Raw genomic sequence first — 114076 nt, 5'->3', positions numbered from 1 at the left:
CGGTCTGCCTGATGCACTGGAAGACGGTGCGCTTCGGTGATGCGGCCGGCCGGGCCGATCATGCCGGTGATGTGGTGGCCGATGTTCGCCAGACCCTGGATGAACTGGTGGAACGCGCCCTCAGGGCGGGGGTTTCCCCGGACAATATTGTGCTGGACCCGGGGTTGGGCTTCGCGAAGTCCCGGGATGATAACTGGGCCCTGCTGCATGCCTTGCCACAGCTGCTCGAGGGCCCCTTCCCGATGCTGGTCGGTGCCTCCCGCAAGCGTTTTCTCGCGGGGGTGCGCCGCGAGCGCGCCGCCACCGAGGACGTTGCCGCCGCGGTGCTGCCCACCGATGCTGATCCGGCGACCGCCGCCGTCACCGCCATTTCCGCGCAGATGGGTGCCTGGGGGGTGCGCGTCCACGATGTCGCGGTCTCCCGCGATGCGGTGGATGTGGCCGCCCTCTGGAATTCCGCCGGCGGCTATGGCCGCGAACGCAGTGGAGGTTCCCATGGCTGACCGGATCCAGCTGACCGGCCTGGAATGTTATGGCTACCACGGGGTTTTCCCGGAGGAAAAGCGTGCGGGCCAACCTTTTATCGTCGATGTCTCCTGCTGGCTGAATTTCGCCGCGGCCGCCGCCGATGATGATCTGAACCTGACGGTCAACTACGCCGAGCTGGCGGAACTGGCCCATGGCATTGTCACCGGGGAGCCCCGCGATCTCATTGAGACCGTGGCCACCGAGATCGCCGAAGCGACCATGAGCCAGTTCGCCCAGCTCCATGCCGTGGAGGTGACCATCCATAAACCGCAGGCCCCGATCCCGCTGCAGTTCCAGGATGTTGCTGTGGTGGCCCGTCGCTCCCGGAAATCAATGCGGGGGGAAGCCTGATGAAGGCGGTACTCTCCATCGGCTCGAATATGGATGACCGTCGGGCCCTGCTCGACACCGTCCGGCGCGAGTTCGCCACCGAAACCCTCGCGGTATCCGGGGTATATGCCACCCCGCCCTGGGGCGTCACCGACCAGGATGAGTTCCTCAACGCGGTGCTCATCGTCGAGGTGGAGCAGACCCCGCTGGAACTGCTGCGCCGTGGCCAGGCGCTCGAGGATGCCGCTGAGCGTCGGCGGATCCGCAAATGGGGACCACGCACCCTTGACGTCGATCTGGTGCAGGTATGGGATGGGAACAACCGGGAGATGCGTGACGACGACCCGGTGCTCACCCTGCCGCATCCCTTCGCCGCCCAGCGCGCCTTTGTGCTGGTGCCCTGGCTCGACGCCGATCCCGCTGCCCGGCTCGATGGCCGGGCGGTGGCTGAGCTGATCCGGGAACTACCGGCCGAGGATGTGGCCACCGTGCGCCGCCTCGGGGAATTCAACCTCCCCCGATGAGCCGTACTCCGCTTCCGCTGCTGCTGGGCACCGGTGTCTTTGTCACCCTCGCCGCGGCCATCCTCACCTGGGGGTTCTACGGACGCATGGCGGAGGTACCGGTGGCGGTCTCCCTGACACTGTGGGTGATGGCGGCGGTGTGTGTCTTCCTGGCGCAGAAGGTGAAGTCCCGGCTGGCGGATGGTCGCATCGGGCAGGATAACAGCCAACTTAATCCGGTCACCGCCGCGCAGTTCCTCATCATCGGCAAAGCCTCCGCCTGGACCGGGGCGATCATCGGAGGGGCGTATGTGGGGATGGCCACCTACATCATTCCGGTGGCGGCGGCGCTCTCCGCAGCTGCGGCTGATCTGCCCGGGGTGGTCGCCTCAGCCACCGGCGGAATCGCCCTTTCCGTGGCCGGGTTGTACCTGGAGCGGACCTGTCACGTCCCGCCTCCCACAGATGGGGCACCTGTTGGGTAGATTAGGGGACATGAGTGCCGAAAAGTCTGAAGAGTCGCCGAATGTGGCAATCGACCGCGGCCAGATGCTGTTGATCGCCCTGGTGGCATTGGCCCTGATTGCCAGCGTGATCATGCTGATCACCGACAGCAACACCGCACTCAAATTGGCCTTGATCGCGGCCCTCTGGGCCGCCGTCATCGGCTTCTTCCTGGTCACCCGTTATCGCCGTGAGGCCCAGCGCACCGAGGACCAGCTCAAGCACGAGCGTGAGCTGCACAAATCCGAGGTCGCCAAGCAAGAGGCGGAGCAGCAGACACATGAGGCGAAGTTCGCCTTGGATTACCAGGAGAAGCAGCGAGCCGATGAGGCTGAGACCCTGGTGGAGATCCAGCAGGAACTCGCCGAGTTGCGTGCCAACCTGGAGGCCCTGAGCGGTCATGAATTCGGCTATGAACCGGCCGCCCTGCGCGCCCAGGCCCGCCGCATCATGGAACTTGAATCCGAGACGGGTGCCGGTGCCCAGTCGCGGGGTGCCCACATCAAGGGGGCTCCCTCCTCCGCTGCAATCACCGGTCTGCTGGGCCAGACCCCGAAGGAACCGTTGCGTCGGGAGGTTCCGCTCGCGGAACCGACCACCGCTGAGACCGAGGTCGTGGAGACTCCGGAGGATATCGCGGAGAAGGCTGCCGCAGCGAAGAACACTGCAGCGCAGGAGACCGGTGGAAAGGTCGCGTCCAGGGACGATATTCTGGCAGCGGTCAAGAGTCCGGAACCGATCGACACCGAACCCAAGCGTGAGACCGATAAGAAGGTCGGCGAGACTCCCTCAACCTCTGAGACCCGCACCTTCAACAGTGGCACCTTCACCGCAGTGAAGTGGGATGCCGTCGGTGACAAGCACGTTGCCGACGCCACGCCCAAGCGCGCCGCCGCGGACTCCGCCGCCACAGGGCAGATTGCCGCGGATAAAGATGCCGCAGCTGAGTCCGCTGCCGCGGAGAAGGCCGCGCAGAACACAGCAGCGCAGAAGGCCGCCGAGAAGGCTGGCGAGGATGATCCTGTCAAGGATCAGGATGCCGAGCAGCGGCGCGGTCGTCGTCGCCGTGATGAGCGCTCCGATTCGCTCTCCGTCGCGGATCTGATGGCCAATATCAGAAATGACGAGAATTGAGGGGACCACGATTAAAGGTCGGGGTCCTCGCGGATGAGCATGATGAGATCGACCTCGGACTGTTGCTCTCCGCCGTCGGACACGATGTCTCCTGGCTGCATTCCGCTGATGAAGCCGGCGATTACCAGTTGGTGGTGATCTCGGTGATTGAGGATGACCTGCCGGACCTGGTTGCGGAGTTGGCCGCAGAGGCCCGTCGCGGCCAGATGTACCTCCATACCAGCCTGGGCTACGGCGTGCAGATCCTGGACCCGCTGGAGTTCACCGGCGCACTGGTACTCGCAGCGCACCCGTTGAGTGACAAACTCTGGGCGGTGGGCTCGGCCGATGAACTCGGGGAGACCGTGGTGGAGTTGCTGGTGGGGGAACTCGGCGGCCAGGCGCTGTCGATCCCGGAAACCCAACGTGCCCGACTCGCCGCGGCGATGTCCTATGTTGGCTTCCTGGAAACCATCCGTAATGATGCCTTCACCTTGCTTTCGGAGGCACTGGGCAATGAGGAGAAGGCGCTCTCCATCACCGGTGAGCTTTGCCAGGGCAGGTTACAGCCGGGGGTCGCTGCGGTGGAAAGAGAGATGGCGGCGATCCATGATCCGGGGCGCTCGCGTACCTACCGCGATCTGACCCGGCGTACCGCGGAACTCAGCGGGATGCAGGACATAGAATTGTGGGCAATTCAGGAGGAGAAACGATGACTTTTCAGCCCGGAGAAGCAACTGAATTCCGTGAGGCCACCGGCATCGCCGTGCTCTCACGGGCTTTCCGCAAGATCGGCCGGCCCGTGGTGTTGGTGCCGCTGGGAGCCGGAATCCACGCTGGCCATCTGGCGATGGTCCAGGCCGCCCAGCGGATCCCCACGGCCATCGTGGTGGTGGCGGTGGAGGAAGGTGTGGATATCGCCCCGCTGCAGGAGGCGCAGGTGGATGCCGTCTTCCGCTACCACGAGGAGATCCTCTGGCCGCATGGGCAGCGCACGTTGGTGCGGCCCCCCTCCTATCACCTGGAGCCGACCGGGGAGCTTTCCCTGGAATTGACCGAGCGGATCGCCCTGGTCAATCTGGTGCAGCCCACCGATGTGGTTTTCGGTGAGAAGGATTATGAGCTGCTCATCGCCACCCAGCATGCCTTCAATGATCTCTATATCAGCACCAAGATTCACGGTGTGCCCACCGTCCGCATGTCCGATGGGCTAGCGATTTCGTTGCGCAATGCCCAGATTCCCGAGGATTCCCGCGAGGGGACGCTGGCACTTTCGGCGGCTTTGACCGCCGGTGCCTACGCGGCTGAGGAGGGTGCTGAAAAGGTCCTCGAGGTCTCCGTCAAGGTCCTGGCGGCCGCGGGAATCACCCCGGAGTATCTCGAACTGCGCAGCCTGGATCTGGGCGCGGCCCCGGCCGAAGGCAACGCCCGGTTGTTCCTCGCAGCCGAGATCGGCGGGGTCCGGCTGATCGACAATGTGGGTGTGCCGGTGGGTATCGGTTTCCGGAACATGGGCGAGCAGGACTAAGCGATAATCTCCGGCTGGCCACCCAGCCCGAAGACCCGGAAGCTCACCCCGAGTTCAGCCTCGGAAATCTCGGCCACCATGCCCAGGATCTCGGGGAGGAAGTCTGCCGGGGCCGGGTAGTCGACCAGGTCCGCGAGGTAGGCCTCGTGGCATTCCAAGGAAGCCACCGCAGCCGCCAGAGCTGGCTGATCAATCTCGACCACATGAGTGGGTTTACCCGGAGTGGTCACCAGCAGGAGCTGGGCGGTGTGGGGCTCGTGGCCTTCGACGTCGAGAAGGTCCCGGTGGGACCAGCGATTCGCCGCATCGCGGGCGGCGTCGAGCGTGGCGACCCCGGCAACCCGGTGATCCGACTGGTTGAGGGTGCCGTAGGCCTCCATCTCGTAGTTCCCGGTGATGACCACGTCCGGCTTGAGGCGGCGGATCTGGCGGGCGATATCGCGGCGCAACTCAATCGACGGCATGAGATGACCATCCGGGTAGCGGAGCATCACCAGTTCATTGACCCCGACGACGTCGCAGGCTGCGCGCTGTTCCGCCGCGCGGAGTGCCGCAGCTTCCTCGGGGCTGCGCTGCATACCGGCCTCACCGTGGGTGAGCAGCAGATAATCTACCTGAATGCCGTGGCGGGTCCACTGGTGGACCGCCGCCGAGAGACCGTACTCGGCGTCATCGGGGTGGGCGACCACCACCAGGACCCGTTTCCAGTTGCGCCAGTCCAATTTCTCAAGGTTCATGGAGAATTCCTCTATTCCGGGATCGGGAGTATCAGATCCCATCATCCCAGGTTTCGCCGGGCGTGGGTGGCCTGCGCCATCCGGTGGACCCGTTTTTGGCGTCCCTGACTCCCTGGTGAATGGCTGTGGAGGCCACCGGTGGGGAGAATCCGGAGATCCCCTACCTCCGACGCCCGCATGCTTCCTATGGCAGATGCTCCACCGGAGGTCCACACAATCTGTGGGTCCTTGTGAAGGCGTCGGAGGCTGCATGATTCCACAAACACTCACCCGTGCGCCCTAGCGGGGCGAGAGTTTAAGGCCGTGCATCAGTGCCTCCACCTGGAGACTCCGCCTGTCCAATGGGTGCTCGTGTTCTGGTGGTGCGAGGAGCCATTCGGCAAATCGGTCCAGACCGATGTCGGGTTCGCTCTCGAAACGCTTGAGCAGGGCCGGGGTCTCGTGGATACCGAGCACATCACCGATATCGAATCCCAACAGAGTCGCCGCCATCCCGTCCGTGTCTCCGAGATATTCCTCCTCGTTATCGAGTGCCAGATAGCGATCCCACAACTTATCATTATCGTCTTCGTACCAGGACAGAATCAGTGCTAGGTCGCTGGCGTCCTTATACTTTCCCGCTGGCCACCGGTCAAACCAAGCATGCAGCTTCAAGCCAGCGAAGCCGGGTACCGACGGCAGTTTCACTGAGATCTCGTCTGTCAGCGGAAGGTCTTCCGCTTTCCCGAAGACTTCGCGAAACCCGGCCACGTTGAGCACATGGCTATCATCTCCGGACACCTCACCTGGCGGATTCTCGACCTCACCGAATAGCACCAGATCGATCGGCGCTCCATTGACATCGATCCTCTGCCATTCCTTAGCCCGCGAGGGGAATGCGTCCTTCACCGCCAAGAAGTCGTCTCATGACTCGATGGCGAGAGCAAAATCAATGTCGTCAGTTGTCCTGGCCGCAGGCCGAGCCCGATATTTCCGCTGGTGAACATCCCTGCATCGCGCCCCGACGAGCATAATTTTATCGGGTTCGAGAAACTTGCTAAGTTTCTCGACGACATAGGCGACATCGGAATCCTCAACCATCGATTCGTTCCTTTATCTCGCTCTTGATTTGTTGAGCGACCTCCGACAGTCGCGGGTCATCGACGGACATCAGGTCAGCGTAGATCACCGCAAGTGGTGCACGTGGCCACATTTCAAGCGGTCCTTTACCCTGGTGAGGTGGCGACGGTTGTCTGTTTTCGAGTTGCTGATAGCTAGTGGGGTGCCAGAATGCCGAACGGATCACCACCTCGGCTGTGCCGTCTCGCCGGAGACGCGCTGTGCGGATGATGTTTTTGCTCGCCTGTTCGTCCGCTACATAGAGGTGGGCGGTGTGTCCGCCGTACACCAGATCTGGCACGGCGCTCTCGCCGCTCACCCATCCCAGCGGCTCAACGTCGGTGAGCCGGTCGAGGTCTCCTGCTCCCCGAAACACCTGGCGGTTGGTTCCGAGTCCGGTCGGGTAGGCGTGCGCCCACGCATCCAGAAGGGTATCGACGTTGTCAATGCGGTAGCCGGCAAGTGTCTTGCGGAGATAACCCGCCTCGTTAAGCAGATCGAGAGTCTGGTTCGCCGTCCCGACCGAGACGTCAGCACTCAGGGCCACCTCGCGGATCGAGGCGTGCAGTAGCGAGGGATAGGAGAGCAGCAGTGCAGAGACTTGGGCTCGACGAGGCGTGAATAGGGACGCAGTGCGGCGCTCTCCCCGCCGGGGTAGTGATTCTTTACTACCTCTCCCACGCACTGACGTTGCGCTCTCGGTTCTGCCACGGGTATCGATAAGCACGCCCGGACACGAGACGAAGCAGTTACCGCGCTTATCTGCGAACATGATGCCGCGTTTGCGCATCTGTTCTGCTAATCGAGGCGTGATGGCTGGAGCTAGCACGAATTCGTTCCCGCGGAACTGCCCTGGAAGGTGGGCGAGTATTTTCGAATCGGTGATGGATATGGCCCGGACCGACAAAGACGGCACAAACTTCGTTGGGGGTTTCTTGACATCATTTTGTATCACCCTGAGCTTTACTACCCCGAGATCACCAAACGGTTCCCTGGGCGAAATGTTCTTTCGTAGCTCACCGTGGAACTCGAGAGGAAGTCCTGCGTTCCGAAAATGCATGTTCCATGTGTCAAGATCGTCGAGTGACATGAACCCAACATAGCAGCTGTTCATTATTGATGAACGTTCATCATTAGTGATAAGCCAAGGTGTTCGCAAGTTTAGTTCGGGTCTACCCTCGTTACTTTGACGGTATCCCCGCTGATAGCGGATAGTCGTTGGGCGAGGTCATGGCTTAGTCTTCCCGTAGTTTCTATGGGTATTAAGGGGCCGCTCCATGGAAAGGCGGGCCCAACCTGACACATAGGGATTCGACCCGGAGGCACCCTCCCGGTGACTTCATATTCCGATGAGGAATTACTGGCATTGATCGCAGTTGGCTGCCTCATCCCTGCTAAATGGCTACAAAACACCTCCGACAATGAAGAGCTCTCCAAAGAACAACACGTACTCAACGCGAGGGAGTGCTGCCCCCTCAGGCTGTGGCTGATGATGGAGCCGCAGCGAGGGTCACCCACTGTGCAGCATTCGGTACCGCCAGGAGCGAGAGACTTCCGAAAAGAGCGGGTCTCTCCATGACCCGACATCAGTGGGTCGGGGAGCAATGGCGCCGGGACCTAGCTCGCCAGGGTTGGCGGCAGGACCTGCTTGGCGATCAAGTCATCGAAGAGATCCAGCAGGCGGGTCTCGGTGTCCAGGGCATCAGCGAATCCGGCCTGGCGGAGCTTGATGGTGGAGGTGATGTTGTCGGCTTCGTGGTGGAAGAGGAAATCGCCGACCGGCCAGGCCACCAGCTTCGTGTAATCGGTGTTCATAAGCTCGTATTCCTCAACCAGCCGCTCCCAGATCGCCGCCTGGGTGGGCATGGCCTCGGTGAGTGACATCTGCTGCGGCGGGGCGTAGGCCATACCGAAGTGCTCGGCGAAGCGGGGCCAGAGCTGGGACCAGCGGAACTGGTCACCATTGGTGATATTGAAAATCTGGTTCTCCGCCTTTTCGGTGGCACCTGCCCAGACCGTTGCCCGGGCCAGCAGCTCAGCATCGGTGGTCTGGTAGAGCACCTCATAAGCAACGCGGGTACCGGGGAAGCGCATCGGAATGCCCAGCTCCTTGCAGATCGCGGCATAAACTCCGATGACCAGGAGCAGGTTCATGGGATTACCGGTGGCATAACCGGTGACTCCCTCTGGACGCAGTGCAGTGAATCTGAAGCCGCGCTCGGCGCTGAGCGTGCGTGCCAGATCTTCCTGGGTGTAGTAGAAGTGCGGGGCGATGAGACGGGGATCGGACTCCTTGGCCGGAGTATTGAAGTAGCCGAGGTGGTGTCCGTAGGCTTTGCCACCCTGGTAAAAGGTGACGTGTTTGAGTGGGGCACCGGCGGCCTGCAGCGCGTCGAGGGTGTTGCGCAGGAGCGCATCGTTATCGTCGATCAGCTCGGCATCGGTGAGTTTTTCAATGTAGGCGGCAAAGACGAGGTGGGTGACATTGTTCAGGTCCGCCAGACCCGCGGTGGCGGATTCTGCAGTGAGCAGGTCGACGCTGTGGTGGGCCCAGGGGGCGTCCTTGAGCGGGCGGCGACTCACACCGTGGACCTCCCAGCCGAGGTCATGGTAGGCCTGGGCGGCGTAGCTACCGATCAGCCCGCCGTCGCCGGCCACCAGGACGGTGCCGGTGTCGGTGGGGAGTTCGGTGAGGGTGAGGCCGATGTTTGCGGGCATGGCTGATCTCCTGGTGATCGGGGATGGATATCAAAGACCAGCCTATGCCCGGATACTTGCAGCGTTAATAAAATCTGCTGGGAGGCTACCGAGAGGCTACTGAAGGGCTACTGGGAAGTGGAGATCGCCCACATGACGCCGAACTTATCGAAGACCTGGCCGTACCAGGAACCCCAGGGAGCCTGCTCAAAGGGCATGTTCAGTTCGCCACCGGCCTGGAGGAACTTATCGATGACCGCGCGACCGGCCTCTTCGGAGTCCACGGTGTAGAGCAGGGAATAGGCGCTGCCCTTGATCGGGTAGTCCTCCGGATCACCCGGCATCTGATCGCCGCCAGCGAGCTCCACGCCCGGGGCACGCAGCGTCACATGGGCGACAGCCTTGGGGTCCGGCTCGAAGGGCATGCCCTCCATCGGGGTATCTCCATAGGTCAGTACATTCAGCTCGCCGCCGAGAATGTCATGCCAGAGTTCAAAAGCTTCCTTGGTGGTGCCGGGGAGGGAAATATAGGTGGCCAGAAAATTACTCATCAGGGTCCTTAGATAGGAGGTGTCCGGTTCGGGTTTCCGGCCCGGCTCTTGTGCCGAGCGTAGTTTTGCTATCTGAATAGGCGGTCTAGGGAAGGTCTCAGTTGGGTCACAAGGGTCGGTGGCGTTCTCGGGGAGGTCGCGGGGATTTTCTCGGCTTCGGTTTCTGATAGCGCGGCTGCTGATTCTGCGGAGACCTGGCGGGGCGCTGGTGTGCCACCGCTAGCGCGCTGATCGAGAGGATCAACAGCGGCAGGTGCAGCACACCCATCCACCAGGAATCCGGTTGGATCAGGAACCAGGTCATCATATTGAAAAGCCCGAAGCCCAGGCCGGCGAAGCCGATCACGGAAAGCGTTCCGGAGTGGATACCCGGATGGAAACACAGCAACACTGCCAGGAACACCGGGGTGAGGAAGCAGTAGGTGATGCCAGAGGTGCCGATGAGCAGCTGCTCACCCATGCCCGGTGGGAGCAGGGCACCGGCTTCGCTGCTGGAATAGGGTGCAATGAAGGCCAGCAGGCCCAGTGCCAGCGTCCAGCTCATGCCGGGGCGGAAATCCTGCCGCCGGACCGTCGAGAAGCGGTGGACGATATCCGGCAGCAACACCACCGCCACAATCACTGAAACCAGGGTGTTGCCCAGCACCCAGGTGAAGTCGCCTTCCCCGGCAAAGGACATATTCTGCAGGAAGCCCGTGGCCAGGAGGAAAAGTGCGTAGGCGACCAGGATGACGCGGGCGACATTCTGCTCCTCCCGTTTGCTACGGTTTCGCCCGGTGAAGGCACTGAAGAAGGCCAGCAGTACCATCGCCGCCAGGAGTCCAGTCGTGATGGGGCGGAGAAGTCCCCACTGATTGATCAACGGGTCCCGCAGGGTGCTGGTGATGATTCGGGTGGTCTCGGTGGGGGCATAGCCGCTGCTGGAGTAGAGCGGGATCATGAAGGCAATGATGATCAGCGCGCGGGTGGGCCACCACCGGCGACCCCGGGCCTTGCGGAGTTTTGGTTTCCGGCGGGCACGGTCGATCCTGTCGGGCCCATCCGAGAGCGTTGCTTTCCCAGCCATGTTCCTGAGCCTAGGAGCTTAGTTTTCAAGAAGAAAGGGTTAGAGGAGGAATGTGGCCTGCGTGAGATGAAAAATTAACTCTGCAGCAGTGTCGCTCATCGAGGTCCGCGCCACGGCGCGCTGCCGTGGGAGCGTAGGGGAGCGTAGGGGCGGGGAAGCGCAGCAACGCCCGCTGCCCTCGTGCCCGTCCCGGATCTTATGGGGGCGAGCAGTATGCGAGGGCAGCGGGCGTCAGTGAAGCCCGGAGCCGGTTATGGCTGGGGGATGTTAGACCTCAACACCGATGACATCGGTGGCGGTTGGCCAGATCTGGGCCACTGCCGGGCGCGGGTTGGAGTCACCGCCGTCGGGCCAGTGGCTGGCCGGGTTCTCCACGGAGGAGTCGTCGCTCTCGCCCGGGTGCTGGACGTTGACCAGGACACGCTCGTCCATGACGATGGGGCCACAGGTCTCGGCGGTCTGCGGCACGGTCAGGAAGCACTTGACCTCACCGCGGCGGTCACCGTCGACGGCGACGGCGTAGAGGCCGTCGTTGGAGTCGAGGGCGTTGCCGTCGGTGGAGACCCACAGGTTGCCGTAGGTGTCGAACGCCAGGTTGTCCGGGCAGGAGATCGGGGAGACCTTGGACTTGTCGAAGCCGCCGAAGTAGGAGTAGGCGGCCTTCGGATCGCCACAGACCAGCAGGATGTTCCAGTCGAAGGTGGTGCCGGCGTGATCATCCTCGATCTCCATGACGAGACCGTTCTTGTTCTCGGAGATCGGGGCGTACTCGGTGGGGCTCTCCTTGGACTTGGCGGCGTTCTCACCGGTGGCACCGCGGTAGGAGTTGTTGGTCAGAGCAACATAAACCTTCTTGTTGACCGGGTTGACCTCGACATCCTCGGGGCGGTCCATCTTGGTGGGCTCGAGGACATCAGCAGCGCTACGGGTGAACACGGCGACCTCTTCGGCGGTGAAGCCTTCGACGTGGGACTCGGCGGAGCCGTCCTCGTTGACGGTCAGCAGCTGCAGCCACTCACCGGAGCCGTCGAACTGGCCGTCCTCGGGCAGCTCGCCGGAGCCGTCGAAGTCGTGATCGGTGGAGTTGCCCTCGAACTTGGCCACGTAGAGGGTGCCGGCATCCAGGATGGTCATGTTGTGGGCCAGATCGCCCTCGACCATCTTGCGGGTGGAGACAAACTTGTAGAGGTAGTCGAAGCGCTCATCATCGCCGGAGTAGCAGACCACGGTGCCGTCATCGGCGATGTGGACCTGGCCGGCCTCGTGCTTGAAGCGGCCCAGAGCGGTGTGCTTGACCGGGGTGGAGGTGGGGTCCAGTGGGTCGATCTCGACGATGTAGCCGAAACGGTTGGGCTCGTTCGGGGTCTTGGAGACATCGAAGCGGTCGTCGAAACGCTCCCACTTGCGGTCGGAGGCTTCACCGGAGATGCCCAGGCGTGCGAGGCGCTCCTTGGCCTGCTCATCCTCAAGCAGGTCGGCATTGCCGAAGTACTGGTTGAAGTTCTCTTCGCCCGAGAGAACGGTGCCCCAGGGGGTGATGCCGCCGGCGCAGTTGTTCAGGGTGCCCAGGACGGTCTCGCCGCTCGGATCCTGCTCGGTCTTGACGAACTCAGAGCCGGCGGCCGGGCCGACCAGCTTGAAGGGGCTGGTACCGGTGATGCGGCGGTTCAGCGGGCCGAACTCGCGCTTGAGCTCGCCGGAGCCCTCGACCTTGGAGACCTCGAGAACCGTGAGGCCATGAGCTGCCAAGCCGATGAGGAACTGCTCCTCGGTGGGGTTCTCGGCGTCATAGCCCGGGAACATGTTGGGCTCGGTGGAGTACTCGTGGGAGGCGATGTAAACCAGGCGGTTGTCATCGTCCGGGTGCTCGACGAAGCCGGCGAAGTCGTTGTTGAAGCCGAACTGGCGCTCAGCGTCTGCCGGGGTCTGGTTGTTGATGTCGAACTCCGGTGCGCCCTCGATGACGGGGTCGCCCCAGGCGATCAGTACGGACTGCTCGTAGCCCTCGGGGATGGTGACGACATCCTCGGTGTTGGGCTCGACGACGGTGAACTGCATGCCCTCATATGCCGGGCCATCGGCGGCAACCTGCTCAGCGGCGGAAGAGGCGCTGGCGCTGGAGCCGGAGGAGGCCTCGGTGGAGGAGCTGTCGGTGGAGCAGGCGGCCAGCACGGAACCGGTACCCACGGTCAGCACAGTCAGGCTGCCGGCCTTCAACGCGGAGCGGCGGGACATCAGATCGCCGAAGTAGGGGTTCGAGGACTTGTTTGCGCACTCGCCGAAGCAGGCGTTGCCGCACTTGTATGTGCAGGTCATCTTGGTGCGGGAGGAGGCAAATTTGTTGCTGAGAAGGTTAAGGCCCTTGAGCGCCACGTGAACTCCAAATTATTAATAAGAGGATGAGAAGATTCATCTAGGGACCCTAAAGAGCATGTGTGACCAATTAGCGAGTTCTATATGGCCGCCGGGTGAATAGTGCCTGAATCGCTAGACCTCTCCGAGAAAAAGCTGAAACAGTGATTGATCCCACAAAGCCGGCGTTAATTAATTTAACCGATAAAGTCCGTGTTAAAGTTGTGCCTATTGCCAGGCCGGCAAAACTGTAAGTAATCCCACCCAGGAGGATCTGCATATGTTCGTCATTACTCAGCCCACGTCCCGTGATCGCACGCTCACTCCGGAGCATGAGGAGATCATCAAGGCCACTCTCCCGGCTGTCGGTGCGAACATCGGCGAGATCGCCGTGGTCTTCTACCGCACCATGTTCAGCAAGCATCCAGAGCTGCTGAACGATACCTTCAACCGTGGTAACCAGAAGTCCGGGGCACAGCAGCAGGCGCTGGCGGCCTCCGTGGCCACCTTTGCTTCCATGTTGGTCGATCCGAATGTTCCGGATCCGGTGGAGCTGCTCAAGCGGATCGGTCACCGGCATGTCTCCCTCGGGATTACCGAGGACCAGTACCAGGTGGTGTATGAGAACCTCTTCGCCGCTATCGTCGAGGTGCTCGGGGCTGATGTGGTGACCCAGGATGTTGCTGCGGCCTGGAGTGAGGTCTACTGGATCATGGCGGAGGTGCTGATCTCCTTTGAGAAGGAGCTCTACGCTTCCGATAACGTCAAGCCGGGCGATGTCTTCCGTGAGGTCAAGGTCGTCGAGCGTGAGGATCTCACCGAGATCGCCACCAAGTACACCATTGAGGGCGACCTGACTAAGCCCCGGGCGGGCCAGTACACCTCCATCGGTGTGGTGCTCGCGGATGGTGCCCGCCAGCTGCGGCAGTACTCGATCATCGCCCAGCAGCCGGGCCGCTACACCATCGTGGTTGAGACGGAGGGTGAGGTTTCCACCTATCTGCGCGAAAATGTGCAGGTCGGCGACACCATCCAGGCGACTCTTGCCGCCGGCGATCTGGTGCTCGAGGACGGCGATACCCCGATTGTGCTGATCTCTTCCGGCATCGGTTCTACCCCGATGGTCGGCATGCTGGCCTATATGGCCCGGGTCGGTGTCAACCGCCAGACGGTCTACCTGCACGCCGATGAGTCCGAGCTGAACCATGCCCAGCGGGGTCAGACCTCCGTGCTGCTTGAGCGGCTGCCGCATGTGAAGTCAGCTGCCAGCTATCGCCAGAATGGCGAGCTGGTTGATATCTCCACGCTGGATCTCGAGGGCGCGGATGTCTATCTCTGTGGTGGCAACACCTTCCTGCAGTCCGTCCGCGCCGACCTGGCCAAGGTCCCCGCCGAGAGGGCTCCGAAGTCCGTGCGTTTCGAGCTCTTCTCTCCCAATGATTGGCTGCTCAGCTAATCGCTGAAGCAGGAAACCGCCCTTCCCCGCGCATCGCGAAGGGGGAGGGCGGTCGTCGTTAAGCGTCTTCCTGCTTATCGACGTCCGCGGGGGGCCGTCCGCGGCGGGGAAGCTCCCCGGCGTCCTTGGGAAGGCGTCCTGCCCGGTGCAGGCTCTCCCGCAGCATCATCTCGATCTGGGCGTTGGTGCTGCGGGTTTCATCATTGGCCCAGCGTGCGATCGCCTCGTGGACCTTTGGGTCGATGCGCAGGGCGATATTTTTACGTGCCATGGTCTTAGGTGTACAAACTGCCCGTGTTGATCATCGGCTGGGCGTTAGTGTCGGAGCACAGCACCACGAGGAGGTTCGAGACCATGGCGGCGCGACGCTCGGGGTCCAGGTCCACGATCTGGCGGGCCTCCAGCTGTGCCAGTGCGGACTCCACCATGGTCACCGCACCCTCGACGATGGTCTCGCGGGCATCGACAATGGCGCCGGCCTGCTGGCGCTGCAGCATCGCCTGGGCGATCTCGGGGGCGTAGGACAGGGAGCCGATGCGGGCCTCGATGATCTCCAGGCCGGCTAGGTGGACGCGGGCGGCGACTTCCTCGGCCAGCTCCCGGGAGACCAGGTCCGTGGATCCGGAGAGCGAGGGGTTGTGGGAGGTGCCGCCATCATAGGGGTGGGTGGTGGCTACATGGCGCAGTGCGGATTCGGACTGGGTGTTGATGAACTCCTCGACCTCCTCCACCGCGAAAGTGGCCTTGGCGGTATCGGCGATCTGCCAGACGATGATGGCGCCGATGTTCACGGGATTGCCATTGGAATCATTGACCTTGATGGTCTCGGTCTCAAAGTTGCGCACGCGCACACTGACCTTCTTCACGGTGCTCAGCGGCAGAACCAGCGAGAGCCCGGTGCGACGGTTGGTGCCCAGGTAGCGGCCGAAGAACTGCACCACCAGGGTATGGCCCGGGCTGACCACCTTGATCATGGTGGACAGCAAGATGAAAGCAATGAAGAGGATCACCGCGATCGGGATCATGATGCCCGGGTGGGCGACCCCGGCACCAGCCAGGGCGATCGCACCTGCTGCCACCAAGGCCATCAGGATCATCAGGATGAGCGCGGCGAAGGCCGGACCGGTGCCGCCGGTCCAGGTGCGTTGTTCGGAGATCTCGACCTTGACTCCCTCATGGCCCACCGGGTGGTCGGCGACCTCGGGAATCACGGTTTCGGAGATCTCGGTCCCGGCGCTCTCAGTGTGGCGGGGATCGTTCTCGGGCGGAGACTGGGGGTTGATCGGGGTGCTCATGGTGGGCAATCGACCTCTCTATATGTGGTGCGCTGGATGTGGTGCGCTGGAGTTCAGTCCGGAAGCCTGAATTAATCTGATATCAGATTATCAGGAATCGGGGATTAAAGTGATATCAGATTTGCAACGATGCGTCCCGGGGCGCTCCACTGCACCGGGCCCCGACTGATCCCGGTGCTGGCTGCGCCCTACTTCGCGGCTGCTGTACTTCGGAAGAGATAGAAGCATGCACTAGTCTTGGAACACGTGACGAACGCTAAGGAAACCCAAGCCCAGACCAATGATCTTCCCGAGCAGCTGCGCATCCGCCGAGAAAAGCGTGAACGCCTGATCGAGGGGGGAGTCGAGGCATACCCGGTCATCGTTGACCGCACCATCTCGATCACTGAACTGCGCGAGAAGTTCCAGGTCCTGGCCGAGGGTGAAGAGGCCGGCAACGCGGAAGGCGTCACCTACCTCGCCTCCGGTGCTGAGACCGAGATCGAGCACGCCATCGCCGGTCGCGTGATGTTCATGCGCAACACCGGCAAGCTTTGCTTCGCCACCCTCCAGGAGGGGGACGGCACCCAGGTGCAGGCCATGCTCTCCCTGGCTGAGGTCGGCGAAGAAGCGCTGGCCGCCTGGAAGTCCGATGTCGACCTCGGTGACTTTGTCTCGGTCCGCGGCCGCGTGATTTCCTCGCGTCGTGGCGAACTTTCCATCATGGCCACTAAGTGGACGATGGCGGCCAAGTCGCTGCGCCCGCTGCCGGTGGCCTTCGCGGAGATGAACGAGGATACCCGCGTCCGCAACCGCTATACCGACCTGATCATGCGCGAAGAGGCCCGCAAGAATGCCTTGACCCGCATCAAGGTGATGCGCGCCCTGCGCCACTACCTCGAGGATCAGGACTTCATGGAGATCGAGACCCCGATGCTCCAGACCCTGCACGGTGGAGCCGCGGCGCGCCCCTTCCAGACGCACTCCAATGCCTTGGATATCGATCTGTTCTTGCGCATCGCCCCGGAACTCTTCCTCAAGCGTGCCGTCGTCGGTGGCATTGACCGCGTCTTCGAGGTCAACCGCAACTTCCGCAACGAGGGGGTGGATTCCACCCACAGCCCCGAGTTCGCAATGCTCGAGACCTATGAGGCCTGGGGCACCTACGAGACCGGCGCCGAGCTGATGAAGGGCTTGGTTCAGTCAGTGGCCCAGGAAGTCTTCGGCTCCACCACCGTGACCTGGGTTGATGGCACCGAGTTTGATCTCGGTGGCGAATGGCCGGTCGTCGAGATGTACCCCTCGCTCAACGAGGCCCTGGCACGGAAGTTCCCCGGCCAGCCGGAGGTCACCGTCGAGACCGGCGTGGCGGAGCTCAAGGAGATCGCCAAAGTCATCGGCCTGGAGGTTCCGGCCAAGGCTGGCTGGGGCCACGGCAAGCTGGTCGAGGAGATCTGGGAGCTGCTCTGCGAGGATCTGCTTGAGGGGCCGATCTTTGTCAAGGACTTCCCGGTTGAGACCTCCCCGCTGACCCGTGACCACCGCTCCAAGCCGGGGGTGACCGAGAAGTGGGACCTCTACGTCCGTGGTTTTGAGCTGGCCACCGGCTACTCCGAGCTTGTCGACCCGGTCATCCAGCGCGAGCGCTTCGCGGACCAGGCCCGTCTGGCTGCAGATGGCGATGATGAGGCCATGGTCCTGGACGAGGAGTTCCTCGCCGCGATGGAGCAGGGCATGCCGCCGACCTCCGGTTGTGGCATGGGCATTGACCGCCTGCTGATGGCCCTGACCGGCCTGGGTATCCGCGAGACCGTGCTCTTCCCGATGGTCAAGCCCGAGGTCAAGCACTAAACCTCTTCTTTCTGCTCCGCGCACTGCGCCCCACACCAGCTTTTGGTATGGGGCGCAGTGCTTTAGTTCTCGCGGTGCCCAGCGTGGTGGTGAACTTTTCTTCCCATCCTTCCCATCCTTCTCCTGGGAAATGACGTTTAGGTCTCGAGGATCCGGCGAATGACCTCGGAAATAAGATAATTCGCCGGATTCTCGAGACCTACCCGTCACGCTCTGCGCTGAATCACTAAGAAAGTACCGGCGGCCTCACCACCTTCACTGATCCCGGAGAAGCCAGCGGGACAGTGAACTCCGGTACCACCGAGGATGAGGGGTCAGATGAGGAGGGAAACACCCAGTGCAGTGATCTGAGCGGGCCGGGGGCTGCGGAGCGCTGGGCAGGCCAGGTCCCCACCTATAATGACTGGCCCTGGGACACCGGGTACGCCATCATCGATGGCTACGACTCCTGTGTGGCCTTGTCCTGGATTGTGCTTCCGATCGAGGGTGGAACAGCATCCTCGCCCTACCAGATCATGCTGTTCAACCAGGGGGAATATCTCGGTACCGCCACCAGTGAGGCCTATGGCTTCAGCCCTGATGTGGTGCGGCTGGACGATGAGACCATCGAGGTCACCGGGCACTGGCCCCGGGAGGGGGAGAGCAACGCGGGGGCCTGCGGGACCTCCACCGCTCAGTTCCGGTGGGATGAGGCACAGGGGAAGGTGGTGATGACCAGAGAGGTGCCGCGAGCAGGGGAATAGGGAGGCGATTTAGCTGAGCCACCGGATGAAGGCTTCGGTGCCCCAGCCGATGTTCCGGGAGGAAACAGCTTGTCGACGCTGCACCCTGCACGACGGCACCCACGACACCGGGTGGGAGCGCTCCGGGATCAAGTGGTCAGTGCCAGCACCTGCCAGCCATTGGCGGGGGACCATGTAGCCAGTCGGTCTACGATCTGGTTGCTATCGTTCCACAGCGCGACGAGGATCAACTCGCCGGTGCCGTACACCGGCTCCGCCCGGTGGGTCTCCGGTGCGGTGAAGGTGGTGAGGGTGACTACTGTTTGGGCATCTACGAATCTCAGTCTGCTGGATTCCGCATTACTGAACACCACCTGCGTGCCCACCTTCCTGCCCAGTTCGGGAGCGCCTTCCTGGGGCGAAGGCTCCGAAGAAAAGGTGTCAATGGCATAGATTTCCTGCACATTCAGATCCTTGTCCAGCACCAGCAGGTTGCTCATGGACCAGACAATGATCTGCTCGCCGAGCTGATACCCATCGTTGATCACCCAGCCCTCAAGGTCCACCTCCTGGAACAACGCCGGATGTGTTCGGAGGAGGGCCTGGGTAGCTCTCTCCTTGGCCCGGAGAACATGGAGATCGGTATCGAGAGTGGTGTAGAATTCCCAACCCTCCGGCACCGCAGGTAGGACCTGTTCTGCCGTCTCTTCCAATTCGGGGAGAGTCCAGGCCGTAGTGAAGTTCCACGCGAGGGGACCCTCCTTGAGAACCACCGGCATGTCGGTGGGCGGGTAGCGGTGATGGAGGAGCTCGCCGGTGCGCCGGTCATAGCCGCGGATGACCGGGCGTCGGTACTCCGCCACCCACAGAGTTTCTGCATCCGCTGCGACGGAACCATCCCGGTGGGGTTCCAGCGGCGGGGGAAGCGCACCGTCCAGGGTTACATCGATGATGAGGTCCTGGTCGTAGTGGTGGACTGCAGTGACCACCACGTCAGTGGGTTCACTGAAATCGGCGTAGCCGGCATCCCGGAAGTACCCCCTCAACTCCTCTTCCTCACGCAGCGGTTCCTCCGGCTGCAGGAGTGCCGACCAGCCCTGCGCCCGGAACGTGTAGCGGCGGTGGTCGGTGTCATCGCGGGGGTCCAGGAGCCCGCGGCGGGTGGTCAGCAATCCCGCCAGGGGAGGTTCATCCAGGGAGAAGGAGAGGCGGAGCCTTAAGTTCTCACCCGGTGTCCAGTCCGGCATGGAACCTTCCAGTGCATCCTGGCCACAGTAGATCCGCAGCTCACGTGGCCCTTCGGGGGTTGGTGGAAGAACCGGCGGTTCCGGTCTCGGCGCTGGCTCCGCGGATTCCTCACTCAACCCCGGTGGAGTCTGGGTGGGCCCCTCCCAGGTCGGTGAAGACCAGGAGTCAGGAAAGGTGACTTCGGTTGCCTGCAGCATCTCGGTGGCATCCTCCATCTTCAGGATCACGCCATATTCGGTGTCGATGGTCAAGGTGAATTCAGCCAGGGGAACGATCACCACCGGCCTGCCGATGAAGACGGTTTCCTGCACCGCTGCTGCGTTGTAGCCACTGAATGACCTGAGGACGAGGGGAAAACCCAGGAAATAGGGCATGAGTCCGAAGGAAGCGACATCGCCTCCGGGGTGGAACGAGGGCACGGGATCACCTTCAAAGTGCCATGCCCCCTGCTTCGTGCGCCGGAGAATATCCTCGCCATCACGGAGCACATGCAGTTCCCAGCCGTTACGGTGCACGCTGAGTCCAGCAGGGTCCACCGCCAACAGGATTGACCCACCCATCATCCAACCGAAACCGGATTCCCGTGTTTTGATGGTTCGCGCCAAATTCATCTTCGTGGCGACTGACTTTCCGGATGCCAGAAGCTCCAGAAGGCTGTTGATGGAATGCTCACCGGGATTCATACCTACTTAAGGTAGTTCCCACCAAGGGGTTATTCTCTGCTTCATCAGTTTCGGCCCGGCTCCAGAGACTGCGGACACCCTGCGCGATACGTCCCAGGAACCCGACCCTCGGGGACACCAGCTGCTATTGGAGCATCTGGGACTGGCAGGACATGGCGGCAGAGATCAGCGCCTCATTGTCCGCCGGGGTCATGGCGGTGTCATTCTGGTTGACCAGGGCGGTGGTCACTGAGGTATTTCCCTGGGCGATCAGGGAGTCGGCCATGCAGCCATAAGCCTGCTCGGCCAACTCCGGGGAAATCTGGCTCATGTCCTGCCCAGAGGCCCCCACTACGGCGGCCAGTCCTTCGGCAACGGCCTGACGGTCCGGCTGGCTGTTGCTCGGGGCCTGCTCCGCCGGCTGTTCTTTGGGTGCTGGAGCGGCCTCCGGCAGGACCTGCTCAGCGCCGGGGGTGGCCGTGGCTGGAGCAGGGGTTCCCGCTGGAGCATTCGAATCCTCCTGGCCCGAAGTATCTTCTGCGCCCCCAGTTGCAGCACCCGCTGCCGCGGCGGCGGACTCCTCCGGGTTGGCTTCCGCGGTGCTGGACTCCACCGGAGATTCCTCCACGTTGCTGGTCACGCTGCTGGACACGGTGGTGGTGGAGCTACTCGCCGAGGTGGTCTCGCCAGGCGCACTCTCCCCACTTGAGCAGGCCCCCAGGAGCAGCGCGGATCCCAGGATCGCGGCGGTAAGTGAACGGGAGGCAAGCCTCTTCATGATGAGCCTTTCTGCATTCTGAAAGCGGGGGACAACAGTGACACGCTACTTGGTGGCTCACCCGATCAGCGCGATATTGATCCCGGCGCGGCCTCGCAAAGCGGCGCAACCGGTGCACGACCGCGTTTCCTACCCACTGGGCCGGGAACGGATGAAAGCGGCACTGATCGCGGTGCGGGCAGGGGAGGACTCCGGCAGCTCCGGCGGTAACCACCCCCGACTCCAGGTGTGCCCAGCGGCGAACCCTAGCTTGCGGGCAGGTTCAGCTCGGCGAGATCCCGGTGCTCAGCATTGTCGAGGTCGACCTCCCAGGAGAGAAGCCCGTCATCCTCGTCCAGCTGGGCTTCGTCAAGAACACCGTCTGGGTGCTGTGTCAGGGCGTCGCGGATGGCGTCGGCAGCGGTGACGGTCGCGTCCTGAGTTCCGCGGATGTCATCGTCATCGTTGTCGCGCTCTTCTTCCTGGATGGTGCCGTCGACGCCGACCTTCACCTCGATGAGGTGGCCGTCGACCACGATATCGATGTCATAAGCGTCGCGGTTATACGCGCGGTCGACGCTCCGGATGATGCCGTCGGCGTACTCTGCCAGAACAGCATCGATCACGCCGAAGACTGGGTCATCGCCGGTCGGCCGGTCGGCGGTTTCTTCCGAGGTGGCTGCCTGGCTGGTGGTGGCTTCGCTGCTCGCCGCGGCGCTGGTGTCCGTGGTGACGGTCTGGGTCACGGTCTCCGGTGCGGAGGTGTCTTCTGCCCCGGCGCAGGCGGTTAACGCGAGGGCGACGCTGAGAACGATGCCGACAGTGCGGGCAGAACGGGAAGTCATACTGTGAAAGCTCCTTAAATCAGTTCGGAGAGCAGTCGGTGGTGCGGTCTCTGGCTACGGTCCCACTGTAGATGTCCGAAATACACCGGCGGCCCACGTCCCGGTGCTCAGGACCGCGGCCAGGAACGAGAACGCTTATCGACGCCGCGCCCCGCACCAGGTTAGTGCGGAGTGCGGCGCCGATAAGCGGTGGGGGCTTCTCAATCTGCCCGCGGTACCCGGATGAGGTCGCCGACGTGAATCAGGTTGGGGTTGGTGATCGAGGGATTCGCGGTGACCAGTCGGTGGTAGAGATTGCCGTTGCCATAGTGCTGCTGGGCGATCGCCCACAGCGTCTCGCCGCTGCGCACTACATGCTCCAGGTAAGAGGTGTAGCCGGGTACGATCCGCGCACCCAGGATGACTGGTACCACGACACGATCGAGGGGAGAGCCATCCTTGGCGGAAGTGTGGAAGACCTCAACAAAGGCCACCACATGGGTGAAGGCGGCTCCGGCGGTATCGGCTGACACCTGGAACTGGCCGTGTCCGCCGACTCCGTCGCCAGCCATGAAATGGCCACCGACCTCATCGTGGCCCTCGGTGATCAGATAGTTGTAGCTGGCTTCGAAGGCCCCGCCAGCGGTGCCGGCGATCTGGACGGTGGTGCCGACAATGTCATAGGGCTGTGGCTGCTGAACATGGATGCTCATGGTGGTTTCTCCTGCGGGGGTTTCGCTGACGGTGGGGTGTCTTCAACGAGGAGGTTTGCACCGTCTGAAAAACGCGGTCCGCACCTCATCCGCCGTCGTCCGAGACACTGCCGGACATGGCGGGATCAGGTAGATGTAGGCATTCAGGTGAGACTATCATCACATAATTTCACCTATCGGACAATGCTGTGGGTGCGTACGGGTGAAGGCGTGGCCTGGGTGCGGGGGTGGCTCTCGCGGCATTTGGGGGTGGCTTTTCCTGTGGGCCCGAGCTGCTCGGAATGGGCTAATTTGTCCAGACTATTCCTGAATTCCAACTGAGAAACAGTATGGGCTAAATGTCCATGTGATTGGGTAGCCCTATGTGGGGGAGTCGGTTCTAAATAGTACGTTTGAGCAGGTAATTGTGATGACACTAGTTTGGGTGGCGCTGGAGCAAACGTCTGGTCTTCCGAAGCTCGTTCCCTGAGAATCGAGTCAAGATCATAAACCACTTAATCAATGCTTATTCTCCTTAAAGGGGGCCCCATGACTCTGCATGCCGTTACCGAATTCATCTCGCCCAAACTCACCGCCCGGGAAATCGAGGTCTCGCTCGCTTGGCTGGCTGCGGCTTCCAAGTCGCGGGCTGGAAGCGCCCTTCACATCACCGCAGATACCGTGAGCAGCCATATCGCCAGTGTCAGGAAGAAGTACCTGGCGGTGGGGCGTCCCGCAGCAAGCAAGTCTGACCTGCTGCTGCGGCTGATGGAAGACCAGATCTATCGCCCCGATGCATATCGTGGATAACCCTGCCGGCCCTGTCTATCTGCGGTATGTCGGGCGTGACGGAGCAGGATGATCTGCTCTGGGCCCACCTTCACCGGCATCCTCATGGCGGTGAGCTCCGCGCCAGGTTCCCGGTGAAGAGTTGGTAGTCGGAGCGTTCTTGTTCCTCACTCCAGATATTTGGCCAGCGTGAAATCCGCCCTACCCGGAATTGACCTTCGCCGGTGGTGAAGTAGGATTCCGCACCCAACTGGTGGTACTGATCCGGCATGGCTCGGCCGCAGCTGCGGGATCCAGGCGTCCGACCTTCATTGGAAGGGAGCACCGGCTCGGGTGGCCTCCCGGAAGCCGCAGTGGGGCAACGGCGTGGTGGCCGGGATCGGGCGGGGGCCGATAAGCAGCTCCGTCACCCTGGCTGGATTAAAGAACTCGGCCGCTTTCCAGATACCTTCACACAGTTCAAAGAGCTTTTCGACGCCGAGATCGCTCGGCGGCTGCTCCTCCCCGCCGAGGAAACGCGTCATCCAGCGTGGCGGCCCGCGGTGCGACCGGGCGGCCACGTCGGGTTTGGTGGATTCGGCCCGGCGCTGCCAAAGGTCGCCCGGGTCGTTGAGTCCGAGGACCCGGGCTAGGTTTCCCCGAAAAGGTTCACGCCGCGCTGCTATTCAGCGCGGTGTGAACCTTTTGCTGTCCGTGCTTTACCACGCCCGCCCCAACCCGGAAATCTGGCGCACCTAGCGCGAGTACCTGGCCTTTCCCTCGGCATAACCCTCCGCGGACTGCACCCCGATGACCGCACGATCATGGAACTCCGGGAGGGATGCCGCACCAGCGTAGGTGAAAGATGAGCGCACCCCGGAGATGATCCGGTCCACCAGATCCTCCACTCCGCCATTCTCCGGGTCGAGATAGATCCTGGCGGAGGAGATACCCTCCTCAAACATGGTCAGCCGTGCGCGTTCGAAGGCCGCCACCGCCAAGGTCCGGGCCTCGACCGCACGACGGGAAGCCATGCCGAAGGATTCCTTGTACTTCCGGCCATCCGAATCAATGTGCAGATCCCCGGGGGATTCAAAGGTCCCGGAGAACCAGGAGCCGATCATCACATTCGAGGCACCGGCAGCCAGTGCCAGCGCGACATCGCGGGGGTCCCGGACCCCACCATCGGCCCAGACATGGGCGCCCAGCTCATGCGCCGCTGCGGAACACTCCAATACCGCCGAGAATTGCGGACGGCCGACACCGGTTTGCATGCGGGTGGTGCACATCGCACCGGGGCCGACCCCGACCTTGATGATGCTTGCCCCGGCTGCCACCAGATCCCGGACACCCGCAGCGGTGACCACATTTCCGGCGGCGATCGGAATCCCGAGATCAAGGGCGACGATCCGCCTCAGCGCCTCGAGCATTCCCACCTGATGGCCATGCGCGGTATCCACCACGAGAACATCGGCACCTGCCTCGGCCAGGATTCTCGCACGTCCCTCGACATCGCCATTGATCCCGATCGCGGCCCCCACCCGCAGCCGCCCCTCAGCATCGACGGCGGGGGAATAGATGCTGGCACGCAGCGCACCCTTCCTGGTGAGCACCCCCTTCAGCCTGCCCTCGGCGTCCACAACCGGGGCTAATTTACGGCTGGCCTCGGTGAGCTGGGTGAAGGCGCTCTGCGTATCCAGCCCTTCCGGTAGCGTCAGCAGATTCCGGCTCATCAGTGCCTTGACCTGAGTGAAGTTGTCCGCCCCGCGAAGGTCCTTATCAGTGATCATGCCAATGGGAAGGTCACCGTCCACAACGATCGCAGCCCCATGGGAACGCTTGTGCAATAGGTTGCGGGCATAGCCGACAGAGTGATGTGGCTTGATGGTGATCGGAGTATCAAAGACCAGGTCAGCGGACTTTACCTTGGCGATGGTCTCCGCGGCGATCTCCGCCGGGACATCCTGCGGCAGGATCGCGATGCCACCGCGACGGGCGATGGTCTCAGCCATGCGACGGCCAGACACCGCCGTCATATTGGATACCACCAGTGGAATTGTGGTGCCGGTGCCGTCCTGGGTGTTGAGGTTCACTGACATTCGAGAACCCACTTCAGAGTGGTTAGGGACCATGAACACATCCGCATAGGTCAGCTCATGGGCTGGGAGGGCGTCATTGAGGAAGCGCATCGGGGGAATTCCTTCCGTCGGGGGACTCTCACCGCGAGGATACCGAGGCCGCCGGACGCCTGTCTGAGGTTTGCCGGTAGGGGCGCTTATCAGAGCCGTTCCCGGCACCCGGTTTGCTCCTGAGGGGCGCCAGAAAGTCAGGAATAAGTAATTATGAATATCATGAGAAGTCGCTTATCTGCAGTTTTCGATTGTGGCGTTATGTCCACTTGGTTGGATATCGATCCGACTTCAGTGAATTGGGTTTAGATGTACCCCTATATGTGCAATGTGCAGGGCATTCTGTGAATATTTTCCGAGATTAAAGGGAAACCCGAACGGGTGCAAGCTAATATAAGAAGAACATGAATATCTTAACCGGGAGGCAGTTTCGTGATGAAAAGTGACGAGTTGGTTGCTCCGCAGTTGAGCAAGCGAGAGCTTGAAGTGGTTCTCACCTGGCTCTCCAAGGTCTCCAAGCGGGAAGCTGCTACTCAATTAGGTGTTTCGGAGGACACTATCCGGACTCACATCGCCCGGGTTCGTGGAAAATATATGAGCGTTGGCCGGGCGGCGAGCACCAAGTCTGATCTGATGATCCGGATGATCCAGGACGGGTTGTACACCCCCTAACCTGAAATCTTTTAGCCATACAAAGGCCCTGTCATACCGGTTGGTATGACAGGGCCTTTTCGTGTCGCTGGCATCCGCTCCGGTGGGGGAGATGTCTCGGAACCGGAGGCGACTCCAGCAGGTTATGGGCATAAAGAAACCCGCTTCTCCGCGTCAGTTGACTTGGAGAAGCGGGTTGTGTCGTCTTCAGCGACTTTCCCTACTCACCTTGAGTCCCGAAAATTCGGGAAGGTGATTTAGCGCAGGAAGCTGGAGATGAAGGGGAAAGCAGCAGCGATCAGGGCAGCGATGCCACCGATAGCGGCGATCAGGCCGAAGAGGCCAGCGTTGTCAGAAGAGGAGCCAGCGGGCTTCTCTGCCGGGGGGGTCGGCGCCGGGGTGTTGTTCTTGTCCTCGAGGGCCTTTGCGATGTCATCGAGAGCCTTGATGCGGGCTTCCTCGAGCTCCTTAGCCTCGGCAGCAGCCTTCTCGGCAGCCTCACGGTCGGCCTCAGCCTGGTTGCGATCGTCAATGATGTTCTGATCGAGCAGCTCGACGCGCTCCAGAGCTTCCTGCCATACCCAGCCGTTGATGAAGATCTTGGCGTAGGTAGCGGTAGCAAACTCGACCTTTTCGATGAAGTACTGCTTCTCATCGTCGTTGGCGAGGAGGTCAGTCTCCCAGACCAGGAAGCCTGCTACGGCAGCGTCGTCAGCCTCTTCCAGCCAGTTCAGGTTCATCTGGAGACCGTTGAAGATGTCGAACAGGACCTCGCGGTACTCGGTGCGCAGGGTGCTGTCGCCCACGAGCTCGTTGTTCTGGAAGAGTTCGATGTAGCGCTCTGCGACGCTGAATGCAGCTTCGACGACACGCAGGGTATCGCGCTGGGCGGTTGCGCGCTCAAGGAACAGCTGGCGGACCAGGACGTCAGACTTCTGGGCCTCGCGGTTGGAAGCCTTGGCGACCTCGTAAGCCTCGGTGACGGACTCCAGGTCGTTGTCCAGGGAGTTCTTCAGGGCCTCGAGAGCAGCCATGTGGGTGCGGTTGACGTACTCGCCATCGGCGATATCGATGTTCCAGTCGCCGGCCAGGTCCCACTGCTCATTGACGGTGATCTGGAGCTCCACCAGCTGCTTGAAGACATCAACCGCGGTAGCGTCAGTGGCGACGGCCGGCAGGTTCGGCAGGATCACGAAGGTCGGGACGTGGGTGTTGGCAGCGTTGACATCGTTGATCAGAATGTTCAGCCCGCCGAGAACGGCATTCAGCTCAGCCACGAAGGCATCCCAATCAGCTTCTGCCTGCCGGTCTGCCTCAAGGGCGAATCCGACGGATGCGCGAGCGTTCAGGATGTTCTGGGCAGAGATAGCGAGCTGAGCGGAAGCCTCATTCTTTGCCTCTTCGAAGGCGACCTTTGCGGCCCCTTCGGACGGGTCGAAGCCGTCGCCACCGAGGTTGATGTAGGCCTCGATGACGCTCTCGAGGGAGGTGGCGCCCTGGAGGCCCGCGAGGTAGCTGGCGGTGGCATCCGTCTGGGTGCGAAGTTCTGCCTCGGAGATGTTCTGCGGGGAAACGGGCTGAGCGGCGGAGCCGTCCTGCTCCTGGAAGTTGCCATCCTGGGTCTGGGCGTATGCGGGGATAGACAGGCCAGAGAGGCCGGTAGCTACGGCGACGGCGCCGGCGAGAGCGGCGGTGCGAAGGCGGTTCTTGAACATGAGTGAAACTCCTGAGATAAATCGGTGTGGGTTATTAAAGACCCGAGGCCGAGCCTGTGGGGCCAGCAAGGAAAGTCCACTACGAAAAGAAAGTACCTAATTAGAGATTCTTAACCTTTCGCAATGCCTGGCGACTCAGTCGCTGAGTAAGACCTTAGGGAAGTTTTAGGCTTTCCGCCTAGCCCTTGTGGAGGCTTTATAAGATCTTACCTTTCGGAATACTCCACGGAAGATTGGCGGGATAACGTCTCTTATCAGGGGTTATGGGTGATTTATTTCTAGATTTCAATCGATCTAATGAATTAGTTTTGACCAGATAATGAATCCGATCGGGTGACCAACTGAGGGGGTGAAAGGTCCTTTATTGCCCGGATATAAGAATATATATATGTAAATTCATGGACAACCTTAGAAAAGTAAGGAGATATATACCTGCCGTTTACCTGTTGTTATAAATAATTGTGCACATAAAAGTATTGACAAATCACTCCGGATGATTTCGTCAAGGGGCAGTTATTTTTATTAACCGAATTTTTCCCGATGAATGATGGAGAAGCCCACGCTGACGGGCCCCTTTGTAATGAAGTCGGCAGTTGGTCTCTGATGATCGGTTAGCTCAGTGGCAACAGGGAGTTGTGCGAGGCCGATGGAGTGGGCTTTCGGATCTGTTTCCGATACGGCCCTATATATAGGGCAGAGAGTGCCTGCCTGTACTGCCCGCAAGAATTTGAGTCAACGCGTTTGCAAGGTCTTTTCCATTCCATGTCGGGGTGTTGAACGCTGGGCCAACTATAGGTCGCTGGAAAAGACCGGAACCTGGGCGATGCGGCGTTGAAAGTAGAGTGTTCGCTACCGGCGTACAGCCCTAAAATAGTCTGTCTACCTGCGTAAATAGTGGAAAATCCTGGCTATTTCAGGTACTCCCTTTTTAAGGTGCAAGGAATTGGCCCGGCCGGGCGTTAAAGTAGGTGACATTAAGTAGACCGTGAAGGTTAGGGGTAAAAGATGTTCGAGAGATTCACCGACCGCGCACGTCGCGTCATCGTCCTGGCACAGGAAGAGGCGCGCATGCTTAACCACAACTACATCGGAACCGAACATATTCTTCTCGGTCTCATCCATGAGGGTGAGGGTGTAGCTGCTAAGGCCTTGGAGTCCATGGGTATTTCCCTGGATGCCGTTCGCCAGGAGGTTGAGGAGATCATCGGTCAGGGTTCACAGCCCCACACCGGTCATATCCCCTTTACCCCGCGTGCCAAGAAGGTCCTCGAGCTCTCATTGCGTGAGGGTCTGCAGATGGGCCACAAGTACATCGGTACTGAGTTCCTGCTGCTCGGCCTGATCCGTGAAGGTGAGGGCGTTGCCGCCCAGGTCCTCGTTAAGCTCGGCGCCGACCTCCCGCGCGTACGCCAGCAGGTTATCCAGTTGCTCTCCGGCTACGAGGGTGGCCAGAACGATGAGCCGGATGCACCGCAGGGTGCAGGCGCTGGCCCGGTGGGTGCTGGCTCCGCTCCCGGCGGTGCCGCCGGCGGCCGCGGTGGCCAGTCCGGTGACCGTTCCAACTCACTGGTCCTGGACCAGTTCGGTCGTAACCTGACCCAGGCTGCCAAGGACGGCAAGCTGGATCCGGTGGTCGGTCGTTCCAAGGAGATCGAGCGCATCATGCAGGTGCTCTCCCGCCGTACCAAGAACAACCCGGTGCTCATCGGTGAGCCCGGCGTCGGTAAGACCGCAGTGGTGGAGGGGCTGGCCCTCGACATCGTCAACGGCAAGGTTCCGGAGACCCTGAAGGATAAGCAGGTCTACTCGCTGGACCTGGGTTCCCTGGTCGCGGGTTCCCGTTACCGTGGTGACTTTGAGGAACGTCTGAAGAAGGTTCTCAAGGAAATCAACCAGCGCGGTGACATCATCCTCTTCATTGATGAGATCCACACCCTGGTCGGTGCCGGTGCCGCTGAGGGTGCCATTGATGCTGCTTCACTGCTGAAGCCGAAGCTGGCACGTGGTGAGCTCCAGACCATTGGCGCCACCACTCTGGATGAGTACCGCAAGCACATTGAGAAGGACGCCGCTCTGGAGCGTCGTTTCCAGCCGGTTCAGGTTCCGGAGCCCTCCGTCGAGGAGACCATTGAGATCCTGAAGGGTCTGCGTGATCGTTACGAGGCTCACCACCGTGTCTCTATCACTGATAGTGCCCTGGTTGCGGCAGCCAACCTGGCTGATCGCTACATCAACGACCGCTTCCTGCCTGATAAGGCAGTGGACCTCATCGATGAGGCCGGTGCACGTATGCGCATCAAGCGGATGACCGCTCCCGAGGGGCTGCGCGAGATTGATGAGCGCATCGCTGATGTCCGTCGCGAGAAGGAAGCGGCGATCGACGCCCAGGACTTCGAGAAGGCTGCTGGCCTGCGCGATACGGAGCGCAAGCTGGGCGAGGAGCGTACTACGAAGGAAAAGCAGTGGCGCAACGGTGACCTCGAGGAAATCGCTGAGGTCGGCGAAGAGCAGATCGCTGAGGTCCTCGGTGCCTGGACCGGTATCCCGACCTTCAAGCTGACCGAGGAAGAGTCCTCCCGACTGCTGCGTATGGAGGAGGAAATCCATAAGCGCATCATCGGGCAGGAAGAGGCTGTCATGGCTGTCTCGCGTGCGATCCGTCGTACCCGTGCCGGCCTGAAGGACCCGAAGCGTCCTTCCGGTTCCTTCATCTTCGCCGGTCCGTCCGGTGTGGGTAAGACCGAACTGTCGAAGGCTCTCGCGCAGTTCCTCTTCGGTGAGGACGATGCCCTGATTCAGATCGACATGGGCGAATTCCATGACCGCTTCACCGCGTCCCGGCTCTTCGGTGCACCTCCCGGATATGTCGGCTACGAGGAAGGCGGCCAGCTGACCGAGAAGGTCCGTCGCAAGCCTTTCTCTGTGGTCCTCTTCGATGAGATCGAGAAGGCACACAAGGAGATCTACAACACGCTTCTGCAGGTGCTGGAAGAAGGTCGTCTGACCGACGGCCAGGGTCGCGTCGTGGACTTCAAGAACACCGTTCTGATCTTCACCTCGAACCTGGGTACCGCTGACATCTCCAAGGCTGTCGGACTGGGCTTCTCCGGCTCCAATGAGACGGACTCCGATGCTCAGTACGATCGGATGAAGAACAAGGTCAACGATGAGTTGAAGAAGCACTTCCGCCCCGAGTTCCTTAACCGTATCGATGAGATCGTGGTCTTCCACCAGCTGACCCGCGATCAGATCGTCCAGATGGTCGAGCTGCTCATCGGTCGCGTGCAGAAGGCTCTGGGCGCCAAGGACATGGAGATGGAGCTCACGGACGTGGCCAAGCAGCTCCTGGCAACCCGTGGCTTCGACCCGGTGCTCGGTGCCCGACCGCTGCGTCGCACCATCCAGCGTGATATCGAGGACGCCCTGTCCGAGAAGATGCTCTTCGGTGAGCTCGGTGCCGGCGAGATCGTCACGGTCGACGTCGAGGGCTGGGACGGCGAGTCCAAGGACACCGACGGCGCGAAGTTCGTCTTCACGCCGCGTCCGAAGCCGCTGCCAGCGGGCGAGTTCTCTGAGCTCTCCGTCGAAGCTGCTGCCGCTGTCAAGGACGTCGACAGCGCAGCAGACGGCGATGTTCCGGAGACCGACCGCGTCACTGACGAGGACCTAGACCGGATCATCGACGAGGGCCGTCGCATCTCTTCCAGCGAAACCCCGAACTATGAGGGTGGCGCCTTCGGTAACGGCGAAAGTGACTCCGGTGAGCCTGGCCCGCAGCCGGGTGCCCAGCCGCAGAAGTAAACAGCTTCCCTAGCCAGACGCGGCAAAGACCCTGTCCATCCTCCCAGTAGAAAGCCGGGAGAACGGGACAGGGTCTTTTGCTGCCTAAATTTGCGGCTTCGGGAACGTATACTGGGAGATCATTCTCACCGATCTTGAGCGAGCAGGAGCCGAAACCGCCATGGGCATCATCTTCCGTCAACGCAAGAAGCTCGGCAAGAACAGCTGGCTGAACCTCTCCGGTTCCGGTGCATCGGCTTCGACAAAGATCGGGCCGGTCACCCTCAATAGCCGCGGTGGAGTATGGGTGAAGCTTCCGGGTGGACTGAACTTCCGTGGCCGATGGAAGTAGCCGCTTACGCTGCCGGCGGAGAATGCTCAACAGATAGCGGCGGAGGACCCCTGCCCCGCTGGACCAGATGGGCGATCTGAAAGCCTCGTGACGGCACCTCGGGCACCAGGGGTCATGGGAAGGCGCAGAACAACGGGTTGCGCTCGGCCATCGTTTAGCGGGCTTGCCACCGCCCGAGTGACGGTGTCCCGGAACCTGCCGGGGAGAGGGGGAGCCGTCAGTGGCTAGCTCATCGCGATGGTAGCGAGTTCCTGGAAACTGTGCGCAAAGTGGTCCGGTGCCGCCGCTTGGAGGCGCGCATTTGACTGGTAACCCCCGGAAATAGCGATGGCTTCATACCCCGCGCTACGTGCGGAAAGGACATCATAAGCGGTGTCGCCGACATAGAGGTAGCGGCCTTCTTCGCTTTTTAGGTTTCGCAAACAATTTTCCTTGTCTGCGACGGATGAATGAACGAAATCGAAGACCCCCTGCAACTGGGCGGCCTCGATATCAAAGGTCAGGGATTTTTGATTTGCGGCGGTCACCACCCCTAACATCACGCCCTTGCTTTTCAAGGTGTGAATGAGATCCGCCGCGCCGCTGCGCATTTGAGCCGGGTTTTGCATGCCCTCGTTCCACTTGGCTTCAGTTGTACCCAAGTTCTCTTCGGCAACCCCGAGCTCGCTGAGCCATTCCGTCATGGGCAGGGTGAAGGTCTCCTGGAACTCCAGCGTGCTCACGGGGTTGATCCCGCAACCCTTAAGCGCTGCGTTAGTGGCGTGAACTGCCCGTTCTACATCTGACATGACTGTGCCATTCCAGTCGAAAATCAAGAAGGTGCGCAATTTTCCTCGCTAAATATTGGGGGAGACTTCCTGGGTCATCGCCCATCCTATGTGAAACATTATTTCAGATTACCAAGATGAATGAAACATTCATACATTGTTTACTCTGAAATCCTTTTTCGTTCATAGTTGGGTCGTAGCTTTAGCATCATGAACGAAACAGGAAATGCCGCCTCCGGAACCGGGGGCATACTCGAGCAGCTTCGCTCGTACTTGCCATCCTTTTCCCCGGCAGAGCGCAAAGTTGCCGATGTCGTACTGCTGGACCCGATAGCGGTGCTGAACGATTCGGTGACGCAACTGGCACTGAAGGCGGAAGTGTCCCCCGCCACGGTGATTCGGATGTGTAATGCGATCGGATTGCGGGGCTTCCAGGACCTGAAAACGCAAATTACAATTCACCACATTCCGTCGGCTGCGCCGGGGGAGATTCCCGGCGAGAACCCCATCCAGGAGGTTCTACAAGAGTCGGCGAAGGCACTGATAGATGCCGCTGCCGTCATCAATGTAGAAGCTGTGGAAGTTGTGGCGGCCCATCTGGCTGGTGCACGCCGTATCCACGTGGTTGCAGTGGGCACCTCATCGATGCTGGCTCGTGACTTCACCTACCGACTGAGCATGTTGGGCATGCACTCCACCTTCATTGGTGATGTTCACGCCCAGCATGTGTGGGCGAAAATGCTGGGCCCTGAAGACGTGTTGTTTGCGATCAGTCATACCGGTTCTACTTTTGAAACCATTTCAGCAGTGCGCTCCGCACGTGAGGCTGGCGCCAGGATTACCGCGCTCACGAGTTTCACGAGTTCGCCGCTGACCGAATTATGTGACTCCTACGTCATTGCAGGAAGCGCTGAAACCAAGATCCGCGTGGAAGCAACCTCTAGTCGATTGGTTCATATGGCGGTCCTCGATGCGATCCATGTGCTGCTTCGGAAACAGGTACCAGGTGCAGAGAAGGGCCTCAAGGACACCGCCGAAGTTATTGCCGAACACCGTTATTGATTTCGTTGTATCGATGCTGAAAATAACTATTGAGGAGTGTGGATAATGCATGGTCGAGTGGTGGGGCCTAATGGCCCTCTGAACGGAATCGCAGTTTCAAACACGGTCGATGTGGTCGAAACTGACCTCGAAGGAAACTTTGACCTTCCTGATCGCGGAAAATTTGTGATGGTCAGTGCGCCCGAGAACTTTCGCGCTGAGGACTGGTGGAAGCCAGCTACAAGCCAGGCAATGGAGTTTGTCCTTGAGCCCCGGAAGAGCACAAGTCCATATCGATTTATCCACCTGACGGACATTCACCTGTCGATCGGTGGGCAGACATCTGATGAGACCGCGCGAAGAAAACAGTCGCTCTACAGTGAAGGTACGACACCGGCAGAGCTCAAGAGGTTCTTCAACCTGGTAGAAGAAGAGTACTCCGAGATTGACGCGGTTTTTGTCACCGGAGATCTGGTTGATCTCGGGATCGACGAGGAATTCATCGCGCTTAAGAAGCTTCTTGCTGAGTGCAGCATTGAGGTTCATGTCATTCCGGGCAATCACGATCATATGGCTGGTCGTTCTGAGTCGGTGGTGTCGCCGAATAACTATCTGACCAATGCGGCTTACCCCGAGAACTATGAGCGCCATTTCGGTCCTCGGTGGTTCAGCTTCAACGTTCCGGGGCTACACGTGGTGTCCCTTGACTGGCTCACCTTTGAGTTGGGGATGGATACAGCGGAACAATTGGAGTGGCTGCGTCAGGACCTGGCTTCGATCCCGTCGGAGCAGCCATGGGCGCTGCTGTTTCATGACCAGCCTTCATCAACTCTGCTGGATCATGTTCCACGTCTGCCGATCGCCACCTTCTCAGGGCACTGGCACACGTCCCGAATCGTGAAGGTTGACGGTGTCCTCCATGTCAACACTCCTCCCACCTTCTTTGGTGGTCTCGACTACAGTCCGCCGATGATCCGGTTCATGACCTGGGATGGTTCAGATTTCGAGATTGATTCCCTGGTCTGGCAGCACTCGGCCGATACCAGGGAGAGTCAAGTCTGGCGGAAAGCGACTATTCGATCAGGTGGCGCCATCCTCAGTCCACTGCTCGCATGGCAGACAGATATTGGTGGTGCCGGCCATCGACAGACCCCTGTCGTAGCCGGTGACCGCGTCTTCGTGGGTTCGCAGTTCGAGGACGGCGTCGGCGGTGCCGTCGAGGCATTCCGGATCTCTGATGGGACTCGTCTCTGGCGCTATCAGAGTGAAAATGCAGTCAAGGCCACCCCGGTTCTGGTCGGCGGAAAGTTGATAGTGCACGAGGTGACCGGTGATGTGGTGGCACTTGACGCCGGATCCGGCGAACAGTTGTGGAAGGTGCCATCCTCGGATCCACTCCGCAGATTCGCCTGGGGATCTCCGGTCGCCGCCGGCACCATGATCGTGGTCGGTGATCAGGCTGATCTGAGGGCAATTGACGCCACCTCCGGAGACGTCATCTGGCGGCGGACCGACATTGCGCCGCACCATAATCTGGTCAACCACTCCGCACCGCTGATCCATGAGGGTCGGATCTTCGTCGGTTTTTGGCCGAGCCCGGATCACCCCGTCGGGTTGAACCTCAGTGACGGCAGCGATGCGTGGGCGAGAACCTCCCCGGAAGTTTCGGAAGAATCACTCGGCGAGAAAAAACGCCTGCTCATCATGGGAACAGCCAGCCATGATGCGCTCACGGATTCGGTGCTGATGCCAGCCTTCTCGCAGACCATTTCCTTGGATTCCTCCAGTGGCGCGATGCGCTGGAGTGCACCAAACCCAGGTCGCTTCAGCCCGTCCACACCCATACCGACTCCGAAGGGAATTTTAAGCACCGTTATCGGACACGGCCTGCAGATGTTGGATTCAACTGATGGATCTGTGCTCTGGGAGTTCCAGGTGAAGGCAGATTCACCATTCCCGATGCAGCCGTACTCAAAGGGCCATGGGCCCGTTCTCGCCCAACCAACACTGGTCGACGATCAGATTCTGCTACCTGGTCTTGACGGCAAAATCCGTATTCTATCGCTCGATGGAAAACTACTGGCCGAGAAGAATATCGGCCTGCCGATGGCATCGCCGCTTTCTCTGAGCAACGAATATCTCCTCGGCCTCAGCCTCACCGGATGCCTTTTTGCAGTGGAGTTGAAAGGACTCCGATGTCTATAACTGAAGCTTTCTACTCGGACCAAGAACTACCTCCTCGATCGTTACCGGCGGCCCGTACACCTGAGGAACGATCACGATCTGCCAGGTGGCGCCGTTGGGCCCCAGGAATCATGGTTGCCCCAATGGTGATCCTGGCAAGCATCTTTATCCTGATTCCGGCCATCCTCACCTTCATCGGTAGCTTCTTCAGCATTCCCTTCACCGGGGGAGAGTGGAAGTTCGTCGGTTTCGACAATTTCACCCGTGTCTTCTCTACCACACAGATTCTGAAGTCGATTCTCAACACCATCATCTATTCGGTGCTGACGATCATCCCGAGTCTTGTGATCGGTCTTGCCCTGGCATTGGGTGCTGAGAGCCTGACCCGGGGAAAAGCGCTGGTGCGTACCCTGCTTTTCCTGCCGATGACGGCGAATCTGGTCGCCATGGCAGTGGTCTTTGCCTACATCTTCGATTACCGGATCGGAATCCTCAACTCTCTTCTGGGGTCCGTCGGTGTGTCCCCGATCAACTGGCTGGGTGAGACCAACACTTCCTTGCTCACGGTAGCGCTGGTCGGAATCTGGCGAACCTCCTCATTTACGATGATGATCTTCTTCGCGGGTCTGGCCACCATCCCCGGAACCATGAATGAGGCGGCGCGGATGGACGGTATCAGTGGGTTGACCAAGGTCTTCCGGATTACCCTCCCGGCGATGAAGCCCAGCGTTGTCTTCGCCACGGTCATGGCGGTGCTGCAGTCAGTACAAGCCTTCGACACCGTCCGGGTGATGACGGATGGCGGACCGCAGTATTCTTCCGAAGTCATCCAGACCATGGCCTGGCGGATGGGCTTCGAGTACTTCGACCTCGGCACTGCATCTGCGCTCTCCTTCATCATGATCGCGGTGTTGATCGCGGTCGGTCTTTGGCAGCGAAAGGTCCTCGGAGGTCGAAACGAATGACAAACATCAAACAATCTGGCCGGTTCCTCTTTCTGGCCCTGGCAACCGTGTTTTCAGTATTCCCCTTCTATTGGATGCTCAAGACCTCGGTTAGCCCGCATGACCAGGTCACCACCACTGGTGTGAACCTGATCCCCACCGAGTTTGACCTGTCCGGGTACCAGCGGGCCTGGGAAGTTGGCGGCATCGGTCAATCCATGGTGGTCGGCCTCGTCGTCGCCCTGGGTATTCTTATCGCCCAACTCATCACCTGTGTGCCGGCCGCCTACGTGCTGGCGACACATCGTGCGGCCTGGACCGGAAAGATATTCACCTTCGTGATGATCTGTCTGCTGATCCCGAGCCAGGTCATCATGATCCCGCTGTTCATCGGAATCAATCAGGTGGGCCTCGGCGACACCTTGGCTGCACTGATCCTTCCCTTCTCAACGTCGGTGCTTGGCACCTTCATGATCCGTAACCAGATGCTGTCCATCCCACCGGCGCTATTGGAAGCGGCGGCGATGGATGGTCTGGGTCCCGTCAAGACACTCCTGCGGGTGGTGGTCCCGATGTCAACGCCGGGTATCGCTGCATTCAGTATCTACTCGATTTTTGTGCACTGGAACGACTACATGTGGCCGCTGCTGGTCGCCCGAAGTCCCGAACTGCGGACGCCCCCGCTGGCGCTGGCGATCTTCCAGGACGCTGCGACCGGGTTTGATTATCCGGCGCTGGCAGCCGGCGCGACGATCGTCACGGTGCCCATCATCCTGATCTTCCTCTTTGGACAGAAGTACTTCGTCCAGGGGATGAGCGGTACCGAAATCACCGGTTAAGAACACCTCTCCAAGCTCCTCACCTTCACTCCTCAACACTTGTAGAACAGGAACTCACAGCATGCTTAATCTCAAGGCGAAGAAACTGAGTATTGTCACCGCCGCCACTGCTTTCGGCCTGGCGCTCACCGCTTGCGGGGAGACCAGCAACCTCAGCGCAGCTGCACCCACCGATGGTGCAGAGGTGGCGGAAGCCACCGATATCGATACCTGCGACCCCAACGAGACCATCAAGGTCTCCTACAATTCGCTGGCCACGGAACCCATGGACACCGCCATTGAGGCAATGGGGGAGAGGTTCCCTGAGCTGACAATTGATGCGACGCCTTCTGCCTCCACCGACTATGGTGAGCTGACTCAGCAGATCGTCTCCGATATTGCCGTGGGCAACCGGCCGGATGTCATCATGTCGGGACTGGGACAGATGCAGTTCTGGGTGGACTCCTACGCACCCAACCCGGTTGATGTCGAGACACTGCCGGAGGACTACCAGACCCAGTTCCTGGGTGCTGGCACTGCTCGCGATGGGGTCACCTACCTGGCTCCGGCCCAGATCTCCGCCCCCGTCATGGCGGTCAACCAGGACATCCTCGACGAGGCAGTTGCCGGCAACGCAGAGGACATCAAGACCTATGAAGATCTCCTCAAGGCAGCACAGCTGATCGCGGACAACACTGACTTCACTCCGGTGTCGCTCCCGCCGCAGGGTCTACCGGAGTGGTTCACCCAGGCAATTCTGCAGAACTCCGGAGCGGACATGGCCAAGGAGGACGGTACCGCCGCATTCGGTGATGAAGCTGGAATCGCGGCTCTCGATATCTGGTCGGAGCTGTCGAGCCGGGGCTTGGAAGCAGGTGTGCCGAAGGAAACTGACGCCATCAATCTTTTCGGTGCCGGGGAACTCGGACTCTCCATCATCACCACCTCCAATATCGCAAATCTGCAGAGCGCCATCGATGGTTCCTTCAACTGGACTCCGATTCGCCTGCCCAGCATTGATGGCGTGCAGGACCGTCCGCTTCCGGCCGGCGGCAACGGCTACATGGTGCTTTCCGAGGACTCCTGCCGGGCAGCCTTCTCCAGCGAGCTGGTTTCCGAACTGCTCCAGCCCGAGACTGTGATGCAGGCTTCCGGAACCCAGCGCAGTTATATCCCGGTGAGCCGCGAAGCCCGTGAGGAGCTCCTCGCTTCGGATGCCGCGACCCCGCAGATGACGTTCGCCTGGACCTTCGAGAACGAACTCACCCAGTGGGGCGATGGCTTCCCCGGTGAGCACACCGCAGCCATCTACGATGCGATTCAGCTGATGGATGAGAAGCTGCAGCAGGGAGATGACACCGCCACGGTTGTCACCGAAGCCGTTGACACCATTGATGGAATTGTGGGAGGAACCAAGTAACAATGTCCGAAGTCTATATTTTCGATATTCACAAGAGCTTCGGAGACGTCGCGGCACTCCATGACATCAATGTCTCCGTCGCATCGGGGGAGAACCTGGCGATCCTGGGCCCCTCCGGATCCGGAAAGTCAACACTCCTGCGGATCATCGCCGGGCTGGAGACTCCCGATGGTGGCGAGATCAATTTCGATGGAAAATCACAGAAGGGCATCCGTCCCGAGGACCGGGATGTTTCGATCGTGTTCCAGAGCTACGCGCTCTACCCGCATCTGAGTAATCGGGAGAACATCACGTTAGGCCTGCGCCACGGTAAGAAGCTCAGCCGTATCGAAGCCGATAAACGAGCCACGGAAATTGCCTCGGTGATGCAGGTGGAGCACCTGCTCGATCGGAAGCCTAAACAGCTTTCGGGCGGGCAACGGCAGCGCATTGCCCTGGCTCGCGCACTGGCACGCAGAACCAGCATCGTGCTGCTCGATGAGCCGCTTTCGGGTCTGGATGCGCAGCTGCACGCCACCCTGCGAGTAGAGATCTCGGCCCTGCTTCAGTCCGTGGGAGCCACCGGAATTAACGTGACCCATGATCAGGGAGACGCTATGGCGATGGCGGACCGGATCGTGGTGCTTAACAAGGGAAGGATTGAGCAGCTCGGTACGCCTGATGAGCTGTACCAGGTACCGGAGACCCTTTTCGTGGCCAGCTTTGTTGGTACGCCGCCCATGAACCTCTTTGCAGTTGAGGAGCGAAAGTCCGTTTTTGGTTCCCACCGATTCCCGGGAACCGGGGAAATCACGGTCGGCGTGCGTCCGGAGCGGCTCTACCCCGGGATTCCGCCGGTTGATTCCCCAGATATCTGGCGGCTGCGTGGTCGGATCGTACTGGTGGAGCCAGCTGGGCGTGAAAGAATCGTCCATATCCAGATCAAGGGTCTTGAGACCTTTGCAGTTCTGGTCCAGAACAAAGATGTTTCTCCGGTGGGAACAGTCGTTGATGCCTGGTGCGAAGCAGATCATGTCCACGTCTATGACAACGAGAGTACGAAACGCATCGGCAACGCCAGTGAGCTTGGCTTAAAGCTTGTCCGGAGTGAGCAGGACGTGACACAGTAGGAGCGGAATTCCCGCAGCCGGAACCGCGCATCCAGCAAGCTGGCGGAGATACCTTAACCGGGTCTCCGTCAGCTCTTGGTTGGGCTGAGTGACCAAGCGGCTGAATCTAGCTCGGCAGGTGGAAGCGGCCTGCCTCATTCTGTTCCGCCAGACCATCCTCCAAGAGGGAATAGAGGGCCCGGGAGCGCTGCACCGCATCAGGCCAGACCACATCGATCTCGCTCTGCGGTACTGGGGAGGACGCCTCCCGGAGCACTGCCATGATCAACCCGCGTACCTGGCGGTCGGTGCCGGCAAATTTCTGCACCCGGCGTTTCGCCGCAGATTTCTCATCCTCACTCGGTGCCGGACAGCCGGCCTTCTGCCAGGCGCACTGGCTACGCACCGGACACAGTTCACACTTCGGTGAGGTGGCGGTACAGACCAGTGCTCCCAGCTCCATCATCGCGATGGAGAATCGCGGCCCGGTGTCCTCATCCCGGGGCAGGAGCTCAGCCACCTGGCTGAGCTCCTTTTTCGACGCCGGGCCCGGGAGGAATCGGGCGTCGATAAGCCGGTGATAGACCCGGCGGACATTGGTGTCCACCACCGGCACATTCTGGCCGAAATGGAAGCACGCCACCGCCCGGGCGGTGTAGTCGCCGATCCCGGGCAGCGCGAGGAGCTTATCGACATCCTCGGGCACGCGGCCCCCGTGATGCGCGACGATCTGGCGGGCGCATTCCAGCAGCCGCAGGGCGCGGCGAGGGTAGCCCAGCTTGCCCCAGGCGCGTAGCACTTCATCGGTGGAGGCCGCGGCGAAGGCTTCGGGGGTGGGCCAGCGGTTGATCCATTCGAGCCAGATCGGTTCCACCCGGGCGACCGGGGTCTGCTGGCTCATCACCTCGCTGAGGAGAACTCCCCAGGCAGAGGTGTCGGGGGAACGCCAGGCGATGTCGCGGGCGTTGGCATCGAACCAGTCGATAAGGCGGAGTTGAATCAGGGAGCGCATGGTGTATTTCAGTCTAAGTCTGTGACCCGTGTAACTGTTTGATCAGGTCTGGTGGAACAATAGAATCATGCCGATGAAAAATGTCGAAAGTACGCCGCAGGCAGTCTGGGAAGCACTCCAGGAGGGCAACGAGCGTTTTATCCAGTACCGGGCACAACGTCCCAATCAAGACCCCACCCGACGCTATGAACTGCGCTCCGGGCAGAACCCCCGCGCAGTGGTGCTCTCCTGTTCAGATTCCCGCGTCCCCGTGGAGATGATCTTTGACGTCGGACTCGGGGATCTTTTTGTGATCCGTACCGCCGGCGAGATCCTCGACCTCGCGGTCCTCAGCTCCTTGGAATACGCGCTGGAGGAACTCAAGGTGCCGATGGTGGTGGTCATGGGCCACGAGTCCTGTGGCGCCGTCAAGGCCACCGCTGACGCCCTGGCTGGCGGACATATCCCCTCCGGTCTGCAGCGAGTCCTGGTGGAGAAGGTCAGCCCTTCGATCCTGGTGGCCAAGTCCAAGGGCTATCACTCCATTGAGGACTTCGAGCGCGAGCACGTTGTGGAGACCGTGGATCAGGTCATCTCCCGCTCTCCGGTGATGCAGCGACGCCTGGTCTCCGGCGATGTGGGCATTGTCGGTCTGCGTTACCGCCTCACCGATTCCGTAGCTGAGACCGTGATCACCCAGGGTGTGGATTAACGCCGGGGGTGACCTCAGATGGGGCTTCAGCAGGGGGAGAAGGGCAAGACACACCCCGCTACTGCCCACGCTTGCGCCGGAGTCAGAATAAGCTGGGGACTGTGACACCTAAGAATCAGCGTCTCCCTGAAGAAATCTACGTCCGCCGCCGTGTCGCGGCCGCCGTGGGTCTTCTCGTGGTCGTCGCCTTGATCATCTGGGGCCTGGTCGCCCTGGCTGGTGGCGGGGAGGTCTCGGAAGAGACCCCAGCCGCCGACACCACCCAGGCTGCCGAGGCCACCGAGACCACCGCACCCTCCGAACCCACGGAATCCTCCGAACCGGGTAGTAGTGAATCGGAGAGCACTGCATCAGAAAGCCCCCGGGACCAGGCGGCCAGTGAGGCTTCGCCTTCCCCGAATTCTTCGGAATCCTCGGAAAGCGCCACCAGCACGGAAGATGCCAAGCAGAGCTGCGCTCTCTCGGACCTGCAGGTTACCGCCTCCAGCGATCAGCCCACCTATGGCTCCGGAGCGAGCCCGACCTTCTACATGAAGGTGCGGAACCCCACCGCCGTGGACTGCGAAATCGACCTGAGCCAGAACACCATGCGTTTTGAGGTGTACAACCTGGCCAGCAACCAGCGGATCTGGTCTGATGTGGACTGTAATGCCCCCATCGGATCCGGCAAGGAGACCTTCGAGGCTGGTTCCGAGCGTAACTTCCAGGCGGTCTGGTCGCGCACCACCTCCTCCCCGGATAGCTGCAGTAGCCGTGAACTGGTCCCCGCAGGGGCCTTCTTCCTGCACGGGGTGATCGGGCAGAACGCCTCGAATTCCTACACCTTCAACCTGGGCTAAAGCCCACTGCCGGGATCACCGGTGCAGGCGCGAGAGCCCGTCGTGGACGTGGCGGGCCCAGAGCGAACCCACGTTGTCGATCGCGGCGAGTTCTGTTTCGCTGGCCTGGAGCAGGGCCGCCACCCCGCCGAGGTTGGCAACGAGCTTGTCCATGAGGAAGGTCTGGACCCGGGGGATCCGGGCCAGCACCCGGTAGCCGCGTGGGGAGATCCACTGGCTCAGGGCTTCCTCGGTGGTGGGCAACCCCAGTAGGCGGGCCAGCGTGGAAGTCTTGAGCAGTTCGGATTCACTGAGGGCGGCCACCTCGGCGAACACCTCGGCCACATCCTCATCAGCGGGCAGTCCCGGCGCGACGAGATAATCCCGGATCAACAGGTCAAGCTCGCGGTCGGAGTCACCGCGCAGCTCGGTGAGCTGGATGGCCAACTGCTTGCCGTCCACCCCCAATTCGAGGACATCCCGGTCGAGGCCGCGGCTGACCTCGAGAAGCATGATCTCCCGCTGCAGCACGGTGATCACATCGGTCATGGTTGCGGTGCCGTGGATCTCTGCCTCAAAAAGCCGCTGATTCACCTCATCGAGACGTTCGCGGTAGCGCTCCAGAGTGGCGATAGCCTGGTTGGCGCGGTCCATGATGGCGGCCGGTTCCTGCAGTACGTGACGCTGACCGTCGACATAGACGGTGATGATGTTCATGGACTGGCTCACCGCGATCACCGGGTGACCGGTCATCAGGGCGGTGCGTTCGGCGGAACGGTGGCGGGTGCCGGATTCATCAGTGCGATAGCTGGAATCCGGCATCAGCTGCACATTGGCACGATGGATCCGGGAGCCGTCGGAGGAGAGGATGACCGCCCCGTCCATCTTGGACAGTTCCCGGAGTTTGGTGGGCAGGAGCGCCACATCGAACTCGAAGCCACCATCGCAGATGGCGGACACACGTTCATCATCGCCCAGCACGATCAGTGCGCCGGTGCGGCCCCGGACAATACGGTCCAGGCCATCCCGGATCGGGGTGCCGGGGGCCAGGAACTTCAGGGCCTTCGGCAGGGTCATGCGCGGCGGGGTCTTCTCGGTCATGGGTGTTTAGTTTAGTTCCTCCACCAGCGCGAGTACCTCATCAATGGTGTGTACCGGGTGGATCCGCAACCCCGCTACCTTGAGCTTTTCCCCGGCGGGCACGATCGCCCGGAGATAGCCCAACCTGGCAGCCTCCTGGAGGCGACGCTCCAGGTTAGGCACCCGGCGGATCTCCCCGGAAAGGCCGATCTCGCCGATCACGATGGTCTTTTCCGGCAGGGCCTTATTCCGGAAGGTGCTGGCGGTGGCCAGGGCCACGGCCAGATCGGTGGCGGGCTCATTGATCCGGACCCCGCCGACGGTGGCTACATAGACTTCCTGACGGCCGGTCTTGACCGGGGTGCGTTTGGTCAGCACCGCCAGCACCATGGGCACCCGGTTGGCATCTAGGCCGGTGACCACCCGGCGGGGGGACTTGGCCTCGGTGTCCACCACCAGGGACTGGATCTCGGCGAGGATGGGTCGAACACCGTCCATGGCTACGGTCACCGCAGAACCATCGGGGGTGCGGCCGTGCTGGGAGAGGAAGAGCCCGGAAGGATCCGGCACCTCCTTGATGCCATCGGACTGCTGCTCGAAGCAGCCCACCTCATCGGTGGCGCCGAAGCGGTTCTTGATGCCACGCAGCATCCGGAGACTGGAGTGCCGGTCGCCCTCAAAGTTGAGCACCACATCCACCAGGTGTTCAAGCACCCGGGGCCCGGCGACATTGCCGTCCTTGGTCACATGCCCCACCAGGAGGATGGGGATGCCGGTGGTCTTGGCCAGAGTCGTCAGCGCCGCAGTCACGGCACGGGACTGAGCCACACCACCGGCGACCCCTTCCACCCCGGGGGCCTGCATGGTCTGGACGGAGTCCACGATGAGCAGGGAGGGTTTGATCTGTTCGACATGGCCGAAGACAATATCGAGGTTGGACTCCGCCGCCAGGAAGAGCGTGTCCCGCAGCGCTCCGGTGCGCTCAGCACGCACCCGGACCTGCCCGGCGGATTCCTCGGCGGTGATGTAGAGGGCCTTGCGGGTGCTCTCCCCCTCAGGCTGGGCGGCCCAGCGGTTGGCCACCTCCAGCAACAGCGTGGACTTTCCCACACCCGGTTCGCCGGCCATCAGCACCACGGAGCCGGGCACGATGCCCGTGCCGAGTACCCGGTCTAATTCACCGATACCGGTGGTCCGGGAACTGGAGGAGGTGGCGTCGATCTTGGTGATCGGGGTGGCCGGGGTGGTGGGGGTCAAACCCTTCGGTGCCTGCGTCATACCCCCGGAGATCCCGGTGCGGGCGGCGGGTGAGGTGTCCACCGCAGATTCAAGCATGGAGCCCCAGGCCCCGCACTCGGGGCAGCGGCCCAGCCATTTGTGGCTGGTATAACCGCATTCGGAACAGATGTGGATGCTACGTGCCTTTTTCGCCATGAGGCAGATACTAGCCAGCGCGCCGGACATGGTCCGCGCCGCGGTCCCGGGAGAGCGCCAGCGACGGTTGCGGACGGCAAAGGACCCCGGTGAAAAACACCGGGGTCCTGGACCTGAACTGGCCGAAGGCTCAGCTGCTAGTGGTGCTCAGCCTCACCGAGCATCGGAGTGTTGTCCGAGTTGAGGTCGGTCAAATCGTCGCGGTCGAGCACTCCGGCCTCCGGGGCGGCCGCGGAGATGGCGGCGATGACCTCGACGGTGGAGTTATCGAAGGTGAAGGTGACCGGGAGGCTGCCGCCGAAGGCATAGTCCTCATTGGCCAGGGAGGTCTCGACGTACTCGATGCAGCCGCTGTCGTACTGCGGCATCTTCTCGAGACCAGCGGCGGAGTGGCCGACAATGGAGCAGTTCTGCTTCAGCGGCTCCACGGGTCCCATCTCCAGCTCCTGGCCATCAACGTCGATGGACTCCAGGGTGTGCTCAGCCATTGAGGAGTCCTGGTTGATGGCGGTGAACTTGAGAGCTGCGCCGCCTTCCTCATCCAAGGTGATGCGGACATCGCGAACGGCGACCGTTCCATCCTCAGCATCGGCAGATCCACCGTCGACAGCGGCGACCTGCGAAGAGGTCTGGGTGATCTGGCCTGCAGAGCAGGATGCCAGAGCGAGGGCAGAAAAGGCTGCGACCGAGGCAATGCCGCCCCGGCGAGCGGCCGACTTCAGGGACATCACGGATTCGTCCTCCATCAGTTCAGGGTAAACACAGGTGTTAGACCTACACCTTAGTGGTTCGGGAGGCCGATCACACACTCAGCTGCAAAATATGGGGGGAAGCGCTCATCCGGCGGGGCTGGTGCAGGCCGGGTTTCCGGCCGTGCTTTTCGACGCCCGCCCCGGCGGTGCCGGCGGGGTCCGGCAGGCGGGGCCGTCGATAAGCCGGGGATGCCCGGCTCCCGGACCACGGCCGGGACTAAGTGCAGGTCGGGGACATGGTAGAATCCTGTGGTTAGCGTGACATTCGAGGGTGATCCAAGGAGTGGGAATGGAATTCAAGGTCGGGGACACAGTCGTCTATCCGCATCATGGCGCCGCAGTTATCGATGCTATCGAGCACCGCGAGATGGGTGGGGAGAACCTGGAATACCTGGTCCTGCAGATTCTGCAGTCCGACCTCATCGTCCGCGTGCCCTCTAAGAATGCTGAGCTGGTGGGCGTCCGCGACGTCGTCGGCGAGGCAGGCCTGCAGAAGGTCTTCAGCGTGCTGCGCGAGGAAGACGTCGAGGAAGCCGGCAACTGGTCCCGCCGTTATAAGGCAAACCAGGAACGTCTGGCTTCCGGCGACGTGAACAAGGTCGCCGAGGTTGTGCGTGACCTCTGGCGTCGTGACCAGGACCGCGGCCTGTCCGCCGGTGAGAAGCGCATGATGGGCAAGGCCCGTCAGATCCTCGTCGGTGAGCTCGCCCTGGCTGAGCCCGGCGACGAGAACCGGGCCGATGAGGTGCTCGCCGAGGTCGAAGAGACCATTGAGCGTCACCGGGCCGCCACTTCCGAGGACCCGGACAAGAAGATCGAGGCCACCGATGCCGACGTCGATGTCGACCTCGAGGACCTGAACTTCGACGACGAAGAAGAAGCCTAAAAAACCCCGGCGCCATGGGAACAGATTCTGATTCCGCTCGTGCCGGGGATTCCCGCCGGGTGATCGCTTTGGTCGCGGCCGCGGGCCGGGGCACCCGCCTGGGAGCGGAGATGCCCAAGGCCTTTGTTGATCTGCGTGGTCGCAGCCTGGTGGAGCGTTCCGTGCAGGCGATGATCACCTCTGCCGTGGTCGATGAGATCATCGTGCTGGTCAGTCCCGATATGGCTGACTTCGCGGAGCGTCTCTTCCATAACCGTGGGGTGCTCGACAATCCCGAGGTCCCGATCCGTTTCGTGCACGGCGGGGGAGAACGCGCCGATTCGGTCTGGGCCGGACTACAGGCCATTGACACCGATGATGCCGTGGTATTGATCCACGACTCCGCCCGCGCCCTGACCCCGCCGGGGCTGATCGCCCGGGTCGCCGGTGCAGTGCTTGCCGGTGCCGGTGCGGTGATTCCGGTGCTGCCGGTGGCTGACACCATCAAGCGGGTGGCAGGCGATCTCGTTGTTGCTACTCCCGCCCGCGCTGAACTGCGTGCGGTGCAGACCCCGCAGGGCTTTGACCTGGCGGCCCTCCGTTCCGCCAATGAGGCCTACTTCGCTGCAGCGGATCCGGGTTTCGTGGCCACCGATGATGCCAGCCTCATGGAATGGGCCGGTGCGCAGGTGACCTGCGTGCAGGGCGATCCGATGGCGTTTAAGGTGACCACCCCGATTGACATGATGCTGGCCAAAACCATCACGGATGAGGCCGAACCGACAATTTTTGAGGTACTCAGTGACTGAGATGATCATCCCCCGCGTCGGCATCGCCACCGACGCCCACCAGATTGAAGCCGGCAAACCCTGCTGGATCGCCGGCCTGCTCTTCGCGGAGGTCGACGGCTGTGAGGGACATTCCGATGGTGATGTGGTCTCCCACGCGCTGGTCGACGCCCTGCTCTCCGCCGCCGGGCTCGGGGACCTCGGCTCCCTGGTCGGGGTGGGGCAGAAAAAGTATGACGGCGTGTCCGGGGCGCAGCTGCTGCGCGAATGCCGGGCGAAAATCGAATCCGAGGGTTTTGTGATCGGCAATGCCGCCGCGCAGCTGGTGGGCCAGTCCCCGAAGATGGGGCCGCGGCGTTCGGAGGCTGAGTCGGTGCTCTCCGAGATCCTCGGCGCCCCGGTCTCCATCTCCGCCACGACCACCGATCATATGGGATTCATCGGACGCAGCGAGGGTCGCGCTGCGGTGGCCACTGCGGTGGTGTGGAAACCGGTGGCTTGAGGTCTCTGAAATTTTAGGGGCGCACGTGTTCGCTGGCGCTCGATAAGACAGCGGGTTTTCTGTGGTGCCCCGGTGGGCTGGATCGGGTTGAGGCAGAATATGTGCACAACGGTCGCTGGAACCGGGATTCGGGGCCTCTTCGGTCGATTTCTACGTATTTTGCCACTGCAGGGAACTACGACACGATTAAGGCCTGGTGCCCCGCCTTGGGCTGGCGCGCGGCGCGTAGCCCAGGCGTCCCCTCCCTCAAGTTGAACCGCACTTGCCCGTGGCAGGATCTGCTGGCCTCAGGGATGATGGGGCAGGTAATCCCCCCTGGTGGGATGCTTCAACGCGAAAGTGGTGCGAATATCATGGCCGAAAATCTGATCACTCCGCAGGAACTGCAGGAAGAACTCAACTCCGTCACCCCACCGACGGTGTTGGACATCCGTTGGACCTTGGATCAGCCGGATGGTTCCGCGGCTTATGCGGCCGGACACATTCCCGGTGCGGTCTATATCGATCTTGATGGGGAGCTGGCGGACCTGTCCAAGCCGGGGCTTGGCCGACACCCGCTGCCCAGTCCGGAGACCGTCGATGAGCTGCTGCAGAAGATCGGTGTCACCCTCGAGGATCCGGTGGTGGTCTACGACGATGCGAACCGCTCCGGATCGGCCCGCGCCTGGTGGGTGCTCACCGCCTCCGGCATGAGCGGGGTCCGGATCCTCGACGGCGGCTATTCCGGTTGGGTGGCGGCCGGTGGGGAGGTGGCCACCGTTGCACCCGCTGTGGCGGTGCTGTCCACTGCGGTGTCGGTGCCGGACCTCTACCAGGCGCCGCGCCTACCGGTCCTGGATATTGTGGCCGCCGGGGAACGGGCGAACACCGGGACGCTTCTCGACGCCCGCGCCACCGAGCGCTTCGCCGGGGAGAGCAACCCGGAGTGGGAACTGCCCGGACATATCCCCGGGGCCCGCAGCCTGGCCGGCACCGAGGTGCTCGATGAGCATGGCTTCTTCCTTTCCGCCGCCGAGCTGGGGGAGCTTTTCGACGCCGCGGGTGTCACCGCAGATGATCCGGCCGGGGCCTATTGCGGTTCCGGGATCACCGCCTGCGTGGTCATTGCCGCGGCCTATTCCATCGGTCGGGAGGTGGCGCTGTTCCCGGGCTCCTGGTCGCAGTGGGCCGCGGTGCCGGAGGCGCCGGTTGAGTTTGGTCGCGGCGTCGATAAGCGCGGGTGAGGATTGTACCGCCTGCCTGAACTACACTGAGAACTGTGACTCTACGCATCTTTGACACCGGTACCAGAACGCTCCGCGAGTTCGTCCCCATTCGTGCGGGACATGCCTCGGTGTATCTGTGCGGCGCCACGGTGCAGTCCGTGCCCCATATCGGGCACGTGCGCTCCGGAGTCGCTTTTGAGATCCTCCGTAACTGGCTGGAAGCGAAGGGCCTCGATGTCGCCTTCGTACGCAATGTCACCGACATCGATGACAAGATCCTCACTAAGGCCGCTGAACATAACCGTCCCTGGTGGGAGTGGGCCGCCACCCACGAACGCGCATTCACCTGGGCTTATGATCAGCTCGGCGTGCGTCCGCCGAGCGTGGAGCCCCGGGCCACCGGCCATATCACCGAAATGATCGACTACATCAGCCGCATCATCGACAACGGCCACGGTTATGCCGCAGACGGAAACGTCTACTGCCAGCCGACCAGCATCGAGGACTACGGTTCGCTCTCCGGGCAGAAGCTCGAGGAGATGGACCAGGGCGAATCCGCGGGTACCGGAAAGCGGGACCCGCGTGATTTCACCATGTGGAAGGCCGCGAAACCCGGCGAACCGAGCTGGCCGACCCCCTGGGGTCGGGGTCGTCCCGGCTGGCACATCGAGTGCTCCGCCATGGCCACCAAGTATCTCGGCGGCAACTTTGACATCCACTGCGGTGGCCTGGACCTGAAGTTCCCGCACCACGAGAATGAGCAGGCCCAGGCGCATGCCGCCGGGGATGGGTTCGCCAACTACTGGATGCACAATGGCTGGGTCACCATGTCCGGTGAGAAGATGTCCAAGTCGCTGGGCAATGTGCTCAGCGTCCCGAATATCCTCGAGCTGGTCCGCCCGGTTGAGCTGCGCTATTACCTCGGTTCCGCACATTATCGCTCCATGCTGGAATACTCCGCGGACGCCCTCAAGGAGGCCGCAGCCGGTTACCGGCGCATCGAGGAGTTCCTCGAGCGCGTCGGTGAGGTTGAGGTCGGGGAGTGGCCAGTTGCATTCGGGGAAGCGATGGACGAAGATCTTTCGGTACCCAAGGCACTGGCTGAGGTGCACAACGCGGTGCGCGCGGGTAACACCGCACTCGCCGCCGGTGATGAGGCGGAAGCCCGCCGCATCGCCGGTCAGGTTCGCGCCATGACCGCTGTGCTCGGGGTGGACCCGCAGTCCGCCACCTGGTCCAATGCCGATAACTCCGGTGGCGAGGCAACCTTGGCGGCCCTCGACACCCTGATCAAGGCGGAACTCCAGCGCCGCACCACCGCCCGGACCGAAAAGGACTGGGCTACCGCCGATGAGGTTCGTGATCGTCTCGCGAGCGCAGGAATCATCATCACCGACACCGCCGACGGCCCTCAGTGGTCGCTGCAGAATTAAAAGGAAAACCACATGGCAGGAAATGACAAACGTCGCGGAGCTCTCCGCACCTCGACCAAGAAGGGCGCTACCAAGGGCTCCGGTGGACAGGCTCGACGCTCACTAGAGGGCAAGGGCCCGACCCCGAAGGCTGAGGACCGCCCATACCACGCCGCCCATAAGCGTCGGAAGGTTCAGGAACGTCGTTCCACTGGTCGCCACGATCGTAACGCCGAGCAGAATGAAATGGTTGTCGGCCGCAACCCGGTGCTTGAGTGCCTGCGCGCCCGCGTGCCCTCCGCCACTCTGCACGTGGTCGAGGGAACCACTAAGGATGACCGGCTTTCTGAGGCCATCCAGCTGGCAGCCTCCCGCAATATTCCGCTGGTGGAGGTCTCCCGCTTCGATATGGACCGCATGACCGGCAACGGCATGCACCAGGGCATTGGCCTGGTCATTCCGCCCTTCCAGTACTCCACGGTCCACGATCTGATCGTCGACATCAATGGTCGCAATGAGCCGGGCCTGGTGGTCATTCTCGACAACATCACCGACCCCCGTAACCTCGGTGCCGTGATTCGCTCCGTCGCTGGTTTCGGTGGCCATGGTGTGGTCATCCCGGAGCGTCGTTCCGCATCCGTGACCGCCGTGGCCTGGCGTACTTCCGCGGGTACCGCGGCACGCCTGCCCGTGGCAAAGGCCACCAACCTGACCCGCACCATCAAGGAGTTCCAGCAGAACGGCTACCAGGTCATCGGCCTGGATGGCGATGGCGATGTCACCCTGGACAGCTACAAGGGCGGCACCGAGCCGGTGGTCATCGTCCTCGGTTCCGAAGGCAAGGGCATTTCCCGTCTGGTCAAGGAGAACTGCGATTACGTCCTCTCCATCCCGACCACTGACTGGGTGGAGTCCCTGAACGCCTCCGTCGCAGCTTCTGTGGTGCTCTCTGAGTTCGCACGTCAGCGTCGCCTGCAGGGCTAGCTACTGCTTTCACCGCTATTCCGGATACCCGCCAGGATCGGTGGGTGTCCGGAATTTGTGCGTTTTCAGGGGTAACCGGTGGCCAGGGGCGCTTTGGAGGTCAGTCCATCTCCGGGGAAGTCGCTCCAGGGTGGTGGGATGGCAGGGCGCTTTCGCCGGGTTTGTCGACAAGATTGTGCTGGCCGTCCTGCAGTTGCCCCGCTTCCCCCGGGGGAGTCGGTCCCGGAGCCTCAGCGGGAAACTCAGCCCAGGTAGGCCACGGCGGAGATCTCGAGCAGGAACTGCGGTCGCGCCAAGGCGGCGACCCCGATCACGGTGTGGGTCGGGGTCACCGGGGCAGTGAAATACTTGGCCCGGCCAGCATTGACCACTGGAGCATCGGCGACGTCAACCAGGTAGGTCGTGGTGGAGACGATATCGGCCATCGTGCCACCGGCTTCGGCCACCACTGCCGCAAGGTTGGCGAAGACCTGCTCGGTCTGGGCCGCAATATCACCCTCGCCGACGATCTGGGCCTCAGCGTTGAAGGCGACCATCCCGGAGATGTGCAGGCTATCGCCGGCGCGAACCCCGTAGGAGTAGACGGTGCGGCGGGCCGGTTCGGCAGGCAGTGCCGAAGGCATGACGGACATGATGGCGGGGTTCTGGGACATGGGACTACCTCGGTGCAGGGGGCGGGGGAACTGTCCTGAGGGTAGCCCGGATCAGTGGGCCGGGGAGTTAAAGTCCGAAGAATTCGGCCAGCACATCAGCGGCAATGAGTTTGTCGGTGGTGGCTCCCAGAGTAGCGGGCAGTGGCTTCGGGGCGGGCACCACATGACCGATCCCGGCTAAGGTCCACAGTTGCACGGTTTCTTTTCCTGGGGCCGCCCAGGTGTCCACGGCGATACCAGCGGTGGGAACTGCCCGCGTCGATTCTCCTGTGATCCCGTTGCGGCGGGCGAAGTATCGGGCAGAATCCTGGGCGGAGCGGACATAACCGCGGATACCGGTGGCCGGGGTTCCCGCCGGGCCACCGCGGTAGGGCACGATCGGATCGCCGGTGCCGTGCATGATCAGTACTTTCCGGGGAATCACCGTGGCCGTCCGGGAACTGTCGAGGATATTGTCGTCCACGGGTACCGGGGCGGCGAGGAGGGCGGCACCGGCGAGGATCTCGGGGGCGTCGTGAAGCAGGCGGGTGACCATCTGCCCACCATTGGAGTAGCCGGCGGCGAAGACCCGGGAGGTGTCGATCCCGTACTCAGCAGCCAGGACGTCGATGAGCTTGCGGGTGAAACCGACATCATCGACGCCCAGGGTGCGGGCGGTTTCGGTGAGGCCCTTGCGGGCGTCATTGAAGTGGCGTTCCACGCCCTCGGGGTAGACGATCAGGGCGCCGGTGCGCTCCGCGAGGTCATCGAAGGTGTGCGCGGTGAACTTCCGCGAGACATTCGCCGACTGCCGGGAGCCGTGGAAGTAGAACAGCACCGGCGCGCCGGGGGAGATCTCCGCCGGGGCCACCACCTGGAAGGTGCGGTCGCGGCCCTGGTGCTGCAGGCTCTGCTGGGCTACTCGGTAAGTCTTCACGGGGACTGAGTTTAGTCAGTGCCCAGCGGACAGCAGTGAACCGGTTCAGTAACGTTCCGGTCGGGCTTTCGGCTCTTCCGGCTGGTGGTGGTGTTCCGCGGGGTTTTCTTCATCCCCGGCGGGGGAGCCCAACAGGGGATCGGCGGTTGCGTCCTCTCGCAGCGAACCGCGGTTGCCGCGGCGTCGGAAAGCAACCTCGTCCCGGGTGGCACTGCGGTTCCGGACACCACCGATGACCCGGCAGATCAGGTAAATGACAAAACTGATGGTGGTCACGAACACCGAGATCGGTAGTCCCGGAGCCAGCGAGAGGATCAGGCCACCGACGGCGGCCACCTCGGCGAAGACCACCGACCAGATCACCGCACGCAGCGGCGAGGAGGTGATCTGTACCGCCGCCGCGCCCGGGGTGATCAACAGGGCCATCACGAGCAGAGCGCCGACAATCTGCACCGACTGTGCGGCCGTCAGTCCGACGAGGACCGCGAAGCCCAGCGAGATCCACTGCACCGGGACACCACTGGCCTGGGCCATGACCGGATCGGCGCTGGCGAAGAGCATCGGCCGCCAGAACAGGACCACCGTGCCGACCACGAGACAGGCCACCAGCGCGAGCAGCCAGATCGACTGCTGGGACACCGACACGATTTGGCCGGTCAGCAGCGACATCGCGGTGGAGGAGTTACCGGGATAAAGGTGGATGAACAGCACCGACAGGCCCAGACCGAAGCTCATGACCACACCGATCGCGCTGTCCTGCTGTTGCCGCAGGCCGAGGACCGCCAACACGATGGCGGCGATGATCGCCCCGACCACCGCGCCGAAACCAAGGTTGAGGCCGAAGAGCAGCGCCGCCGCACCACCCATCAGGGCCAGCTCAGAGGTGGCGTGCACGGAGAAGGACATCTGCCGCAGGACGATCAGCGGGGTCATCACCCCGGAGAGTAGACCCAGGATGGCGGAGGCGAGCAGTGACTGCTGGACGAATCCGACGCTGAGCAGATACTGCGTGTCAGTGAGGAAGGAGGCTAGATCCATGGGGCTAAATCACAATCATTCTGCCGTCGACCTCGACGACGTCGACGCGGGTGTCATAGAGCTCGGAGAGCGTTTCGGAACGCATGACCTCAGAAACAGTACCCAGCAGGTGGCCGTTGGGTGCGAGGTAGAGCACGCGGTCGACGACGCTGAGCACCGGGTTGATGCCGTGGGTGACAAATAGCACGGCTGTATCAGACTCCCGGCGTCGCTGATCCAGCATCGCCACCGCCGCCTGCTGGCGGGCCAGGTCGAGACTGAGTAGCGGTTCATCAGCGAGCAGCACCTGCGGATTTCCGGCCAGGGCCTGCGCCTGCCGGATCAGCTGCTGCTGCCCGCCGGAGAGCTTGCCCACCCGGCGATCCGCCAGTCCGGTGGCCCCCACCTGGGCCAGGAGCGTATCGATGTCCGCCTGGCTGGGGCTGCGTCGCCGCAGCACCCCATGGGCGAGTGAGAGGCTGATCAGGTCGCGGGCGCGCATCGGCAGGTCATGGGGGAACATCCGCTGTTGCGGGATGAACCCCACCCGGGCAGGGACATCCACCCGACCGGCGGTGAGCTTTCGGGTGCCGAGGATGGTGCCCAGCAGCGTGGATTTACCCACCCCGTTGGGGCCGAGGATCGCGATGAATTCACCTGGTTGGACCTCAAGGTTGAGGCCGGACCAGAGCGGATCAACCGCGGCGTCTGTAAAGGAGACGAGCATTCTATCCATTCTAGGAAATGGGAGGAAAAATTACCTGCCAGTCTGCCCTAATTTATGGCCGCACCGGTGGCTTCGCCGGCGGTTTCGGGAAGATCCCCGGCGCCGGTCTCAAAGCGGTCGATGGCACCGTTGAAGAACTCGAAGAAGTTTTCTCCGGTGGCCGGGGTCTCAAAGATCTCCACCACCGGAATGTCGGCTTCCTCTGCTGCCTGTCGGATCCGGTCAGTGGTGTCGGTGCTGGTCTGTGGGTTATCGATGAGAAGGTCCAGACCGCCGTCCTGGATCAGCGCCAGGAAGTCCGCCAGGTCGGCGGCGGAAGGCTCGGAGTGGCTCAGTGAGGAGGCGCGGTAGCCCTCCGGGGTGACCTCGGACATGCCGGCGTGGGCCAGGAGGTAGTCTCCGGTCGGCTCCGTCTGTGCGGCACGCAGATCCGGCAGCGACTCAATACGCTGTTGCAGGCCATCAAGCTCCCCCTGCAGGTCGGCGGTGTCGACTTCAGCGGCGGGATTGAGCTCGGTGATCTTGGCGGCGATGTCCTCGGCCACCTGGCTCACGGCTTCGGTGTCGTACCAGATGTGTTCATTGGAGTCGATTCCCTCGAAGCCTTCATGGTCGGTATGGTCATGACCTGCGTGGGGGTCCGTGCCGGTTTCGTCCGCATGTCCCGCCTCATCCTCGTGGCCCTCGTGGTCGGCTTCCTCCTCGTGCGCGGCCTCCTCGTGGTCACCGTGGTCGTGGCTGTCGGCGCTCAACGGTAGGGCGTGGACGACCCGGTCCTGATCTTCGATGGCCTGGTAGAGCCAGGCATCGTAGCCGCCACCACCGACGACGACGATATCGGCCTCCATGGCCCGGGCCATGTCCTGGGCGGAGGCCTCGAAGCTGTGCGGGTCGGCGTCATTGCCCTCGACGATCGCGGTGACCTCGATGGTGTCGGAGTCGGCCACGGCCTTGGCGATGTCCCCCCATACTGCGGTGGAGGTCACGATCTTCAGGGTCTCCTCACCGCTGTTTCCGGCGGCACCGGTGGCATCGGTGGAATCGGACGCACTGCAGGCGGAGGCGAAGAGGGCGCCAGCGGTGAGCAAGGTCAGGGCAGAGTATCGGGAAAGTCTGTGCATATCTCCATGAAACTCTTATTGAAAAGGGATGTCAATTGGAAACTTATTGAAAATCCGCCGGCCACTTCCGGACTGATAGATTGAAGCCCATGGTTAAACGTCCGCAACATCGGGGCACGCTCGCCTCCGTGGCCGCGGAGCTCGGGGTTTCCCGCACCACCGTCTCCAACGCCTACAACCGCCCCGAGCAACTCTCAGCGGCGCTGCGGACCAGAATCCTGGCCGCCGCCGGAAAGATGGGCTACCCCGGGCCGGACCCCACCGCGCGTAGTCTGCGGACCCGCCGCGTCGGTGCCTTGGGGGTGCTGCTGACGGAGCACCTCTCCTACGCCTTCGAAGACCTGGCCTCGGTGGACTTTTTGGCCGGCATGGCTGAGGCCTCCTATGGCTCGGACACCGCCCTGACGCTGGTCCCGGCCGGCCCCGGCAACGGCTCCGATGAGGATGAAGCTCGCGCGGTCCGGCAGGTCAACCAGACCGCAGTCGACGGTTTTGTGGTCTACTCCGTGGCAGAGGGCGATCCTCATTTGGCGGCGGTCCGTGCCCGGCACCTGCCGGTGGTCATCTGTGATCAGCCGAGCAATATCGCGGACCTCCCCTTCGTCGGCATTGATGACTTCGCCGCGATCCAGCCCGCCGCCCAGGCACTGCTCGACGCCGGCCACCGCCGCATCGGTATCCTCTCGATCCGGATGCACCGGGTGCGCGCCGACGGGCTGATCAGCCACGATAATATCCGCGATGCCTCCCTCCATGTCCAGCGCTCCCGCGTGCTGGGCGCCCTGGAGGTCTTCCGGCAGGTCGGCATCGAGACGGACTCCATCCCAGTGGTCACCCGACACATCAATGATCGTGCCAACAGCATCGAGGCCGCCCGTGAACTGCTCGAGTCCAACCCGAACCTGAGCGCGGTGCTCTGCACCACGGATTCCATGGCCTTCGGTGTCCTCGACTACGCCCGCGAACACGGGATCAGCGTGCCCGAGCAGCTCTCGGTCACCGGCTTCGATGGCGTGGGCCCGGCGATCGACTACGGACTATCCACCGTGGTGCAACCGAACAAAGCCAAGGGTGCGGCCGCCGGCCGGCTCCTGCTGGAACTTGTCGACGCCCACGTCCAGGACCGTCTTCCGGCGAATCCGGCGCCGCGGGAGATCCTGTCGACCCACTTCCACGCAGGGGAGACCATCGCACCGCCGCGCGGGTAGTAAGCGTGCGGTGAAGGCACCATCGATGCCTCGGGCACGACGGTCATGGGTTGGGGCGAGGGTGTGCGGCTCGGCGGTCCAGTATTCCGGGACGGGTCACCCGGATCGCTTGAAGGAGAGCAAACATCAAAAGACTGTAGAAGAGGACCGTGTAGATCCAGTGGCTGTGGGTGGTCACTGCAAGTTCCTGGTACCCGGGTGGCCACTCGGTGCATTGCATTCCGACCGGAAATAGCTCGTACTCGTGGGAGTGGAAGAGGAAGGGGCGGACGAGCGTGGGATCGGTGTCCAGCGGCGCGTACCAGGCGGTACGCAGCTCCTCGAGCTCCGGGGTTCGCCGCTGCACACAGGTGAAACCTGGGTAGTCATTGAAATCTGCGATGACCGAGGACATACAGACCACCAGCGCGCCGACACCGGTCAGCACCGCTGAGACTGCAGCCAAGATCCGGCGGCTGATCCGCCGTCCCGCCCTAAATGACAACAAGATCGATGTTGCCCAGAGCGCGAGAGGTACGGTGACAACCGCGCCTGTCACAAGAAGGTAGAGCCCCATGGCAGCGTCCCTTTTGAACCGGACCTGAATTCTAGCGCTACCGGAAAGCGCCCGTTCACCGTTCGGCGCCAGCCAACCCGAACTTCGGGTCCCGGCCGATATGAGCCATCAATCGCAGTCCGGCGGAGGCACCCGGGGGAGTGCGTCGCGGCACCCCGAACTGTCCACCATCCTGCAGCGCCTCACCCAGGGACTCCAGACCCGTGAGATTGCGCTGGGCGTAGGCCGGATCCAGCTCGATCTCATGGCCCTGGGAGCGGGCCAGATCCCAGGTATGCATGAATACATCGGGCACGAAGAAACCCGCCGTGGCCTGGGCCACGGTGCTCCCCTTATCCGGACCGTCGGTGAACTCGGCGGCGCTGGCCACCGGGTCGTCGAGAAGCGCCTGCACCTTGGCCACCAGTTCCTGCCAGGCGGCGGCAGGAGCTTCCCGGGCGGAGATCTCTAAGCCCAGCTCAATGCCGGCGAGGGTGAGGTTGCGCGGGTACCAGGAGGTCAGATGGCAGATGATCTCGCGGGCCACCCACTGCTCACAGGGGGTCTGCGCCTCCCAATCATGCACCCGCAGGACCTCCGCGCTCATCCCGGCGGCCACCGCCCGGAAACGGCCGGGCAGGTCCCGGGGAATGCCGGTGTGTGCGGCCCGCGCAGCCGCCAGCTCCATGAGGAAATCAGCCACCGCGTCCCGGTCGGCCAATCTCATCCCCGCAGCGGTCTCATCCGCCCCGACCTTGATACCTAAGTCGCTGTCGCCGAGGATGCGGAAGCCGTCCTCATCGGTGGTGTCATCGCCGATGAAGACGGTGGCGGTGGCGCTGCGGCGCTGGCGCTCCGCAGCGATCCAGTCACCCTTGTTCACCGTGGACACCGAGAACTCCACAATGTTCTTCCCGGGTGCCATCTTCGCGCCGGGCACCTCGACCGCAGCCGCACGCTGCAACACCTGTTCGGCGGCTGCCGGATCGTGCTCCGCCAGCGCAGCCACGTGTGCCACTCGCTGCAGGGGTTTGATCTCCACGAAGGCGGGCGGGTGTGCCTCGGTAATCTCCCGCAGTTGCTTTTCGACGCTCGCCAGCGCCACGCGCTGCGCCGGGCTCAAAGTGAGACCACCCGCGCTGCTTTCGGCACCATGAGAGCCAGCCAGCACCACCGGAGAGTCCAGGGGGCATACCTGTGCCAGTCCGGCGAGGTGGCGGCCAGTCAGCACCGCGACGGTGGTGTCGGGCAGTCCCGCCAGGCGGGTCAGGGCAGCCAGGGAATCAGAATTAACCGGGACGTTGTAGGCATCGGAGGTCAATCCAGCGAGGGTGCCATCAAAATCAGAGACCAGCAGCAGTCGGTCAGTGGTGGCGAGGTCAGTTAAGCGAACAGTCATGCCACGAATCTACCGGCTGGCGGGGCAGTGGCTAGGACTCTTCCCTTTCGGGGATGGACTTCGAGGAAAGACCGATGGCCGGCGGGTTGACCTCTTCGGTGTCCCGGGTGAGCACCAGCTCAAACTCCCCGGGCTCACTCAGGGTGAACTCACCGCTCAGGAGCTCACGCAGCTGCTGGTCCACATGCACGGCCTGGCCGGTGCAGGTGGCCGGATCCGGATCCTGGAAGCGCACATCATCAAAGCTGATGTGGTCGGCATCATCGGCGCGAGCGGCCGCACCATCCTGGGTGAAGGTCACCGAACCCTGGAAGGGGGCGCAGCCGGTGTTGCCCACCACTGAGGTCTCCCCGAAGACCAACGAGGCCTGGCCTTGAATGGATTCCGGGACCCCACTCGGGATTTCCGGATCGAGGTAGAGGTCACTGATCTGCCAGGAACCACCGGCGATCCGGGAATTCTGCGTGCCACCGCAGGCGCTGAGCAACGGCGCAGTCAGCAGCAGTACCCCGAAGGCGGCACCGAGCTTGGACAGTTGGTGGGGACGCATCAGTGCCCTGCTTCCTCGGCCCCGGAGAAGCTGGCCATGCAGGATTCGAAACTGCTGGCCCAGAGATGCACATCATGGGTACGCACCTGGGTGTGCATCTCGAGCATCCGCTCCCGGGCTGATTCCGGGTTGAACTCCAGCGCCTGCACCGCAGTGTGGATGGTGCGCTTGACGGACTCCAAGTCGAAGGGGTTACAGAGATAAGCCTCCTCCAACTCCATGGCGGCACCGGCGAACTCGCTGAGCACCAGCGCCCCGGATCCATCGCCGTGCAGCGACACATACTCCTTGGCCACCAGGTTCATGCCGTCCTTGAAAGCGGTGACCAGCATGATGTCCGCCAGGGAATAATAGATGCTGAGCTGGGACTTCGGGAGGGACTTATGGAGATAATGCACCACCGGATGGCCCATGGTGGCGAAGCGGCCGTTGATCCGGCCCACGGCCTCCTCCACCTGGGACCGGGCGACCTGGTACTGCTCGATGCGCTCGCGGGAGGGTGTGGCGATCTGCAGCAGAGTCACCTTCTCCGGATCCAGGGCTCCGGACTCCAACAGTTCCTCAAAGGCGAGCAGCCGTTGCAGGATTCCCTTGGTGTAGTCCAGCCGGTCCACTCCCAGGATTACGGTCTCCGGGTTCCCGAGCTCGGCGCGTAGCTGGTTGACGGTCGCCGCACTCGGCTGCTGCATGGCGGCCAGATCGATCGAGATGGGGAAGGCGGCGACGCCAACCTCACGGCCATCTGAGGTGGTGATGCGGGCACCGATCTCCCGGATCTTCGGCTCTCCGGTGACCAGCAGCTCATCGGGCTGGCCGGTATGGGAACCGGTGGCACCGGACACCTGCTTGGTCAGATTCAGGAAATTCGAGACATAGCTCGGCAGATGGAGACCGATGATATCTGCGCCGAGCAGACCGCGGACGAGTTCCTCGCGCCAGGGCAGTTGCCGGAAGAGATCCGGAGAGGGGAAGGGGATGTGCAGGAAGAACCCGATCTTCAGATCGGGGCGCAGCTGACGGAGAATACCCGGCAGCAGCTGCAGTTGATAGTCCTGCACCCACACGGTGGCACCTTCAGCGGCAACGGCGGCGACCTCATCGGCGAACTTCAGGTTCACCTCGCGGTAGGCATCCCACCAGGAGCGATCGTAGATCGGCGGGACGATCAAATCGTGATAGAGCGGCCAGAGGGTGGCGTTGGAGAAACCCTCATAGAAACCCTCGAAATCAGCGGTGGTGAGTTTCACCGGGTGCAGTAGCACTCCGGCCTCGGTACGGAAGGGCTCCGGTGCAGTATCAGAGACCCCGGGCCAACCCACCCAACAGCCCCGATGCTCCTCGAGCACCGGGGACAGGGCAGCCACCAAGCCACCGGGGGAGGGGGACCACTCTTCGGTACCATCTGCGTGAGTGACCAGATCGACGGGAAGTCGATTGGCCACGACCACGAAACTGTTGTTTCCGCTCATGCGTCCTAGGATTTCTTGGTCGTCTTCTTAACGGTGGTTTTTTTAGCGGGGGCCTTCTTGGCAGTAGTCTTCTTCGCTGCTGTGGTGGTGGCCTTACGGGTGCGCTTGGCCACCTTCTTCGGAGCGGAGGTTTCCTCGTGTTCGGCGGCGACCTTCTTGTAGACCAAGCCCTCCGGCTCGACACCGAGCATGCACATCAGGGTCACACCATCCAGGAAATCCTGGGAATAGGTGGCGACGATCCGGCGGGCGGCGCGGGCGGTCTCCTCCTCCACGGCATGCAGTGCCTCGGGGGAAGGGCGATTTTCGGTGACCTTGGGCGGCAAGGGTCCTCCTGGGTTTCAGCGGGGTATGTCGACTGTGCTCACACACAGTTCAGGCCTTCCATAATACGCTACTCACCGTTTAACTGGACGTTCAGCCTATAAGGATTGTTCACTACTGCTTATCGACGTCCTCCGGGACCGGTAGCTGGTGAGCCCCGCCGCCCGGGTGGCCGCCCGAGTGCGCTCCCGTCGAGGGGTCCGCCGTGTCGGCATCCCAGACCGGGCGGCGCGGGCGTCGTTTAGCGGTGGTGGCGAGGGACAATTTCTCGAAGGAGACCCGGCGGGCGGCGCGAAAGGCACGGTAGGGCTTGAAGAGGGCGGGGCGGCGGATTCGACGGGCGGCCCACTCGCCGAGCACCACGCCGGCAGCCAGTCCACAAGCGGTGGCCAGCGCCAGCGCGATATTGGTGAACCCGACCAGCATCTGCTCATTCAACGAGGCATACATACCGCGGTAGACCGCCAGGCCGGGCAGCAACGGGGTGATACCCACCACCGCGGTGATCAGCGGCGGAATCAGGAAACGACGGGCCAACAGGCCACCGGCGAGACCGATGATCACCGCAGAAAGCGAAGCGGCGAACACCCCACCCAGCCCGATCTGCAGGAAGACAAAGTAGTAGAACACTGAACCCGCAGCCGCGGTGATCGAGGAAACCACCACCGAAGACCACTCCGCATAACAGGCGATGGCGAAGCCCGCAGCCGCCAGCCCGCCGGAAATCACCCGCACCGTCGAGGACGAGAAGTTCGGCAGGGCGATCACCTCCAGCGGCGGCAGGACGATCCCGAGGAGCCCGGCACACTGGATACCGATGGCCACGCCGGCGATGATGGCACCCGTGTAGAGCAGCGTCTCGAAGAAGCGGGCGCTGGCCGTCACCGGCGCTCCGGTGATGCCATCCTGCAGGGACTGCACCAGGGTCAGCCCAGCTAGCATCACCACAATGCCGGAGGCGATGATCTGGCTCGGCAGGATCTCCATGCCCAGATTGCTGGCGATCGCGTAGATGATCGCCGCTGGCACCGTGGCGATGATCCCGCCAAAGACATTCTGGAAGAACAGCGGCAGCCGATGCCTGGCCAACAAGACATTGACACTCATCAGCAGTATCGCGGTAATGGTTGCAGTGACGGCGACCAACCAGCCACCGCCAAGCATGACAGAAATGGCACCACCCATCAGTCCCCAACCGAGAATCGAGGTGAACAAACCATAGGAGGCCGGGGAGGTGGCGATGTCATCGAGGATCTTCTCGGCGACCTCCGGTGGGGTGGCACCGGCCTGGATCGAACGGATCAGGCGGTCCACTTCAGAGAGCTTGGAGAAGTCCGTGGTCATATTGCGCACCACGCGGAACACGTTGATCGGGGTCCGACGGGTCGTTCCGATCGAGGTATGCAGGGTGATCGTGTTCATCGTGATGTCCACGTGCGCATAATGCAGACCATAAGCAGAGGTCACCGTATGGATCTGCGTCTTACTGTCGCTGTTGGAGGTGCCGGAGGACAACAGGATCTCACCGATCCTGGCCGCCAGTTCCATCACCGCAGTGACCTGGCCGGGGTCGGTCAGATCAACCGGAGCCAGTGGCGATGGTGGTGGTGCCGCTTTAGCGGAGTCAATGGTGGCGAGGCGCCCGGGGCTGCCGGTGAGCAGCGTTCCGAGACGATTAAAAAAGGACACTTCGACGGGCTTTCTATACGAAGGCGACAGTGGCCGAAAACGGCACGTCGGCTTTGTGGAATGGGGTTCCTCGTGGGATGTTCCATTGCCAGGGGAAAGCTAAGGAACTGAAAACTCGGGATGGCCACCAGACAGTCCGTGATACGGCAGTCCGGGGAGCATCTGAGTCGGAACCGAAAACTAGCACCGCGACAGCATGGGCAGAGGGAACATTAGCCGGTCTGTGGAGTATCTGCAGAAAACCTTTTCGGCGAGTTCCGCAGGCGGTTGCTGAGGTCACAGTGCACGGCGTTTGTGCGCTGCCACGGGTGGGGTGATCCGGGGGTCGGCCAGGCGGGGAAGTGGCTAATTGGTACCCGGATTTGGACGAGTGCTTCGCCCCTCAGGTAACATCCGACGCAGTGTCTCCAGACTTTCGCTGGGACATGATGCTGAAGTGGCGCAATTGGTAGCGCAACGCACTTGTAATGCGTAGGTTGCGAGTTCAAGTCTCGTCTTCAGCTCTGAAAAGGCTGGTCAGTGAAGTACCTGACCGGCCACTTTTGGTTTACAGGGGCCAGGTGTCCAAAAAATGTCCACCGATTCCAGGACGGTCCAGTCTGGGTGCCGCACCGCTCTGGTCAGCGCCGGTGGCGGGTGTCCAGAGGCGATGGACGCCGAAGGCCTTTTATCGAGTGCGATTTCCGGTGACCAGGTCTCGGCGACCGGTGGTTCCGGAGGACTCAGATCAGGGGCAGCGGGGTAGGGGCTGTAATTCCGAAGCCCACCGGCCAGGTGCGCTAACCTCGGGATTGGACATCTTCAGGCAGTAATGTGAGTAGGAGAATTACACATATGAGCAAGATCCGCGCAGGCATCGTCGGCTACGGCAACCTCGGCAAGAGCGTCGAGAAGATCATCGCACTGCAGCCCGATATGGATCTGGTGGGCATCTTCTCCCGCCGCGCCGAGCTGGACACCGAAACCCCGGTCTTCCCAGTCGATGAGATCGGCGAGTACGCAGACCGTGTGGACGTGCTCTACCTCTGCCTCGGCAGCGCCACCGACATCCCGGAGCTGGCACCGCAGTACGCCAAGTTCGCCAACACCGTGGACACTTATGACAACCACCGCGATGTGCCGCGCCACCGTCAGGTTATGGATGCCGCGGCCAAGGAAGCCGGCAATGTTGCCCTGGTGTCCACCGGTTGGGATCCGGGCATGTTCTCCCTGAACCGCACCATGGCCAGCGCCGTGCTGCCGAACGCCCAGCAGCACAGCTTCTGGGGTCCGGGCCTGTCCCAGGGGCACTCCGATGCGGTCCGCCGCGTCGAAGGTGTGAAGAAGGGCGTGCAGTACACCCTGCCCGCGGAGTCCGGCCTGGAGCTGGCACGCAAGGGCGAGGCCGGCGATCTGGACGGCAAGAGCGCCCACAAGCGTCAGTGCTGGATTGTCGCCGATGAGGCCGACCACGAGCGCATCGAGCAGGCGATCCGCACCATGCCGGATTACTTCGTCGGCTACGAGGTCGAGGTCAACTTCATCGACGAGGCCACCTTCGACGCCGAGCACACCGGTATGCCCCACGGCGGTCATGTGATCACCACCGGTGACACCGGCGGGTTCAACCACACCGTGGAGTACATCCTCAAGCTGGACCGCAACCCGGACTTCACCGGTGCCGTCCAGGTCGCCTACGGTCGCGCAGCTCACCGACTGAAGGAATCCGGCCACACCGGTGCCTTCACCGTGCTGGAGGTTGCCCCCTACCTGATCTCCCCGACCCCGCTGGATGAGCTCATCGCCCGGGACGTTTAATAGCAGTCGAGGAATCACCAGAACAGCAGCGGCGCCGTGGAGGGAATTCTCCCCGGCACCGCAGTCATCTCCCGGTTGCCGGGAAAATGCGGCACCATGGGGGAGTGACTCAATCACCGGAACCGATCCTCTTCCTCAGCGGTGCCGGCCTCCCGGCCTGGATCTGGGAAGACACCCGCCAACTCCTTTCCCCGGGGGAATCCGCAGTGGCCCCGCGTCCCACCCGCAAGAACCCGATTCTGCGGGACTACGCCCGAACTGCCCTGGCTGCCGCGCCCTGGGAGAGCTTTGCGGTGGTGGCGCACTCCGCGGGTGGTGTCGTGGCTGCTGAGCTATTGCGACTCGCCCCGGAGCGGGTCAGTTCGCTGCTGGCGGTCAGCGCGGTGGTCCCGGCGCCGGGTGATTCCTTCATCGGGTCCATGCCGATTCCCCACCGGTACTTCCTCAGCCTGGTCATGCGGTTGATGGGTACGAAGCCGCCGGACAAGGCCATCGCAAAGACGCTGAGCAACCGGCTTGATCCTGCGACCAGCGCCCGGATCCAGGCGGAGTTCACCCCTGAATCACCACACTTCTACCGCGACCGAATGGCAGATTTCTCGATTCCGCAGCATCGTGGCTATCTCCACACCAGCGAAGATGCGGAGTTCCCCCTCCAACTCCAGCAGAGATTCGCTGGGCGGCTCCAGCCGAATTACACAAATACGCTGGCCACCGGGCACCTGCCGATGCTCGAGGATCCGCAGGGCACCGCCCAGGCGATCGAGGCTTTCCTCAACGGTGGCGAGGGCCGCCCGGGTGCCTGAGCCCGGTGGCACGGCAGGTCGCCGGCCTTGGAGCACTACGCGGCGTCGAAAAGCGGTGTCTTCGGGCCGGTGGGTTTGCGTACCCCCAGCAGCAGCAGAGCACCGACCGCCAGGACCACCCCGATGCCGATGATGCCGGCGCGGTCATCGCCGAACCAGCCGACGAACCAGCCGAAGACCAGCGGGGTCATCCAGCTGACGGAGCGTCCGGTGGTGGCATAGAGGCCGAACATCTGGCCGTCACGTCCTTCCGGGGCGATGCGGCTGAGGAAGGTTCGGGAGGCGGATTGTGCGGGGCCGACGAAGATGCAGAGCATGAGGCCGAAGATCCAGAACATTGTCGGGCCCTCGACGAAGTAGAGCACTGCGGCGGCGATGATCATCAGACCCAGCGAGCCCAGGATCACCGGCTTCGGGCCGATGCGGTCATCGAGCCAGCCACCGAGCACCGCGCCAATCGCGCTGAAGACATTGGCGGCGACCCCGAAGAGCAGCACATCCCCGGGGGAGAGGCCATACACCAGGACCGCGAGGATGGCTCCGAAGGTGAAGACCCCGGCCAGGCCATCGCGGAAGACCGCGGAGGAAATGAGGAAGAAGACGGCATTGCGGTCCTCGCGCCACAGCTCCGCGAGATCGCTGAAGAGCTTCCGGTAGGAGCCGATGATGCCCAGTGACTTCTCGCCCGAGGGCGGGATCTCGGGGACGCGGAAGAAGACCGGCAGTGCGAAGACGAAGAACCATACCGCGGCAAAGAGCGCGACCATGCGGATATTGAAGCCACCCTCGGCAGGTAGCCCGAGGACACCGCGGGTCTCACCGCTTCCGGAGACGAAACCGAGGAAACACGCCAGCAGCAGGACGATGCCGCCGAAATAGCCCATGGACCAGCCGAAACCGGAGACCCGGCCGACGTTTTCGGGAGTGGAGACCTGCTTGAGCATGGCGAAGTAGTTCACCTCAGCCAACTCGAAGGTCACGGAGGCGACCGCCAGGATGGTGATGCCGAGCCAGAAGTAGCTGGCATCATCATTGCGGATGCTCACCAGCATGGCCATGAGGACCACGGTGATCATGGTCCACAGGGCGACCCCGCGTTTGCGGGTGCCGCGGATATCGGATCGTTGCCCCATCACCGGTGCCAGCAGCGCCACGCCTACGCCAGCGGCGCCCATGGCCCAGCCGTACCACTGGGCGGGCGTGGCGGTGATGTCCAGGCCGAGGATGTTCACCGTCTCGCCGATATTCTGGCCGACCGAGTCGGTCAGATAGACCGAGAAGATGAAGGTGATGAGCACGGCATTGAGTGCGGCGGAGCCCCAGTCCCACAGCCCCCAGGCTGTGACGGTGCGCTTGTCGGTGCGCATGGCTTGCTGGGGAGGAGTTGAGACGGTCATGAGCACACCCTAACCCTCCGGGAACACTCGTGCCCGGGAAACTTCTTATCGACGACCCCCTGGGCCATCCAAGGTGTCCGGGGGTCAGCCGTTCAAGGGGATCATCGCCAGCACGGTCTCGACCAGTGCCCGGCGCTGCTCCGTGCTCAGCCTGAGGTCATGGATATGGTCATGGACCCAGAGGCCATCGGCAACCAGCTGTATCAGATAGGCGGCGCGCCGGGTCTGGTCATCGGCGATGTGCTCCAGTGGTGGCATCCAGCGGTGGTTGACCGCCGCCCAGACCTCGTTGAATTCCGGGTGGGTGTGGGAATCGAGGGTCACCAGCAGATCGGCGCGGGTGGCATTCTCGCTCAGGGAGATCACGCTGGCGCGTAGTCGGGTGACCTCATCGACCTCGGCGGCGGGACCGCCGGCGACTTCGATGAGTTCCTGTTCCCAGACCTCGGCGAGGTGCTGGTGGATGCCGAGCAGGAGCTCATGCCGGGAGGGGAAGTGGTAGATCAGGCCGGACTTGGACATCCCGGAGACCTCAGCCAGCGCCTCGAAGGTCAGGGCCTCCAGGCCGTGTTCCTCAATCAGCTCGACGGCGGCCTTGAGGATCTCCTGCTTCTTATTGGGCCTCATGTACTAGAGCTCCCTTCGGGTTGCCGCGGAAACACCAGGCGGTGATCGCTGCGGCGATGAGTGTCAGGACGGCGATGATGGCCAGCACCGCCAGGTAGCCGGAATCATAGGCGGTGACCGCAGCGTCGTGAAGCTCCGGGTGTGCCAGTCCGGCCTCGATGTGGTGGCTGACCTCGGCCGGGGCATTGAGGGCGTAGAACATCGGCAGGAGGCTGCCGAGGATGGCCACCGAGAGCAGGGTGCCGAACTCATAGGAAACCTCCTCGATGCCGGCCGCCATCCCGGCCTTGCTGACCGGCGCGGCGCCCAGGATTGCGCTGGAGGAGACCGACATGATGGAGCCCGCGCCGATGCCGATCAGGAGCATCCCGAGGACGAAGACCGACAGCGGGGCATTGTTGAAGGCCCAGAGTGCAAGGCCCACGCCAGCGGCCATGGCGAGGAATCCACCGGAGATCAGCGGACGGAAGCCCACCCGGTGCAAGGTGGCGCCACCGATGATCGACATCGGGAAGGCGGCAATGGTCATGGAGGCGACCAGCAGGCCGGCCTCCAGCGGGGTGAAACCGCCAGCCAGCTGGAAGCGCTGGGTGGTCATCAGCTCGACGCCGGAGACGGTGAACATCGCCAGGCCGGCGGCGATCACACCACCGCTAAACATTCGGGAACGGAAGATCCCGAACTCCAGGAGTGGTTCCTCAAGGGCGCGCTGGCGGCGGATGAAGAGCCATCCGGCGATCAGGCAGACCACCAGGGAGCCCAGGAGCAGTGGGAATTGGCGCTGCGGATTCGCGGCCTCCTTGATCGCCATCACCAGGCCGGACATGGCCACCAGTGCCAGGAGGGAGGAGAGGGCGTCCCAGTGCTTGTCCGGGTTCGCCATATTGGGTGGGGCCAGCGCAATGGTCAGGATCAGTGCGATGATCGCGATGGGGACATTGATGAGGAAGACTGAACCCCACCAGAAGAACTCCAGTAGCAGGCCGCCGACGACCGGCCCGGCGGCGGCACCGATCACCGCCACGGAACCCCAGATGCCGATGGCGATATTGCGTTCGTGTTCATCATCGAAGGTCAGCCGGATCAGCGCCAGGGTCGCAGGCATCATGGTCGCGGCACCGACTCCGAGCAGCGCGCGGGCGGCCACCAGGATCCAGGCGCTCGGGGCGAAGGCGGCACCTAAGGAAGCGATACCGAAGATACTCAGGCCGATGGTGAACATCAGGCGGTGGCCGATCTTGTCGCCGAGGGTGCCGGTGCCCAGCAGTAGGCCTGCCATCATCAGCGGATAGGCGTTGATGATCCACAGTCCCTGCAGGTCGGTGGTGTGGAGCTGTTCCCGGAGTTCCGGCAGGGCCGTGAAGAGGATGGAGTTATCCACGCCGATCAGGAGTAGCCCGGTACTGATCACCGCGAGGAAGGTCCACCGTTGGGCAGGCGTGGAATCAATGTTTTGAAACGTGGTCACAGCGGATAACTCTACCGACCGTTCGTTACAGTTACAATCCCGGCGGATCCTTTTCGGCACTGCAAGGAAAGCCCGCCCGAGGCGCGCGTCGTGGCGGAAAGGCCACAGCGGGGGGACAATCGGAGTCAGACTCAGATCGAGACCATCAGCAGTAGCTCGCAGAGGAGAAACCATGGCCCAGAACTTCGCGGAACAGCTCGTAGAGACCCTGGAAGGCCAAGGCGTCAAGCGGATCTTCGGACTCGTCGGTGACAGTCTCAACCCGATCGTCGACGCGGTACGCCGATCTTCCATTGAATGGGTTCACGTGCGCAATGAGGAGGCCGCGGCCTTCGCCGCCGGTGCCGAGTCCCTGGTCACCGGACAGTTGGCGGTGTGCGCCGCCTCCTGCGGTCCGGGTAACACCCACCTGATTCAGGGCCTCTATGATGCCCACCGCAATGGCGCGAAGGTCCTGGCGATCGCCAGCCACATTCCCACGCCGCAGATCGGTTCCCACTTCTTCCAGGAGACCCACCCGGAGATCCTCTTCAAGGAAGCCTCCGGCTATTGCGAGATGATCAACTCCGCCCTGCAGGGTGAGCGGGTGATCCACCATGCCATCCAGTCCACGATGGCCGGCCATGGCGTCTCCGTCGCCGTGATCCCCGGTGACGTGGCCAAGCTGGCGGCTTCGACGGGGACCTTCGCCGCCTCAAAGATCTCCTGCGGCACCCCGATCGTTTTTCCGGATCCGGCTGAGGCTGCGGACCTGGTGGCGGCGATCAATGAAGCCGAGACCGTCACCCTCTTCTGTGGTGCCGGGGTGCGCAACGCCCGGGCGGAGGTCCTCGAGCTGGCGCAGAAGATCAAGGCCCCGGTGGGCCATGCCCTGGGCGGCAAGCAGTACATCCAGCACGAGAACCCCTTCGATGTCGGGATGTCCGGGCTGCTGGGATACGGTGCCTGCCTGGAAGCCAGCCGCGGTGCTGATCTCCTGATCCTGCTGGGCACTGATTTCCCCTACTCCGATTTCCTCCCGACCAAGAATGTCGCGCAGGTCGACATCAACGGCCGCAACATCGGCCGCCGCACCACCATCGCGCATCCGGTCACCGGTGATGTCGCCGCCACCATCGCGAATATCCTCCCGCACCTCGAGGAGAAGACCGACCGCAGCTTCCTGGACAAGATGCTGCGTGAGCATGAGCGCAATCTCTCCGGGGTGGTGGAGGTCTACACCAGGAATGTGGAGAAGCACAGCCCGATCCATCCGGAGTTCGCCGCAGATCTCCTCGATGAGCTCGCCGATGAGGATGCGGTGTTCACCGTGGACACCGGCATGTGCAATGTCTGGCACGCCCGCTACATCAACAACCCCGGTGGCGCCCGCGAATTCATCGGCTCCTTCCGCCACGGCACCATGGCCAATGCCCTGCCGCACGCCATCGGCGCCCAAGCGGCGGACCGTAACCGGCAGGTCATCGCCATGTGCGGTGACGGCGGACTGGGCATGCTCCTGGGGGAACTGCTCACCGTGAAACTCCACCAGCTGCCGCTCAAGGCGGTGGTGTTCAACAACAGCTCCCTGGGCATGGTCAAGCTCGAGATGCTGGTGGAGGGCATCCCGGAGTTCCAGACCGACCATGAGCAGGTGAACTTCGCCGAGATCGCGGCCGCCGCGGGCATCAAGTCGGTCCGGCTCACTGACCCCAAGACCCTGCGGCAGGATCTGCAGCAGGCGCTCGCGGAGCCCGGTCCGGTGCTCATTGATATTGTCACCGACCCGAATGCCCTGTCCATCCCACCGAATATCACCTGGGAGCAGGTCATGGGCTTCGGCACCGCCGCCGCCCGCACCGTCTTCGGCGGTGGCGTGGGCAAGATGCTCGATCTGGCACGATCGAACCTGCGCAATATCCCGAAGCCCTAGCGATATCCTGGACACCATGAACCGAGCCGCTTCGCTTATCGACGCCCCGCAAACCCCCGCCGTCCTCATCGACCGTGCCGTGATGGGGCGCAACCTCACCAGGGTGGCGCAGTTCGCGGCGGAGCGCGGCCTGCGGCTGCGCCCGCACGCCAAGACCCACAAGATCCTCGAGATCGCCGCAGCACAGCTCTCTGCCGGGGCGGTGGGGCTGAGCGTGGCCACCATCGGCGAGGCCGAGGTCTTCGCGGAGGGCGGTTGTCGGGACATCTTCATCGCCTACCCGCTCTGGCCGACCTCGGCGAAACAACGGCGGGTGGCAGCACTGCTGAAAAAGGGCGTGCAGCTACGCCTGGGGGTGGATTCCCCAGCAGCGGCCGCCGCCTGGTCCGGGGCGGGATTTACCGATCTCGGCCTGATGATCGAGCTGGACTCCGGACACCACCGTTCCGGAGTACCTGCCGAGCAGGTCGTGGAAGTAGCACAGGCGGTGCACGCAGCGGGGCGTCGATTAGCGGGGCTGTTCACCTTCCCCGGCCACAGCTACACCCCGGATAAGGTTCTCGTGGCCGCCCAGGATGAGCATGACTGCCTGCTCACCGCCCGTGACCTGCTGGCCACCGCCGGATTTGAGGTCACCGAGCTGGAACTCTCCGGTGGTTCCACCCCCTCCGCACTGCTCACCAAACCCGGCGCCACCACTGAGATCCGCCCCGGGGTCTACGTGTTCAATGACGCCCAGCAACTGGAACTCGGGCGCTGCGACTGGGAGGATATCGCGCTGACGATCCTGGGCACCGTGGTCTCGCGCCGGGCCGACCTGAATCAGGTCATACTTGATGCCGGTTCCAAGATCATCGGCTCGGACCGGCCGGCCTGGGCCAGCGGCTTCGCCCGGATCTACGGGGTTCCTGCGGCCCATGTCACTGCGGTCTCGGAACACCACGCCACCGTCGCCTGGCCGCAAGATATCCCGCTGCCGGAGCTGGGCACACTGCTGGAGGTGGTGCCCAACCATGTCTGTCCGGTACTCAATCTGGTGGATGAGGTCACGGTCACCGGTGGGGGAGAGGTCCGGGGGACCTGGGCCGTGGCGGCGCGCGGTCGAAATAGCTGACCTCCGGAACCGCTGAATTATCCGCCGGGGGCTTGCACTTGACGCTACGTCAAGAAGGAGACTGTTCACCGTGACCGACTATCAGATCGGCGAGGCCGCCGAGATTCTTCACGTGACCACCCGCACCCTGCGGCACTGGGACGCCATCGGATTATTGGTGCCCAGCTGGCGCACCTGGGCCGACCACCGGCTCTACACCGAGGAGGACCTGCAGACCGCTCTGCAGATCCTGGTCTACCGCGAGGCCGGGGTTCCGTTGAAGGAGATCGCTGAGCTCTTGGCCGAACCAGGAACCGCCGCGCAACGGCTTCAACGCCAACGCGAGATCCTGGTGGCGAGAATCGGCCACCTGCACCGGATGGTCCGGGCAGTGGACCATATCCTCGAGGAGGATGACATGAACAAGGACAAGATGACCACCGAGGAAAAGATTGAGCTCTTCGGCGGTGACTGGAAACCTGAATATCAGGATGAAGCCGAGCAGCGCTGGGGGCAGACCCCGGAGTGGGGGCAGGCCCAGCAGATCCAGGAGAAGATGACCAAGGCGGACTGGGTCCGCGTCAAGGCCGAGCATGACGCGTTCGTGACCAAGCTTGTCGACGCCGCGGAGCGCGAGGTCGCCCCCGGCACCGCGGAAGCCGCGGAGCTGGTGGAACTACACAACCACAGCATCGGCCAGTGGTATGAGATGTCCCGCTCCAAGCAGGTGCTGCTGGCGCGGATGTATGTCCACGATGAGCGCTTCAACGCCACCTACCAGGGGCAGGCAGCCTACCTGCTCTCCCTGGTGGAGGCGCAGGCCGAACAGGAAGGCATTGACCTCGCCGAGGTGCAATGGGGTTAACTGCCCGATCTGAAGTGACAGCGCCGCCCGGGAGGATCACCTCCGGGCGGCGTTTTCGGCACCTGCGGTGCGGGGCACGGCGTCGATAAGCTGGGGTGTCAGCGCCGGGAACCGGAGCGGCGGTGTGGGGCGCGGCCGGATAAGTTGCCGAGTGGGCGCTGCCAGGCGGCGGGCATCGGGGCGGAGACCCTGAGAATGGTGCTATCCGGCAGCGGGATCTCGAGTTCAGCGGCGTGGAGATAGAGCCGGGGACTGGCGAGTTGGTGAATCCGCTGGTTGAAGGTGGTGGAACCGTATTTCTTATCGCCCGCGATGGGGAATCCGGCGTGACGGGTATGCGCCCGGATCTGATGTTTACGACCGGTGATCAGTTCCGCCTGCACCAGGGTGGCGGTGCCGCCGAATCTGCGGCGGGGCGCGAAGCGGGTGAGGGAAGGAAGACCATGCTCCGCGACGATGACCGACTGCTCTGTGCGGTGCAGCGGGGCGCGGACCTCAGCGAGTTCTTCGGGCCAGTCGCCACGCACGAGTGCCAGGTAGCGGCGTTTCAGGGAGTCCTCCTCGCGCAGTACACGCTGAAGGTGGCGGAGCATGGAGGGGGTTTTGGCCACCATCAGCAGACCAGAGGTGTCACGGTCGAGGCGGTGGGCCAGTTCCAGGTCGGGTTGATCGGGCCGCAGCTGACGGAGGGCCTCGATCACTCCACCGGAGACTCCGGTGCCGACATGGACGGCGATATCGGCGGGTTTATCGAGCACGAGCAGGGCATCATCCTCGTGGATCACCGTCTGGTCAATGGTGCGGAGCAGGGACACTGGCAGGGGTGGCGGCGGAATGGCGTCGGGCAGCCGAATCTGGGGAAGCCGCAGCAGATCACCGGCCTCAAGCCGGTAGTTTGGCTGTGCTTTTTTGTCATTCACCCGCACCTTGCCCTTACGGAGCAGCCGAAACAGCAATGAGGCGGGAACTCCCTTGAGCTCGGCCCGCAGGTACTTGTCCAGGCGTCGGCCGGCGTGCTCCGCTGGAACCTCCACCTCACGGTCGGTCCTTGTGTGTTTGTTATCAGTCATGGCAGATCGACCATACCAGCGGAAATCGCCGGCGTTAAGTCGCCGCTGTGCCGCTGAGCAGGGTGGAAAGACTGGAGCCCGCTGGTACCGGTGGGGGATTTCCCTCGCCACGTCCCGCCCTGGTGGGGCGGAATCCGAAGCTGACAGATAACTTTCAGGATTCACCCAGCCCCGCAGCAGAGCAGTGGGGTTAACTCTTGTTCTAAGAGCTGGGACTGTGGGACCACCGGGGTACCTAGCCACCCAGCCCATGCTCCGCCCGAACCGAGGACGTGTCCGGGCGAATTGAGAAAGTGGTGAAAGATGGAAGACCAGAACGAGAAGGCCGTCAAGGTCCTCGTCGTCGATGATGAGCCGAATATCGTCGAACTACTGACAGTGAGCCTGAAGTTCCAGGGGTTCGAGGTAAGAACCGCACAGTCCGGGGTGGATGCCCTGGCACTGGCCCGGGAATTCCGCCCGGATGCCTTCATTCTGGATGTGATGATGCCAGGGATGGACGGCTTCGAGCTGCTGAGCAAACTCCGTGCCGAGGGACTCGATGGCCCTGTTCTCTACCTGACCGCCAAGGATGCGGTGGAGCACCGCATCCACGGGCTGACCATCGGGGCAGATGACTATGTGACCAAGCCGTTCTCCCTGGAGGAGGTGATCACCCGACTGAGGGTGATCTTGCGCCGCGGTCAACCGAAGGAAACCTCTGAGGATGATGCCACCATCACCTACGCGGACCTCGAGCTCAACGATGACACCCATGAGGTCACCCGTGCCGGCGAGCTGATCGAGCTTTCCCCCACCGAGTTCAACCTGCTGCGCTACCTGATGCTCAACGCTGAGATGGTGCTGTCCAAGGCGAAGATCCTGGACAATGTCTGGCACTACGATTTCGGCGGCGACGGAAATGTCGTCGAGTCTTATATCTCTTACCTGCGTCGCAAGATCGACACCGGGGACACCGCGTTGATCCACACTGTCCGTGGGGTCGGTTATGTCCTGCGGCTGCCGCGTAACTGACGAGCGATTCCAGCAGCATCCAGCGCAGTGAATGGCTGGCTGAATAAACGGCTAAGAAGCAATGAGGAAGCCCCGGTATGTCCAGATGACCGAAGAACAGTTCCCTAATCCCTACACCAACCGCCAGCTCCCGGCGTCCGGTGGCAACTCCGCATTCGCCACCACCCCGGCGACTGCCGAGCCGACCGAAGCTGGTGTTGAGCCGGCGGGCGTGGATAAGGCAGACCGGGAAAAGCATCCCCATCGGTTTTCAGTGAGCCGGACTTTCCCGCTGCGGACCTGGTTGGTGGTGCTGATCATCTCGATCTCGGGGCTCGGGCTGCTGGCGAGTGCGGTGGCGGTGTCGAGCATCATGAAGGAAAGCGTCTACACCCGCATTGATGAGGACCTGCAGAGTTCGGTGGTGGGCTGGGCCAGCAGCTCCGAGCTCTTCAGCGCGGACCAGACGGCCCGGCCACCTTCCGAGTATGTGGTGCTGAAAATCTTCTCGGACGGCAATACCGTCATCTTCAATGACCGGGGCGCCATCCCGGACGCCACCCAGCTGATCATCGACGCCGGCCCGGAAACCGTCAGCTCCGCCGCCAACTCCACCCGTGACACCCGCTGGCGGGCGATCGCCACGGTCGAGGGCAATGTCACCACCGTGGTGGCCAAGGATCTTAACCGTGAGGACCAGCTGCTTAAGCGGCTCAACATCGGGTTGGTGGTGATCAGCCTGCTGGTGCTCTCCCTCATGGCGGCCATGGGTTACTACCTCATCAGACGGGCGCTGCGCCCGTTGCATGAAGTCGAACGCACCGCCCAGGCCATCGCCGCCGGGGACCTTGACCGGCGGGTGCCGCAATGGCCCACCAATACCGAGGTCGGGCAGCTCGCCCACACCCTCAACGTGATGCTCGAACAGGTTCAGGATTCCGTGGAAACCGCGCAGCGGAAGGAGGAGCAGATGCGCCGTTTCGTCGGCGATGCCTCCCATGAACTGCGTACCCCATTGACTTCGGTCCGCGGCTACACCGAGCTCTACCGTTCCGGCGCGACCCAGGACATCGACCGGGTGCTGACCAAGATCGATGATGAATCTCACCGCATGAGTTCGCTGGTGGAAGACCTGCTTGCCCTCACCCGGGCGGAAGGCGCGAAATTGGAGAAGCGCCCCGTTGATCTGCTCGAGCTGGGACTCGGGGTGGCCAGCACCGCGCGTGCCGCTTTCCCGGGACGCGAGGTAAAAATCATCAATGACACCTCCTCGGTGCCGGTGGTCCTCGGAGATCCCGGAAAACTCCACCAGGTGCTGTTGAACCTGGTGTCCAACGGACTGGTCCATGGCGGTCCAGCTGCCAAAGTCACCCTCCGTTTCACCTTTGAGGGCGCCGAAGTCGTCGCAGCGGTCTCCGACAACGGCCGCGGTATGGAACCCGTGGTGGCCAACCACATTTTCGAGCGTTTCTACCGCGAGGACTCCTCCCGCTCCCGGGCCTCCGGTGGCTCGGGACTTGGGCTGGCGATCGTGAAATCACTGGTGGAGCAGCACCGCGGCAAGATCTCGGTCAGCAGCACCCTGGGGGAGGGGACCACCTTCACCGTGCGGCTGCACCGGTTGATGGAATAGCAGGGGGTTGATGGAATAGCACCGGACCCGGGAGCATCCGGCCTGGGTTCACTCCCGCCAGGCCAGCGCTTCCAGGATGGCGCTACTCTGCTGCGGGAGGTGCTCATGCCGCACCCCGTGCAGCTGCCGTACTTCGCCGAGCGACGCGGAGCTCGCGGGAACGATGATATCCGCGTCAGAGATCAGGGAGACCACCCGAGTTCCCGCCGGAACCTCAGCAGCCAGGGGTGCCAGGACCATGAGCTGGTGGTACGCCGGACCGCCCACCCGGGCGATGATCCGGTGACGGACCGCCGCCGCCCGGCCGATACCTCGGGGGACACCGCGGTAGGCGGCACCGATACCGACCAGGGTGCGTACCCGGCCAGGGAAATGGTGGGCCAACTGCAGGCCGAGCCTGCCGCCGAGGGAGTGCCCGACGATATCGAGGTGTTGGGTCACCGGGAGGATCTCCCGGGACAGAAGAGCCGCCAGCTCAGCGAAGGAAGCCCGAATATCCCCGGTGCCGCGGTTACCGTAGGCGGGGGCGATCACCGGCACCCCTCGGGTGTTGAGTTCCCGCACCGCAGCCTCAAAGTTACCCGGCGAGGCCAGCACGCCGTGGAGGAACAGCACGGGAGTCGCGCCGGAACCATCCAGTGGCGCGAGCGCCGGAAGCTCCCCGCGGGTGGGGATCCAGGTCAGCCAGCTCATGGTGGCGGAAGAGCACTCAGGCCTGAACTAGCGAGGAAATCCCTGTTCGTCGGTATCGAGTGCCTCGCGCAGCCTGGTGGCGGCATCATCCATCTTGGCCGGGTCAGTCTCGTCCATGCGCATGACATTGGCCAGGTTATAGCCGGACATGTCATTGGCGGGGAAAACGTGCAGGTGGGTGTGGGGGACCTCAAACCCGGCGATCAGGTAGCCGGCCCGCTCAGAGCTGAAGACCTCGATGACCGCTCGGCCGATGTTCTGGGCGACCTCATTGAGGCGGTTCCAGGCTTTGGGGGAGAGGTCGGTCCATTTGTCGACCTCTTCAACCGGGACAACCAGGACATGACCGTAGGTGATCGGCTCGATACTCAGGAATGCAACGGTGCTCTCATCGCGGTAGATGAAGCGGCCGGGGAGCTCGCCGTTGATGATTTTTGTGAACACACTACTCATGAACCTGAGAGTACAGCTCAATAAACTCTTATGTCTTTTGTTTGGTGCCATCAGGGGGAGCTGGACTTTTGCCGGAACCTATCCTCGGCAGAATCCGCTGGTGCTGGTCCCTGAGAACCCCCTCGGCGGCACCGATGCCCTACCGCGGTAGACCTTCCCCGGGCCCCGGGTGGAGGTTGGTTAGTATATAAGCCATGCGCATCCTCGTAATCGGTTCCGGTGCCCGTGAGCACGCCCTGCTCATCGGCCTGCAGAAGGACCCCGCCACCACTGAACTCCACGTCGCCCCCGGTAATGCCGGAATGGCTGCCCTCGCCACCATTCATCAGCTCGGTGATGTCACCGACGCTGCTGCCACCACTGCCCTGGCCACTGAAATTTCCGCTGACCTCGTGGTCATCGGTCCGGAGATTCCGTTGGTCGCGGGGGTCGCCGATGTGCTGCGGGAGGCTGGTTTCCCGGTCTTCGGCCCCTCCGGTGCGGCCGCCATGATTGAGGGCTCGAAGGTCTTCGCCAAGGACGTCATGGCCGCTGCCGGGGTGAAGACCGCCCAGGCACAGGCCTTGAACCCCGGGGCTTCCGAGGCTGATATCGAGGCCGTCCTGGATGGTTTCGGCCCGAACTGGGTGGTCAAAGATGATGGTCTGGCTGCCGGTAAGGGCGTGGTGGTGACCACGGAGCGCGTGGTTGCCCGCGAGCACGTTGATGCGGTGCTGGCCGCCGGCAATCCGGTCCTGTTGGAGAGCTTCCTCGATGGCCCTGAGATTTCCCTGTTCTGCCTGGTGGATGGCGAAACCGTCGTGCCACTGCTGCCCGCCCAGGACCACAAGCGCGCCTATGACAATGATGAGGGCCCGAACACCGGTGGTATGGGTGCCTACACTCCGCTGCCGTGGCTCCCAGCCGAGGGGGTGGACCGCATCGTCGATGAGGTCTGTGTGCCGGTGGCCAAGGAGATGGCCCGTCGGGGCACGCCCTATTCTGGTCTGCTCTATGCCGGCCTGGCATGGGGTGCGGAAGGCCCCGCCGTGATCGAGTTCAACTGCCGCTTCGGTGATCCGGAGACCCAGGCGGTGCTCGCCTTGCTGAAGACTCCGCTGGCGACGCTTCTCGACGCCGTGGCCCGCGGCACCCTCGCGCAGCAGCCGCCGCTGACCTGGGCTGAGGGGTCCGCATTGACCGTGGTGTTGGCAGCCGCGGATTATCCGGCGGCGCCGCGCAAGGGCGATGTGCTCACCGGTGCGGAACCCTCCGAGACGGTGCTGCACGCCGGTACCGCCCGCAATGAAGCTGGTGAACTGGTGGCCAATGGTGGCCGCGTGCTCAGCATCGTCGGCACCGGTGCAGATTTGAGCGAGGCCCGCAACAACGCCTATGAAACCCTGAAGGGGATTTCCCTGGCAGGCGGCCACTACCGCAGTGATATCGCACTGCCGGCGGTCAAGGGTGAAATCTCGCTGGGCTAAACCCCGACAATCTGGCCCGCAGCGGTCCAATTCTGCGGGGCCAATCCCCACGGGTGCCTCAGGGTGATACCCGTTATGGAAAGTGGGATCAAGGGGGCTCTGGTCTGATGGCCGGGGCACCGTTGTGCGGTTTGTAGGTTCCCCGGGTGGCTGCCTTAAGCTGGATTGCATGAACGCCGAGTTACTCAGCAACCGAAGCCAGGTAGAACCCTTCCGCGTGATGCGCATGCTGGATCTGGTCCAGCGGCGGGCCCGGGAGGGCAAGGAAACGATCATGCTCTGTGCGGGTCAGCCCGCCACCGGCGCTCCGGAGGCTGTGATTCAAGAGGCTGAGATCGCGCTGCGTTCCGGCCCGCTGGGTTATACCGAGGTGCTCGGTGACCGGGAGCTGCGCGAGCGCATCGCGGACTGGCATTCCGCCACCTACAACCTGGCGACCTCCGCCGACAATGTCATTGTCACCACTGGTTCCTCCGGGGCTTTCGTGGCGGCTTTCCTAGCGGTGCTGGACCATGGTGATGCCGTGGCGCTGAGCTGCCCGGGTTATCCGGCCTACCGCAATACCCTCAGTGCCCTCGGCGCCCGGATCGTGGACCTGGAATGCGGCGAGGAGACCCGCTTCCAGCCCACCGTGGAGATGCTCGAGGCGCTGGCGGAAAAGCCCAAGGCGGTCATCGTCACCAGCCCGGGTAACCCTACCGGCACCATCATTGATCCGGTGGAACTGCAGAAGATCGCGCAGTGGTGCGATGCCCATGGTGCGGTGCTGATCTCTGATGAGGATTATCACGGCATGAGCTTTGGCCGACCGACCGTCACCGCCCGGGCCTACTCGGAGAACGCGGTGAGCATCGGCACCCTCTCGAAGTACTTCTCGATGACCGGCTGGCGCGTGGGCTGGATGATTGTGCCGGAGGTGATGGTGGATCCGATCGAGAACCTGCTGGGTTCCCTGGCACTGTGCGCTCCCGCTATCTCCCAGATTGCCGGCCGGGCCGCTTTCACTCTTGAAGCCGAGGCCGAGCTGGATCAGCATGTAGCCACCTACCAGGAGTCCCGCGAGGTCTTCCTGGCAGAGCTGCCGAAGATCGGGTTGGGTACCTTCGCCGAGCCCGACGGGGGCCTCTACCTGTGGGTTGATGTCTCGGAGTACACCCAGGACTCCGAGGCCTGGTCGCAGGAGCTGGTCGAGGAGATCGGCGTGGCGGTGGCTCCTGGAGTGGACTTTGATCCGCATCACGGCCATGAGTGGGTGCGCCTGAGCCTCTGCGCCAGCGCTGCGGAGTCCCGGGAGGCCTGCCGCCGACTGGGTGAATACCTGGCCCGGAAGTAGGCGGGTTCCCGCCATACCGCGGCCCCACCGCGGCGTCGATAAGCGCCCAACCCCGCACCAGCTGCTCTGAAATGGAGAGCCGGCGGTGCTACTTTTATCTCTATGAGTGAGACAGGGATTCAGGGGGATGTCGCGGTCTGCCCGGACTTCTTGGCGGCGATGCAGGTGCTGGGCAAGCGCTGGAACGGGATCATCATCCAGACGCTCGGGGAACATCAGCTGCGCTACTCGGAGCTTAAAGCCGGGGTCATCGGGATCTCCGATGCCGTACTGGCTGCCCGCTTGGGGGAACTGACCCGTTGTGAGCTGGTGGATCGCCATTTTGACGACACGGGGCGGCCGGGCGGATACGCTCTCAGTCAGAAGGGTCGGGAGTTGGTGCCGGTGTTGGACCAGCTGACTGACTGGGCGCAACGGTGGTCCCTGGACGATCACCTGGGCGCCCTCGCGAGCATCAACCACAGCAGGAGCGCGTCATGAGTTTCGAGATCGGTATCTACCACTTTGGTGAACTGACCGAGGACCCCACCACCGGCCAGCCCGCCCCCAGCGCCAGACAACGATTGAGTGACCTGCTCGAGCAGGCTGCCGTGGCTGATCAGGCTGGTCTGGATGTCTTCGGTGTCGGCGAGCACCACCGTGGTGATTTCGCGGTGTCCGCCCCACCGGTGGTGCTGGCCGCGATGGCGATGCGTACCGAGCGGATCAAACTCTCCAGCTCGGTGACGGTGCTCAGCTCGGAGGACCCGGTGCGGGTCTACGAGCAGTTCGCCACCCTGGACAATCTTTCCGGGGGCCGGGCCGAGATGATCGTCGGCCGTGGTTCCTATACGGAATCCTTCCCGCTCTTCGGCTATGACCTCAACCTCTACAATGATCTTTTTGAGGAACGGCTCCAACTGCTCGACCGCATCCAGCGGGAGAACCCGGTCACCTGGCAGGGCATGTTGCGGCCTCCACTGGAGCAGGCGGACATCGCCCCGCGCGCGGTGCAGGACTATATCCCCACCTGGGTTGCGGTGGGCGGCACTCCGGCCTCGGCGGTGCGCGCCGCGAAATTCGGGCTGCCGATGGCCCTGGGAATCCTCGGCGGTCGGCTTGATGGTTTCAAGGGGATGGTCGATCTCTACCGCAAGGCCGGCGAGCAGCACGGCACCGATCCCAACCAGCTGAAGGTCAGTGTCAACGGTCCCGGCTTCGTGGCGGAGACCACCCAGCAGGCGCAGGAATTCTCCTACCCCTACTTCGCCGCCGGGATGAAGGAGAATTTCCACCAGCGTGGCCGCGGCCATGCCTTCCCCTATCGCGCCTACCAGGCCTCGGCCTCGGAGGAAGGCGCGATTTTCGTGGGTAGTCCGCAGCAGATCGTGGATAAGATCCTGCGTCAGCATGAGGCCTACGGTCATGAGCGCTACATCATGCAGCTGGGCTACGGCAACACCCCGCAACGGGAATCCCTGCGCGCCATCGAGCTGTTGGGCACCGAGGTGCTGCCGGCGGTGCGCAAGGCGCTTGGCGAGAGCGTCTAAACCCAAGGCTGTTCGGTTAGGGGGCAGGAGTTGTCCCTTTGAAGTGGCTATCACGGATTGAGGTCAACTTATGTCACCAAATTATCGACGGCTAATCACGCAGCGGGGTTTTAATCTCCCCATCCCCGAGGTGCTGATTGTTGTTGTGGGAAGTATTCTTCTAGCGTTCTTCCCTGAGGATCAGTACTTTGACATTAATACTGGTGGCCTTGTGGCTGTGACCTGTGGCGTCTTCTCGTTAGTCATCGGAATCCCTCTACTGTTTCTCAAGGTAAGTTTTTTCTGGTTTGATATCGCCTACATCATCATCGGTCTGGCCGTATTTTTGTACATGAAGTTCTATGTGGATGGGCCGATCATCTTTTTGGGTCTTGTTGCGTTCTTGGCTGCAGGAATGGTGATTACCGGTACCTCGCACCTGGTGCGCCGGTTGATGGCCTTTCTTCTCGCCCGCCGCAGACAACGGGCGGTGGTCAGCACCATGCAGCGTGATCAAGATCTGTGACCTAAGGGGGTGATCCCCGCTAAGGACAGAGGGCACCACCTGAATATAAGGTTGTGCCCTTTTGGTTGCGCTGATCTATGGCGGATTCCAAGGGGCGTCCCACCCACTTACCGATACTGAGGACAAACGAGCTGTGAGACGAGCCAAGAGCCAACCACAGCACTATCGGACAACGTCGATGCGGTGGAGGTGGAGTTGTTGGCGTCCATCGTGGGCGGTGGGTGGCCAGGTGGCTCCGCGGGGTTCGGGGAGGGGGTGTTCGTAGCTGAGGAAGTCCATACCAGTGGCCTCTAAGATGGCTTCGACCTGCACCTGCTCTTCCACCCGCGACGGATCTTCGGGAAGGACTTCCGGCTGGGGCAGCGCCGCCGGCTGATCGGGGCGGGTAATGGGGTTTCCTGTGATTATTACTTTCGTGGATCCGACCTTCGGGGTGAAGTATGATCTGTCGTGGTAGGAGATCTGCTTTTAACGGGGGCTACAGCCTTGTCATGGCGCGACACACCTGAGGGTTGACATCACCCTTAAACCGAACGGCATTGCGTCTAAACTCAAGGCTGTTCGACGCCCGCGCCAGCCCGGGGAGATCGGTTAGATCGGGGAGGGGTTGGGCGCCGGGACCTGGGAATCTCATGCCCAGTGGATAACTAACTGCAAGGAGCTTGGAAATCATCGTTTTCAGGCCCTGAACATGCCTTCTTGCAGCTATTTGTCCACACCCCATGGAGCGCCCAGGTAGCCCGTGGCAAAATATGTGCAACGTGACCTCAGACAGCCCTTCTGGAGGGCTCCCGAGGCCGTTTTGCACATATTTTGCCACGGGTGACAGCCCCCGACGCCTACACCCTAACTAGCCCCAACTCCACTGCACGCCCAGCCCCGCGCGGGGCGTCGCAACGCATCTCTCTGCGATAAGGAAGACCATGAGCCGCACCCTGAAGATCGTCACCCTCAACGGCAGCTACAGCCTGCCCGGCAAGACCGGGGCTCTGTTGGAATTGATTGTCGAGGAGGTCCAGCAGCATCACGAGGTCAGCGTCGAGGAGATCTCGGTGGCCACGCTCGGTCCGGGGTTCACCGGGGCGCTGGGGCGCGATGAGGTCAGCGTGGAGGTGGAAGCGAAGCTGAAGCTGGTGGAACAGGCGGACCTGCTGGTGGTGGGCACCCCGGTCTTCCGCGGTTCCTACACCGGCCTGTTCAAACACTTCATCGATCTGCTGGATCAGTATGCGCTGGCCAATAAATCAGTGCTGCTCGCCGCAACCGGGGGCAGCGACCGACACACCCTGGTCATCGACCAGGTGCTGCGCCCGCTCTTCGGATTCCTGCAGGCCGCCATCGCGCCAGTAGGGCTTTATGCCAGCTCAGGGGATTTTTCCGGCACGTTATTGCTGAACCCGGAGGTCTACGCCCGGATTGAGATCGCGGTGCGGGATCTGGGGCCCCGGTTGAACTTCCTGGCCTCCCAACCGGGCCTGGATGGGGATAGCGCCGCTTAATGCGATAATGGGGGGCGTGGCTGAGAAAAAGAAGATTTCCAATGTCCTGTCCTCCCGTTATGCTTCCGCCGAGCTCGCTGAGCTCTGGAGCCCCGAGGCAAAGATCATCATGGAGCGCCAGCTCTGGATCGCCGTGATGAAGGCACAGAAGGACCTGGGTGTGGATATCCCCGCCGGGGCCATCTCCGCCTATGAAGATGTCATCGAGCAGGTTGACCTGGCATCCATCGCCGAGCGTGAGAAGCTCACCCGGCATGATGTGAAGGCACGCATCGAAGAATTCAATGCGCTGGCTGGCTATGAGCACATCCACAAGGGCATGACCTCCCGCGACCTGACCGAGAACGTCGAGCAGCTGCAGATCTTCGCTTCCCTGGAGCTGGTCCGGGACAAGGCTGTCGCCGTCATCGCCCGCACTGGTGAGCACGCCCGTAACTACCAGAACCTGGTCATGGCCGGACGTTCCCACAATGTCGCCGCCCAGGCCACCACCCTGGGTAAGCGTTTCGCCTCCGCGGCCGATGAAATGCTCATCGCCGTCGAACGCACCGAGAACCTGCTTTCCCGTTACCCGCTGCGTGGCATCAAGGGGCCGATGGGCACCAGCCAGGACATGCTCGATCTGATGGGCGGCAACGAGGCCAAGCTGGCATCGCTGGAAACCTCTATCGCCGATCACCTCGGCTTCAAGCGCACCTTCGACTCCGTCGGCCAGATCTACCCGCGTTCCCTCGACTTCGACGCCGTGTCCGCGCTGGTCCAGCTCGGCGCCGGACCTTCCTCACTGGCCACCACCATCCGTCTGATGGCCGGCAATGAAACCGTCACCGAGGGCTTCAAGGAGGGCCAGGTCGGTTCCTCCGCGATGCCGCACAAGATGAACGCGCGTTCCTGTGAGCGCGTCGGCGGTCTGCAGGTCATCCTGCGTGGCTACCTGACCATGGTCGCCGATCTCGCCGGCCAGCAGTGGAACGAAGGTGATGTCTTCTGCTCCGTGATCCGCCGCGTGGCCCTGCCGGACGCCTTCTTCGCCCTGGACGGCATGTTCGAGACCTTCCTCACCGTCCTCGACGAGTTCGGTGCCTTCCCCGCCATGCTTGACCGTGAGCTGGAGCGCTACCTGCCCTTCCTGGCGACCACCCGCATCCTCATGGCCGCTGTGCGCGCCGGGGTCGGCCGTGAGACCGCCCATGAGGTGATCAAGGAGAACGCTGTCGCTGTCGCCCTGAACATGCGCGAGAACGGTGGCGGACAGGATCTCATCGAGCGCCTCGCCGCCGATGAGCGGCTGCCGATGAGCCAGGCGGACCTGGAGTTGGCACTCTCCGATCACAAGGCCTTCATCGGTGCCGCGGAGAGCCAGGTCGGACGGGTGCTGGTCAAGGTCCAGGATCTGATCAACAACCACCCGCAGGCCGCCCGCTACACCCCGGGTGAGATCCTCTAGTTTTCTCTAGTTTTCGGTCGCCGAGCCCCGGCGGTGTCGCCATGCTTATCGACGCCGCGGGGGCTGCGCTGTTTCCGGGGCCCTTCAGCTGAAGGGCCTGCCGGGAATGGGGGCATGCTTAACCCCTTCGAGCAGGGAATCCGGGTTCAACTACCGAAGAAAAACCAACGGGTCTAGACTCCCTAATCATGCGTCCTGAACTTTCCCAGTACACCCACCTCTCAGCCGGTAAGGTGCGCGAGATTTACGAGATCGATGAGGAGACCCTCCTCATGGTGGTCTCCGATCGAATCTCCGCCTATGACCACATCCTGGACACCGAGATCCCAGACAAGGGACGCGTCCTCACCGCCATGAGCGTCTGGTTCTTCAACGCCCTCGGCATGCCGAACCACCTCGCCGGCCCGATCGATGATCCCCGCATTCCGGAAGAGGTCCTCGGCCGCGCCCTGGTGTGCAAGAAGCTGAAGATGCTGCCCTTCGAGTGCGTGGCACGTGGTTACCTCACCGGCTCCGGCCTGGTCGAGTACAAGGAGAATGGCACCGTCTGCGGTATCGAGCTCCCCGCCGGACTGACCGAGGCCTCCCAGCTCGCTGAGCCGATCTTCACCCCGGCGACCAAGGCCGAGCAAGGCGACCATGACGAGAACGTCTCCTTCGAGGTGGTCGTCGAGAAGCTCGGCCAGGCACGCGCCGAGCAGCTGCGCGAGACCACCCTGAAGATCTACTCCGAGGCCGCCGCCATCGCTGAAAAGCGCGGCGTGATCCTGGCGGACACCAAGTTCGAGTTCGGGCTCGACGCGGAAGGCACCCTGATCCTCGCTGATGAGGTTCTGACCCCAGACTCCTCCCGTTATTGGCCCTCAGAGAGCTACCAGGAGGGCAAGGTCCAGCCCAGCTTTGACAAGCAATTCGTCCGTAACTGGTTGACCAGCCCGAAGTCCGGCTGGGAGAAGAGCTCCGACACCCCGCCGCCGGCCCTGCCGGGATCGGTCGTCGAGGCTACCCGTGAGCGTTATATCGAGGCTTATGAGCGCATCTCCGGTCTGAAGTTCTCCGACTGGATCGGCAGCTGCGTGTAGCGCTGCGCGGTAGTGGAAATATCTGGCTCCAAGGACCGTGCTCATCGGATAATCCGATGAGCACGGTCCTGTTGGCATACCTGGAGTGGTTTCGACAGGGGCCCCGGGGTGTGGTTTTTTAAGCTCTGAGCGAATCTAGGCCCTTTGAAGCCACCCGCAGACTCATGTGTCCGGTGATGGGGTTAGCATCGGAAGACATGTCCTCAGATGAGCTGAACCAGAATATCCGCGGCGCTGGTGCCGCCGCCCGATCACCCGCACCGGTGGCGGCGAAACACCCGATCACCCGCACCCACCACGGCATTGATTTCGTGGATGACTATGAGTGGTTAAGGGATAAGACCGCCACCGAGACCCTCGACTACCTCACCGCGGAGAATAATTTCACCGAGGCGCACACCACCGAGCTGGCGGAGCTGCGGGAGAACGTCTACCAGGAGATCAAGAACCGGGTGCAGGAGACAGACATGTCCGTGCCCACCCGGGCCGGAAACCACTGGTACTACGGTCGTACCACGGAGGGCAAGAACTACGGTATCTCCTGCCGGGTGCCAGTTGCCGAGGGAGCTGACCCCTGGAGCCCGCCGACCATCCCGGCAGCCGGAGTGGTCGAGGGTGAGCAGGTCATCCTCGATCTCAACGAGCTGGCTGAGGGGCATGAGTTCTTCGCCTTGGGGGCTTCCTCGGTGACCACCTCCGGCCGCTACCTGGCCTACTCCGTGGATCTTGAGGGGGATGAGCGCTTCACCCTCCACGTCAAGGACCTGGACACTGGTGGGCTGCTGGCGGACCGCCTGGAGGGTATCTTCTACGGCGCGACCTGGGCGGGGGAGAGCTACCTCTTCTACCAGTTGGTCGATGAGGCCTGGCGCCCGGATTCGGTCTGGCGGCACAAGATCGGTACTGATCAGTCCGAGGATGTCCGCATCTTCCATGAAGCGGATGCCCGTTTCAACACCGGGGTAGGGGGCAGCCGCTCGGAGAAGTACCTCTTCATCGAGTCCGCCTCCAAGATCACCTCGGAGACCTGGGTGCTGGAGACGGAGAATCCCACCGGCGAATTCCGCCTGCTCTGGGAGCGGGAGGCCGGGGTGGAGTACATGATCGACCACGCCGTCATCGCCGGCGAGGACCGCTGGGTGGTCACCCACAACGCCACCGGCCCGAACTTCGCGGTCTCTGATGCCCCGGCGCACAGCGGGGCCGAGCTTCCTGCCCTGCGTGAGCTCGAGGACCTGATTGCACACCGTGATGATGTCCGGATCGAAGGCGTGGACACCTACCGTGACTTCATCATCTCCGGGTACCGCTCCGGGGCCATCGGCAAGCTCGCCGTGATGAAGCTCAAGGAGTCAGGTTATGGCGAGTGGGAGGAGCTGAGCTTCGAAGAGGAGCTCTACAACGCTGGTTCCCTGGGCAACCCGGAATGGGATGCCCCGGTCATCCGGCTGAGCTACGGTTCCTTCGTCACCCCCTCCCAGCTCTTCGACTACGAGATCGACACCGGCAAGCGCACCCTGCTCAAGGAACAGGAGGTGCTGGGCGGCTACGACAAGACGCAGTACACCTCCTACCGCCTGTGGACCACCGCCGCCGATGGTGCCCAGATCCCGGTCTCGGTGATCCACCGGGCGGATCTGGAATCCGATAAGCCCAACCCCACCATGCTCTACGGCTACGGCTCTTATGAGGCCTGCATCGACCCCGGCTTCTCCATCGCCCGGCTCTCGTTGCTTGACCGTGGGATGATCTTCGTGATCGCCCATGTCCGGGGCGGCGGGGAGATGGGCCGGCTCTGGTACGACAACGGCAAGATGGATCAGAAGAAGAACACCTTCACCGACTTCATCGATGTCGCTGATGACCTGATCTCCCGTGGCCTGAGTAGCCCGGAGACGATGGTCGCCGAGGGGGGCTCCGCCGGTGGGATGCTCATGGGCGCGGTGGCCAACATGGCAGGTGACCGTTTCAAGGGGATCCAGGCTGTGGTGCCCTTCGTCGACCCGCTGACCTCCATGCTGATGCCGGAGCTGCCGTTGACGGTGACCGAGTGGGATGAGTGGGGTGACCCGCTGCATGATCGTGAGGTCTACGAGTACATGGCTTCCTACGCCCCCTATGAGAATATCGAGGCCAAGCAGTACCCGAATATTCTCGCGGTGACCTCGCTCAACGACACCCGCGTGCTCTATGTGGAGCCGGCAAAGTGGATCGCCAAGCTCCGGGCGGATGCCACTGGGGGGCAGTTCCTGCTCAAGACGGAGATGTCCGCTGGCCATGGTGGAGTCTCCGGACGCTACGCCAAGTGGCGCCAGACCGCCTTCGAGTACGCCTGGACCATCAATCAGGCGACTGGCCTGACCACTTAGCGGAGTTCCCCCAGCTCTCCCGCCGTGACGGGAAAACCCGGCAGGAGGGCCCGGGTGGGGATCTGGGTTGCGGTCCAGCGTCACGGACCCTGCCAGCCGCTGAAAGTAGCCCCGTAGTTGCCAGCTCGGGGCGACAGCAGTGCCGGTACGTGCGATAATCGTCCGCATGCGTGGCCACCTCCTGGTATCGATTTCAAGTATTTTCGATCAGACACAGTCGGCGGTGGCCGATATGGTCGCCAGCCTGGACGGACAGAACATTCCCGTCTCGTTGCTGGTCGCACCGCACATCGACGGAAACTGGCACCTGGCCAAGGATCACCGGACCCTGGAGTGGCTGCTCGGGGAACAACAGTCCGGCCGGGTGATCCTCCTCAACGGTTTCGACCAGGCGGTGCAGGGGCGTCGTGCCGAATTCGCCAGCCTATCCAGCCACGAGGCCCGGCTCCGGCTCAAGGGCGCGACCCGGCAGATGGCGAAGATCGGTTTTGAACCGGAGATCTTCGCCCCGCCGCGTTGGCAACTTTCGGAGGGCACCCTCAAGGCGCTGCCCGACTTCGGCTTCAAGCTGGCTGCTTCGAACATGGGGCTGCATGACCTGGTGCGCGGCGATTTCCACCAGGCCCGCAATCTCTCTGTCGGTGAGGGTTTCGGTCAGGCTAAGTGGTGGCGCCGCAATATCATCCGGGCCGCCGGGCGGGGTGCCTCCCGCGGAAATTCCATCCGGCTGTCCGTCTCCGGGCGCAACCTCCTCAACGAGAAGGTTGCCGAGGATTTCCTCCGGGCCGCCAATGCCGCAGTCAAGGCGGGCGCCCACCCTACCGACTACTCCAGCTACCTTTAGACCCCGTGCCGGGGCCACCATGCTTATCGACGCCCCGATCTTCCGCGCCGGGGCTAACCTGGCAGGCATGAGCGAACTTCAAGACATCGAGATCACCTACAACGACGGACGCACCGGCACCTTCGGAGATCACCGGGGCAAGGTTGTCCTCGTGGTCAACACCGCCTCCAAGTGCGGCTTCACCCACCAGTATGAGGGGCTGCAGGGGCTGCAGGCGGCCTACGCCGATCGCGGGTTCACGGTCCTGGGGGTGCCCTGCAACCAGTTCGGCACCCAGGAACCGGGTAGCGACTCCGAGATCGCGGAGTTCTGTGCCACCAACTTCGCCGTGAACTTCCCGCTGTTGAGCAAGACCGAGGTCAACGGGGAGGCCGCCCACCCGCTGTACCAGAGACTCAAGCAGCAGCCGGACAGTGCCGGCGAGGACGGTGAGATCCAGTGGAACTTCGAGAAGTTCCTGATCTCCCCCAAGGGTGAGGTGCTGGGGCGCTACCGCTCCAGGACCACCCCGGCCGACCTCAGCGAGCAGATTGAAGCGAACCTGCCAGTCTAAAGAACCTCGTGCACAAAAGACTCATCCCGCCAGCAACCAAGTGGCTGCTGGCGGGATGAGTCTGTGTGTTCAGTGGGAGATCACCAGAGTGATCAAAACCCCGGGGGTTTAACGGAACATCGAATTGAACTGGTTCAGCACACCGTTACGGATCTCCGGGAAGAAGGTGTTGACCAACCAGGCAACGATACCGCCCATGGCGGTGAAGCCAGCAGCAAATCCGAAGACAGTCTCCAGGATGGAACCGCCGTCCTTGCCGTCGCGGCCATCGGTGCCATCAGCACCGTCAGCACCGTCAGTTCCATCGGTGCCATCGGTGCCATTGGTGCCGTTCTCACCCTTGACCTTGCCCAGGTTCTGGAAGGTGCCATCGGTGTAGGTCACGATCAGCTCATCCTCGGCGTTAACCGAGATGGTTGCGATGCCACGGCCATCCTGGCCGTCTTCACCGTTGGCACCATCAGCGCCGTCCTGGCCGTCTTCGCCAGCAGCACCGTCAGTTCCGACGACCTTGCCCAGATCCTTGGTGGTCTCATCGGTGTAGGTCACGATGAGGTGGCCTGCGTCATTGATCTCGAAGCCTGCGACGACCTTGCCCTCGTTCTCGCCTTCGTCGGGGTTTTCACCCGGGTTCGGTGCCTCGCCGAGGTTGAAGCCGACCTTGATCGGGTCGTGGTCGGAGGACCGGAAGGGGCTGTCATCGTGGAAGTCCACGGTGTTGTAGTGGCGGCGGGAGTACTCGAAAGCGATGGACTCATCACCGTTGATGTCCCAGACTTCAGCGTCGACAATGGTGTCCATGGCTGCCTGGTTGCCCAGTGCATGATCCAGGGATCCGATACGGCCGTCGAACTGGTAGGTTTCACCGGCGTCGTACTTGGTGACGATGTTGGAGAAGCCGTTGGCCTCCAGGGTCGCGATAGCGGTTTCCTTGGCATAGGCGTTCAGGTCTCCGAGGACGAAGACCGGCTTATCTGTCCAGTCTTCCTGGTTGCCAAGATGATCCAGCAGCGCCTGGGACTGATCGTTGCGGACATTCGGGTTGTTGGCCTGGCCATCGCCGATGTCGGCGTCGCCGCGGGTGACGGATCCCTTGGACTTGAAGTGGTTGGTGATAGCGACGAAACTCCCGGCTTCGGGGTCAGTGGCGGAGGTGAACTCCTGAGCCAGCGGCTGACGGGCCAGGCCGGTGAAGGCGGCGTCATTGAAGATGCGGGACTCGCCGACCGGGGTGACCTCAGCGGGCTGGTAGATGAAGGCGACGCGGATAACGTCCTCGTCCTGGCCGAGCACCGAGGGAGACTCGACGAACTCCCACTTGTCGGTGCCCTCTTTGGCATTCAGGGCGTCGACAAGCGCGGACAGCGACTCGTCACGATCGGCGGTGTTGCCGGATACCGATGCGGTGTTCTCGATCTCCTCGAGGCTGACCACCGAGGCATCGAGCTTATTGATCGCGTTGACGATCTTGGTCTGCTGATTTTCGAAGGCCTGCTCAGAGTAGGCGCCGCGGACATCGCAGCCACCGCTGACGGCGACAGGATCGCCGTACATGTCCTTGTATGAGGAGCAGCTTTCGTCCTTGCCCAGAGTGGTGAAGTAGTTCAGCACGTTGAAGGTCGCAATGGAGAGACCACCCTGAACGGTGTCCATGGCGCCGAGCTCAGCCGGGCGGGAATCCTCCCAGGTGATGGGGAGAGCCGTGCCTGCGGTGTTGCCGGTGACCGGGCTGGTGGGCTGGAAGGTCCAGGCATCAAAGCTGTAGTCCAGGACAACCGGGCCCTGGAAGTCCACGCCATCGCCGGTACGCAGGGACTTGATGGTCGCCGCATTATCCTGGGCGATCCACGGCAGTGGAGTCTGCTTATCGGAGTTCATGTAATTGCGGGTGCGGCCATCATCCAGGGTGATGGACGCCGCGGCCTGCTCCGCCATGAGCTGCTGCACCGGGGAGCTTGGATCAGTACTGGGGGTGTGGACGTCCGTGGCCTGCATGAACGCTTCGGTGCCGGGTGCTAGATCGATGGTGCCGTGGGTGTTGAGGGCGTAGTTGTTGGTGACTGTGTGCTCGCCGGTGGGCTGTATCAGCATGCCTTCGTAGACCTCGCGGGCCGCGGCTCCAGCAGGCAGGGTCTCGATCTCGAGTGCGGTGACCGTGCCCAGCGATTCAGCGACCTCAGTCACCAGGGAAGCAGTGATCTGGGTGGCCTCGTAGTACTCATTGGCGGTGCCGGTGACGGTCAGCGAATCACCGATCTCCGGGAAATCAGCGGCGGCGGGGTTGGTACCCAGGTAGACGAAGATGCCATCGGAGGCCGCGCCGGGAGCTTTGGGTTCAGTGCCGGTACCGGCGGTCTGCAGGTAGAAACCGTTCTTGCCGCCCTCGGGATAAGCCGCAGTGACCACACCCTCGGTGGTGACGGTCTGATTAGCCATGGGGGAGGCTGCTGCGGTGCCCTGGATCTCGGCGATGGTGATGGCTGCACCGTGTTCGCCGGGGACCTCGTTTTCGCCACCGTCGCCGGCGCCGGCAGTCTCACCCAGGGAGTTGGTGGGAGTGGGGGTGCCGACAGTGAAGTCAGCAGCGTTGTTGTCGGTGTCTACTGTGGGGTCAGTGCGCTGAATAGAGGTGGAATTGCTGGTGCTGCCGGCAGCAGCGCCCTCGAAGACTGCATTGCCGCCCCAACCGATAAGATCCACTCGGTTGCCCCCGGCATCAAGGATCTCGGCAGCTGCACCGGTGCCGCTGAAGGCAGGTTTGTTCCCACCGTCGAGATCAGGGGTGGGCAGAGCGCCGGTATCGGAGCTTCCCTTAGCCGCCTGGATCAGGAAGTGCTGGCCAGGCTCGATCGTCCCGGACAGGGTGACCGTGTCGCCCTGTGGGTTGCCGGAGCCGGAGTAGCGCACCAGAGTCCAGCCATCAATAGAGATGGCGGTGGAGTGCGGGTTATAAAGCTCGACGAAGTCGTTGGACACCACAGAACCGGAGTTGCCGCCGCCGCCGTAGACCTCGCTGATGACGACCTTGGTTCCGTCGACTGCTGCCCCTGCGGTGGGGGCGACGACCAGGCTGGCTGCGGTGGCGCCAGCGATGGCGATGGCCAGGGCACGGGCCCTGGTAAATCTCTGCTGCATGATGCTCTCTTCAGATGTCAGTGGAATGGCAAGAGGGACGGAGATGGCGCTGCGATCAATGTGAGTAGTCAACCTTGAGATGAAGCCGCCCTAGGTGAATAGGGCTTAAGGTGAAACCAATTGAGTAAATCGGGCCTCATGAAATATTTAGTAGGTATTTACCGGTTGTGCAGGGTGAGATTATGTTGCTTCCTGCGGCTTTGTGTCTGGTTGTCTGAGAGTTCACCCGTTGGTAATACCACTTCATGTGCGGGCCACGACTGTGGGTCTGCGAATTAACTTGTGGTGGCGGGAGTGCCCTTCGGCTACCCCCTAAAAGGTGTCATCAATACTTTGGCGGGGGGAAGGGCTGCGAAGATAGGTCAAATCCGCAGTGCAGGTTAGACTGACGGAGGCATATTCCGGCGAGATTTAAGGGAGCACATCGTGGCCCGTGTAGTTGTCAATGTCATGCCGAAGGCAGAGATCCTCGATCCTCAGGGGCAGGCGGTTGTCCGCGCCCTGGGACGTATCGGGGTCAGCGGAGTGAGTGATGTCCGTCAGGGCAAGCGCTTCGAGCTTGAGGTCGATGATTCCGTGAGCGAGGCCGACCTGAGCAAGGTCGCCGAAACTCTGCTGGCTAACACCGTGATCGAGGACTTTGAGGTCGTCGGGGTCGAGGTCGTCCAGTGAGCGCAAAGATCGGAGTCATCACCTTCCCGGGAACGCTTGACGATGTCGACGCCGCCCGCGCGGTGCGACTCGCCGGCGCTGAGCTTGTGAATCTCTGGCACGCCGACGCGGACCTCAAGGGCGTTGACGCTGTTGTGGTCCCCGGCGGTTTCTCCTACGGCGACTACCTGCGCTCCGGTGCGATCTCCGCGATCGCCCCGGTCATGCAGTCCGTGGTCGAGGAAGCCAAGAAGGGCATGCCCGTGCTGGGCATCTGCAATGGTTTCCAGATCCTCACCGAGGCAGGGCTGCTGCCTGGTGCGCTGACCCGCAACCAGGGTCTGCACTTCCACTGCACCGATACCTACCTCGAGGTGACGAACAACTCCACCGTGTGGACCACCGGGTATGAAGAAGGCCAGAAGATCCTGGTCCCGGCCAAGCACGGTGAAGGCCGTTTCCAGGCCTCCCAGGAGACCATCGACGAGCTTGAGGGCGAGGGCCGCGTGGTCTTCCGCTACACCGATAACTACAACGGTTCCCTCAACTCGATCGCCGGCATCACCTCCGCAAACGGCCGGGTCGTGGGCCTGATGCCGCACCCGGAGCACGCCGTGGAGACCCTGACCGGCCCGTCCACTGACGGCCTGCAGATGTTCCTGTCCGCGATCGGTGCCATCGGCGCCTCCGCGAACGTTTAAGAAGGGGAGAAATGACCGTTCATAATGACACCGTCGCCGCAGCACAAGCAGCGCCGGAGCAGGCCCAGCCCTATGTTGAACTCGGGCTGAAGGACGAAGAGTACGCACGTATCAAGGAGATTCTGGGCCGTCGCCCCACCGATGCGGAGCTGACCGTCTACTCCGTGATGTGGTCGGAGCACTGCTCCTACAAGTCCTCCAAGGTGCACCTGCGCTACTTCGGGGAGACCACCACCCCCGAGATGGCGGAGAAGATCCTGGCCGGCATCGGCGAGAACGCCGGCGTGGTCGACATCGGAGACGGCGACGCCGTCACCTTCCGGGTGGAGTCCCACAATCACCCCTCCTTTGTCGAGCCCTACCAGGGTGCGGCCACCGGCATCGGCGGCATCGTCCGCGACATCATGGCCATGGGCGCCCGCCCGATCGCCGTGATGGACCAGCTGCGCTTCGGCCCGGCCGACGCCCCGGACACCAGCCGGGTCCTGCCGGGCATCGTTCACGGCATCGGCGGCTACGGCAACTCCCTCGGCCTGCCCAACATCGGTGGCGAGACCGTCTTTGACGAGTCCTACGCCGGTAACCCCCTGGTCAACGCCCTGTGCGTGGGTACCTTGAAGGTGGAGGACCTGAAGCTGGCCTTCGCCTCCGGCACGGGCAACAAGGTGATGCTCTTCGGTTCCCGCACCGGCCTCGACGGCATCGGCGGTGTCTCCGTTCTCGGTTCCGCCTCCTTCGAGGAGGGCGAGGAGCGCAAGCTCCCGGCCGTCCAGGTCGGCGACCCCTTCGCCGAGAAGGTGCTCATCGAGTGCTGCCTCGAGCTCTACCAGGCCGGCGTGGTCGTCGGCATCCAGGACCTCGGTGGCGGTGGCCTGGCCTGTGCCACCTCCGAGCTCGCCGCCGCCGGTGACGGTGGCATGCGCGTCAACCTGGACAACGTTCCGCTGCGGGCGGAGAACATGACCGCCGCTGAGATCCTGGCCTCCGAGTCCCAGGAGCGCATGTGCGCTGTGGTGACCCCGGAGAACGTCGGGAAGTTCCAGGAGATCTGCGCCAAGTGGGAGGTGACCGTCGCCGAGATTGGTGAGGTCACCGACCAGAAGGACAGCTACCTCGTCTACCACAACGGGGAACTGGTGATCGACGCCCCGGCCTCCACCATCGATGAGGGGCCCGTCTACGAGCGCCCCTTCGCCCGTCCGGAGTGGCAGGACGCCCTGCAGGCACCGGCCGAGGTGGCCAAGCCCACCGAGCCGGCCGCTCTCAAGCAGGCGCTGCTGGACATGGTCTCTTCCCCGGCGCTGTGCTCCCGTGACTTCATCACCGAGCAGTTCGACCGCTACGTCCGCGGCAACACCGTCAAGGCGAAGTACTCCGACGCCGGTGTCCTGCGCATCAACGAGGACACCAACCGCGGTGTCGCCATCTCCGCGGACGCCTCCGGCCGTTACACCAAGCTGGACCCGCACACCGGTGTCCGCCTGGCCCTGGCCGAGGCCTACCGCAACGTCGCCGTCACCGGCGCCCGCCCGGTCGCCGTGACCAACTGCCTCAACTTCGGCTCCCCGGAGAACACCGATGTCATGTGGCAGTTCCGTGAGGCCGTGCACGGTCTGGCCGACGGTGCCAAGGAGATGGGGATCCCCGTTTCCGGCGGCAACGTCTCCTTCTACAACCAGACCGGCGATGAGCCGATCCTGCCGACCCCGGTCGTCGGCGTCCTCGGCGTCATCGAGGATGTCAACCAGGCCATCGGTCACGATCTGGGCAGCGTCGATGAGGCTGAGAAGCTGATCCTGCTGGGTACCACCCGCGATGAGTTCGGTGGCTCCATCTGGCAGCAGATCTCCGGTGGCGGTCTGCAGGGCCTGCCGCCGCAGATCGACCTGGCCGATGAGATGAAGCTGGCTGAATTCTTCATCGCCAACACCGACCTGACCGCCGCCCACGATCTCTCCGAGGGCGGCCTGGCACAGGCTGTCGTCGAGATGGCCATCCGCGCCGATCGTGGTGTGGAACTGGATCTCCCGCAGGTGAACGAGGACCAGTTCGTGGCCCTGTTCGCCGAGTCCGCCTCCCGCGTGCTGGTGGCTACCACCGCAGACAAGGTCGAGGCTGTGCTGGCCCGGGCCGCTGAGCTGGGTATCCCGGCCGCGGAGGTCGGTGTCACCACCGAGAACACCGACCTGAAGTTCGGCGAGGTGAGCATTCCGCTCGCCGAGCTGCGCGAGGCATGGCAGAACACCCTGCCCGAGCTCTTCGGTCATGCCGTGGGCGCGAACTCCGTCGTGGAGTAAGCGACACAGTCATAACGACAAGGGAGCCGGTGGAATTATCCACCGGCTCCCTTGTCGTAGTAAAAGGACGCTTATCGACGCCGCAGCTGGTCCAGCCCCGCCGGGGTCGGTGTTTCCGACCCCCAGTGTGGAGCACTGAGCTCCTTCTCCGTCCCGGTGAGGGAGAAGAGCCAGACGATCAGACCGAGGACGGGCATCGCGAGCACCACCAGGGACCAGGCCAAAGCAGGTGGCCATCTCCGGCGGCGCTTTTTCTCCAGGATCAGCACAATGAAAGCCAGAATCAGCTGGCTGAGCGGGATGAGCAGGATCAGGATCAAGACGATGTCAGCGGCAGCGGGAATCAGAATGTTGGTTCCGGTCTCCGGCGGCGGTACCTCGGCTAGAATCATGGTGCTCCTCAGACGGTGAGATAGTGGCTCTCACGCTAACATCAACTGCAGACACGGGTTTTGTGCTGCGCACATTCCCAGGGCGAGATGTCGAGGGGGAGTAGAATTTACCGGGTAATCAGTAATTCTTCCGAAGGCAGAAATCAGGAAATGGAATCCAAGCGAACATCCGCCCAAGGCGGGAGGCCGGAATTCGAGAACCGGGGTTCTGAAGCGGGCGTGGCTGAGCCTCTGGTGGAGCTGACCCACTGGGTCTATGACCGCGGACAGCGGCCCTCCACCCGTGGCTGGTTCCACTTCTTCGCGGCGATTCTCGGAGTGATCGCCGGCTCTGTGCTGGCCACCTATGCGTGGATGAGCATCGTCTGGTGGCAGGCCTTGGGCGTCACCCTCTACGCCGTGGGCGTGGTGGTGCTCTTCGGGGTGTCCGCGGCCTATCACCTCGGCCCCTGGCGTCGACGGAACACGGTGGCCTGGTGGCGCCGGGCAGACCATGCCACCATCGCGGTCTTCATTGCGGCCACCTATACCCCCTTTTGCCTGATCGCGCTGAAACCCCAGACCGCTGCCTGGATGCTGGCCATGGCGTGGGCGGGGGCACTGGGCAGTGTGATCTTGAATCTGGTGTGGATCGAACACCCCCGCTGGTTGGGAACCCTGGTGTACCTGGTCATCGGCTGGTTGATCGTTCCGCTGGTGCCACAGCTGTGGGATAACGCCGGGGCAGCGGTGTTGTGGCTGTTGCTGGCTGGCGGCATCGTCTACAGCCTCGGCGCGTTGGTCTATGCCTTCCGCTGGCCGGGACGGCATGCCCGGTGGATGGGCTATCACGAGATTTTCCATCTGGCGACGATCATCGCCGCCGTGGTGCACATGGTGGCGGTGTGGATGGTCGTGAACCAGGCCGCCGGAATAGTCTGAGCCTGACAGTCCCTCAGACCACACACGACAACGCCCGCTCATCGCACTCCCGAGATTGCTCGGGGCGTCGATAAGCGGGCGTTGTGTTGGGTGCGGGTCGTCCTAATCCACGTGACCCGGCGCAGCCGGGGAGATCAGCGGGCGCGGAGTGTACTCGGCCCGCAGTTCGCGGAGCAGGGTGGCGTGCTCGGCAAGCTGCAGATCCTCATCGGTATGCGGGACGAATTGACGGGCCGGCAGGGAGTTACCGTCGATGTCGATTCCGATATAGGAGACGGTGGCGTGGATCGCGGTCTGCAGATGCTCGCGGCCACCGCGCGGAGCGCCGGAACGGACATGGACGGACATCTGCATGGAGCGGGAATCAGTACGCATCATGCGGGCGTCCACCTCGATGAGATCACCGATGGCGATGGGGCGGTAGAAGCGGATGCCGCCGGCGTAGACCGCCACGGTGTGCTCGCCGGACCATTCCATGGTGCAGGCGGTACCGGCCTCGTCAATCCACTCCATGGCGGTGCCACCATGAACCTTGCCGCCCCAGTTGACGTCGGTGGGCTTCGCCAGGAATCGGGTGACCAAGCGGGGCGCATCGGAGGGCCCCGCATAGGTCTGCTTCTCCATCTCCGCCTCGATGGCCTTGCGCAGATCGATGCGGCTCTTGGCAGCCTCTTCCACACGGACGTGTTCCGCGGTCTCGGGGATGAAGGGTGGCACCGCCTGGGCCTTGCCGGTGGCCGTGTCCTTGGCCACGAAAATGACCAGGCAGTCGCAGGCACGGGTGAACACACCCTCACGCGGGTCAGCGGAGAACACTTCATTGACGATGTGCATCGAGGAGCGCCCCGTCATCACGATCCGTGAGCGGACCTCCACCATGTGGCCCGAGGGAATCGGACGAGTGAAATGGATATGACCGACATAAGCCGTGACGCAATAAGTAGCAGACCACTGGGTGGCGCAGGCGTAGGCGGCCTTATCGATCCATTCCAGGACGCGCCCGCCGCTGATGCCGTGGTTTCCGGTCATGAGGACATCGGTGGGGGCGGCCATGAAACGGAGGGTGATGCTCGGCGATTTCGTCATATTCGGCATTGAGGAGGGGACTTTCTTGGTGAGGTGTCTGGGTGATGGTTTTGTCCATCACCTTAGCGCGGGTGGGAAGGTGAGCCAGCGATAGTTGCCTACAGTGGAGGACATGAGAAAGAAGGTAGATCCCGCGCAGGCACGCGCTGCGGTGCTGGCTGTCCGGGAGTGGATCATCGACCCTGGCAACCACGAGAAGCCGGGGCGGACGGAACTTGCCGCGGCGGTGAGGCTCAGCGCCCGTACCCTCGAGGATCTGGCGCCGGGGCATGCCGTGGAGGTCCGAGTACCCCCGTTTGTGGCGGTGCAGTGCATTGAAGGCCCCCGTCATACGCGTGGCACGCCACCTAATGTGGTGGAGACCGACCCGCTGACCTGGCTGCGACTGGTGGTCGGAATTGAGCTTCTGGCGGAAGCCGAGGGAGTGGAATCTTCCGGCACTCGGGCGCGGGAAGTGGGGCAGTGGTTGCCGCTCATTAGTTTGCCGCGTTCCTAGCGACTAAGATCGGCAAGCGTGGTATCAATTGACCAAATCCAGGCCGCACAACTGAATCATACCGTTGATCTGGATGATCACGGTGAAACCGCTCCCCGTGAGGAATGCGGTGTATTCGGAGTTTGGGCGCCCGGTGAGGAAGTATCCAAGCTCACCTATTTCGGACTTTTCGCGCTGCAACACCGCGGCCAAGAAGCCGCAGGCATCGCAGTGGGAGACGGAGACAGTACCGTCGTGTTCAAGGACATGGGACTTGTCGCCCAGATCTTTGACGAATCCACACTCGCAGCCCTGCAAGGCGATGTGGCTATCGGGCATACGCGTTATTCCACCGCTGGCGGAACCCACTGGGAAAACGTCCAGCCAATGTTTCGCTCCGCCAAGGACGGCACCGATGTCGCCCTCGGTCATAATGGCAACCTGGTGAATTACCAGGAACTGCTGGATCTGGCTGTGGAGAAAAAACTGATCAATGACCTAGAACAAGTTTCAGACACTGCAGTGATGACCTCGCTACTGGCTGATGGAATCGGTGAGGGCACAAGTGTGCTGGATTCCGCTCGGGCGCTGCTGCCCAAGATTAAGGGCGCTTTTTGCCTGACCTTCACTGATGGTCACACCCTCTACGCCGCCCGTGATCCGGAGGGCGTCCGCCCGCTGGCACTGGGTCGGCTGGACCGGGGCTGGGTGGTCGCCTCGGAGACCTGTGCGCTCGATATCGTCGGTGCCTCCTTCGTTCGGGAAATCGAACCTGGGGAGCTCGTCGCCATCGACGAGACCGGTGTCCACAGCGAGCGTTTCGCACAGACCAATCACAAGGGCTGTGTCTTCGAGTACGTCTACCTTGCTCGACCGGACTCCAATATCCGGGGCCGCAATGTCAACGCCACCCGGCTGGAGATCGGCCGTCGCCTGGCCCGGGAGTTCCCGGCCGATGGTGATCTGGTCATCCCGGTGCCGGAATCCGGCAACCCCGCAGCTGTCGGCTATGCCCAGGAGTCCGGCATTCCCTTTGCCCAGGGCTTGGTCAAGAACGGCTACGTCGGACGTACCTTCATCCAGCCTTCGCAGACTCTGCGCCAGTTGGGTATCCGGCTCAAGCTCAACCCGCTGCGCGAGGTCATCGCCGGCAAGCGCCTGATCGTGGTTGATGATTCCATCGTCCGTGGCAACACCCAGCGCGCCCTGGTGCGCATGCTGCGGGAAGCTGGTGCCGCGGAGGTCCATGTTCGGATCGCCTCCCCGCCGGTGAAGTGGCCGTGTTTCTACGGCATCGACTTCGCCAGCCCGGGTGAGCTGATCGCCAACTCCGGCGATACCCAGGACGAAGAAGCGATAGTGAACTCGGTCTGCAGCGCCATCGGTGCAGACAGCCTGGGATTCGTCTCGATCGAGGAAATGATCGACGCCACCGAGCAGGCACCGGAAGAGCTGTGCTCCGCCTGCTTCGACGGCCACTACCCGCTGGGTCTGCCCACGGGCAACCCTAATGCGGAACTGGTCGCCAAGATCCAGGCCGCGGCAACCGCCCCCGAGAATAACTAGACGAGCAGGAGAACACACCACATGAGCGAGCACGAAGAATCTGCCTCTTACGCAGCCGCTGGCGTCGATATCGAGGCTGGTGACCGCGCCATCGAGCTGTTTGCCCCGCTCGCCAAGAAGGCCACCCGCCCGGAGGTTCGCGGCGGCCTCGGCGGTTTCGCCGGCCTGTTTGCCCTGGGGAAGTACAAGGAGCCGCTGCTGGCAGCCGGTTCCGATGGCGTGGGCACCAAGCTGGTCATTGCCCAGCAGATGAACAAGCACGACACCATCGGTATTGATCTGGTCGCCATGTGCGTGGATGACCTGGTGGTCTGCGGCGCGGAGCCGCTCTTCCTCCAGGACTACATCGCTGTGGGCAAGGTTGTTCCGGAGCATGTCGCCCAGATCGTTGCCGGCATCGCTGAGGGCTGCATCCAGGCCGGTGCCGCCCTGCTCGGTGGCGAGACCGCCGAGCACCCCGGAGTGATGGCCCCCGGTGACTATGATGTCTCCGCCACCGCAATTGGTGTCGTCGAGGCCGATGAGCTGCTCGGCCCGGACCGTGTCCGCTCCGGTGACGTGGTCATCGCGATGGCGTCCTCCGGTCTGCACTCCAACGGTTACTCCCTGGCCCGCCACGTCCTCCTGGAGAAGGCCCGCCTGCCGCTCGACGGCTACATGGAAGAGCTTGGCCGCACCCTCGGGGAAGAGATGCTTGAGCCGACCCGTATCTATGCGAAGGACTGCCTGGCACTGGCCGCCGAGTGCGAGGTCCACACCTTCTGCCATGTCACCGGTGGTGGCCTGGCAGGCAACATGGAACGGGTAATTCCGGAGGGCCTCGTGGCTGAGATGTCTCGCAGCACCTGGACCCCGCCGCAGATCTTCCGCACCATCCAGTCCCTGGGCAAGGTCGCCCAGGAAGAGATGGAGAAGACCTTCAACATGGGTGTCGGTATGGTTGCCGTGGTTTCGGCACAGGATCGTGACCGTGCCTTGGCTATGCTGACCGCCCGCCACATCGACTGCTGGGAGCTGGGCACCGTCCGGAACGCCCAGGAGGGCGAGACCTCAAGGGTCATCCTCGACGGCAGCCACCGCGACTACTAAATGAAGGTGTGAGGTGGCGGCGACCACGCCCTCACCTCACCCACCAGTGGTAGTTTGCGGGATGGGGCTCCCCGAGGCAGGGAAGCCCCTATTCCTGGAATGACGAACGCCCGCCGATCTCTCACCGTAGTGAGTGAATCAGCGGGCGTTCGTCATAATGCAACCCGGGTAACCGAGAAGAGAATCAGCGACTTCCCGAAGGAGCGTCGTTTACGTCGTCTTCATCCTCTTGATCCGCGTAATCCGCGTACCGATCGGCGTAGTCGTCGTACTCATCTTCAAAATCATCTGCGGGGACCTCCACATAGGAACGTTGAGGAGTTTGTTTGGCCAGCTCGCGCTGAAGCGAGTCTAGATCCATCTCGTGAGTGCTGTACTTCAACTGACGAGCAACCTTGGTCTGTTTTGCCTTCGAACGACCTCGACCCATGGCCTGACCCCCTTGGAGTAAACGGAGCTATCCAGGGAATTCGGATGCCCCATCGGCTTTTCATGTTTATGTATTCCTGTAAACAGGATAGCCGTAATAGGTGCAAATGTCCGCACCGTGCTTCTGACCTCGGGGTTTTTAGAGCTTTTGAGTGCTGAGCAACCAATAGGATGAGGGGCCATTCAGCGTTCGGGCGATAGGTTTACACAGCTCATGGTGGGGTTAAGCAAAAATCAGGCAGAACGGAAGGTCGATCCCTACCCTCACCCCATCTTAGGGGTGAGGGTAGGGGAGACTAAGGGTTAGCGTCCGCGGAGCTTGTTGATCGCCGCGCGACCGGCTTTCTCCCCTTCTTCGGTCGGCAGCGAGTCCGGATCCACCGAAGCCGCCACGGCTCCAATGTTCAGGGTGCCCGCATCCAGGGCGCTGCGCTTGATCAGCGCCAAGGCAATGGGGCCGTAATCGCAGTCATGGACCACGGTTCCCAGCCGGCCGACCTTCCGCCCCTCGAACTCAATGGACTCACCCGGGGTGGGGTCCACGGGCACGGAGCCATCGAGCTGCAGCATTACCAGCAGCCGGGGTGAGCGACCGAGATTCTCCACCCGGGCAATCGTCTCTTGGCCGCGGTAGCAGCCCTTCTCCAGGTGCACCGCACCGGCGTGGTCCTGTCGGCCGATCCAATTCGGCACCTCATGGGGGATGGACTTGTCATCCAGGTCCACCGCAAGTTCCGGCTCCCCGGCGCGCACCCGCTCCGCGGTGAAGGCCATCAGCCCGGCCAGCTTGGCGCCCTCGGCAAGGAGCTTATCGACGGCCGCGTCAAGCTCTGCCCGCGGGACCGCGAGATCGATGCGTCGGATTCCCCGCCAGTCCACCTCGCGCTGGAAGACCGGATTCAGGGACTCCGGAACCGGCAGGTCCCCACCGAGCAGCGTGAGCAGAGCGAGCTCCGGTTCATTGACCTCGACCTCGGACCAGAAGATCATCTTCCGCAGGAAATCGACCAGCGTTGCCGCCTGGGCGGCGGGCAGATCGAGGAAGAATTTTCCCTGCGAAAGAGTGATATCCATCTGATGGAGGATGCGACCCTGGATGTCCAGGTCGAGCGCCGAGGCGCTGAAGCCCTCGGGGGCGTCATCAAGTTTCTGGCTGAGTAGATTGTTGAGGAAAGTTGGGGCGTCCGGGCCCGTGACCTCGATGATTCGGCGGTGGGAGCGGTCCACGATGCCGGTGCTCCGACTCAGCTCCAATTGCTCCTTCAGCGGAGCTCCGTAGTGCCAGGGAACCCCTTCGGCATCGACCGCAGGTTCTTGGCCGGGAGCAGCTCCCGGCCGGGACAAGAGCGGAGAGGTGTATTCATTAAGGGATGACCCCACAGTTGGTGTTGCTTCGGACTGCGTAGGTGTATCAGTAGCCACAACCCAATGGTAGCGCGAGTTTTAGGGGATAATCCATGTCATGCCTCTTTCTCCCACTACGCCCATCATTCTGGTCGTGGAACCTTTTGGTGGTTCCACGCGCCGCCATAACCCTTCGCTACCCCTGGTGTACTGGGACGATGCGGCCGTTACCCGGGGCGATGGGGTGTTTGAATCCCTGCTATTGCGCGATAACCGGGCGGCGAACCTGGACCGGCACCTGCGGCGGTTCCGGGCCTCAGCGAAGTTGATGGGGCTGCCGGAACCCGATGTCGACCACTGGCGCCGCGCCACCGCCGAGGCGGTCGAGGCCTGGTACGAGAAGAATGAAAGTGACGCTAAATGCGTGTGGACGCTGACTCGCGGCCGGGAGAGCACCGGAATTCCCTCCGCCTGGATCACAGTGCGTGAGGTCGGGCAGTCCCAGTTGCGGCAGCGTAGCAAGGGGGTCTCGGTGATGACCGCAGCCCGTGGCTACTCCATCAATGAAGACCTGCCAGGAGTCTCGGCGGTGACCAGTGCGGAGCCGGCCGAAAAGAAACTGAAGGATCCCGCACCCTGGCTCACCGTCGGAGCCAAGACCCTCAACTACGCCGCCAATATGGCTGCCCTGCGATATGCCCGGGCGCATGATTTTGATGATGTGATTTACGTCGATGATGATCGGGTGCTGGAAGGTGCAACCTCGACCGTGGTGATTGTGAAGCGGGGGCATCGGCTGCGCACCCCAGTGCCCGGCGGCGATATTCTGCCGGGAACCACCCAGGCGGCGCTCTTCGAATACGCGGAAAATCACGGTTGGAAGTGCAAAGAGAAGGACCTCTGGGTCGATGATCTCTTCAGCGCCGAATCCGTGTGGTTGGTCAGCTCCGTGCGGGTCGCTGCCCGGGTCACCCGGATCGATGGCGTGAAATTACCGGCCCCGGATAATGAAGCCGAGGTGAGGGAGTTGATCACCCGGGCGTTGGCGGCCTAAAGGTTGGGCCAGTTATCAAGAGAGCGAAAGGGCGCGGGCCGTAGTGAGGGAAACCCCGGCTACGGCCCGCGCCCTTTCAATGGGGCTTTGATATGCGGTGGTTAGTGGACCTGATCAGCCAGCGATGCGCTTGAGCTGGGCGGACATCCTCGGACGGAGCTCACCATCGACCAGGCGCTCATCCACCCAACCGAGATCGTTGCTCGGCAGCAGGCCGAAGAGACGCTTGCCCGGGCCCAGTGCTGCGGGTCCGGTGGCAGTGACCATGGTGGAAGCTGCCTCCAACTCCCAGGCTCGCTCATTGACCGGCTGACCGTAGTAAATCTCGACCACGCCGGTGGAGTGGGTGCTGATGAACTCGATATCATCCTTGAGATTGATCCGCCAGAAGCCGGACTCACGCTGATCCGGGCCGATCGGCTGCCCCTCATCATCGAGCTTCCAGATACGAGACTCGAAGGAGAGGTAGTTCTCGCCGTCATGGGCGAAGATGATCTGCTGGCCGAAGGTGTACTGGCCATCGACCGCGGTATCCGCCTGGCCTTCGCCACGCCACACGCCCACCAGGGGCAGTAGTGCCAGTAGGCCGTCGTGCAGATTGGGGCCGTGGCGTAAGTTGGCGGTGTCATCGGGGATGGGTAGTTCTTCGCTCAGCGGGATATTGCGGTGGGCGGTGTTTTTAGACTGCTCCGCAGCCCGGTTCACAGCATCATTGCCGTTGATCGGGGCAGCACCTGCCGCGTTCGGCTGGCCGGCTGCGGCAGCGTCACCGGGGGTGTCCACGGGGTTGTCATCGGAGGCCGTCGTGTTCTCTTCGCTCATGCGGTCCAGCCTAGCGCCGGGGGCCTCCCCGGGTACAGCTGGGTACCGGGCTCAAATGCAGACTATCCTCGGAAGTTGTGAAGGTGTTGATGATCTCAAACCCAAATTCCACCAGCCAGAATGATGAACTCTTCCGGCAGTTGGTGCCCCTGCTGCGGGAGGTCCCAGACCTGAGCTTGCACAGCAAGTACACCCACTACGCAGGCCATGCTGAGGAAATGTGCGCTGGCTTGCGCCGCCGTGACTTTGATGTGGTGCTGGCGGTTGGTGGTGATGGCACCGTCAATGAGGTGATCAATGGTCTGTTGGGTCCCGTAGACGGTGACTATCCGGACCCCACGACTATCCCCGCGGTAGCGGTGATCCCCACCGGTTCCGCGAATGTCTTCGCCCGGGCGTTGGGATTCCCGGCAGATCCGGTGGAAGCCACCGCGCTGCTGACCGATCTCATCCGGGGAGATTATCGACGCCCAATCTGCCTCGGTACCTGGGGTACCCGCTGGTTCGCGGTCAACGCAGGTTTCGGCATCGATGCCGAGGTCATCGCCAAGGTTGACCGCGCCCGTAAGAAAGGCTTTGCCGCCAGTCCGCTGCGTTACCTCCGGGTGGCGGCCACCGCCTGGGCCAAAGCTCAGCGCACCCCGCCGCGGATCGACGTGGCAGCTATTGATTCTGATGGCCAGCGTCTGGAGCTGAAGAATGTGCCGATGATGTTGGCCTCCAACACCAACCCCTGGACCTTCCTGGGGCCGCTGCCGGTGGTGACAAACCCGCGTAACTCCTTTGATCAGGGGCTGGGGCTTTTCGGACTCACCGACCTCAGCGGCATCAAGGGCGTGGCCAGCATGGCGCACCTCATCGGTGTCGGCCACAACCGCTGGTTCAAGTCTTGGATCAAAGAGCGAACCGTCAAATTTGATGATGCGGTGGAGGTGGACCTGATCTGCCACGAGCCGCAGCGTTTCCAGTCCGATGGCGAATTTGAGGGCGAGTTCAGTTCGGTGCACCTGGCCTCGGTGGACGAAGCCATCGAGGTCTTCGCTCCGATGGAGCTCAGTACTCCGGTGCACAATTCTCCGGCGAAGGCATTCTGGGAGCTGGTTCGGTTCCGCTAATTATCTAGTACAGCCGTACTAGAGCAAGGGTGGTACTGGAACTATGGCCGCGATCTAGAGTGTCCCGAGACCGGATTCAGGTTCGGAGGGGGAACTCTCGATGGGGGAGAGGTCCTTGAGTTCCAGTGGGACATTTTGCTTCTGTGCCCGGAAGTAGATGGAGCCACCCTGGACGTAGACGGCCTGGGCCTGATCCGCCAACGGGAGTTGATGGGTGTCCAGATCCCAGCTGAACGCTGCCTGGGCGTCTTCCTCCCTGCCCGCTGGGACATCGATGAGCTGCCGGGGACTCATGTGGAACATCTGACCGTCCAAACGGAGGGAGACCAGCACACTCACCGCCTCATCGAAGCCTGCTGGGGTGCCGGTCAACTGGGCCTCGGAACGGCGGCCACCGCTGGGGGAGATGTCATAGGGGTTGGCGATATCAAGGTCGGTCATACCGAGCAGGTGCCCCAGCGCGACCCCGTCGAGGCTGACGGTCCGGGTGATCATCTCGGCGGGAGCGCCGACGACATCGCCGCTGAAGACCTGCTCCGGGGTGATCTGTAGATCGGTTGCCTCGGAGCGGGCGTTGACCATGCCGAGCCCGGGGACATCGACGTCCAGGGCATCTGCTGAAATCAGCGGTAGATCACCGGTGATCAGGGCCTGTAGGTAGGGAACGCCGCCGATGAAAATGCCTGGATTGGTCTCAAGGTTGGCATGTTCCGCCACCCGCTCTGAGATCCGGTGCTCTACTCGGGCAGCGATCAAACTGTCCGCCAGCCAGAGCAGGCCTGCCAAAATGACGAGGACGGCGACGGGGACAGCTACTTTCCGGGGAACACGCACCCCTCTATATCTACCGGATGGCGATCAACCTCATGGAATCCACGCACCGACTAACCTCGGGGGCATGAACATTGAGATGCGTGAACTGGCTGAGAATCCCGCACTGGCGGAGCAGCTGAAAGCAGTCGCCGAGGCCGCAGCCCGGGTGGATGGCGTGGCGCCACTCTCCGAACAGTTCCTCCTCGGACTAGCGGATCCCCGGCTCGGGCATCGCCACCTGCTCGCGCTTATCGACGACCAGGTGGTCGGGTTGGCGGGCCTCGACGGGGCTGTTGCCGAACTGGTGGTTTCGCCGGAGCATCGGCGTCAGGGAATCGGCTCCAAACTCTACAACGAGCTGCAGCGACAGGTGCCCGGGGTCCAGGTCTGGGCGCATGGAGACCTCCCGGGGGCTCAAGCACTGGCAGTCAAGGCCGAGCTGGCTGTGATCCGGGAATTGTTGGTGATGGGGATCGGGGAGCCCGAACTGACTGCGGCTGCAGAATACATGACACCGGAGGGCTTTTCGGTGGCGGATCTGGCGCAGTCCCGGGTGCGTCTCGGAACGGATGTGGTTGATCGAAGCTGGCTCGATGCCAATAACGATGCCTTTTCCTGGCATCCCGAGCAGGGTGGTTGGGATCTGGAGCGATTGGCACGTGCTCAGGAAGTTGACTGGTTCCGTGAGACTGATGTGCTCTTCCTGTGGGATGAGCAGGGAGATGAACCGATGTTGGCGGGGTTCCACTGGACCAAGTGGCACACCGAGGTCGATCCGGCCTTTGGTGAGGTCTATGTGGTCGGTCTGGCGAAGAACTACCGAGGCAGAGGGCTGGGAGGCACGATCCTGAGTCTTGGACTGGCACATCTGCGCCGCAGAGGGGCCGGTCGGGTGATTCTCTATGTCGAGGCCGATAATCACGCTGCGGTCAAGGTGTACCAAAACTCAGGTTTCGACATTGTTGAACGGCACAGCGTTTACTCCCCGAAGTGACTAGTGTCTCGGAAAAAGCGCGGTCAGGCCGCAAGTTTCATAAATAGTTCAGTGATATTAACTTTCTGTTCACCTTAAGGGGTGATGAGCGTTCACGTGAGACCTTTAACTTGGATTGATGTGAGCAACGGTCACGATGCATCGGAGAGCTTTGATAGAGCTTCCCGGTGGCGTGATTCTCGGCCCCACCGGGTTGTGTAGTTGCTCGGGCTTCCCTGAAAATCCTTACCGGAAAGGTTCCCCGTGATCCGTAACTTTAAGCGCACCGCTTCTCTCCTCGGTGTCGTCGCAGCTGGTTCTCTCGCACTTGTCGCTTGCTCTGAGAGCGAGACCGGCTCCGAGGGCACCGACGCAGCTGCCATCGAGGGCCTGTCCGGCACTACCGGCCAGCTGGTCTCTGAAGGTGCTTCTTCCCAGCAGAACGCCATGGACTACTTCAACATCAAGTACCAGGAAGCCGTCTCCGGCGCATCCTTGGCCTACAACGCCTCCGGCTCCGGCTCCGGCCGCACCAACTTTGTCGCCGGCCAGGTCGCCTTCGCAGGTTCCGACTCCCCGCTGTCTGACGATCAGGTCGAGCCGGCCGCTGAGCGTTGCGAGGGCAACGAAGCATGGCACCTGCCGCTGGTTATCGGCCCGGTGGCCGTCGCCTACAACCTTGAGGGTGTAGATACCCTGAACCTCTCCACCGAGACGATCGCCCAGATCTTCCTGGGTGAGATCACCAACTGGAACGATGAGGCAATCGCCGCTGAGAACGAGGGCGTCGAGCTCCCGGACCAGGATATCTCCGTCATCTACCGTTCTGATGAGTCCGGTACCTCCGATAACTTCCAGAAGTTCCTGGGCGCCAACTCTGAGGCTTGGACCACCGATGGCCAGCAGTTCCCGTCTGCTGTCGGCGCCGGCGCTAACGGCTCCAACGGTGTCGCCACCGAAACCTCCAACGTTGCCGGTGCCATCACCTACGTTGAGGCTGGTTTCGCTGACCAGTCCGGCCTGGGCGTCGCCAACATCGACTTCGGTAATGGCCCGGTTGAGCTGAACCCGGAGTCCGTCGGCGTTGCACTGGACAACCTGGAGTTCCTGGGTGAGGGCCACAACATGGTCGTCGACTCTGATGCCATGTACGCCATCGACGCTGCCGGCGCTTACCCGCTGGTTCTGACCACCTATGAGATCGTCTGCTCCGCAGGCTACGATGCTGAGACCTCCGCAATGGTCAAGGACTTCCTGACCGTCGCCCTGGAGTCTCAGGATGATGACCTGGCTGGCCTCGGCTACATCCCGGTCACCGGTGCTCACCACGAGCGTCTGGTCGCTGCTGTTGAGGCTATCCAGTAACATCCTGTTGCTAGAAGTCAGGCACTGACCTCGGGAAACCGAGGTTTAGAGCCTAGCCCCCGTTCGCTCTACGCTTTCGGGGGCTTGCCCGTGCGATAAGCTCGGGCCCGACAAACGTCATCTTCATATATGCGTTAAGGAATCTGCCTCATGGCTACCAACAAACCGACTACGGATGGGCGTGAAGAACTCGACGCCTCCAAGGTTGAAGCCCACCCAGTGGCAACTGCGACTCCGCGACCCAAACAGGCCGCCGTCGTGAAGTCCACGGGTGGAGTTCGGCGCCCCGGCGACCGAGTTTTCGAGTTCCTGTCCACTGCCGCCGCAACCCTGATCACGGTCTTCATTGCGGCCATCGGTCTGTTCTTGATCATCCGTGCGGTTCCCGCACTGATGAATAACACTGGTGGTCTATGGGGGTTCTTTACCTACACCGGTGCCTGGGACACCGCCGACACCTCGGCGATGTCTTTCGGTATCCCGAACTTCTTCGGCGTCACCGTCCTGATCTCGGTGTTCGCCCTCATCATCGCGATGCCTATCGCCCTGGGGATCGCGGTCTTCCTCTCGAACTACGCCCCGGCGAAGGCCGTCAAGCCTCTTGGCTACCTGGTGGATATGCTCGCTGCAGTGCCGTCGATCGTTTACGGTCTCTGGGGCTGGCAGGTCCTCGGCCCCGCGCTCTCCGGGCTCTACAACTGGCTTAACGGCTGGGCCGGCGGCTTCTTCCTCTTCGCCACCTACAGCAACTCGCCCTCCTTCGACACCGGCCGTAACGTCTTCACCGGTGGCGTGGTGCTTGCCGTGATGATCCTTCCTGTCATCGCCGCCACTGCCCGAGAGGTATTCGTCCAGACCCCGCGCGGCCAGGTTGAGGCTGCGTTGGCACTGGGTGCCACCCGCTGGGAAGTTGTGCGGATGACCGTGCTGCCCTTCGGACTATCTGGTTATATCTCCGGCTCCATGCTCGGCCTCGGCCGCGCGCTCGGCGAGACGATGGCCCTCTACATGGTGATCTCTCCCAGCTCGGCCTTCCGTGCCTCCCTCTTCGATGGTGGTACCACCTTCGCAACGGCCATCGCGAATGCCGCTCCTGAATTCAACGACAACCTTCGCGCTGGCGCCTACATTGCCGCCGGTCTGGTGCTGTTCCTGCTGACCTTCCTGGTTAACGGTGCTGCCCGCGCGATCGTGGCCAAGAACAGCTAGAAGGCGGACATCAAATTATGAGTAACAACATCAACACCGTCGCCCCGGACTCCAGAGCCCTGGGTAAAGAATCAGCTTTCTCCCACATCTCGAGCCGCCGTAAGTCCACCAACACCTTTGCAACCGTCCTGGTCTACCTGGCCATGGCTGTCGCCATGGTCCCGTTGATCTGGGTTCTGGCAGAGGTCTTCATCCGCGGTATCTCACCGATTCTCTCCCTTGAATGGTGGACCACTTCGCAGCGAGGTGTGCTCTACCACATGACAGGTGGTGGCGCTTACCACGCCATCATTGGTACCGTCATGCAGACTCTGATCACCTCGATCGTCTCCATCCCGCTCGGTATCTTCACCGCGATCTACCTGGTGGAATACTCCAACGGTAACCGTCTGGGCCGCATCACCACTTTCATGGTGGATATTCTTTCCGGTGTTCCCTCCATTGTTGCGGCGCTGTTCGTCTACGCACTGTGGATCACCATGTTCGGCTTTGACCGTTCCGGTCTGGCGGTGTCCTTCTCACTGATCATCCTGATGGTCCCGGTGATCATCAAGAACACCGAGGAAATGCTTCGTGTGGTCCCGGCGGACCTTCGTGAGGCCTCCTACGCGCTGGGAGTCCCGAAGTGGAAGACCATCTACAAGATCGTCCTCCCGACTGCGCTCTCCGGCATCGTCACCGGCGTCATGCTCGCCATCGCCCGAGTCATGGGCGAGTCCGCCCCGGTTCTGCTGCTGGTGGGCTCCACCCAGGCACTGAACTGGAATGTGATCACCGGCCCGCAGTCTTCGCTGCCGCTGATGATGCTCGACATGTACAAGGCCGGCACCTCTGATGCCGTCCTCGACAAGCTGTGGGGCGCTGCTCTCACCCTGGTGCTCATCATCGCGCTCCTCAACATCGGCGCGCGAATCATCTCGGCGAAATTCTCGGTCAAGCAGTAGCCTGCCGCTCAGCCCCTCGGTCAACCAGAACTTATTAGATCCACCAGGAGTGAACCTGATGTCCAAGCTCGAACTCAATGACGTTGATATCTTCTACGGCGATTTCCACGCCGTGAAGAACGTCAACCTGCAGATCCCCGCACAGTCCGTCACCGCCTTCATCGGCCCCTCCGGCTGCGGCAAGTCCACCGTGCTCCGTACCCTCAACCGCATGCACGAGGTCATCCCCGGTGCCTACGTCAAGGGAGAGATCCTGCTCGACGGCGAAGACATCTACGACCGTAACGTCGACCCGGTCTCCGTGCGCAACACCATCGGCATGGTCTTCCAGAAGGCCAACCCCTTCCCGACCATGTCCATCGAGGACAACGTCGTCGCCGGTCTGAAGCTGTCCGGTGAGAAGAACAAGAAGAAGCTCAAGGAAGTAGCCGAGCGCTCCCTGCGCGGCGCCAACCTCTGGGAAGAAGTCAAGGATCGCCTGGACAAGCCGGGCGGCGGCCTCTCCGGCGGCCAGCAGCAGCGCCTGTGCATCGCCCGCGCTATCGCGGTCGAGCCGGAGGTCCTGCTCATGGATGAGCCCTGCTCCGCTCTGGACCCGATCTCCACCCTGGCCGTGGAGGATCTGATCCACGAGCTCAAGGAAGATTTCACCATCGTGATCGTGACTCACAATATGCAGCAGGCAGCCCGCGTCTCTGAGCAGACCGCCTTCTACTCCTTGGAGGCCACCGGTATGCCGGGACACCTCGTCGAGTTCGGTTCGACCAAGAAGATCTTTGAGAACCCGGACAAGAAGGAGACCGAGGACTACATCTCCGGTCGTTTCGGATAAGTCCCTCTCAGAAGTTTCTCCCCAGGAGAAGCAGTGGCCGTGGGGGGGGGGGGGGGGGGGTGGGGGGGGGAGGGGGTGCGGTGGTCGGCGGGGGTGTGGCGTGTCTCTGTTCTAGCCGGAGGGGCGCG

General features: G+C 62.4%; 106 protein-coding genes, 1 tRNA gene and 1 pseudogene (1 of these 108 running past the window's edge). 63 read left to right on the top strand and 45 right to left on the bottom strand.

Going from position 1 to position 114076, the window contains the following annotated elements:
- The 7 genes in view from folP to ACTU46_RS10810 are tightly spaced (at most 10 nt apart) and all read left to right on the top strand, a layout consistent with a single transcriptional unit that may run on beyond the window.
- A protein-coding gene (folP, locus tag ACTU46_RS10840; protein ID WP_443381682.1) for a dihydropteroate synthase crosses the window boundary here: on the top strand, positions 1-503 show its 3' portion. It extends 394 nt beyond the left edge of the window; only the last 503 of its 897 coding nucleotides appear in the window; its start codon lies beyond the left edge, outside the window; it ends in the stop codon at positions 501-503.
- A complete protein-coding gene (gene folB / locus ACTU46_RS10835) occupies positions 496-879 on the top strand; it encodes a dihydroneopterin aldolase (RefSeq protein WP_443381681.1) in 384 nt (127 codons plus the stop codon). Before folP ends, folB begins: the two co-directional genes overlap by 8 nt.
- Complete coding sequence (gene folK, locus ACTU46_RS10830) at positions 879-1382, top strand: 2-amino-4-hydroxy-6-hydroxymethyldihydropteridine diphosphokinase (protein ID WP_443381680.1); 504 nt, start codon at positions 879-881, stop codon at positions 1380-1382. Before folB ends, folK begins: the two co-directional genes overlap by 1 nt.
- Positions 1379-1846, top strand: a complete 468-nt coding sequence (locus ACTU46_RS10825) for a DUF3180 domain-containing protein (RefSeq protein WP_443381679.1) — start codon at positions 1379-1381, stop codon at positions 1844-1846. Before folK ends, ACTU46_RS10825 begins: the two co-directional genes overlap by 4 nt.
- A 10-nt stretch (positions 1847-1856) precedes the next feature.
- The gene (locus ACTU46_RS10820) at positions 1857-2999 is read left to right on the top strand and encodes a DUF6779 domain-containing protein (RefSeq protein ID WP_443381678.1); all 1143 of its coding nucleotides are present in this window, start codon (positions 1857-1859) and stop codon (positions 2997-2999) included.
- On the top strand, positions 2996-3694 hold the full coding sequence (locus ACTU46_RS10815) for a 6PGD fold domain-containing protein (protein WP_443381677.1): 699 nt from the start codon (positions 2996-2998) through the stop codon (positions 3692-3694). Before ACTU46_RS10820 ends, ACTU46_RS10815 begins: the two co-directional genes overlap by 4 nt.
- Positions 3691-4506, top strand: a complete 816-nt coding sequence (locus ACTU46_RS10810) for a pantoate--beta-alanine ligase (RefSeq protein ID WP_443381676.1) — start codon at positions 3691-3693, stop codon at positions 4504-4506. Before ACTU46_RS10815 ends, ACTU46_RS10810 begins: the two co-directional genes overlap by 4 nt.
- Here the strand turns inward: ACTU46_RS10810 and ACTU46_RS10805 are convergent.
- From ACTU46_RS10805 to ACTU46_RS10770, 8 genes are all read right to left on the bottom strand, one after another.
- The gene (locus tag ACTU46_RS10805; protein WP_443381675.1) at positions 4503-5243 is read right to left on the bottom strand and encodes a PIG-L deacetylase family protein; all 741 of its coding nucleotides are present in this window, start codon (positions 5241-5243) and stop codon (positions 4503-4505) included. The genes ACTU46_RS10810 and ACTU46_RS10805 overlap by 4 nt on opposite strands.
- Positions 5244-5522: 279 nt before the next feature.
- On the bottom strand, positions 5523-6131 hold the full coding sequence (locus ACTU46_RS10800; protein ID WP_443381674.1) for a hypothetical protein: 609 nt from the start codon (positions 6129-6131) through the stop codon (positions 5523-5525).
- A 15-nt stretch (positions 6132-6146) separates the two neighbouring features.
- Complete coding sequence (locus ACTU46_RS10795; protein WP_443381673.1) at positions 6147-6323, bottom strand: hypothetical protein; 177 nt, start codon at positions 6321-6323, stop codon at positions 6147-6149.
- On the bottom strand, positions 6316-7431 hold the full coding sequence (locus ACTU46_RS10790) for a type IV toxin-antitoxin system AbiEi family antitoxin (protein WP_443381672.1): 1116 nt from the start codon (positions 7429-7431) through the stop codon (positions 6316-6318). Before ACTU46_RS10790 ends, ACTU46_RS10795 begins: the two co-directional genes overlap by 8 nt.
- Before the next feature lie 527 nt (positions 7432-7958).
- Entirely contained in the window at positions 7959-9059 is a 1101-nt protein-coding gene (locus ACTU46_RS10785; RefSeq protein WP_443381671.1) for an SDR family oxidoreductase, read from the bottom strand.
- Between the two features lie 107 nt (positions 9060-9166).
- A complete protein-coding gene (locus tag ACTU46_RS10780) occupies positions 9167-9589 on the bottom strand; it encodes a VOC family protein (RefSeq protein WP_443381670.1) in 423 nt (140 codons plus the stop codon).
- Between the two features lie 106 nt (positions 9590-9695).
- Entirely contained in the window at positions 9696-10655 is a 960-nt protein-coding gene (locus ACTU46_RS10775; protein WP_443381669.1) for a hypothetical protein, read from the bottom strand.
- Positions 10656-10922: 267 nt separating this feature from the next.
- The gene (locus ACTU46_RS10770; RefSeq protein ID WP_443381668.1) at positions 10923-13028 is read right to left on the bottom strand and encodes a PhoX family protein; all 2106 of its coding nucleotides are present in this window, start codon (positions 13026-13028) and stop codon (positions 10923-10925) included.
- Between the two features lie 259 nt (positions 13029-13287).
- Between ACTU46_RS10770 and ACTU46_RS10765 the strand changes: the two genes are divergently transcribed.
- Positions 13288-14463, top strand: coding sequence for a protoglobin domain-containing protein (locus ACTU46_RS10765; RefSeq protein ID WP_443381667.1), 1176 nt, complete (start codon positions 13288-13290; stop codon positions 14461-14463).
- 58 nt (positions 14464-14521) lie between these two features.
- On the opposite strand, the gene ACTU46_RS10760 is transcribed toward ACTU46_RS10765, so the two are convergent.
- Together ACTU46_RS10760 and ACTU46_RS10755 are read right to left on the bottom strand one after the other, a co-directional pair.
- On the bottom strand, positions 14522-14734 hold the full coding sequence (locus ACTU46_RS10760; RefSeq protein WP_443381666.1) for a hypothetical protein: 213 nt from the start codon (positions 14732-14734) through the stop codon (positions 14522-14524).
- 4 nt (positions 14735-14738) lie between these two features.
- Positions 14739-15671 (bottom strand): SPFH domain-containing protein, encoded by a 933-nt coding sequence (locus ACTU46_RS10755; RefSeq protein ID WP_443381693.1) that lies wholly within the window; start codon positions 15669-15671, stop codon positions 14739-14741.
- Between the two features lie 333 nt (positions 15672-16004).
- Here ACTU46_RS10755 and lysS point away from each other — a divergent pair, with 333 nt between their 5' ends.
- Both lysS and ACTU46_RS10745 read left to right on the top strand, forming a co-directional pair.
- Entirely contained in the window at positions 16005-17588 is a 1584-nt protein-coding gene (lysS, locus tag ACTU46_RS10750; protein ID WP_443381665.1) for a lysine--tRNA ligase, read from the top strand.
- A 284-nt stretch (positions 17589-17872) separates the two neighbouring features.
- Entirely contained in the window at positions 17873-18331 is a 459-nt protein-coding gene (locus ACTU46_RS10745) for an LppP/LprE family lipoprotein (RefSeq protein ID WP_443381664.1), read from the top strand.
- Between the two features lie 128 nt (positions 18332-18459).
- Here the strand turns inward: ACTU46_RS10745 and ACTU46_RS10740 are convergent, their stop codons facing one another.
- From ACTU46_RS10740 to ACTU46_RS10725, 4 genes are all read right to left on the bottom strand, one after another.
- Positions 18460-20241 (bottom strand): hypothetical protein, encoded by a 1782-nt coding sequence (locus ACTU46_RS10740; RefSeq protein WP_443381663.1) that lies wholly within the window; start codon positions 20239-20241, stop codon positions 18460-18462.
- A gap of 124 nt (positions 20242-20365) precedes the next feature.
- On the bottom strand, positions 20366-20998 hold the full coding sequence (locus ACTU46_RS10735) for a hypothetical protein (protein ID WP_443381662.1): 633 nt from the start codon (positions 20996-20998) through the stop codon (positions 20366-20368).
- 245 nt (positions 20999-21243) lie between these two features.
- Positions 21244-21822 (bottom strand): PepSY domain-containing protein, encoded by a 579-nt coding sequence (locus tag ACTU46_RS10730; RefSeq protein ID WP_443381661.1) that lies wholly within the window; start codon positions 21820-21822, stop codon positions 21244-21246.
- Positions 21823-22022: 200 nt separating this feature from the next.
- The gene (locus ACTU46_RS10725; RefSeq protein WP_443381660.1) at positions 22023-22514 is read right to left on the bottom strand and encodes a LysM peptidoglycan-binding domain-containing protein; all 492 of its coding nucleotides are present in this window, start codon (positions 22512-22514) and stop codon (positions 22023-22025) included.
- A 528-nt stretch (positions 22515-23042) separates the two neighbouring features.
- Between ACTU46_RS10725 and ACTU46_RS10720 the strand changes: the two genes are divergently transcribed.
- Both ACTU46_RS10720 and ACTU46_RS10715 read left to right on the top strand, forming a co-directional pair.
- On the top strand, positions 23043-23303 hold the full coding sequence (locus ACTU46_RS10720) for a LuxR C-terminal-related transcriptional regulator (RefSeq protein WP_443381659.1): 261 nt from the start codon (positions 23043-23045) through the stop codon (positions 23301-23303).
- 248 nt (positions 23304-23551) lie between these two features.
- Positions 23552-23914, top strand: coding sequence for a hypothetical protein (locus ACTU46_RS10715; RefSeq protein WP_443381658.1), 363 nt, complete (start codon positions 23552-23554; stop codon positions 23912-23914).
- Between the two features lie 102 nt (positions 23915-24016).
- On the opposite strand, the gene ACTU46_RS10710 is transcribed toward ACTU46_RS10715, so the two are convergent.
- Positions 24017-25450 (bottom strand): GuaB1 family IMP dehydrogenase-related protein, encoded by a 1434-nt coding sequence (locus ACTU46_RS10710; RefSeq protein WP_443381657.1) that lies wholly within the window; start codon positions 25448-25450, stop codon positions 24017-24019.
- A 375-nt stretch (positions 25451-25825) separates the two neighbouring features.
- On the opposite strand from ACTU46_RS10710, the gene ACTU46_RS10705 reads away from it, so the two are divergent.
- The gene (locus ACTU46_RS10705) at positions 25826-26062 is read left to right on the top strand and encodes a helix-turn-helix transcriptional regulator (protein ID WP_443381692.1); all 237 of its coding nucleotides are present in this window, start codon (positions 25826-25828) and stop codon (positions 26060-26062) included.
- A gap of 236 nt (positions 26063-26298) precedes the next feature.
- On the opposite strand, the gene cspB is transcribed toward ACTU46_RS10705, so the two are convergent.
- Positions 26299-27756, bottom strand: a complete 1458-nt coding sequence (gene cspB / locus ACTU46_RS10700; protein ID WP_443381656.1) for an S-layer protein PS2 — start codon at positions 27754-27756, stop codon at positions 26299-26301.
- A gap of 1005 nt (positions 27757-28761) precedes the next feature.
- Here cspB and ACTU46_RS10695 point away from each other — a divergent pair.
- Positions 28762-31557, top strand: coding sequence for an ATP-dependent Clp protease ATP-binding subunit (locus ACTU46_RS10695; RefSeq protein WP_443381655.1), 2796 nt, complete (start codon positions 28762-28764; stop codon positions 31555-31557).
- Positions 31558-31717: 160 nt separating this feature from the next.
- The gene (locus tag ACTU46_RS10690; RefSeq protein ID WP_443381654.1) at positions 31718-31888 is read left to right on the top strand and encodes a DUF4236 domain-containing protein; all 171 of its coding nucleotides are present in this window, start codon (positions 31718-31720) and stop codon (positions 31886-31888) included.
- Positions 31889-32112: 224 nt separating this feature from the next.
- On the opposite strand, the gene ACTU46_RS10685 is transcribed toward ACTU46_RS10690, so the two are convergent.
- Positions 32113-32703 (bottom strand): HAD family hydrolase, encoded by a 591-nt coding sequence (locus tag ACTU46_RS10685; protein ID WP_443381691.1) that lies wholly within the window; start codon positions 32701-32703, stop codon positions 32113-32115.
- 162 nt (positions 32704-32865) lie between these two features.
- Between ACTU46_RS10685 and ACTU46_RS10680 the strand changes: the two genes are divergently transcribed.
- From ACTU46_RS10680 to ACTU46_RS10655, 6 genes are all read left to right on the top strand, one after another.
- On the top strand, positions 32866-33717 hold the full coding sequence (locus ACTU46_RS10680; RefSeq protein ID WP_443381653.1) for a MurR/RpiR family transcriptional regulator: 852 nt from the start codon (positions 32866-32868) through the stop codon (positions 33715-33717).
- A gap of 45 nt (positions 33718-33762) precedes the next feature.
- Positions 33763-35901 carry an outer membrane protein assembly factor BamB family protein gene (locus ACTU46_RS10675; protein WP_443381652.1) on the top strand — a complete coding sequence of 713 codons (2139 nt, stop codon included), beginning with the start codon at positions 33763-33765 and terminating at the stop codon, positions 35899-35901.
- A 110-nt stretch (positions 35902-36011) separates the two neighbouring features.
- The gene (locus tag ACTU46_RS10670; protein ID WP_443381651.1) at positions 36012-36845 is read left to right on the top strand and encodes a carbohydrate ABC transporter permease; all 834 of its coding nucleotides are present in this window, start codon (positions 36012-36014) and stop codon (positions 36843-36845) included.
- A complete protein-coding gene (locus ACTU46_RS10665; protein WP_443381650.1) occupies positions 36842-37663 on the top strand; it encodes a carbohydrate ABC transporter permease in 822 nt (273 codons plus the stop codon). Before ACTU46_RS10670 ends, ACTU46_RS10665 begins: the two co-directional genes overlap by 4 nt.
- 61 nt (positions 37664-37724) lie before the next feature.
- Complete coding sequence (locus ACTU46_RS10660) at positions 37725-39062, top strand: ABC transporter substrate-binding protein (RefSeq protein ID WP_443381649.1); 1338 nt, start codon at positions 37725-37727, stop codon at positions 39060-39062.
- Positions 39063-39064: 2 nt separating this feature from the next.
- Positions 39065-40171: an ABC transporter ATP-binding protein gene (locus tag ACTU46_RS10655; protein WP_443381648.1), complete on the top strand. Its 1107-nt coding sequence runs from the start codon at positions 39065-39067 to the stop codon at positions 40169-40171.
- Positions 40172-40277: 106 nt separating this feature from the next.
- Here the strand turns inward: ACTU46_RS10655 and ACTU46_RS10650 are convergent, their stop codons facing one another.
- The gene (locus ACTU46_RS10650) at positions 40278-41162 is read right to left on the bottom strand and encodes an A/G-specific adenine glycosylase (protein WP_443381647.1); all 885 of its coding nucleotides are present in this window, start codon (positions 41160-41162) and stop codon (positions 40278-40280) included.
- Positions 41163-41229: 67 nt separating this feature from the next.
- Between ACTU46_RS10650 and ACTU46_RS10645 the strand changes: the two genes are divergently transcribed.
- Entirely contained in the window at positions 41230-41853 is a 624-nt protein-coding gene (locus tag ACTU46_RS10645; protein ID WP_443381646.1) for a carbonic anhydrase, read from the top strand.
- Positions 41854-41954: 101 nt separating this feature from the next.
- On the top strand, positions 41955-42692 hold the full coding sequence (locus tag ACTU46_RS10640) for a hypothetical protein (protein ID WP_443381645.1): 738 nt from the start codon (positions 41955-41957) through the stop codon (positions 42690-42692).
- Positions 42693-42707: 15 nt separating this feature from the next.
- Here the strand turns inward: ACTU46_RS10640 and disA are convergent, their stop codons facing one another.
- The 3 genes from disA to ACTU46_RS10625 all read right to left on the bottom strand — a co-directional run bounded on the left by disA (position 42708) and on the right by ACTU46_RS10625 (position 45931).
- Entirely contained in the window at positions 42708-43772 is a 1065-nt protein-coding gene (disA, locus tag ACTU46_RS10635; protein ID WP_443381644.1) for a DNA integrity scanning diadenylate cyclase DisA, read from the bottom strand.
- Positions 43773-43778: 6 nt separating this feature from the next.
- Positions 43779-45185: a DNA repair protein RadA gene (gene radA / locus ACTU46_RS10630; RefSeq protein WP_443381643.1), complete on the bottom strand. Its 1407-nt coding sequence runs from the start codon at positions 45183-45185 to the stop codon at positions 43779-43781.
- A gap of 137 nt (positions 45186-45322) precedes the next feature.
- Positions 45323-45931 carry a hypothetical protein gene (locus ACTU46_RS10625; RefSeq protein ID WP_443381642.1) on the bottom strand — a complete coding sequence of 203 codons (609 nt, stop codon included), beginning with the start codon at positions 45929-45931 and terminating at the stop codon, positions 45323-45325.
- Positions 45932-46226: 295 nt separating this feature from the next.
- On the opposite strand from ACTU46_RS10625, the gene ACTU46_RS10620 reads away from it, so the two are divergent.
- The 6 genes from ACTU46_RS10620 (at position 46227) to rlmB (ending at position 51693) form a co-directional block, all read left to right on the top strand.
- The gene (locus tag ACTU46_RS10620; RefSeq protein WP_443381641.1) at positions 46227-46823 is read left to right on the top strand and encodes a CarD family transcriptional regulator; all 597 of its coding nucleotides are present in this window, start codon (positions 46227-46229) and stop codon (positions 46821-46823) included.
- 14 nt (positions 46824-46837) lie between these two features.
- Entirely contained in the window at positions 46838-47611 is a 774-nt protein-coding gene (gene ispD, locus ACTU46_RS10615) for a 2-C-methyl-D-erythritol 4-phosphate cytidylyltransferase (RefSeq protein WP_443381640.1), read from the top strand.
- Positions 47604-48092, top strand: a complete 489-nt coding sequence (gene ispF, locus ACTU46_RS10610) for a 2-C-methyl-D-erythritol 2,4-cyclodiphosphate synthase (RefSeq protein WP_443381639.1) — start codon at positions 47604-47606, stop codon at positions 48090-48092. Before ispD ends, ispF begins: the two co-directional genes overlap by 8 nt.
- 353 nt (positions 48093-48445) lie before the next feature.
- Positions 48446-49315, top strand: coding sequence for a sulfurtransferase (locus ACTU46_RS10605; protein ID WP_443381638.1), 870 nt, complete (start codon positions 48446-48448; stop codon positions 49313-49315).
- A gap of 35 nt (positions 49316-49350) precedes the next feature.
- Positions 49351-50730 (top strand): cysteine--tRNA ligase, encoded by a 1380-nt coding sequence (cysS, locus tag ACTU46_RS10600; RefSeq protein ID WP_443381637.1) that lies wholly within the window; start codon positions 49351-49353, stop codon positions 50728-50730.
- Positions 50731-50742: 12 nt separating this feature from the next.
- The gene (rlmB, locus tag ACTU46_RS10595; RefSeq protein ID WP_443381636.1) at positions 50743-51693 is read left to right on the top strand and encodes a 23S rRNA (guanosine(2251)-2'-O)-methyltransferase RlmB; all 951 of its coding nucleotides are present in this window, start codon (positions 50743-50745) and stop codon (positions 51691-51693) included.
- A gap of 242 nt (positions 51694-51935) precedes the next feature.
- Here rlmB and ACTU46_RS10590 read toward each other — a convergent pair whose 3' ends face one another.
- The 5 genes from ACTU46_RS10590 to ACTU46_RS10570 form a co-directional block, all read right to left on the bottom strand.
- Complete coding sequence (locus ACTU46_RS10590) at positions 51936-52346, bottom strand: RidA family protein (protein WP_443381635.1); 411 nt, start codon at positions 52344-52346, stop codon at positions 51936-51938.
- A 67-nt stretch (positions 52347-52413) separates the two neighbouring features.
- The gene (locus ACTU46_RS10585; protein ID WP_443381634.1) at positions 52414-53262 is read right to left on the bottom strand and encodes an alpha/beta hydrolase family esterase; all 849 of its coding nucleotides are present in this window, start codon (positions 53260-53262) and stop codon (positions 52414-52416) included.
- A 45-nt stretch (positions 53263-53307) separates the two neighbouring features.
- Positions 53308-54300, bottom strand: a complete 993-nt coding sequence (locus tag ACTU46_RS10580) for a metal ABC transporter permease (protein ID WP_443381633.1) — start codon at positions 54298-54300, stop codon at positions 53308-53310.
- Positions 54301-54304: 4 nt separating this feature from the next.
- Positions 54305-55006, bottom strand: coding sequence for a metal ABC transporter ATP-binding protein (locus ACTU46_RS10575; protein WP_443381632.1), 702 nt, complete (start codon positions 55004-55006; stop codon positions 54305-54307).
- A gap of 47 nt (positions 55007-55053) precedes the next feature.
- Positions 55054-56127, bottom strand: coding sequence for a metal ABC transporter solute-binding protein, Zn/Mn family (locus ACTU46_RS10570; protein ID WP_443381631.1), 1074 nt, complete (start codon positions 56125-56127; stop codon positions 55054-55056).
- A gap of 89 nt (positions 56128-56216) precedes the next feature.
- Here ACTU46_RS10570 and ACTU46_RS10565 point away from each other — a divergent pair, with 89 nt between their 5' ends.
- Positions 56217-57335, top strand: a complete 1119-nt coding sequence (locus tag ACTU46_RS10565; RefSeq protein ID WP_443381630.1) for a LacI family DNA-binding transcriptional regulator — start codon at positions 56217-56219, stop codon at positions 57333-57335.
- 43 nt (positions 57336-57378) lie between these two features.
- On the opposite strand, the gene ACTU46_RS10560 is transcribed toward ACTU46_RS10565, so the two are convergent.
- From ACTU46_RS10560 to thrE, 6 genes and pseudogenes are all read right to left on the bottom strand, one after another.
- Positions 57379-57780, bottom strand: a complete 402-nt coding sequence (locus tag ACTU46_RS10560; protein ID WP_443381629.1) for a hypothetical protein — start codon at positions 57778-57780, stop codon at positions 57379-57381.
- Between the two features lie 751 nt (positions 57781-58531).
- Positions 58532-59269 (bottom strand): annotated as a pseudogene (otsB, locus tag ACTU46_RS10555) (trehalose-phosphatase); the annotation flags it as partial.
- A gap of 31 nt (positions 59270-59300) precedes the next feature.
- Positions 59301-59819: a hypothetical protein gene (locus ACTU46_RS10550; RefSeq protein ID WP_443381628.1), complete on the bottom strand. Its 519-nt coding sequence runs from the start codon at positions 59817-59819 to the stop codon at positions 59301-59303.
- A complete protein-coding gene (locus tag ACTU46_RS10545; RefSeq protein WP_443381627.1) occupies positions 59819-61288 on the bottom strand; it encodes an alpha,alpha-trehalose-phosphate synthase (UDP-forming) in 1470 nt (489 codons plus the stop codon). The genes ACTU46_RS10550 and ACTU46_RS10545 overlap by 1 nt, the downstream gene beginning before the upstream one ends.
- Before the next feature lie 5 nt (positions 61289-61293).
- Positions 61294-61614, bottom strand: coding sequence for a hypothetical protein (locus tag ACTU46_RS10540; protein ID WP_443381626.1), 321 nt, complete (start codon positions 61612-61614; stop codon positions 61294-61296).
- 112 nt (positions 61615-61726) lie between these two features.
- Positions 61727-63301, bottom strand: coding sequence for a threonine/serine exporter ThrE (gene thrE / locus ACTU46_RS10535; RefSeq protein ID WP_443381625.1), 1575 nt, complete (start codon positions 63299-63301; stop codon positions 61727-61729).
- 430 nt (positions 63302-63731) lie between these two features.
- Between thrE and ACTU46_RS10530 the strand changes: the two genes are divergently transcribed.
- The 3 genes from ACTU46_RS10530 (at position 63732) to ACTU46_RS10520 (ending at position 65904) form a co-directional block, all read left to right on the top strand.
- Positions 63732-63804 (top strand) — tRNA-Thr (locus ACTU46_RS10530).
- A 331-nt stretch (positions 63805-64135) separates the two neighbouring features.
- Positions 64136-65098: a diaminopimelate dehydrogenase gene (locus ACTU46_RS10525; RefSeq protein WP_443381624.1), complete on the top strand. Its 963-nt coding sequence runs from the start codon at positions 64136-64138 to the stop codon at positions 65096-65098.
- A 104-nt stretch (positions 65099-65202) separates the two neighbouring features.
- Positions 65203-65904 (top strand): alpha/beta fold hydrolase, encoded by a 702-nt coding sequence (locus tag ACTU46_RS10520; RefSeq protein ID WP_443381623.1) that lies wholly within the window; start codon positions 65203-65205, stop codon positions 65902-65904.
- A gap of 35 nt (positions 65905-65939) precedes the next feature.
- Here the strand turns inward: ACTU46_RS10520 and ACTU46_RS10515 are convergent, their stop codons facing one another.
- The 3 genes from ACTU46_RS10515 to ACTU46_RS10505 form a co-directional block, all read right to left on the bottom strand.
- Positions 65940-67301: an MFS transporter gene (locus ACTU46_RS10515; RefSeq protein WP_443381622.1), complete on the bottom strand. Its 1362-nt coding sequence runs from the start codon at positions 67299-67301 to the stop codon at positions 65940-65942.
- A gap of 84 nt (positions 67302-67385) precedes the next feature.
- The gene (locus ACTU46_RS10510; RefSeq protein ID WP_443381621.1) at positions 67386-67928 is read right to left on the bottom strand and encodes a TetR/AcrR family transcriptional regulator; all 543 of its coding nucleotides are present in this window, start codon (positions 67926-67928) and stop codon (positions 67386-67388) included.
- Complete coding sequence (locus tag ACTU46_RS10505; protein ID WP_443381620.1) at positions 67915-69396, bottom strand: MFS transporter; 1482 nt, start codon at positions 69394-69396, stop codon at positions 67915-67917. Before ACTU46_RS10505 ends, ACTU46_RS10510 begins: the two co-directional genes overlap by 14 nt.
- A 172-nt stretch (positions 69397-69568) precedes the next feature.
- Between ACTU46_RS10505 and ACTU46_RS10500 the strand changes: the two genes are divergently transcribed.
- The 3 genes from ACTU46_RS10500 to ACTU46_RS10490 all read left to right on the top strand — a co-directional run bounded on the left by ACTU46_RS10500 (position 69569) and on the right by ACTU46_RS10490 (position 73266).
- Entirely contained in the window at positions 69569-71308 is a 1740-nt protein-coding gene (locus ACTU46_RS10500; RefSeq protein WP_443381619.1) for a pyruvate dehydrogenase, read from the top strand.
- A gap of 16 nt (positions 71309-71324) precedes the next feature.
- Positions 71325-72422: an alanine racemase gene (locus ACTU46_RS10495; protein ID WP_443381618.1), complete on the top strand. Its 1098-nt coding sequence runs from the start codon at positions 71325-71327 to the stop codon at positions 72420-72422.
- A 70-nt stretch (positions 72423-72492) separates the two neighbouring features.
- Positions 72493-73266, top strand: a complete 774-nt coding sequence (locus ACTU46_RS10490; protein ID WP_443381617.1) for a MerR family transcriptional regulator — start codon at positions 72493-72495, stop codon at positions 73264-73266.
- Between the two features lie 98 nt (positions 73267-73364).
- On the opposite strand, the gene ACTU46_RS10485 is transcribed toward ACTU46_RS10490, so the two are convergent.
- Positions 73365-74336, bottom strand: coding sequence for an RluA family pseudouridine synthase (locus ACTU46_RS10485; RefSeq protein ID WP_443381616.1), 972 nt, complete (start codon positions 74334-74336; stop codon positions 73365-73367).
- Between the two features lie 303 nt (positions 74337-74639).
- Here ACTU46_RS10485 and ACTU46_RS10480 point away from each other — a divergent pair, with 303 nt between their 5' ends.
- Together ACTU46_RS10480 and ACTU46_RS10475 are read left to right on the top strand one after the other, a co-directional pair.
- Complete coding sequence (locus ACTU46_RS10480) at positions 74640-75350, top strand: response regulator transcription factor (protein WP_443381615.1); 711 nt, start codon at positions 74640-74642, stop codon at positions 75348-75350.
- 61 nt (positions 75351-75411) lie between these two features.
- A complete protein-coding gene (locus ACTU46_RS10475) occupies positions 75412-76962 on the top strand; it encodes a sensor histidine kinase (RefSeq protein WP_443381614.1) in 1551 nt (516 codons plus the stop codon).
- A gap of 48 nt (positions 76963-77010) precedes the next feature.
- On the opposite strand, the gene ACTU46_RS10470 is transcribed toward ACTU46_RS10475, so the two are convergent.
- Complete coding sequence (locus ACTU46_RS10470; protein WP_443381613.1) at positions 77011-77655, bottom strand: alpha/beta fold hydrolase; 645 nt, start codon at positions 77653-77655, stop codon at positions 77011-77013.
- Positions 77656-77682: 27 nt separating this feature from the next.
- Positions 77683-78108 (bottom strand): HIT family protein, encoded by a 426-nt coding sequence (locus ACTU46_RS10465; protein ID WP_443381612.1) that lies wholly within the window; start codon positions 78106-78108, stop codon positions 77683-77685.
- Between the two features lie 194 nt (positions 78109-78302).
- Between ACTU46_RS10465 and purD the strand changes: the two genes are divergently transcribed.
- From purD to ACTU46_RS10410, 11 genes are all read left to right on the top strand, one after another.
- Complete coding sequence (gene purD, locus ACTU46_RS10460) at positions 78303-79574, top strand: phosphoribosylamine--glycine ligase (RefSeq protein WP_443381611.1); 1272 nt, start codon at positions 78303-78305, stop codon at positions 79572-79574.
- 220 nt (positions 79575-79794) lie between these two features.
- Complete coding sequence (locus ACTU46_RS10455; RefSeq protein ID WP_443381690.1) at positions 79795-80907, top strand: pyridoxal phosphate-dependent aminotransferase; 1113 nt, start codon at positions 79795-79797, stop codon at positions 80905-80907.
- A gap of 102 nt (positions 80908-81009) precedes the next feature.
- Positions 81010-81387: a winged helix-turn-helix transcriptional regulator gene (locus ACTU46_RS10450; protein ID WP_443381610.1), complete on the top strand. Its 378-nt coding sequence runs from the start codon at positions 81010-81012 to the stop codon at positions 81385-81387.
- Positions 81384-82436, top strand: coding sequence for an LLM class flavin-dependent oxidoreductase (locus ACTU46_RS10445; RefSeq protein WP_443381609.1), 1053 nt, complete (start codon positions 81384-81386; stop codon positions 82434-82436). The genes ACTU46_RS10450 and ACTU46_RS10445 overlap by 4 nt, the downstream gene beginning before the upstream one ends.
- Before the next feature lie 70 nt (positions 82437-82506).
- The gene (locus ACTU46_RS10440) at positions 82507-82941 is read left to right on the top strand and encodes a hypothetical protein (protein WP_443381608.1); all 435 of its coding nucleotides are present in this window, start codon (positions 82507-82509) and stop codon (positions 82939-82941) included.
- Positions 82942-83864: 923 nt separating this feature from the next.
- The gene (locus ACTU46_RS10435) at positions 83865-84440 is read left to right on the top strand and encodes an NAD(P)H-dependent oxidoreductase (protein WP_443381607.1); all 576 of its coding nucleotides are present in this window, start codon (positions 83865-83867) and stop codon (positions 84438-84440) included.
- Between the two features lie 7 nt (positions 84441-84447).
- Complete coding sequence (purB, locus tag ACTU46_RS10430) at positions 84448-85887, top strand: adenylosuccinate lyase (protein WP_443381606.1); 1440 nt, start codon at positions 84448-84450, stop codon at positions 85885-85887.
- 188 nt (positions 85888-86075) lie between these two features.
- The gene (locus ACTU46_RS10425; protein WP_443381605.1) at positions 86076-86969 is read left to right on the top strand and encodes a phosphoribosylaminoimidazolesuccinocarboxamide synthase; all 894 of its coding nucleotides are present in this window, start codon (positions 86076-86078) and stop codon (positions 86967-86969) included.
- Positions 86970-87166: 197 nt separating this feature from the next.
- Positions 87167-89338, top strand: a complete 2172-nt coding sequence (locus ACTU46_RS10420; protein WP_443381604.1) for a S9 family peptidase — start codon at positions 87167-87169, stop codon at positions 89336-89338.
- 166 nt (positions 89339-89504) lie between these two features.
- Positions 89505-90182 (top strand): DUF2334 domain-containing protein, encoded by a 678-nt coding sequence (locus ACTU46_RS10415; RefSeq protein ID WP_443381603.1) that lies wholly within the window; start codon positions 89505-89507, stop codon positions 90180-90182.
- A 67-nt stretch (positions 90183-90249) separates the two neighbouring features.
- Positions 90250-90735: a glutathione peroxidase gene (locus ACTU46_RS10410; protein ID WP_443381602.1), complete on the top strand. Its 486-nt coding sequence runs from the start codon at positions 90250-90252 to the stop codon at positions 90733-90735.
- 108 nt (positions 90736-90843) lie between these two features.
- Here ACTU46_RS10410 and ACTU46_RS10405 read toward each other — a convergent pair whose 3' ends face one another.
- Positions 90844-93870, bottom strand: a complete 3027-nt coding sequence (locus ACTU46_RS10405; protein WP_443381601.1) for an ExeM/NucH family extracellular endonuclease — start codon at positions 93868-93870, stop codon at positions 90844-90846.
- A 426-nt stretch (positions 93871-94296) separates the two neighbouring features.
- Between ACTU46_RS10405 and purS the strand changes: the two genes are divergently transcribed.
- The 3 genes from purS to purL are packed head-to-tail and all read left to right on the top strand — an operon-like array spanning position 94297 to position 97519.
- Positions 94297-94542, top strand: a complete 246-nt coding sequence (purS, locus tag ACTU46_RS10400; protein ID WP_443381600.1) for a phosphoribosylformylglycinamidine synthase subunit PurS — start codon at positions 94297-94299, stop codon at positions 94540-94542.
- Positions 94539-95222: a phosphoribosylformylglycinamidine synthase subunit PurQ gene (gene purQ, locus ACTU46_RS10395; protein ID WP_443381599.1), complete on the top strand. Its 684-nt coding sequence runs from the start codon at positions 94539-94541 to the stop codon at positions 95220-95222. Before purS ends, purQ begins: the two co-directional genes overlap by 4 nt.
- Positions 95223-95233: 11 nt before the next feature.
- Positions 95234-97519, top strand: a complete 2286-nt coding sequence (gene purL, locus ACTU46_RS10390; RefSeq protein WP_443381598.1) for a phosphoribosylformylglycinamidine synthase subunit PurL — start codon at positions 95234-95236, stop codon at positions 97517-97519.
- 71 nt (positions 97520-97590) lie between these two features.
- On the opposite strand, the gene ACTU46_RS10385 is transcribed toward purL, so the two are convergent.
- The gene (locus ACTU46_RS10385) at positions 97591-97911 is read right to left on the bottom strand and encodes a PLD nuclease N-terminal domain-containing protein (RefSeq protein ID WP_443381597.1); all 321 of its coding nucleotides are present in this window, start codon (positions 97909-97911) and stop codon (positions 97591-97593) included.
- A gap of 219 nt (positions 97912-98130) precedes the next feature.
- On the opposite strand from ACTU46_RS10385, the gene trhA reads away from it, so the two are divergent.
- Entirely contained in the window at positions 98131-98832 is a 702-nt protein-coding gene (gene trhA / locus ACTU46_RS10380; protein WP_443381596.1) for a PAQR family membrane homeostasis protein TrhA, read from the top strand.
- A gap of 102 nt (positions 98833-98934) precedes the next feature.
- Here trhA and ACTU46_RS10375 read toward each other — a convergent pair whose 3' ends face one another.
- A complete protein-coding gene (locus ACTU46_RS10375; RefSeq protein WP_443381595.1) occupies positions 98935-99927 on the bottom strand; it encodes an acyl-CoA thioesterase in 993 nt (330 codons plus the stop codon).
- A gap of 103 nt (positions 99928-100030) precedes the next feature.
- Between ACTU46_RS10375 and ACTU46_RS10370 the strand changes: the two genes are divergently transcribed.
- Genes ACTU46_RS10370 through purM form a run of 3 tightly spaced genes read left to right on the top strand, consistent with a single transcriptional unit; the run spans position 100031 to position 103048 of the window.
- Positions 100031-100414: a sterol carrier family protein gene (locus ACTU46_RS10370; RefSeq protein WP_443381594.1), complete on the top strand. Its 384-nt coding sequence runs from the start codon at positions 100031-100033 to the stop codon at positions 100412-100414.
- Positions 100415-100432: 18 nt separating this feature from the next.
- Positions 100433-101959, top strand: a complete 1527-nt coding sequence (gene purF / locus ACTU46_RS10365) for an amidophosphoribosyltransferase (RefSeq protein ID WP_443381593.1) — start codon at positions 100433-100435, stop codon at positions 101957-101959.
- A 21-nt stretch (positions 101960-101980) separates the two neighbouring features.
- Positions 101981-103048, top strand: coding sequence for a phosphoribosylformylglycinamidine cyclo-ligase (gene purM / locus ACTU46_RS10360; protein ID WP_443381592.1), 1068 nt, complete (start codon positions 101981-101983; stop codon positions 103046-103048).
- Positions 103049-103232: 184 nt separating this feature from the next.
- On the opposite strand, the gene ACTU46_RS10355 is transcribed toward purM, so the two are convergent.
- Together ACTU46_RS10355 and ygfZ are read right to left on the bottom strand one after the other, a co-directional pair.
- Positions 103233-103478 carry a DUF3073 domain-containing protein gene (locus ACTU46_RS10355; protein WP_443381591.1) on the bottom strand — a complete coding sequence of 82 codons (246 nt, stop codon included), beginning with the start codon at positions 103476-103478 and terminating at the stop codon, positions 103233-103235.
- 302 nt (positions 103479-103780) lie between these two features.
- Complete coding sequence (gene ygfZ / locus ACTU46_RS10350) at positions 103781-104857, bottom strand: CAF17-like 4Fe-4S cluster assembly/insertion protein YgfZ (RefSeq protein ID WP_443381689.1); 1077 nt, start codon at positions 104855-104857, stop codon at positions 103781-103783.
- 82 nt (positions 104858-104939) lie between these two features.
- Here ygfZ and ACTU46_RS10345 point away from each other — a divergent pair, with 82 nt between their 5' ends.
- The gene (locus ACTU46_RS10345) at positions 104940-105875 is read left to right on the top strand and encodes an aminodeoxychorismate lyase (RefSeq protein WP_443381589.1); all 936 of its coding nucleotides are present in this window, start codon (positions 104940-104942) and stop codon (positions 105873-105875) included.
- A gap of 114 nt (positions 105876-105989) precedes the next feature.
- Here ACTU46_RS10345 and ACTU46_RS10340 read toward each other — a convergent pair whose 3' ends face one another.
- Positions 105990-106697, bottom strand: coding sequence for an FABP family protein (locus ACTU46_RS10340; RefSeq protein WP_443381587.1), 708 nt, complete (start codon positions 106695-106697; stop codon positions 105990-105992).
- A gap of 77 nt (positions 106698-106774) precedes the next feature.
- Here ACTU46_RS10340 and ACTU46_RS10335 point away from each other — a divergent pair, with 77 nt between their 5' ends.
- Positions 106775-107812, top strand: a complete 1038-nt coding sequence (locus tag ACTU46_RS10335) for a diacylglycerol/lipid kinase family protein (RefSeq protein WP_443381585.1) — start codon at positions 106775-106777, stop codon at positions 107810-107812.
- Positions 107813-107866: 54 nt separating this feature from the next.
- Here ACTU46_RS10335 and ACTU46_RS10330 read toward each other — a convergent pair whose 3' ends face one another.
- Positions 107867-108646 carry an LmeA family phospholipid-binding protein gene (locus tag ACTU46_RS10330; RefSeq protein ID WP_443381583.1) on the bottom strand — a complete coding sequence of 260 codons (780 nt, stop codon included), beginning with the start codon at positions 108644-108646 and terminating at the stop codon, positions 107867-107869.
- 64 nt (positions 108647-108710) lie between these two features.
- On the opposite strand from ACTU46_RS10330, the gene mshD reads away from it, so the two are divergent.
- From mshD to pstB, 5 genes are all read left to right on the top strand, one after another.
- Entirely contained in the window at positions 108711-109619 is a 909-nt protein-coding gene (gene mshD / locus ACTU46_RS10325; RefSeq protein WP_443381581.1) for a mycothiol synthase, read from the top strand.
- A 243-nt stretch (positions 109620-109862) separates the two neighbouring features.
- On the top strand, positions 109863-110963 hold the full coding sequence (gene pstS / locus ACTU46_RS10320) for a phosphate ABC transporter substrate-binding protein PstS (protein ID WP_443381579.1): 1101 nt from the start codon (positions 109863-109865) through the stop codon (positions 110961-110963).
- Between the two features lie 150 nt (positions 110964-111113).
- Complete coding sequence (gene pstC / locus ACTU46_RS10315) at positions 111114-112172, top strand: phosphate ABC transporter permease subunit PstC (protein WP_443381577.1); 1059 nt, start codon at positions 111114-111116, stop codon at positions 112170-112172.
- 17 nt (positions 112173-112189) lie between these two features.
- Positions 112190-113116, top strand: a complete 927-nt coding sequence (gene pstA / locus ACTU46_RS10310) for a phosphate ABC transporter permease PstA (RefSeq protein ID WP_443381575.1) — start codon at positions 112190-112192, stop codon at positions 113114-113116.
- Between the two features lie 58 nt (positions 113117-113174).
- On the top strand, positions 113175-113948 hold the full coding sequence (gene pstB, locus ACTU46_RS10305) for a phosphate ABC transporter ATP-binding protein PstB (RefSeq protein WP_443381573.1): 774 nt from the start codon (positions 113175-113177) through the stop codon (positions 113946-113948).
- The last annotated feature ends 128 nt before the right edge of the window (positions 113949-114076 follow it).

It is taken from the genome of Corynebacterium sp. A21 (genome assembly GCF_052266655.1).
Classification (GTDB): domain Bacteria; phylum Actinomycetota; class Actinomycetes; order Mycobacteriales; family Mycobacteriaceae; genus Corynebacterium.
The sequence above is the reverse complement of the archived record's forward strand: the minus strand, read 5'-3'. Positions and strand labels throughout refer to the sequence as shown.

Excerpts from the sequence above, each read along its gene's own strand:
- ACTU46_RS10675 (WP_443381652.1), top strand. The coding sequence starts at position 33,763 with ATGCATGGTCGAGTGGTGGGGCCTAATGGCCCTCTGAACGGAATCGCA.
- ACTU46_RS10410 (WP_443381602.1), top strand. The coding sequence starts at position 90,250 with ATGAGCGAACTTCAAGACATCGAGATCACCTACAACGACGGACGCACC.
- ACTU46_RS10500 (WP_443381619.1), top strand. The coding sequence starts at position 69,569 with ATGGCCCAGAACTTCGCGGAACAGCTCGTAGAGACCCTGGAAGGCCAA.
- ACTU46_RS10515 (WP_443381622.1), bottom strand. The coding sequence starts at position 67,301 with ATGACCGTCTCAACTCCTCCCCAGCAAGCCATGCGCACCGACAAGCGC.
- ACTU46_RS10370 (WP_443381594.1), top strand. The coding sequence starts at position 100,031 with ATGAGAAAGAAGGTAGATCCCGCGCAGGCACGCGCTGCGGTGCTGGCT.
- ACTU46_RS10695 (WP_443381655.1), top strand. The coding sequence starts at position 28,762 with ATGTTCGAGAGATTCACCGACCGCGCACGTCGCGTCATCGTCCTGGCA.
- ACTU46_RS10565 (WP_443381630.1), top strand. The coding sequence starts at position 56,217 with ATGGTTAAACGTCCGCAACATCGGGGCACGCTCGCCTCCGTGGCCGCG.
- ACTU46_RS10570 (WP_443381631.1), bottom strand. The coding sequence starts at position 56,127 with ATGCACAGACTTTCCCGATACTCTGCCCTGACCTTGCTCACCGCTGGC.
- ACTU46_RS10545 (WP_443381627.1), bottom strand. The coding sequence starts at position 61,288 with ATGAGCGGAAACAACAGTTTCGTGGTCGTGGCCAATCGACTTCCCGTC.
- ACTU46_RS10725 (WP_443381660.1), bottom strand. The coding sequence starts at position 22,514 with ATGAGCATCCATGTTCAGCAGCCACAGCCCTATGACATTGTCGGCACC.
- ACTU46_RS10680 (WP_443381653.1), top strand. The coding sequence starts at position 32,866 with ATGAACGAAACAGGAAATGCCGCCTCCGGAACCGGGGGCATACTCGAG.
- radA (WP_443381643.1), bottom strand. The coding sequence starts at position 45,185 with ATGGCGAAAAAGGCACGTAGCATCCACATCTGTTCCGAATGCGGTTAT.
- ACTU46_RS10785 (WP_443381671.1), bottom strand. The coding sequence starts at position 9,059 with ATGCCCGCAAACATCGGCCTCACCCTCACCGAACTCCCCACCGACACC.
- ACTU46_RS10655 (WP_443381648.1), top strand. The coding sequence starts at position 39,065 with ATGTCCGAAGTCTATATTTTCGATATTCACAAGAGCTTCGGAGACGTC.
- folB (WP_443381681.1), top strand. The coding sequence starts at position 496 with ATGGCTGACCGGATCCAGCTGACCGGCCTGGAATGTTATGGCTACCAC.
- ACTU46_RS10605 (WP_443381638.1), top strand. The coding sequence starts at position 48,446 with ATGGCCGAAAATCTGATCACTCCGCAGGAACTGCAGGAAGAACTCAAC.
- ACTU46_RS10715 (WP_443381658.1), top strand. The coding sequence starts at position 23,552 with ATGGCTCGGCCGCAGCTGCGGGATCCAGGCGTCCGACCTTCATTGGAA.
- ACTU46_RS10825 (WP_443381679.1), top strand. The coding sequence starts at position 1,379 with ATGAGCCGTACTCCGCTTCCGCTGCTGCTGGGCACCGGTGTCTTTGTC.
- pstB (WP_443381573.1), top strand. The coding sequence starts at position 113,175 with ATGTCCAAGCTCGAACTCAATGACGTTGATATCTTCTACGGCGATTTC.
- ACTU46_RS10420 (WP_443381604.1), top strand. The coding sequence starts at position 87,167 with ATGTCCTCAGATGAGCTGAACCAGAATATCCGCGGCGCTGGTGCCGCC.
- ACTU46_RS10730 (WP_443381661.1), bottom strand. The coding sequence starts at position 21,822 with ATGACTTCCCGTTCTGCCCGCACTGTCGGCATCGTTCTCAGCGTCGCC.
- purB (WP_443381606.1), top strand. The coding sequence starts at position 84,448 with ATGGGGGGCGTGGCTGAGAAAAAGAAGATTTCCAATGTCCTGTCCTCC.
- ACTU46_RS10385 (WP_443381597.1), bottom strand. The coding sequence starts at position 97,911 with ATGATTCTAGCCGAGGTACCGCCGCCGGAGACCGGAACCAACATTCTG.
- ACTU46_RS10645 (WP_443381646.1), top strand. The coding sequence starts at position 41,230 with ATGCCGATGAAAAATGTCGAAAGTACGCCGCAGGCAGTCTGGGAAGCA.
- ACTU46_RS10445 (WP_443381609.1), top strand. The coding sequence starts at position 81,384 with ATGAGTTTCGAGATCGGTATCTACCACTTTGGTGAACTGACCGAGGAC.
- ACTU46_RS10340 (WP_443381587.1), bottom strand. The coding sequence starts at position 106,697 with ATGAGCGAAGAGAACACGACGGCCTCCGATGACAACCCCGTGGACACC.
- ACTU46_RS10480 (WP_443381615.1), top strand. The coding sequence starts at position 74,640 with ATGGAAGACCAGAACGAGAAGGCCGTCAAGGTCCTCGTCGTCGATGAT.
- ACTU46_RS10450 (WP_443381610.1), top strand. The coding sequence starts at position 81,010 with ATGAGTGAGACAGGGATTCAGGGGGATGTCGCGGTCTGCCCGGACTTC.
- ACTU46_RS10690 (WP_443381654.1), top strand. The coding sequence starts at position 31,718 with ATGGGCATCATCTTCCGTCAACGCAAGAAGCTCGGCAAGAACAGCTGG.
- ACTU46_RS10465 (WP_443381612.1), bottom strand. The coding sequence starts at position 78,108 with ATGAGTAGTGTGTTCACAAAAATCATCAACGGCGAGCTCCCCGGCCGC.
- ACTU46_RS10495 (WP_443381618.1), top strand. The coding sequence starts at position 71,325 with ATGAACCGAGCCGCTTCGCTTATCGACGCCCCGCAAACCCCCGCCGTC.
- ACTU46_RS10795 (WP_443381673.1), bottom strand. The coding sequence starts at position 6,323 with ATGGTTGAGGATTCCGATGTCGCCTATGTCGTCGAGAAACTTAGCAAG.
- pstA (WP_443381575.1), top strand. The coding sequence starts at position 112,190 with ATGAGTAACAACATCAACACCGTCGCCCCGGACTCCAGAGCCCTGGGT.
- ACTU46_RS10355 (WP_443381591.1), bottom strand. The coding sequence starts at position 103,478 with ATGGGTCGAGGTCGTTCGAAGGCAAAACAGACCAAGGTTGCTCGTCAG.
- ACTU46_RS10810 (WP_443381676.1), top strand. The coding sequence starts at position 3,691 with ATGACTTTTCAGCCCGGAGAAGCAACTGAATTCCGTGAGGCCACCGGC.
- ACTU46_RS10790 (WP_443381672.1), bottom strand. The coding sequence starts at position 7,431 with ATGTCACTCGACGATCTTGACACATGGAACATGCATTTTCGGAACGCA.
- ACTU46_RS10375 (WP_443381595.1), bottom strand. The coding sequence starts at position 99,927 with ATGCCGAATATGACGAAATCGCCGAGCATCACCCTCCGTTTCATGGCC.
- ACTU46_RS10705 (WP_443381692.1), top strand. The coding sequence starts at position 25,826 with ATGAAAAGTGACGAGTTGGTTGCTCCGCAGTTGAGCAAGCGAGAGCTT.
- ACTU46_RS10765 (WP_443381667.1), top strand. The coding sequence starts at position 13,288 with ATGTTCGTCATTACTCAGCCCACGTCCCGTGATCGCACGCTCACTCCG.
- ACTU46_RS10665 (WP_443381650.1), top strand. The coding sequence starts at position 36,842 with ATGACAAACATCAAACAATCTGGCCGGTTCCTCTTTCTGGCCCTGGCA.
- folK (WP_443381680.1), top strand. The coding sequence starts at position 879 with ATGAAGGCGGTACTCTCCATCGGCTCGAATATGGATGACCGTCGGGCC.
- purD (WP_443381611.1), top strand. The coding sequence starts at position 78,303 with ATGCGCATCCTCGTAATCGGTTCCGGTGCCCGTGAGCACGCCCTGCTC.
- cspB (WP_443381656.1), bottom strand. The coding sequence starts at position 27,756 with ATGTTCAAGAACCGCCTTCGCACCGCCGCTCTCGCCGGCGCCGTCGCC.
- ACTU46_RS10510 (WP_443381621.1), bottom strand. The coding sequence starts at position 67,928 with ATGAGGCCCAATAAGAAGCAGGAGATCCTCAAGGCCGCCGTCGAGCTG.
- ispD (WP_443381640.1), top strand. The coding sequence starts at position 46,838 with ATGGGAACAGATTCTGATTCCGCTCGTGCCGGGGATTCCCGCCGGGTG.
- ACTU46_RS10805 (WP_443381675.1), bottom strand. The coding sequence starts at position 5,243 with ATGAACCTTGAGAAATTGGACTGGCGCAACTGGAAACGGGTCCTGGTG.
- ACTU46_RS10475 (WP_443381614.1), top strand. The coding sequence starts at position 75,412 with ATGAGGAAGCCCCGGTATGTCCAGATGACCGAAGAACAGTTCCCTAAT.
- ACTU46_RS10485 (WP_443381616.1), bottom strand. The coding sequence starts at position 74,336 with ATGACTGATAACAAACACACAAGGACCGACCGTGAGGTGGAGGTTCCA.
- purM (WP_443381592.1), top strand. The coding sequence starts at position 101,981 with ATGAGCGAGCACGAAGAATCTGCCTCTTACGCAGCCGCTGGCGTCGAT.
- mshD (WP_443381581.1), top strand. The coding sequence starts at position 108,711 with ATGAACATTGAGATGCGTGAACTGGCTGAGAATCCCGCACTGGCGGAG.
- ACTU46_RS10525 (WP_443381624.1), top strand. The coding sequence starts at position 64,136 with ATGAGCAAGATCCGCGCAGGCATCGTCGGCTACGGCAACCTCGGCAAG.
- disA (WP_443381644.1), bottom strand. The coding sequence starts at position 43,772 with ATGACCGAGAAGACCCCGCCGCGCATGACCCTGCCGAAGGCCCTGAAG.
- ACTU46_RS10435 (WP_443381607.1), top strand. The coding sequence starts at position 83,865 with ATGAGCCGCACCCTGAAGATCGTCACCCTCAACGGCAGCTACAGCCTG.
- ACTU46_RS10440 (WP_443381608.1), top strand. The coding sequence starts at position 82,507 with ATGTCACCAAATTATCGACGGCTAATCACGCAGCGGGGTTTTAATCTC.
- rlmB (WP_443381636.1), top strand. The coding sequence starts at position 50,743 with ATGGCAGGAAATGACAAACGTCGCGGAGCTCTCCGCACCTCGACCAAG.
- ACTU46_RS10345 (WP_443381589.1), top strand. The coding sequence starts at position 104,940 with ATGCCTCTTTCTCCCACTACGCCCATCATTCTGGTCGTGGAACCTTTT.
- ACTU46_RS10780 (WP_443381670.1), bottom strand. The coding sequence starts at position 9,589 with ATGAGTAATTTTCTGGCCACCTATATTTCCCTCCCCGGCACCACCAAG.
- ACTU46_RS10590 (WP_443381635.1), bottom strand. The coding sequence starts at position 52,346 with ATGTCCCAGAACCCCGCCATCATGTCCGTCATGCCTTCGGCACTGCCT.
- ACTU46_RS10650 (WP_443381647.1), bottom strand. The coding sequence starts at position 41,162 with ATGCGCTCCCTGATTCAACTCCGCCTTATCGACTGGTTCGATGCCAAC.
- ACTU46_RS10775 (WP_443381669.1), bottom strand. The coding sequence starts at position 10,655 with ATGGCTGGGAAAGCAACGCTCTCGGATGGGCCCGACAGGATCGACCGT.
- pstC (WP_443381577.1), top strand. The coding sequence starts at position 111,114 with ATGGCTACCAACAAACCGACTACGGATGGGCGTGAAGAACTCGACGCC.
- ACTU46_RS10625 (WP_443381642.1), bottom strand. The coding sequence starts at position 45,931 with ATGGAGGACGAATCCGTGATGTCCCTGAAGTCGGCCGCTCGCCGGGGC.
- ACTU46_RS10425 (WP_443381605.1), top strand. The coding sequence starts at position 86,076 with ATGCGTCCTGAACTTTCCCAGTACACCCACCTCTCAGCCGGTAAGGTG.
- ACTU46_RS10470 (WP_443381613.1), bottom strand. The coding sequence starts at position 77,655 with ATGAGCTGGCTGACCTGGATCCCCACCCGCGGGGAGCTTCCGGCGCTC.
- ACTU46_RS10415 (WP_443381603.1), top strand. The coding sequence starts at position 89,505 with ATGCGTGGCCACCTCCTGGTATCGATTTCAAGTATTTTCGATCAGACA.
- ACTU46_RS10670 (WP_443381651.1), top strand. The coding sequence starts at position 36,012 with ATGGTTGCCCCAATGGTGATCCTGGCAAGCATCTTTATCCTGATTCCG.
- ACTU46_RS10760 (WP_443381666.1), bottom strand. The coding sequence starts at position 14,734 with ATGGCACGTAAAAATATCGCCCTGCGCATCGACCCAAAGGTCCACGAG.
- purL (WP_443381598.1), top strand. The coding sequence starts at position 95,234 with ATGACCGTTCATAATGACACCGTCGCCGCAGCACAAGCAGCGCCGGAG.
- ACTU46_RS10575 (WP_443381632.1), bottom strand. The coding sequence starts at position 55,006 with ATGCTCGTCTCCTTTACAGACGCCGCGGTTGATCCGCTCTGGTCCGGC.
- ACTU46_RS10405 (WP_443381601.1), bottom strand. The coding sequence starts at position 93,870 with ATGCAGCAGAGATTTACCAGGGCCCGTGCCCTGGCCATCGCCATCGCT.
- ACTU46_RS10740 (WP_443381663.1), bottom strand. The coding sequence starts at position 20,241 with ATGAATCCCGGTGAGCATTCCATCAACAGCCTTCTGGAGCTTCTGGCA.
- ACTU46_RS10580 (WP_443381633.1), bottom strand. The coding sequence starts at position 54,300 with ATGGATCTAGCCTCCTTCCTCACTGACACGCAGTATCTGCTCAGCGTC.
- ACTU46_RS10620 (WP_443381641.1), top strand. The coding sequence starts at position 46,227 with ATGGAATTCAAGGTCGGGGACACAGTCGTCTATCCGCATCATGGCGCC.
- ACTU46_RS10720 (WP_443381659.1), top strand. The coding sequence starts at position 23,043 with ATGACTCTGCATGCCGTTACCGAATTCATCTCGCCCAAACTCACCGCC.
- ACTU46_RS10455 (WP_443381690.1), top strand. The coding sequence starts at position 79,795 with ATGCGCATGCTGGATCTGGTCCAGCGGCGGGCCCGGGAGGGCAAGGAA.
- ACTU46_RS10820 (WP_443381678.1), top strand. The coding sequence starts at position 1,857 with ATGAGTGCCGAAAAGTCTGAAGAGTCGCCGAATGTGGCAATCGACCGC.
- ACTU46_RS10735 (WP_443381662.1), bottom strand. The coding sequence starts at position 20,998 with ATGAAGAGGCTTGCCTCCCGTTCACTTACCGCCGCGATCCTGGGATCC.
- ACTU46_RS10550 (WP_443381628.1), bottom strand. The coding sequence starts at position 59,819 with ATGCGTCCCCACCAACTGTCCAAGCTCGGTGCCGCCTTCGGGGTACTG.
- ACTU46_RS10660 (WP_443381649.1), top strand. The coding sequence starts at position 37,725 with ATGCTTAATCTCAAGGCGAAGAAACTGAGTATTGTCACCGCCGCCACT.
- ACTU46_RS10710 (WP_443381657.1), bottom strand. The coding sequence starts at position 25,450 with ATGCGCTTCCTCAATGACGCCCTCCCAGCCCATGAGCTGACCTATGCG.